98 protein-coding genes are annotated in these 107,667 nt (G+C 67.0%); 46 read left to right on the top strand and 52 right to left on the bottom strand.

The window, feature by feature from the left end; all coding sequences use genetic code 11:
- Positions 1–129: 129 nt before the first annotated feature.
- The 3 genes from DXK93_RS28235 (at position 130) to DXK93_RS28225 (ending at position 4,545) form a co-directional block, all read left to right on the top strand.
- Positions 130–1,752: an acyl-CoA synthetase gene (locus DXK93_RS28235; protein ID WP_119451836.1), complete on the top strand. Its 1,623-nt coding sequence runs from the start codon at positions 130–132 to the stop codon at positions 1,750–1,752.
- A gap of 145 nt (positions 1,753–1,897) precedes the next feature.
- Positions 1,898–3,754 carry a phosphoenolpyruvate carboxykinase (GTP) gene (locus DXK93_RS28230; RefSeq protein WP_119451835.1) on the top strand — a complete coding sequence of 619 codons (1,857 nt, stop codon included), beginning with the start codon at positions 1,898–1,900 and terminating at the stop codon, positions 3,752–3,754.
- A gap of 161 nt (positions 3,755–3,915) precedes the next feature.
- Positions 3,916–4,545, top strand: a complete 630-nt coding sequence (locus DXK93_RS28225) for a bifunctional 2-polyprenyl-6-hydroxyphenol methylase/3-demethylubiquinol 3-O-methyltransferase UbiG (RefSeq protein WP_119451834.1) — start codon at positions 3,916–3,918, stop codon at positions 4,543–4,545.
- A gap of 1 nt (position 4,546) precedes the next feature.
- Here DXK93_RS28225 and DXK93_RS28220 read toward each other — a convergent pair whose 3' ends face one another.
- The 7 genes from DXK93_RS28220 to DXK93_RS28190 all read right to left on the bottom strand — a co-directional run bounded on the left by DXK93_RS28220 (position 4,547) and on the right by DXK93_RS28190 (position 11,433).
- A complete protein-coding gene (locus tag DXK93_RS28220) occupies positions 4,547–5,044 on the bottom strand; it encodes an ureidoglycolate lyase (protein WP_054459143.1) in 498 nt (165 codons plus the stop codon).
- Positions 5,044–5,778, bottom strand: a complete 735-nt coding sequence (locus DXK93_RS28215; protein WP_013393054.1) for an ABC transporter ATP-binding protein — start codon at positions 5,776–5,778, stop codon at positions 5,044–5,046. The genes DXK93_RS28220 and DXK93_RS28215 overlap by 1 nt, the downstream gene beginning before the upstream one ends.
- Positions 5,771–6,508, bottom strand: coding sequence for an ABC transporter ATP-binding protein (locus DXK93_RS28210; protein ID WP_054459145.1), 738 nt, complete (start codon positions 6,506–6,508; stop codon positions 5,771–5,773). Before DXK93_RS28210 ends, DXK93_RS28215 begins: the two co-directional genes overlap by 8 nt.
- A complete protein-coding gene (locus DXK93_RS28205) occupies positions 6,508–7,488 on the bottom strand; it encodes a branched-chain amino acid ABC transporter permease (RefSeq protein WP_054459151.1) in 981 nt (326 codons plus the stop codon). Before DXK93_RS28205 ends, DXK93_RS28210 begins: the two co-directional genes overlap by 1 nt.
- A gap of 2 nt (positions 7,489–7,490) precedes the next feature.
- The gene (locus DXK93_RS28200) at positions 7,491–8,381 is read right to left on the bottom strand and encodes a branched-chain amino acid ABC transporter permease (protein ID WP_054459153.1); all 891 of its coding nucleotides are present in this window, start codon (positions 8,379–8,381) and stop codon (positions 7,491–7,493) included.
- 109 nt (positions 8,382–8,490) lie between these two features.
- Positions 8,491–9,699, bottom strand: a complete 1,209-nt coding sequence (locus DXK93_RS28195; protein ID WP_054459154.1) for an ABC transporter substrate-binding protein — start codon at positions 9,697–9,699, stop codon at positions 8,491–8,493.
- Between the two features lie 162 nt (positions 9,700–9,861).
- Positions 9,862–11,433: an amidase gene (locus DXK93_RS28190; RefSeq protein WP_119451833.1), complete on the bottom strand. Its 1,572-nt coding sequence runs from the start codon at positions 11,431–11,433 to the stop codon at positions 9,862–9,864.
- Between the two features lie 173 nt (positions 11,434–11,606).
- Here DXK93_RS28190 and DXK93_RS28185 point away from each other — a divergent pair, with 173 nt between their 5' ends.
- Positions 11,607–12,296, top strand: coding sequence for a FadR/GntR family transcriptional regulator (locus DXK93_RS28185; protein ID WP_054459156.1), 690 nt, complete (start codon positions 11,607–11,609; stop codon positions 12,294–12,296).
- 6 nt (positions 12,297–12,302) lie between these two features.
- Here DXK93_RS28185 and DXK93_RS28180 read toward each other — a convergent pair whose 3' ends face one another.
- The 3 genes from DXK93_RS28180 to DXK93_RS28170 are packed head-to-tail and all read right to left on the bottom strand — an operon-like array spanning position 12,303 to position 14,837.
- A complete protein-coding gene (locus DXK93_RS28180; protein WP_119451832.1) occupies positions 12,303–12,884 on the bottom strand; it encodes an amino acid synthesis family protein in 582 nt (193 codons plus the stop codon).
- 36 nt (positions 12,885–12,920) lie between these two features.
- Positions 12,921–13,886 carry a tripartite tricarboxylate transporter substrate binding protein gene (locus DXK93_RS28175; protein ID WP_175214416.1) on the bottom strand — a complete coding sequence of 322 codons (966 nt, stop codon included), beginning with the start codon at positions 13,884–13,886 and terminating at the stop codon, positions 12,921–12,923.
- A gap of 42 nt (positions 13,887–13,928) precedes the next feature.
- Positions 13,929–14,837, bottom strand: coding sequence for an NAD(P)-dependent oxidoreductase (locus DXK93_RS28170; RefSeq protein WP_054459162.1), 909 nt, complete (start codon positions 14,835–14,837; stop codon positions 13,929–13,931).
- Between the two features lie 125 nt (positions 14,838–14,962).
- Here DXK93_RS28170 and DXK93_RS28165 point away from each other — a divergent pair, with 125 nt between their 5' ends.
- The 6 genes from DXK93_RS28165 to DXK93_RS28140 all read left to right on the top strand — a co-directional run bounded on the left by DXK93_RS28165 (position 14,963) and on the right by DXK93_RS28140 (position 21,207).
- Positions 14,963–15,883, top strand: a complete 921-nt coding sequence (locus DXK93_RS28165) for a LysR family transcriptional regulator (RefSeq protein WP_119451831.1) — start codon at positions 14,963–14,965, stop codon at positions 15,881–15,883.
- 179 nt (positions 15,884–16,062) lie between these two features.
- Entirely contained in the window at positions 16,063–16,851 is a 789-nt protein-coding gene (locus DXK93_RS28160; RefSeq protein WP_119451830.1) for an SDR family oxidoreductase, read from the top strand.
- A 20-nt stretch (positions 16,852–16,871) separates the two neighbouring features.
- Positions 16,872–18,113, top strand: a complete 1,242-nt coding sequence (locus DXK93_RS28155; protein ID WP_054459171.1) for a styrene monooxygenase/indole monooxygenase family protein — start codon at positions 16,872–16,874, stop codon at positions 18,111–18,113.
- Entirely contained in the window at positions 18,110–18,637 is a 528-nt protein-coding gene (locus DXK93_RS28150) for a flavin reductase family protein (RefSeq protein WP_054459173.1), read from the top strand. Before DXK93_RS28155 ends, DXK93_RS28150 begins: the two co-directional genes overlap by 4 nt.
- Before the next feature lie 66 nt (positions 18,638–18,703).
- On the top strand, positions 18,704–20,314 hold the full coding sequence (locus DXK93_RS28145; protein WP_119451829.1) for an NAD(P)/FAD-dependent oxidoreductase: 1,611 nt from the start codon (positions 18,704–18,706) through the stop codon (positions 20,312–20,314).
- Positions 20,311–21,207 carry a transporter gene (locus tag DXK93_RS28140; protein ID WP_054459177.1) on the top strand — a complete coding sequence of 299 codons (897 nt, stop codon included), beginning with the start codon at positions 20,311–20,313 and terminating at the stop codon, positions 21,205–21,207. Before DXK93_RS28145 ends, DXK93_RS28140 begins: the two co-directional genes overlap by 4 nt.
- Before the next feature lie 197 nt (positions 21,208–21,404).
- On the opposite strand, the gene DXK93_RS28135 is transcribed toward DXK93_RS28140, so the two are convergent.
- A complete protein-coding gene (locus tag DXK93_RS28135; RefSeq protein ID WP_158598583.1) occupies positions 21,405–22,841 on the bottom strand; it encodes an HNH endonuclease in 1,437 nt (478 codons plus the stop codon).
- A 51-nt stretch (positions 22,842–22,892) separates the two neighbouring features.
- Here DXK93_RS28135 and DXK93_RS28130 point away from each other — a divergent pair, with 51 nt between their 5' ends.
- A complete protein-coding gene (locus tag DXK93_RS28130) occupies positions 22,893–23,297 on the top strand; it encodes a hypothetical protein (RefSeq protein ID WP_119451827.1) in 405 nt (134 codons plus the stop codon).
- 12 nt (positions 23,298–23,309) lie between these two features.
- Here the strand turns inward: DXK93_RS28130 and DXK93_RS28125 are convergent, their stop codons facing one another.
- Positions 23,310–24,338, bottom strand: coding sequence for an AraC family transcriptional regulator (locus tag DXK93_RS28125; protein WP_119451826.1), 1,029 nt, complete (start codon positions 24,336–24,338; stop codon positions 23,310–23,312).
- Positions 24,339–24,554: 216 nt separating this feature from the next.
- Here DXK93_RS28125 and DXK93_RS28120 point away from each other — a divergent pair, with 216 nt between their 5' ends.
- Complete coding sequence (locus DXK93_RS28120) at positions 24,555–25,022, top strand: MarR family winged helix-turn-helix transcriptional regulator (protein ID WP_054459184.1); 468 nt, start codon at positions 24,555–24,557, stop codon at positions 25,020–25,022.
- Positions 25,012–25,470: a hypothetical protein gene (locus DXK93_RS28115; RefSeq protein WP_199728344.1), complete on the top strand. Its 459-nt coding sequence runs from the start codon at positions 25,012–25,014 to the stop codon at positions 25,468–25,470. Before DXK93_RS28120 ends, DXK93_RS28115 begins: the two co-directional genes overlap by 11 nt.
- Positions 25,471–25,517: 47 nt before the next feature.
- Here DXK93_RS28115 and DXK93_RS28110 read toward each other — a convergent pair whose 3' ends face one another.
- Positions 25,518–26,381, bottom strand: a complete 864-nt coding sequence (locus DXK93_RS28110) for a pirin family protein (protein ID WP_119451825.1) — start codon at positions 26,379–26,381, stop codon at positions 25,518–25,520.
- Positions 26,382–26,549: 168 nt separating this feature from the next.
- Between DXK93_RS28110 and DXK93_RS28105 the strand changes: the two genes are divergently transcribed.
- From DXK93_RS28105 to DXK93_RS28090, 4 genes are all read left to right on the top strand, one after another.
- A complete protein-coding gene (locus DXK93_RS28105) occupies positions 26,550–27,080 on the top strand; it encodes a DNA-deoxyinosine glycosylase (RefSeq protein ID WP_119451840.1) in 531 nt (176 codons plus the stop codon).
- A gap of 127 nt (positions 27,081–27,207) precedes the next feature.
- Positions 27,208–27,978, top strand: a complete 771-nt coding sequence (dsrO, locus tag DXK93_RS28100) for a sulfate reduction electron transfer complex DsrMKJOP subunit DsrO (RefSeq protein ID WP_119451824.1) — start codon at positions 27,208–27,210, stop codon at positions 27,976–27,978.
- Between the two features lie 19 nt (positions 27,979–27,997).
- Positions 27,998–29,032, top strand: a complete 1,035-nt coding sequence (gene nrfD / locus DXK93_RS28095; protein ID WP_054459218.1) for an NrfD/PsrC family molybdoenzyme membrane anchor subunit — start codon at positions 27,998–28,000, stop codon at positions 29,030–29,032.
- Positions 29,033–29,093: 61 nt separating this feature from the next.
- Complete coding sequence (locus DXK93_RS28090) at positions 29,094–32,294, top strand: tetrathionate reductase subunit A (RefSeq protein ID WP_199728343.1); 3,201 nt, start codon at positions 29,094–29,096, stop codon at positions 32,292–32,294.
- Between the two features lie 27 nt (positions 32,295–32,321).
- On the opposite strand, the gene ccmI is transcribed toward DXK93_RS28090, so the two are convergent.
- From ccmI to DXK93_RS28015, 15 genes are all read right to left on the bottom strand, one after another.
- Positions 32,322–33,638 carry a c-type cytochrome biogenesis protein CcmI gene (ccmI, locus tag DXK93_RS28085; protein ID WP_119451823.1) on the bottom strand — a complete coding sequence of 439 codons (1,317 nt, stop codon included), beginning with the start codon at positions 33,636–33,638 and terminating at the stop codon, positions 32,322–32,324.
- On the bottom strand, positions 33,635–34,129 hold the full coding sequence (locus DXK93_RS28080; RefSeq protein WP_082401352.1) for a cytochrome c-type biogenesis protein: 495 nt from the start codon (positions 34,127–34,129) through the stop codon (positions 33,635–33,637). The genes ccmI and DXK93_RS28080 overlap by 4 nt, the downstream gene beginning before the upstream one ends.
- Entirely contained in the window at positions 34,126–34,647 is a 522-nt protein-coding gene (locus DXK93_RS28075; protein ID WP_054459197.1) for a DsbE family thiol:disulfide interchange protein, read from the bottom strand. The genes DXK93_RS28080 and DXK93_RS28075 overlap by 4 nt, the downstream gene beginning before the upstream one ends.
- Positions 34,647–36,653 (bottom strand): heme lyase CcmF/NrfE family subunit, encoded by a 2,007-nt coding sequence (locus DXK93_RS28070; RefSeq protein WP_119451822.1) that lies wholly within the window; start codon positions 36,651–36,653, stop codon positions 34,647–34,649. Before DXK93_RS28070 ends, DXK93_RS28075 begins: the two co-directional genes overlap by 1 nt.
- Positions 36,650–37,105: a cytochrome c maturation protein CcmE gene (gene ccmE / locus DXK93_RS28065; RefSeq protein WP_054459201.1), complete on the bottom strand. Its 456-nt coding sequence runs from the start codon at positions 37,103–37,105 to the stop codon at positions 36,650–36,652. Before ccmE ends, DXK93_RS28070 begins: the two co-directional genes overlap by 4 nt.
- The gene (ccmD, locus tag DXK93_RS28060) at positions 37,102–37,269 is read right to left on the bottom strand and encodes a heme exporter protein CcmD (RefSeq protein WP_054459202.1); all 168 of its coding nucleotides are present in this window, start codon (positions 37,267–37,269) and stop codon (positions 37,102–37,104) included. The genes ccmE and ccmD overlap by 4 nt, the downstream gene beginning before the upstream one ends.
- Positions 37,266–38,054, bottom strand: a complete 789-nt coding sequence (gene ccmC, locus DXK93_RS28055) for a heme ABC transporter permease CcmC (protein WP_118933960.1) — start codon at positions 38,052–38,054, stop codon at positions 37,266–37,268. Before ccmC ends, ccmD begins: the two co-directional genes overlap by 4 nt.
- Before the next feature lie 7 nt (positions 38,055–38,061).
- Positions 38,062–38,727 carry a heme exporter protein CcmB gene (ccmB, locus tag DXK93_RS28050; protein ID WP_013393089.1) on the bottom strand — a complete coding sequence of 222 codons (666 nt, stop codon included), beginning with the start codon at positions 38,725–38,727 and terminating at the stop codon, positions 38,062–38,064.
- Complete coding sequence (gene ccmA / locus DXK93_RS28045) at positions 38,693–39,367, bottom strand: heme ABC exporter ATP-binding protein CcmA (protein WP_119451821.1); 675 nt, start codon at positions 39,365–39,367, stop codon at positions 38,693–38,695. The genes ccmB and ccmA overlap by 35 nt, the downstream gene beginning before the upstream one ends.
- Positions 39,354–39,992, bottom strand: a complete 639-nt coding sequence (locus DXK93_RS28040; protein ID WP_054459208.1) for a cytochrome c3 family protein — start codon at positions 39,990–39,992, stop codon at positions 39,354–39,356. The genes ccmA and DXK93_RS28040 overlap by 14 nt, the downstream gene beginning before the upstream one ends.
- A gap of 16 nt (positions 39,993–40,008) precedes the next feature.
- Complete coding sequence (locus DXK93_RS28035) at positions 40,009–40,485, bottom strand: nitrate reductase cytochrome c-type subunit (protein WP_054459211.1); 477 nt, start codon at positions 40,483–40,485, stop codon at positions 40,009–40,011.
- Between the two features lie 20 nt (positions 40,486–40,505).
- Complete coding sequence (gene napA / locus DXK93_RS28030) at positions 40,506–43,001, bottom strand: periplasmic nitrate reductase subunit alpha (RefSeq protein ID WP_054459212.1); 2,496 nt, start codon at positions 42,999–43,001, stop codon at positions 40,506–40,508.
- On the bottom strand, positions 42,985–43,302 hold the full coding sequence (locus DXK93_RS28025; RefSeq protein WP_054459214.1) for a chaperone NapD: 318 nt from the start codon (positions 43,300–43,302) through the stop codon (positions 42,985–42,987). Before DXK93_RS28025 ends, napA begins: the two co-directional genes overlap by 17 nt.
- A 23-nt stretch (positions 43,303–43,325) precedes the next feature.
- Entirely contained in the window at positions 43,326–43,484 is a 159-nt protein-coding gene (napE, locus tag DXK93_RS28020) for a periplasmic nitrate reductase, NapE protein (protein ID WP_013393095.1), read from the bottom strand.
- A 127-nt stretch (positions 43,485–43,611) separates the two neighbouring features.
- The gene (locus DXK93_RS28015) at positions 43,612–44,520 is read right to left on the bottom strand and encodes a LysR family transcriptional regulator (protein WP_119451820.1); all 909 of its coding nucleotides are present in this window, start codon (positions 44,518–44,520) and stop codon (positions 43,612–43,614) included.
- A gap of 450 nt (positions 44,521–44,970) precedes the next feature.
- On the opposite strand from DXK93_RS28015, the gene DXK93_RS28010 reads away from it, so the two are divergent.
- Both DXK93_RS28010 and DXK93_RS28005 read left to right on the top strand, forming a co-directional pair.
- Positions 44,971–50,241 carry a YadA-like family protein gene (locus DXK93_RS28010; RefSeq protein WP_119451819.1) on the top strand — a complete coding sequence of 1,757 codons (5,271 nt, stop codon included), beginning with the start codon at positions 44,971–44,973 and terminating at the stop codon, positions 50,239–50,241.
- 71 nt (positions 50,242–50,312) lie between these two features.
- Positions 50,313–50,837, top strand: coding sequence for a preprotein translocase subunit SecD (locus tag DXK93_RS28005; protein WP_147400291.1), 525 nt, complete (start codon positions 50,313–50,315; stop codon positions 50,835–50,837).
- Between the two features lie 16 nt (positions 50,838–50,853).
- Here the strand turns inward: DXK93_RS28005 and DXK93_RS28000 are convergent, their stop codons facing one another.
- A complete protein-coding gene (locus DXK93_RS28000; RefSeq protein WP_119451817.1) occupies positions 50,854–51,708 on the bottom strand; it encodes a 3-keto-5-aminohexanoate cleavage protein in 855 nt (284 codons plus the stop codon).
- Positions 51,705–52,667: a 3-hydroxyacyl-CoA dehydrogenase family protein gene (locus DXK93_RS27995; protein WP_119451816.1), complete on the bottom strand. Its 963-nt coding sequence runs from the start codon at positions 52,665–52,667 to the stop codon at positions 51,705–51,707. Before DXK93_RS27995 ends, DXK93_RS28000 begins: the two co-directional genes overlap by 4 nt.
- Before the next feature lie 122 nt (positions 52,668–52,789).
- On the opposite strand from DXK93_RS27995, the gene DXK93_RS27990 reads away from it, so the two are divergent.
- Positions 52,790–53,731 (top strand): LysR family transcriptional regulator, encoded by a 942-nt coding sequence (locus DXK93_RS27990; RefSeq protein ID WP_119451815.1) that lies wholly within the window; start codon positions 52,790–52,792, stop codon positions 53,729–53,731.
- Positions 53,732–53,818: 87 nt separating this feature from the next.
- Positions 53,819–54,286: a MarR family winged helix-turn-helix transcriptional regulator gene (locus tag DXK93_RS27985; protein WP_370127811.1), complete on the top strand. Its 468-nt coding sequence runs from the start codon at positions 53,819–53,821 to the stop codon at positions 54,284–54,286.
- 21 nt (positions 54,287–54,307) lie between these two features.
- On the opposite strand, the gene DXK93_RS27980 is transcribed toward DXK93_RS27985, so the two are convergent.
- Entirely contained in the window at positions 54,308–55,297 is a 990-nt protein-coding gene (locus tag DXK93_RS27980; protein WP_119451814.1) for an XdhC family protein, read from the bottom strand.
- Between the two features lie 61 nt (positions 55,298–55,358).
- Between DXK93_RS27980 and DXK93_RS27975 the strand changes: the two genes are divergently transcribed.
- The 5 genes from DXK93_RS27975 to DXK93_RS27955 all read left to right on the top strand — a co-directional run bounded on the left by DXK93_RS27975 (position 55,359) and on the right by DXK93_RS27955 (position 59,772).
- Positions 55,359–55,985, top strand: coding sequence for an NTP transferase domain-containing protein (locus DXK93_RS27975; RefSeq protein ID WP_054459028.1), 627 nt, complete (start codon positions 55,359–55,361; stop codon positions 55,983–55,985).
- A gap of 248 nt (positions 55,986–56,233) precedes the next feature.
- Positions 56,234–57,196, top strand: coding sequence for an amidohydrolase family protein (locus DXK93_RS27970; RefSeq protein WP_059378445.1), 963 nt, complete (start codon positions 56,234–56,236; stop codon positions 57,194–57,196).
- A gap of 20 nt (positions 57,197–57,216) precedes the next feature.
- Complete coding sequence (locus DXK93_RS27965) at positions 57,217–58,041, top strand: alpha/beta fold hydrolase (protein ID WP_054459033.1); 825 nt, start codon at positions 57,217–57,219, stop codon at positions 58,039–58,041.
- A 30-nt stretch (positions 58,042–58,071) separates the two neighbouring features.
- A complete protein-coding gene (locus tag DXK93_RS27960; protein WP_054459034.1) occupies positions 58,072–59,121 on the top strand; it encodes a 2,5-dihydroxypyridine 5,6-dioxygenase in 1,050 nt (349 codons plus the stop codon).
- A 30-nt stretch (positions 59,122–59,151) separates the two neighbouring features.
- Positions 59,152–59,772, top strand: coding sequence for an N-carbamoylsarcosine amidohydrolase (locus DXK93_RS27955; RefSeq protein ID WP_119451813.1), 621 nt, complete (start codon positions 59,152–59,154; stop codon positions 59,770–59,772).
- A 78-nt stretch (positions 59,773–59,850) separates the two neighbouring features.
- On the opposite strand, the gene DXK93_RS27950 is transcribed toward DXK93_RS27955, so the two are convergent.
- Genes DXK93_RS27950 through DXK93_RS27935 form a run of 4 tightly spaced genes read right to left on the bottom strand, consistent with a single transcriptional unit; the run spans position 59,851 to position 63,330 of the window.
- Positions 59,851–60,369 carry an aromatic-ring-hydroxylating dioxygenase subunit beta gene (locus tag DXK93_RS27950; protein WP_059378451.1) on the bottom strand — a complete coding sequence of 173 codons (519 nt, stop codon included), beginning with the start codon at positions 60,367–60,369 and terminating at the stop codon, positions 59,851–59,853.
- Positions 60,370–60,386: 17 nt separating this feature from the next.
- Complete coding sequence (locus tag DXK93_RS27945; protein ID WP_119451812.1) at positions 60,387–61,676, bottom strand: aromatic ring-hydroxylating dioxygenase subunit alpha; 1,290 nt, start codon at positions 61,674–61,676, stop codon at positions 60,387–60,389.
- Positions 61,677–61,714: 38 nt separating this feature from the next.
- On the bottom strand, positions 61,715–63,013 hold the full coding sequence (locus tag DXK93_RS27940; protein ID WP_119451811.1) for an NAD(P)/FAD-dependent oxidoreductase: 1,299 nt from the start codon (positions 63,011–63,013) through the stop codon (positions 61,715–61,717).
- Positions 63,014–63,015: 2 nt separating this feature from the next.
- Entirely contained in the window at positions 63,016–63,330 is a 315-nt protein-coding gene (locus DXK93_RS27935) for a non-heme iron oxygenase ferredoxin subunit (RefSeq protein ID WP_054459045.1), read from the bottom strand.
- 403 nt (positions 63,331–63,733) lie between these two features.
- Between DXK93_RS27935 and DXK93_RS27930 the strand changes: the two genes are divergently transcribed.
- The 9 genes from DXK93_RS27930 to DXK93_RS27890 all read left to right on the top strand — a co-directional run bounded on the left by DXK93_RS27930 (position 63,734) and on the right by DXK93_RS27890 (position 74,506).
- On the top strand, positions 63,734–64,837 hold the full coding sequence (locus DXK93_RS27930) for a TRAP transporter substrate-binding protein (RefSeq protein WP_054459047.1): 1,104 nt from the start codon (positions 63,734–63,736) through the stop codon (positions 64,835–64,837).
- 185 nt (positions 64,838–65,022) lie between these two features.
- Positions 65,023–67,425 (top strand): xanthine dehydrogenase family protein molybdopterin-binding subunit, encoded by a 2,403-nt coding sequence (locus tag DXK93_RS27925; protein WP_119451810.1) that lies wholly within the window; start codon positions 65,023–65,025, stop codon positions 67,423–67,425.
- Positions 67,422–68,249 (top strand): xanthine dehydrogenase family protein subunit M, encoded by an 828-nt coding sequence (locus tag DXK93_RS27920; RefSeq protein ID WP_119451809.1) that lies wholly within the window; start codon positions 67,422–67,424, stop codon positions 68,247–68,249. The genes DXK93_RS27925 and DXK93_RS27920 overlap by 4 nt, the downstream gene beginning before the upstream one ends.
- 5 nt (positions 68,250–68,254) lie before the next feature.
- The gene (locus DXK93_RS27915) at positions 68,255–69,475 is read left to right on the top strand and encodes a 2Fe-2S iron-sulfur cluster-binding protein (protein WP_119451808.1); all 1,221 of its coding nucleotides are present in this window, start codon (positions 68,255–68,257) and stop codon (positions 69,473–69,475) included.
- A gap of 64 nt (positions 69,476–69,539) precedes the next feature.
- Positions 69,540–70,565 carry an ABC transporter substrate-binding protein gene (locus DXK93_RS27910; RefSeq protein WP_119451807.1) on the top strand — a complete coding sequence of 342 codons (1,026 nt, stop codon included), beginning with the start codon at positions 69,540–69,542 and terminating at the stop codon, positions 70,563–70,565.
- Positions 70,562–71,371 (top strand): ABC transporter ATP-binding protein, encoded by an 810-nt coding sequence (locus DXK93_RS27905; protein ID WP_054459062.1) that lies wholly within the window; start codon positions 70,562–70,564, stop codon positions 71,369–71,371. The genes DXK93_RS27910 and DXK93_RS27905 overlap by 4 nt, the downstream gene beginning before the upstream one ends.
- Positions 71,368–72,144: an ABC transporter permease gene (locus DXK93_RS27900; protein ID WP_054459065.1), complete on the top strand. Its 777-nt coding sequence runs from the start codon at positions 71,368–71,370 to the stop codon at positions 72,142–72,144. Before DXK93_RS27905 ends, DXK93_RS27900 begins: the two co-directional genes overlap by 4 nt.
- 74 nt (positions 72,145–72,218) lie before the next feature.
- Positions 72,219–72,845 (top strand): TRAP transporter small permease subunit, encoded by a 627-nt coding sequence (locus tag DXK93_RS27895; protein WP_054459069.1) that lies wholly within the window; start codon positions 72,219–72,221, stop codon positions 72,843–72,845.
- Between the two features lie 2 nt (positions 72,846–72,847).
- Positions 72,848–74,506 (top strand): TRAP transporter large permease subunit, encoded by a 1,659-nt coding sequence (locus tag DXK93_RS27890; RefSeq protein ID WP_054459071.1) that lies wholly within the window; start codon positions 72,848–72,850, stop codon positions 74,504–74,506.
- A 35-nt stretch (positions 74,507–74,541) separates the two neighbouring features.
- On the opposite strand, the gene DXK93_RS27885 is transcribed toward DXK93_RS27890, so the two are convergent.
- Positions 74,542–75,345: a class I SAM-dependent methyltransferase gene (locus DXK93_RS27885; protein ID WP_119451806.1), complete on the bottom strand. Its 804-nt coding sequence runs from the start codon at positions 75,343–75,345 to the stop codon at positions 74,542–74,544.
- 301 nt (positions 75,346–75,646) lie between these two features.
- The gene (locus DXK93_RS27880; RefSeq protein WP_119451805.1) at positions 75,647–76,471 is read right to left on the bottom strand and encodes a class I SAM-dependent methyltransferase; all 825 of its coding nucleotides are present in this window, start codon (positions 76,469–76,471) and stop codon (positions 75,647–75,649) included.
- 295 nt (positions 76,472–76,766) lie between these two features.
- Between DXK93_RS27880 and DXK93_RS27875 the strand changes: the two genes are divergently transcribed.
- Together DXK93_RS27875 and DXK93_RS27870 are read left to right on the top strand one after the other, a co-directional pair.
- Positions 76,767–77,024 carry a helix-turn-helix transcriptional regulator gene (locus tag DXK93_RS27875; RefSeq protein ID WP_013393124.1) on the top strand — a complete coding sequence of 86 codons (258 nt, stop codon included), beginning with the start codon at positions 76,767–76,769 and terminating at the stop codon, positions 77,022–77,024.
- A 3-nt stretch (positions 77,025–77,027) separates the two neighbouring features.
- Positions 77,028–78,374: a type II toxin-antitoxin system HipA family toxin gene (locus tag DXK93_RS27870; RefSeq protein WP_119451804.1), complete on the top strand. Its 1,347-nt coding sequence runs from the start codon at positions 77,028–77,030 to the stop codon at positions 78,372–78,374.
- Between the two features lie 81 nt (positions 78,375–78,455).
- Here DXK93_RS27870 and DXK93_RS27865 read toward each other — a convergent pair whose 3' ends face one another.
- Both DXK93_RS27865 and DXK93_RS27860 read right to left on the bottom strand, forming a co-directional pair.
- Positions 78,456–79,121 carry a GntR family transcriptional regulator gene (locus DXK93_RS27865; protein ID WP_119451803.1) on the bottom strand — a complete coding sequence of 222 codons (666 nt, stop codon included), beginning with the start codon at positions 79,119–79,121 and terminating at the stop codon, positions 78,456–78,458.
- Positions 79,122–79,132: 11 nt separating this feature from the next.
- Entirely contained in the window at positions 79,133–80,908 is a 1,776-nt protein-coding gene (locus DXK93_RS27860) for an IlvD/Edd family dehydratase (protein WP_199728342.1), read from the bottom strand.
- A gap of 220 nt (positions 80,909–81,128) precedes the next feature.
- Between DXK93_RS27860 and DXK93_RS27855 the strand changes: the two genes are divergently transcribed.
- Both DXK93_RS27855 and pdeR read left to right on the top strand, forming a co-directional pair.
- Complete coding sequence (locus DXK93_RS27855; RefSeq protein ID WP_054459082.1) at positions 81,129–82,124, top strand: tripartite tricarboxylate transporter substrate binding protein; 996 nt, start codon at positions 81,129–81,131, stop codon at positions 82,122–82,124.
- A 287-nt stretch (positions 82,125–82,411) separates the two neighbouring features.
- Complete coding sequence (pdeR, locus tag DXK93_RS27850) at positions 82,412–84,409, top strand: cyclic di-GMP phosphodiesterase (protein WP_119451802.1); 1,998 nt, start codon at positions 82,412–82,414, stop codon at positions 84,407–84,409.
- 24 nt (positions 84,410–84,433) lie between these two features.
- On the opposite strand, the gene DXK93_RS27845 is transcribed toward pdeR, so the two are convergent.
- Together DXK93_RS27845 and DXK93_RS27840 are read right to left on the bottom strand one after the other, a co-directional pair.
- Positions 84,434–85,318: a crotonase/enoyl-CoA hydratase family protein gene (locus DXK93_RS27845; RefSeq protein ID WP_054459094.1), complete on the bottom strand. Its 885-nt coding sequence runs from the start codon at positions 85,316–85,318 to the stop codon at positions 84,434–84,436.
- Between the two features lie 346 nt (positions 85,319–85,664).
- Positions 85,665–86,408 (bottom strand): SDR family oxidoreductase, encoded by a 744-nt coding sequence (locus DXK93_RS27840; RefSeq protein WP_119451801.1) that lies wholly within the window; start codon positions 86,406–86,408, stop codon positions 85,665–85,667.
- A 114-nt stretch (positions 86,409–86,522) separates the two neighbouring features.
- Between DXK93_RS27840 and DXK93_RS27835 the strand changes: the two genes are divergently transcribed.
- The gene (locus tag DXK93_RS27835; RefSeq protein WP_054459096.1) at positions 86,523–87,434 is read left to right on the top strand and encodes a LysR family transcriptional regulator; all 912 of its coding nucleotides are present in this window, start codon (positions 86,523–86,525) and stop codon (positions 87,432–87,434) included.
- Here the strand turns inward: DXK93_RS27835 and DXK93_RS27830 are convergent.
- From DXK93_RS27830 to DXK93_RS27815, 4 genes are all read right to left on the bottom strand, one after another.
- Positions 87,413–88,807 carry a GntP family permease gene (locus DXK93_RS27830; protein ID WP_119451800.1) on the bottom strand — a complete coding sequence of 465 codons (1,395 nt, stop codon included), beginning with the start codon at positions 88,805–88,807 and terminating at the stop codon, positions 87,413–87,415. The genes DXK93_RS27835 and DXK93_RS27830 overlap by 22 nt on opposite strands.
- A gap of 86 nt (positions 88,808–88,893) precedes the next feature.
- Positions 88,894–89,703, bottom strand: a complete 810-nt coding sequence (locus DXK93_RS27825) for an aminoglycoside phosphotransferase family protein (RefSeq protein WP_119451799.1) — start codon at positions 89,701–89,703, stop codon at positions 88,894–88,896.
- A gap of 28 nt (positions 89,704–89,731) precedes the next feature.
- On the bottom strand, positions 89,732–90,997 hold the full coding sequence (locus DXK93_RS27820) for an MFS transporter (protein WP_119451798.1): 1,266 nt from the start codon (positions 90,995–90,997) through the stop codon (positions 89,732–89,734).
- Between the two features lie 8 nt (positions 90,998–91,005).
- On the bottom strand, positions 91,006–92,430 hold the full coding sequence (locus DXK93_RS27815; protein ID WP_119451797.1) for an amidase: 1,425 nt from the start codon (positions 92,428–92,430) through the stop codon (positions 91,006–91,008).
- Between the two features lie 124 nt (positions 92,431–92,554).
- Between DXK93_RS27815 and gcvA the strand changes: the two genes are divergently transcribed.
- A complete protein-coding gene (gene gcvA / locus DXK93_RS27810; RefSeq protein WP_054459106.1) occupies positions 92,555–93,451 on the top strand; it encodes a transcriptional regulator GcvA in 897 nt (298 codons plus the stop codon).
- A 4-nt stretch (positions 93,452–93,455) separates the two neighbouring features.
- On the opposite strand, the gene DXK93_RS27805 is transcribed toward gcvA, so the two are convergent.
- On the bottom strand, positions 93,456–93,899 hold the full coding sequence (locus DXK93_RS27805) for an NUDIX hydrolase (protein ID WP_119451796.1): 444 nt from the start codon (positions 93,897–93,899) through the stop codon (positions 93,456–93,458).
- A 149-nt stretch (positions 93,900–94,048) separates the two neighbouring features.
- Here DXK93_RS27805 and DXK93_RS27800 point away from each other — a divergent pair, with 149 nt between their 5' ends.
- From DXK93_RS27800 to DXK93_RS27785, 4 genes are all read left to right on the top strand, one after another.
- Complete coding sequence (locus DXK93_RS27800) at positions 94,049–94,924, top strand: LysR family transcriptional regulator (protein ID WP_119451795.1); 876 nt, start codon at positions 94,049–94,051, stop codon at positions 94,922–94,924.
- 130 nt (positions 94,925–95,054) lie between these two features.
- Complete coding sequence (locus tag DXK93_RS27795; RefSeq protein WP_013393140.1) at positions 95,055–95,840, top strand: aldolase; 786 nt, start codon at positions 95,055–95,057, stop codon at positions 95,838–95,840.
- A gap of 45 nt (positions 95,841–95,885) precedes the next feature.
- The gene (locus tag DXK93_RS27790) at positions 95,886–97,223 is read left to right on the top strand and encodes an MFS transporter (protein ID WP_082401350.1); all 1,338 of its coding nucleotides are present in this window, start codon (positions 95,886–95,888) and stop codon (positions 97,221–97,223) included.
- Positions 97,220–97,813, top strand: a complete 594-nt coding sequence (locus DXK93_RS27785; RefSeq protein WP_119451794.1) for a 2-hydroxychromene-2-carboxylate isomerase — start codon at positions 97,220–97,222, stop codon at positions 97,811–97,813. Before DXK93_RS27790 ends, DXK93_RS27785 begins: the two co-directional genes overlap by 4 nt.
- Positions 97,814–97,824: 11 nt before the next feature.
- On the opposite strand, the gene hutH is transcribed toward DXK93_RS27785, so the two are convergent.
- The 6 genes from hutH to DXK93_RS27755 all read right to left on the bottom strand — a co-directional run bounded on the left by hutH (position 97,825) and on the right by DXK93_RS27755 (position 106,090).
- Positions 97,825–99,561 carry a histidine ammonia-lyase gene (hutH, locus tag DXK93_RS27780; RefSeq protein WP_054459115.1) on the bottom strand — a complete coding sequence of 579 codons (1,737 nt, stop codon included), beginning with the start codon at positions 99,559–99,561 and terminating at the stop codon, positions 97,825–97,827.
- Between the two features lie 106 nt (positions 99,562–99,667).
- Complete coding sequence (locus tag DXK93_RS27775) at positions 99,668–100,747, bottom strand: MBL fold metallo-hydrolase (RefSeq protein ID WP_054459116.1); 1,080 nt, start codon at positions 100,745–100,747, stop codon at positions 99,668–99,670.
- Positions 100,740–102,080, bottom strand: a complete 1,341-nt coding sequence (locus DXK93_RS27770; protein WP_054459118.1) for an MFS transporter — start codon at positions 102,078–102,080, stop codon at positions 100,740–100,742. The genes DXK93_RS27775 and DXK93_RS27770 overlap by 8 nt, the downstream gene beginning before the upstream one ends.
- A gap of 120 nt (positions 102,081–102,200) precedes the next feature.
- Positions 102,201–103,877: a urocanate hydratase gene (locus tag DXK93_RS27765; RefSeq protein ID WP_054459119.1), complete on the bottom strand. Its 1,677-nt coding sequence runs from the start codon at positions 103,875–103,877 to the stop codon at positions 102,201–102,203.
- A 10-nt stretch (positions 103,878–103,887) separates the two neighbouring features.
- The gene (locus DXK93_RS27760) at positions 103,888–104,979 is read right to left on the bottom strand and encodes a DUF917 domain-containing protein (RefSeq protein WP_054459120.1); all 1,092 of its coding nucleotides are present in this window, start codon (positions 104,977–104,979) and stop codon (positions 103,888–103,890) included.
- 220 nt (positions 104,980–105,199) lie between these two features.
- Positions 105,200–106,090 carry a LysR family transcriptional regulator gene (locus DXK93_RS27755; protein WP_119451793.1) on the bottom strand — a complete coding sequence of 297 codons (891 nt, stop codon included), beginning with the start codon at positions 106,088–106,090 and terminating at the stop codon, positions 105,200–105,202.
- A gap of 99 nt (positions 106,091–106,189) precedes the next feature.
- Between DXK93_RS27755 and DXK93_RS27750 the strand changes: the two genes are divergently transcribed.
- Positions 106,190–107,545: a dihydroorotase family protein gene (locus DXK93_RS27750; RefSeq protein WP_119451837.1), complete on the top strand. Its 1,356-nt coding sequence runs from the start codon at positions 106,190–106,192 to the stop codon at positions 107,543–107,545.
- The last annotated feature ends 122 nt before the right edge of the window (positions 107,546–107,667 follow it).

Here is a 107,667-nt window from a genome sequence, read left to right as displayed (position 1 = left end):
AGATGTGTATAAGAGACAGGCTGCGGGGGGACGGGGGCTTATTATTGAGCCAGGGTCAAGTTTGAGGCAAGACGTTACATCGCTGGCGCCGGGCGCCGGCGCGTTCGACAACAACATCAGAGACAAACCATGCTGTCCAGAGCCGATTCCTACGCGCAGCTCGCGTCCCAATTCCAATGGCAGGTGCCTGCGGCCTACAACATCGGCGTCGATGCCTGCGACAAATGGGCCGATGGCAGCGGCCGGCTGGCGCTGATCTACGAGCAGAGCGACGGCGCGCAATCGCGCTACACCTTTGATCAGATCAAGACGCTGTCCAACCGCCTGGCGCACAGCCTGGAGCGCCACGGCGTCAAGCGCGGCGACCGCGTTGCCGTCTACCTGCCGCAGGCGCCCGAAACGGCGGTAACCCATATCGCGGTCTACAAGATGGGCGCGGTGGCTGTGCCCTTGTTCACGCTGTTCGGCGTGGACGCGATCCAGTACCGCCTGGCCAACAGCGGCGCGGCCGCGCTGGTGACCGACGCCGAAGGCTGCCGCAAGCTGCGCGAGATTCGCGCCGGCCTGCCCGACCTGAAGGTGGTCTATTGCATCGACCAGGACTGCCCGGACGACGCCGTGCCTTTTCACGCTGCGCTGGCCGCGGAATCCGAGGATTACACGCCGGTGGCGACGGCGGCCGACGACCCGGCCGTCATCATCTATACGTCGGGCACCACCGGCAAGCCCAAGGGCGCGCTGCACGCGCACCGGGTGCTGCTGGGCCATCTGCCGGGCGTGGAGATGTCGCACGAATTCTTCCCGGAGAATGCCGCGCTGATGTGGACGCCGGCCGACTGGGCCTGGATCGGCGGCCTGCTGGACGTGCTGCTGCCGTCCTGGCACCACGGCGTGCCGGTGCTGGCGCGCCGCTTCGAGAAGTTCGACGGCGCCAGCGCCTTCGAGCTGATGGCGCGCCATGGCGTGACCCACACCTTCCTGCCACCCACCGCGCTGAAGATGATGCGCGGCGCCGAGCTGCCGGCCGGCGCCGGCGCGCTGGCGCTGCGCTCGGTCGCCAGCGGCGGCGAGTCGCTGGGGGCGGAACTCATAGACTGGGGCCGGCGCGTGCTGGGCGTGACCATCAACGAGTTCTACGGCCAGACCGAATGCAACATGCTGGTGTCGTCCTGCTCGTCCCTGTTCGACCCCTGCATCGGCGCCATCGGCCGCGCTGCGCCGGGCCACCGCGTCGCTATTGTGGATGAGCGGGGCGTCGAAGTGGCCGATGGACAGGAGGGCAACATCGGCGTATTGCGCCCGGATCCCGTCATGTTCCTGGGCTACTGGAACAACCCCGAGGCCACCGCCGAAAAGTTCGCGGGCGACTACCTTCTGACCGGCGACCAGGGCGTGCGCGACGCGCAGGGCTTCATCCGCTTCGTCGGCCGTAACGACGACGTCATCACCAGCGCCGGCTACCGCATCGGCCCCGGCCCCATCGAGGACTGCCTGATCGGCCACCCCGCCGTGCGCATGGCCGCGGTGGTGGGCGTGCCGGACGCCCAGCGCACCGAGATCGTGATGGCCTATGTGGTGCTGAACGAAGGTTATGCAGGGGATGACGCGTTGGTGAAGGAACTGCAGGCCCACGTGCGCAAGCGCCTGGCGGCCCACGAGTATCCGCGCGCGATCCGTTTTGTAACCAGTTTGCCGACCACCGCCACCGGCAAGATCATCCGCCGCGAGCTGCGCGACGGCAGCTACGCCTGACCGGTCTCAACCGGTGACAATGTCGTCCAAGAGGATGGGTTGACGGGCAGCCAGCCGCTGCAAGTATGATGGCGCAAATTGATACGGCCCCATGCCAATTGGGGCCGTATCACCATTAGCCTTACTAGTATGGAGATAAACCCCGATGAATAAGCCTTTGGATGGGGGATTGGCAGCCTTGAACGTGCCTGCCTATGTGAAGCACCGCGGCCTGATCGACTGGGTCGCCAGCTTTGTGGCGCTGGCCAAGCCGGACCAGGTCGTGTGGTGCGACGGTTCCCAGGAAGAATATGACCGGCTGTGCGAACAGATGGTCCAGGCGGGCACCATGCGCAGGCTGAACCCCGCCAAGCGGCCTAATTCCTTCCTGGCGTGCTCGGATCCTTCCGACGTCGCCCGCGTGGAGGACCGCACCTTCATTTGCTCCGATCGCGCCGAGGATGCCGGCCCGACCAACAACTGGGCCGAACCCGCCGCCATGCGCGAGACGCTCAACGGCCTGTTCGACGGCGCCATGCGCGGCCGCACGCTGTATGTCGTGCCGTTCTCGATGGGCCCGCTGGGTTCGGACATCGCGCACATGGGCGTGGAACTGTCCGACAGCCCCTACGTAGCCGTGAACATGCGCATCATGACGCGCATGGGAAAGCAGGTCTATGACGTGCTGGGCGCCGACGGCGACTTCGTGCCCTGTGTGCATTCGGTGGGCAAGCCGCTGGCCGCAGGCGAGGCCGACGTGGCCTGGCCGTGCAACCCGACCAAGTACATCGTCCACTTCCCCAAGACCCGCGAAATCTGGAGCTTCGGCTCGGGCTACGGCGGCAACGCGCTGCTGGGCAAGAAGTGCTTCGCGCTGCGCATCGCGTCCACCATGGGCCGCGACCAGGGCTGGCTGGCCGAACACATGCTGATCCTTGGCGTGACCTCGCCCAAGGGCCGCAAGTACCACGTGGCGGCCGCCTTCCCGTCGGCCTGCGGCAAGACCAACTTCGCCATGCTGATCCCGCCCCAGGGCATGGACGGCTGGAAGGTCACCACCATCGGCGACGACATCGCCTGGATCAAACCCGGCAAGGACGGTCGCCTGCACGCCATCAACCCGGAAGCCGGCTACTTCGGCGTGGCCCCGGGCACCAGCGAGCAGACCAACTTCAACGCCATGGCCACGCTCAAGGCCAACGTCATCTTCACCAACGTGGCGCTCACCGATGACGGCGACGTCTGGTGGGAAGGCATGACGGACGAGCCGCCGGCGCACCTGATCGACTGGCAGGGCCAGGACTGGACGCCCGCCATTGCGCGCGAAACCGGCCGCAAGGCGGCGCACCCGAACGCGCGCTTCACCGCGCCGGCTGCGCAATGCCCGTCCATCGACCCCGAATGGGAGAACCCCGAAGGCGTGGTCATCGACGCCTTCATCTTCGGTGGCCGCCGCTCCACCACCGTGCCGCTGGTCACCGAAGCCCGCAACTGGGTCGAAGGCGTCTACATGGCCGCCACCATGGGCTCGGAAACCACCGCCGCCGCTGCCGGCCAGCAGGGCGTGGTGCGCCGCGATCCCTTCGCCATGCTGCCGTTCTGCGGCTACAACATGAGCGACTACTTCAGCCACTGGCTGAAGCTGGGCAAACAGCTGGAAGCCGCCGGCGCCACCTTGCCGCGCATCTACTGCGTCAACTGGTTCCGCAAGGGTCCGGACGGCAAGTTCGTCTGGCCGGGGTTCGGCGACAACATGCGCGTGCTGCGCTGGATGCTGGGCCGCATCGACGGCCAGTCCAAGGGCGTGGACCAGGTGTTCGGCATTTCGCCGAGCTACCAGGACATCGACTGGACGGGCCTGGAGTTCAGCCCGGACAAGTTCGAGCAGGTCATGTCGGTGGACGCCGCCGCCTGGCGCGACGAACTGGCATTGCACCAGGAGCTCTTCGCCCAGCTCAAGCAGGGCCTGCCCGAAGACCTGCCGGCCACCAAGGCCAGCATCGAAGGCCGCCTGGCGGCCTGAGGCAGGGCGTCGTGAGGGTGTCTGGCGCTGGCGCTCGTCAGGCGTCTGACACCCCATGGGAAGCTTGCGCAGGTTGAGACGGATCCGCCCGGTTGCCAGACGGCCGGACGGAGCCGGCTTCCGGCACGGCCGCGTGCTGTTTTTTGCGGCACAATCACCCCATGAAACTCGACGCTGAAGACCTCGCCAAGATCAGTTCGCTGACCGTCGCGCACTACCAAGAGAACGCGGACTCGTTCGAGGCCGGCACGCGCGACCACGACGTCAGCCAGAACATCGCGGCGCTCCTGCGTCACATCGAAGGCGAACCTCCTTACGACATCCTGGATTTCGGCTGCGGGCCGGGCCGCGACCTGAAAACGTTCGCGGCCCTGGGCCATCGCGCGGTCGGCCTGGACGGCACGCCGCGCTTCGTCGAGATGGTGCGGCAGGCTACTGGCTGCGAGGTCTGGCAGCAGGACTTTCTGCGTCTTGCCCTGCCGCCGGCGCGCTTCGACGGCATCTTTGCCAACGCCGCCTTGTTCCACGTGCCTGGCCAGGAGCTGCCGCAAGTGCTGCGCGCCTTGCATGGCGCGCTCAAGCCGCGCGGCGTGCTGTTCAGCTCCAACCCGCGCGGCGGCAACCAGGAAGGCTGGAACCGCGGGCGCTATGGCGCCTACCATGACCTGGAAGGCTGGAGCGCGCTGCTGACGGCGGCCGGCTTCGAGGAACTTGAACACTACTACCGGCCGCAGGGGCTGCCGCGCGAGCAGCAGCTCTGGCTGGCCAGCGTCTGGCGGCGCACGGCGTAGTTCAGGCGGCCTGGATGGTCCAGGGCGCGTCCGGCAGATCGATCACTTCGCAATCCACCGTGGGGCCCGCGCGTTCCAGCACGGCGAATTCGCCGTCCGCCAGCGCCATCAAGGGGTGATGCCAGACATCCCGACGCAGCGTGATGCCCACGCCCGCGCCCGCCATGAAGGCGCGCAGCGTGGCCAGGTCCGGCGCCTCTGCGCCCAGCGCAACCAACACCACATAAGGCGTGCCCGCCAGCGGCAGGAAGGTCTGGCTGCCCAGCCTGTGGCGTTCCAGCATGCGGGCGGCAAAGGGCAGGGCGATCGCCTGCGCGCGGAATACCGACAGCGATGGCCGGCCGCCCGCGTCCAGCAGATCGGGCTCGCCCATTTCCACGCGCAGCGAGGTGCCCGCATTGATCGAGCGGCCGGCGCGGCCGGCGCTGCTGACGACCTCGCCATAGGGTGCGAACGCCGCAGCGGCCAGAGGCTGCGCTATCAGGGTGTGGGCGGCCATCAGAAATTGATCCCCAGCCATTCGCGCACCTGTTCATGCAGGTCGCCGGCAAAATCCTCGGGCGATCCGGAGGCGGTGATTTCGCCCAGGCTCAGCACGTAGATGTGGTTGGACATGGCCACCACGCGCCGCACGTTGTGGTCCACCAGCAGGATGCCCATGCCGGCGTCGGCGAAGGCGCGGATCCATTGGAAGACTTCGGCCGCCACGCGCGGCGCCAGCCCGATGCTGGGTTCGTCGATCAGGCAGACCTGCGGCTGCACCATATAGGCCTTGGCGAATTCCAGCGACTTCTGCTGGCCGCCGGACAGGTTGCCGGCCTGGTCCTTGAGCTTTTCCTTCAGCACCGGAAAGCGCTCCAGCGTTTCAGTAAAGCGCGGTTCCAGCACGTCGCCGTAGCGCTTGCGCCGGCCCTCCAGCGGCAGGCGCAGGTTCTCCTCCACCGTCAGGTAGGGGAACAGGCTGGATTCCTGCGGGATGTACCAGAGGCCGTCGTCGATCATGCGGTGCGGCGGCTGGCCCGAGATATCGCGTCCGGCGCGCGTGACGCGGCCGGACTTGGGTCGCAGGAAGCCGCAGATGGCTTTCATCAGCGTGGACTTGCCCGCGCCGTTCAGGCCGATCAGGCCGCTGATGCGGCCGGCCTGTACCGTGAGCGAGACGTTGCGCAGCACGTCGATGTCGCCCATGTAGCCCGCGGTCACGCCTTCCATGGCGAGCAGCGTGTCAGGCATGGTCCTGCTCCTCTTGTCCCGGTTCGCCCAGATAGGCTTCGATCACCGCGGGTTCGCGCAGCACCTGCTGCGTGGGGCCGTCGGCCAGCACGCGGCCGGCGTTCATGCACACCGAGCGCGCACACAGGTCCACCACCACCGGCATGTCGTGGCTGACCAGGATGAAGGTCTGGCCGCTCTGGTTGCGGCGGCGGATGAATTCCGACATGGTTTCCTTCATGACCGGGTGCACCGCGGCGAAGGGTTCGTCCAGCAGCGCGATGCGCGGCGGCGCCATGAAGCAGGCGCCGAACTCCAGCAGCTTTTTTTGCCCGCCCGACAACTGCCCCGCGTCCAGGTGCATGACGTGGGTCAGCTTGAGCTCGTCCAGCAGTTCCAGCGCGCGGCGGCTGGCGGCCGCCTCGTCCAGGCCCATGGCCAGCCCGCATACGATCAGGTTGTCGTAGGCGCTTACCCGGTTGAAGACGCGGGTCATCTGGAACATGCGCAGCACGCCCAGCCGCGTCAGTCGCGTGGGGTTCAGCCCCATCACGCTGCGGCCGTCCAGCAGCACCTGGCCCGCGTCCGCCGCCAGGTGGCCGGACAGCACGTTGAGCAGGGTGGTCTTGCCGGAGCCGTTGGGGCCGATCAGCCCCAGCAGTTCGCCGTCGGCGACGTCCATGCCCGCGCCGTTCACGGCCAGCAGGCCGCCGAAACGCTTTTGTATTCCGGATATCTGCAGCAGTGGCATCAGGCCCCCCTGGCGCTGGCGCGGGCGTCGCCGGAGCGGCGCAGGATAGCGCGGCGCGCCAGGCCCCACAGCCCTTCACGGAAGAAGCGCGCGAAAATGATGACCAGCAGCGCGAACACGATCATCTGGATGTTGCCCGCGTCGCGCAGCAATTCCGACGCGACGTAGACCAGCACCGCGCCCAGGAGCGGCCCGACCAGCGTGCCCATTCCGCCGATCACCACCATGGCGATCACCATGCCGGTCTGCGTCACGATGCCGAGTTCCGGGCTGACCAGCTGCGCGAAGGTGCCGTACAGGCCGCCGGCAAAGCCGCAGATGGCGCAGCTGACCAGAAAGGCCAGCGTCTTGTAGCGCACCACGTCGATGCCGCGGCTGGCCGCGCCGATCTCGTCGTCGCGGATGGCCTGCAGGAAACGTCCCGGGCGCGCCCGCAGCAGCAGGAAGATCAGCAGCGTCACCGCCGCCAGCGCGGCCAGGAACAGGTAATAGTTGCCCACGCGGCTTTCCAGCAGCGCTGGCACGTGCAGCCCCTGGTCGCCCCGCGTGAAGTCAATGGAGTTGTAGATCACCAGGCGTACGATCTCGGCGAAGGACAGCGTAGTCAGCGCCAGGTAGGGGCCCGACAGCCGCAGCACGATGCGGCCCAGCACCAGGCCGATCAGCCCCGGCACCACCGCGGACAGCGGCAGGCCCAGCCACAGCGGCACCTTCCAGTGATAGGCCAGGAGACCGGTGGTGTAGCCGCCCAGCATGGCGAAGGCGGCCGGCGCCAGCGAGAACTGGCCGGCGTAGCCCGCCAGCAGGTTCCAGCCGCAAGCCAGCATGGCGAAGTACATGCTGACGATCAGCACGCCCAGCCAGTACGGCGAGGACACGCCCAGCGGCAGCAGCGCCAGCACGGCCAGGAACGCCAGCGACAGCCGCATTTCCTGGGTCAGCTTGTTGCGCAGCAGATTGGGATGGGCCAGCGGATCCATGTTCAGACCTCCCGCGCGCGTTCGCCGAACAGGCCCTTGGGCCGGAACAGCAGGATCAGGATCAGCAAGGCCAGGCCGAAGGTGTCGCGGTAGTCATAGGACAGGTAGACCGCGCCGAAGCTCTCCAGCACGCCCAGCGCCAGCGCCGCGACGATACTTCCGGGAATCGAGCCCATGCCGCCTATCACCACGATCACATAGGACTTGATGGCCGGAAACGCGCCCACGTCCGGCGCCGGATTGATGACCGGCGCCAGCAGCGCCCCGGCCAGCGCCGCCAGCACGCCGGAGGCCATGAAGATGATGCTGCTGGCGCGCGCGGTGTCGATGCCGGCAATAGAGGCGCCCAGCCGGTTCTGCGCTACCGCCTGCACCTGCCGGCCCCACAGCGAACGCTTGATGAAGAGCGCCAGCCCGATCAGCAGCACGATGGACAGGCCGGCAGTGATCAGCTTCTGCCCGCTCATCATGAAAGGACCGACCGCCATGCGCGTCACGTCCGACAGCGCCGGGCCGCGCATGGGGTAGGGGCCCACGACCTTGTCCACCAGGTTGATCAGCAGCAGCGACAGCCCGAAGGTGACCACCACCGCGTACTCGTCCTTCATCAGCCCCCAGGAGCCGTAGCCCGCGTACAGCGGACGCATCAGCCAGCGTTCCGTGGCCCAGCCCAGCAGCGCGCCGGCGGCGGCGGCCACGGGTAGCGCCAGCCACGGCGGCACGCCCAGGGCCAGCGAGACCAGGGTGTAGGTGTAGGCGCCTATCATGTAGAACTCGCCATGGGCGAAGTTCACGACCTTCAGGATGCCGAAGATCATGGTCAGGCCGACCGCCATCAGCGCGTAGTACAGGCCGATGATCAGGCCGTTGACGAACAGGTCCAATGCCAGCACTCGATTCTCCCTGGCGCCGGGGCGGGGCCCGGCGTGTTGCAGTCATGCTGTGGAGGCGATCCGGTACTTTTGCCGAGGGCGGCGCCCCCGCTTTGGGCGCGCATTCTCTTTATTTGGCCGGTTTGACCAGCTTTTCGACCTGCAGCGGCTGGCCCGTGGCCTGGATCAGCGTGGTCTTGCTCAGCGGCTGGTCGACTTCGGTCAACTGGTAGGTGACGTAGGGGATGTCGACCCACTGCTGGTAGGTGTAGCCCGGCTGCTGCGAGAAGCTGAACTTGCCGCGCACGCCTTCGAACTGCATGCCCTGCAGCGCCTTGATGATGGCGGCGCTGTCGGTGGACTTGGCCTCTTCGATCGCGCGGGCGATCAGGAGCACCGAGTCCGCGGCCTGGAAGATGAGGCGGTTGGGTTCGGTCTTGGCCTGCTTCTGGTAGGTGGCGGCCACGTCCATGCCTATCTGCGGCATGGGCATCTGCGGGTGGTACAGGCCGAAGGCCAGCATGTACTTGCCGGCTTCCTTTACGTTCTTCCAGAAGTCCGGATAGTCGGCGATGCCGGCGCCGTCGTAGAACCAGGTCTTGGCGCTGGGCGCCACGCCTTGTTCGTACAACTGGTTCATCAGGATGTAGGCGGCCGGCGGCAGCATGATGTTGACCACCAAGTCCGGCGGGCTTGCGCGCAACGGCAGCACGGCCGGCGTGAAGTCCTTGCCGGCGCGGTCCAGCGCCACGTACTTGTACTGGGTCTGCGGCGCGGCCTTCTTGAGGAATTCGCCCAGCAGCTTGGCCTGGCCGATGCCGTAGTCGGTGTTCTCGGCGAAGGCGACCACGCTTTTGACCTTCAGCGCCGCGATGGTGTCGGCCATGGCGCTTGAGACGCGGGTGTTGTAGTTGGCCGGATTGAAGACTTCCGGATAGCCCTTGGCGCGCACGTCGTCGGACCAGCAGTTGGTGTTGACGTAGGGCACCTTGTAGCGGTGCGCGACCTCGATTTCGGCCAGGCAGACCGAGCTCTGGTGACCGCCAGTGACGGCTACCACCTTGTCGCGCGAGATCAGTTTCTCGGCCGCCGCGCGGCCCTTTTCCGGAATGCCCTGGTTGTCTTCGTAGATGATCTTCAGCGGCCGGCCCAGCACGCCGCCCTTGTCGTTGATCATCTTGGCGATGATTTCCACGCCGTCCTTCACCTGGGTGCCTTGCACCACCGACCCGGGCGGGGACTGCGCGATGCTCACGCCGATGACGACGGGATCGGCGCCATGGGCGGCGGAGGCGAGTACGACCGCGGATACGGCTGCGGCTAAGCGGAGCAGTTTCATCGTGGTTTCCTTCTGGAAAGGAGGTGCGGCGATGCCGCCGCTCGCGCAGGCGAGGCGTCGGCGGGCGGGAACTCTGCTCGTTTGTAATCCTGTAGTACCGGTCTGACCAGTTAGGGCTTACCAGCATCGGGCCGGCCTTGGCGCCGGCCCGGCAGGGGGGCGTCAGGCCGCCAGCAGGTTTTCGATGCGGGCGGCGGTGTTCAGCACGCGCCAGTCGGCGCCGCGCGCGCCCGCGATCTGCAGCCCCAGCGGCAGGCCGTTGCGGCCGCTGCCGCAGGGCAGCGTCAGCGCCGGCATGCCGGTCAGGTTGAAGGGCATGGTGAGGCCGGTGACGGCCGTGTGCAGCGGCACTTCGCGGCCTGCGATGTTGACCGCGCCCGCACCGGAGCGCGGCGGCTCGATGCGCAGCGTGGGGGTGACCAGCACGTCCACCGACTGCATCGCCTGGTCGAACATATGCGCCAGCGCGGCGCGGCCGCGCTGCGCCCGCGTGTACCAGGTGGCGGGGAAGAACTGGCCGATCTCCAGGCGCACGCGCACGTCGTCGCCCAGCGTCTCGGGCTGGTCGATCAGCCGGCGCCAGTGGATGTCGGTGGCTTCGCTGCACAGGGTGGCGAATTGCAGCGCCGCGCTGTGCTCGACGCCCGGCAGGTCCAGCGGCACCAGCGTGGCGCCGTCGGCCTGCATCCGCGCCAGCGCATGGTTGACCGCCTGCGCCACGTCCTCGGCCAGCGGGTCGTAGAAGTAATTGCGCGGCACGCCCACGCGCAGGCCGGTCAGCGCGCCGGCGCTGACGGTGCGTTCGGCCTGGCCCGACATGATGGAATAGGCCAGGGCGGCGTCGGCCACGCTGGCGGCGATGGGCCCAAGGTGGTCCAGGCTTGCGCCCAGCGCCTGCGCACCGTCGCGCGAGATGGCGTCGAAGGTGGGCTTGAAGCCGACCACGCCGCAGCAGGCGGCGGGGATGCGGATGGAGCCCGCGGTGTCGGTGCCGACGGCCAGGCGGACGATGCCGGCGGCCACCGCCGCGGCCGATCCGCCGCTGGAGCCGCCCGCGGTGTAGCCCGCCCCGCGGGGATTGCCGACCCAGCCGTAATGGGGATTTTCGCTGGTGATGCCGTAGGCCAGTTCGTGCAGGTTGGTCGTGCCCACCACCAGCGCGCCGGCTTCGCGCAGCCGCGCCACGGCCAGCGCATCGTGCAGCGCGGGCGGCGGTTTCAGGCCGCCGCTGCCGTTGGTCTGGGGAAAGCCCGCGACCTGCATCAAGTCCTTGACGGCGATCGGCACGCCCATCAGCGGCATGGCCGCGCCTTCACGCAGCCGGCGCGCGGCGGCGGCCGCAGCGCCGTCCAGCGCCGGGGTGTCGGACAGACTGATGAAGGCATTCAGGCCGGCCTGCTGCCGGGCCGCGGCCAGCGCGGCGCGGGCGGCGTCGGCGGCGCGCGCCGGGTCCTCGCGGCATTCACGGGCAATGGCGGCGATGCCGCGCGCATGGCGCGACACCGCGACGCCGCGGCCTGCCTGCGCGGCGGGCAGCCGTTCGGCGGGCGCAGCGGGCGGCGGCGCCAGGTAGCCCAGCTCGGCTTCCGGCGCCAGCGAGTCCAGCACGGTGAGTTCGGGCAGGTTGACGCGCAGCCGGTCCAGCCAGGCCTGGCGGCGTTCGGCATAGGGGTAGTCAGCCAGTCGGGCCATGGCGTCGACGGCGCGGGCGAATCGATCGTAGAGGTCGGTCATGAGCGGCGCTATGTACGAGAAAGTGCGTGGGGCCCGCGGCCATGCCGGGGCGCATTGCAGTACGGCTTTATCCTAACCGGTCAGACCAGTTGAATGTCATAATGCCCAGGCAGTATATGGCTGTCAACGCCAAACCGGGGGCGGCCGCGCACCCCTGCCTTGAGAATTCCGCGATGAACACCGTCGAACACATAGCCCAGCAGTTGCAGGCCCGCATCCGCCAGCGCGATTGGGCCGAGGCCGGCAAGCTGCCGGGGCAGCGCCAGCTGGCCGAGGAACTGGGCGTAAGCCGCGCCTCGCTGCGCGAGGCCATCACCATGCTGGAAGGGCTGGGACTGCTGCGCAGCGAAGCCGGCCGCGGCGTGTTCATCGCCCGGCCCGGCGAAAAAGGCCTGGGCAGCGCCTACGGCCGCTGGCGTTTCCAGGGCCGCTATGCCTTGCGTGATGTCTATCTGGTGCGCAACCAGCTGGAGGAGCTGGCAGCCGGCCTGGCCGCGGGCGTCGTCACCCAGGCGGGGCTGGCCCGCCTGCGCGCCACCATCACGCACATGGAACAGGCCGCCGACGCCGGCGACCTGGTGGCCATGTCGGAAGGCGACCGCGCCTTCCACGCCTGCCTGTACGAGATCGCCGGCAGCCCGATGTTGCTGGACCTGGCCGAGAACATCGCGGAAGTGGTGGACGGCAGCCGGCAGGTCGCGTTCGCCGATCCGGCGCGCGTGCGCGAGCCCATCTACGAACACGCGGCCATCATCGACGCGCTGGCTACCGGTTCGGCCGACGCCGCGCGGCGCGCCATGCGCGCCCACATCTGCAACGTGGCCGACCGCGCGGGCCTGTCGCTGACGATCCCGGGCGCCTGAGTCTCCCTACCGCTGTCCGTCGTGCACGGACACGGCTTCCTTGGTCAGCCCGCCCAGCCGCGAATGCACCCGGCCGCCCGTGCCCATGACCAGGGCGAACAGGATCTCGTTGGCGCGCGGCGCATCCTGGATGCCGATCTCGATGCTGTTGAAGTGGCTGCGCACATACGAAGCGTGGATGTAGTGCACCGGCACCATCATGCGGTAGCCGGCCACGGCCACGGCCTTGACGGCGGGCACCATGGCGCGGGGTTCGCCCAGCACGCTGCGCATGGCCCAGCCGCCGGCCTCGTGCCAGACCGCGCCGTGCTCCATTTCACCGTCCAGGCCGACGATGGCGGCCTTGCTGTAGACCTCGATCTGCTCCTTGCCGCCCAGCGTCTCGACCAGCTCGGTCGCCAGCAGCGTGCCCAGGCTGCGCAGTTCGGCCATGAAGGGCATCAGATCCGGCTCGTAGCGGCCGGCGTAGGGATTGCGGATGACGGCGCAGGACGCCGCCAGCTTGAGTGGCCTCTCGGGCGCCGGGCCGTTCTCGTGGTAGGTGGTCTCGAGGATGAGGCAGCGTTTGCGGATATCGATCAGCGACATGCGGGGAATTCCTGGTAGCAGTTGAAAGAGGAGGTTCTATTGCGGCGGAATGCCGGTTTCCTTGACGATGGCCGCCCATTTGTCGATCTCGGCGCGTACGAAGCCGCCGAATTCGGCCGGGGTCTGCTGCTTGACGGTCAGGCCCTGGCGCTCATAGGTCTGCTTGAGTTCGCCGTTGGCCAGGGCCTTGCCCAGCGATTGCGACAGGCGTTCCACCACGGGCGCGGGCAGGCCGGCCGGACCCATCAAGCCGAACCACACGGTCAGATCGAAGCCGGCGGCGCCGGTTTCATTGAGCGTGGGGATGTCCGGCGCCAGCGGAAAGCGTTCGGGAGTGCTGACCCCGTAGGTCTTGACCTTGCCGGCGCGCGCCTGCTGTAGGCCATTGGCCAGATCGGTGAAGGTGAGGTCGACGGTGCCGCCGATGACGTCGGTGAGCGCCTGCGGACCGCCGCGGTAGGGCACCGGCGTAACGTTGATCTTGCCCATGGACGCCAGCTTGGCGCCGAACACCTGCGCGCTGCCCGAGCCGTAGGCATAGGTCAGCTTGCCGGGATGCTGCGCGCCATAGGCAAACAGATCGGATACCTTGCTGCCCGGCATGCGCGGCGAACCCACCAGCAGATAGGGCGTTTCGGCGACGGCGCCGATGGGCGCGAGGTCGGTGGCGGGGTTGTAGGGCAGGTCCTTGAACAGGCTCACGCCGCTGGCCGCCGTGGACACGCCCACCACCACCAGGGTGTAGCCGTCGGGCTTGGCGCGGGCCACGTCATGGGTGCCGATGATGCCGTTGGCGCCGGGCTTGTTTTCCACCACTACCGGCTGGCCAAGATCGTCGGCCATGGCTTTGCCCAGGCTGCGGGCCACCACGTCGGTGATGCTGCCTGGCGGGAAGGGTACGACCATGCGGATGGGATGGTCGGGGTAGCCCGCGGCGCCGGCGGGCGCGAGCGGCGCGCCCAGCACCAGCGCCAGCGCAGTCGCGGCGGCGGATCGTTTCATGCTTGTCTCCTGTGGATCTCGTTATCGTTGGCGTCCGGCGCTTCACGCGGGAGCCGGGGTTTCCAGGCGCTGCAGATAGCGGTGGATCTCGGTGTTGTCCACGCCGGCCGGCATGTCTGCAAGCGCGCGCTGCCATAGCGCCGTGCACAGCGACAGCTGCGAGGCCGGAACGCCGGCCAGGGCCTGCAGCGCATCGGCGGTGCGCAGGTCCTTGGCCATCAGCGCCAGGGCAAAGCCACCGTTGTAGGTGCCGGGCACGATGAACTGGCGCAGCTTGGTTTCGGTGGCGACGTTGCGGCCGCTGGAGGCGTTGAGCACATCGGTGAACACTTCCAGGTCCAGGTCCATGCGCTGCGCGATCAAGAGCGCTTCGCTGGCCGCCAGCAGGCCGGCCGCGTAGACGTAGTTGTTCAGCGCCTTCATCGCATGGGCGGAGCCCACGGCGCCGGTGTGGATGAGGGACGCGCCCATGCGCGAGAGCAGGGGACGCACCCGCGCCAGGCCGTCGGCATCGGCGCCCACCATGATGGCCAGCGTGCCAGCGGCCGCCTTGGCCACCGCGCCCGACACCGGCGCGTCGATGAGCGTCACGCCCGCCGCGCGCAATAGCGGCGCCAGCCGCAGCGTTTCGGCCGGGTTGGACGAACCCATGTCCAGCAGCACGGAGCCTGGGCGCATCACGCTTGCCAGTCCATGCTCGCCTTCGATCACCGCGTTGGTGATGGCGCTGTCGGGCAGCATGGTGATGACCACGTCGCAGGCGGCCAGCGCCGATAGGCCGGCGGCCGGCCTGAGCGTCTGGTTCCAGGCGGGGTGCCCGGCCAGGCGCTCCAAGCGCGCGGGATCGCGGTCATACGCCAGGATGTTGTAGCGCTCCTCGCCGCGGGCGAGGTTTTCCAGCATGGGCAGACCCATCATGCCCAGGCCCACGAATCCTACTGTGAGAGTCATGCATTCCCTTTATCGAATCGTCCTGGAAAGCGCGCCAGGAGCCATCTGGGATGCTAATGAAAGCGCCATTTCAGCGCTTATGCTAAGTTGGCCAGGGGTTATAACAAACGATTATCGGGTCAGCCATGCGATTCAAACTCAGGCAGATGGAAGCGTTCCGGGCGGTGATGCTGACCGGTTCCATGAATGGCGCGGCCAAGCTGCTGTTCGTGTCGCAGCCCGCGGTCAGCCGTCTCATCGCCCATACCGAGCAAAGCCTGGGCCTGCAGCTGTTCGAGCGCGACAAGGGCAAGCTCACGCCCACCCCTGAAGCGCAGCGCCTGTTCCAGGAAGTGGGACCGCTGTTCGACGAGGCCCTGCGCATCGACGAACTGGCCCGCGACCTGGCCGAGCGGCCGGAGGGCGCGTTGACCCTGTGTTCCAGCCCCAGCCTGGCGCTGAACTTCGTGCCGCCGGTGATCGCGCAGTACATGGAGCTCTATCCCAACGTCAGGCTCAAGTTCCACACCACGCTGCTGTCCGACATGGCGCATGAGCTGTTGGGACGCAAGGCGGAACTGGCCGTGTCGGTGCTGCCGATAGACCATCCCAATCTGGTCGTGGAGCCGCTGGCCACGGGCGAGATGGTCTGCATCCTGCCGCAAGGCCATCCGCTGGCCGCAAGGCGGGCAGTCAGCCTGGCCGAGCTGGCCGGGTGCCGGCTGATCCTCTACAACCGCAACATCCCGTTCGGGCAGTTGGTGGCCGCGGCCTTCCAGCGCGCCGGCGTCAGCTGGAATCCGGCCGTGGAAATCGTGCGCGCCGAGCTGGCCTGCGCCCTGGTCCGGGTCGGCGCGGGCGTGGCCATCGTCGACGAGTTCTCGGTCGGGCAGCAGGGTTGGCCCGGCGTGGTGACGCGGCCGCTGCGCGAGTCCATCCCGCTGTCGCTGAGCCTGGTGCGTTCGCGCTTCGAGCGCCCCAGCCGCCAGGTGCAGCGCTTCGTGCGCCTGATCAAGGAGCACGCGCGGACCTCGCGCAAGACGGGCCGAGCCCGGCCAGCGGCGTAGCCGGCATCCGCAGGGAACGGACAGCCGGCGCATTTTCCGGACACGCCTGTTGGACCTGGCGCAAGCTTGCCTCGAATAAGCGCAGTTTGCGGATAGCGTCGGCCGGATCCGGCTAACGCGGGCCAGGCGCGCCACGCCAGTATTCGCCTCACTCAATCAGCCAACGGCGAGGTGATGCGATGAAGGGTCTGGACAATAAAGTGGCCATCGTGACCGGCGGCGCCACGCTGATCGGCGCGGGCGTGGTCGCCACGCTGCGCGCCTACGGCATGCGTGTGGCGCTGTTCGATATCGACGCGGCCGGCGGCGAACGCGTGGCCGCGGCCGATCCGGCCGGCACGCGCTTCTGGCCGGTGGACATTGCCGACGACGCGCAACTGGAGCGCGGCGTGGCCGACGCCGCGGCGCATTTTGGCCGCATCGATTTCCTGGTCAACCTGGCCGCGACCTATCTGGACGACGGCGCCGCATCGGGCCGCGCCGATTGGCTGCGCGCGCTCGACGTGAACGTGGTCAGCGCCGTGATGGCCGCGCGCGCGGTCCATCCCCATCTGCTGGCCGCTGGCGGCGGGGCCATCGTCAATTTCACCAGCATTTCGTCGCGCGTCGCGCAGACCGGGCGCTGGCTCTATCCGGTGTCCAAGGCGGCGCTGCTGCAAGTCACCCGCAACATGGCGATGGACTATGCCGCCGACGGCATCCGCGTCAACTCCGTGTCGCCAGGCTGGACCTGGTCGCGCGTGATGGACGAGCTGACGCAGGGCGACCGCGCCAAGACCGACCGGGTGGCCGCGGACTACCACCTGCTGGGCCGCGCCGGCGATCCGGCCGAAGTGGCCGAGGTGGTCGCCTTCCTGCTTTCAGACTATGCCAGCTTCGTCACCGGCGCCGACTACGCGGTGGATGGCGGCTATTCCGCCATGGGTCCCGAACAGGCCAAGCCCGCGATTCCGCGCCTGGCCGCCTAGCCAAACAAAGGAGAAAAAACATGCGTCGAATCGCGATCGTGGGTGGAGGGCAGGCCGGCCTGCCCCTGGCGTTGGGACTGCTGGAAAAAGGTTATGAGGTGACCGTCGTCACCAACCGCGAACCGGACGACATCCGCCGCGGCAAAGTGATGTCCAGCCAGTGCATGTTCGATGCTTCGCTGCAGGTCGAGCGTGACCTGGGCCTGAATCAGTGGGAGGCGGAATGCCCGACCGTCGACGGCATCGGCCTGGCGATCCCGCATCCGGAGCGGCCCGGCCACAAGCTGATCGATTGGGTGGCGCGCCTGGACCGGCCCGCGCAGGCGGTGGACCAGCGCATCAAGATGCCGGCCTGGATGGAGCTGTTCGCGGCACGCGGCGGCCGGCTGCTGATCCAGGACGGCGGCGTGGCCGAACTTGAACTGCTGGCCGCCTCGCATGACCTGGTGCTGCTGGCCGCGGGCAAGGGCGAGGTGGTCAAGCTGTTCGAGCGCGATGCGCTGCGGTCGCGCTTCGACCGGCCGCAGCGCGCGCTGGCGCTGACCTATGTGCACGGCATGCGCCCGGCGCCGGATCATTCTCGCGTCGCCTTCAACCTGATTCCGGGCGTGGGCGAGTACTTCGTGTTCCCGGCGCTGACCATCAGCGGTCCCTGCGAGATCATGGTGTTCGAGGGCGTGCCTGGCGGGCCGATGGATTGCTGGCGCGACATCAAGTCGCCGCAGGAGCATCTGGCGCAAAGCCTGCATATCCTGCACAGCTATCTGCCCTGGGAGGCCGAGCGCTGCAGCGCGGTGGAGCTGACCGACGCCAACGGCATCCTGGCCGGCAGCTTCGCGCCCACGGTGCGCAAGCCGGTGCTGACCCTGCCGTCGGGCCGGCTGGTGTTCGGCCTGGGCGATGCGGTGGTGACCAACGACCCTATCACGGGGCAGGGCTCGAACAACGCCACCAAGGCCTGCGCCGTGTACCTGGACGCCATTCTGGCGCATGGCGACGCTACGTTCACGGCCGAATGGATGCAGCGCACCTTCGAACGCTTCTGGGACTACGCAGGCGCGGTGGTGGAATGGACCAACTCCATGCTGCTGCCGCCGGCGCCGCACCTGCTCAAATTGCTGCAGGCCGCGGACCACACGCCGGCGATCGCCAGCACCATCGCCAACGGCTTCAACCATCCGCCGTCGCTGTACCCCTGGTGGGGCGACGCCACGGCCTGCGAGGCTTTCATCGCGGCGCAGCCGGCGCGGGCGGCGGCATGAAGCCCGATTGCGCAGCGGGCCTGCCCCTGGACTGGGGCTGCACCGATCTGCATCCCAAGGTCCTGCGCGGCGTGCTCGGCAGCTATCCGACCGGTGTGGCCATCGTCGCCACGCGCTGTCCGGACGGCCGCCGGGTCGGGCTCACCATCAACTCCTTCGCTTCGCTGTCGCTGGACCCGCCGCTGGTGTTGTGGAGCCTGGTGAACCATTCGCCCAACCTGGCGGCGTTCCGCGATTGCAGCCACTTCACCATCAGCGTGCTGGCCTGCGGCCAGGAAGAGTTGGCGCTGCGTTTTGCCAGTTCTTCTGTTCCGGACAAGTTCGCGGGAGCGCCCGTGCACGACGTGCCGGAAGGCGTGCCCGCCATCGAAGGGGCGGTGGCCACCCTGGTCTGCGCCAACGACCAGCAAAGCCCCGCGGGCGATCACCTGCTGCTGTTCGGCCGGGTGCTGCGCGTGGCCAGCGTGACGGCCACGCCGTTGGTGTTCCATGCAGGGCGCTTCACTGCGTTGAGCGCCGCATAGGGCTCGCACGCGATTCCTTTCAATGTCCACGGGCCCGGGCGGCCTGTTTTCCCATCGGAGCGCATCATGCCCCTGGAGTCAGAGGCGCAGGTCATCATCGTCGGCAGCGGCATGAATTCGCTGGTCTGCGCGGCCTTGCTGGCGCAGCGCGGGAAGTCCGTGCTGGTGCTGGAACGCAACGACAGGCTGGGTGGCTGCATCCGCACCGAGGAGCTGTTTCCCGGCTACCGCCACGACGTGCTGTCCTGCTGGTATCCGCTGTTTGTCGGCAGTCCCGCCTATGCGGCGCTCAAACCCGCGTTGCAGGAAGCCGGACTGGAATTCATGCAGGGCGAATACGCCACCGGGCTGGTGCTGCCCGACGGCTCGGGCCTGGCCTTGAAGCAGGATGTGGCGGACAGCGCGCGGCGGCTGGATGCCTGGGCGCCCGGCGATGGCGCAGCCTTCGGCGCCATGGCGCAGCGCCTGTTCGGCGAGGACGCGGCGCTGACCTTCGGCCTGCTGGGCCAGAATCCCTACGGCGCGGGCATGCTCAAACTGCTATTCGGCGAATGGCGCAAGCGCGGCATGGACGGCCTGGCCGCCTTTGCCGCCGACTCGATGGAGAGCTTTCGCCGCTGGTCCGAACGCGCGTTGCAGTCTGATGCCGCGCGTGCACTGATCGCGCCCTGGGTACTGCACACCGGCCTGGGTCCGGACGACGCCTGTTCCGCGCTGATCGGCAAGCTGACCTTTGCCGCGGTCGTGGCCGGCGGCATGCCGGTGGTCAAGGGCGGCGGCAGCGGCGTGGTGGACGCGCTGGCCGCCGTCATCGAACGGCACGGCGGCCGCCTGCAGACCGGCGCCGAGGTCGAACGCATCATCACAAGCGGCCAGGGCAAGCGGCGCCGCGCGGTGGGCGTGCTGGCGGGCGGACGCGAATATCGCGCGACAGTAGCGGTGGTCTGCAATGTGACGCCCGGCCAGTTGTACGGCCAGTTGCTGCCCGACGCGCCGCCCGCCGTGCGCGAACGCGCCGCTGGCTATCGCTACGGCCGCGGCGGCATGCAGATCCATTTCGCGCTGAATGCGCCGCCGGTTTGGCTGACGCCGGAATTGCGCCACGTGCCGCTGGTGCATCTGACCGAGAGCATGGAACAGGTCTGCGCTTCGGTGACCGAGGCCAACAACGGCCTGCTGCCCGCGCGCCCCACGCTGGCCATCGGCCAGCCCGTCGCGGTCGACCCGACGCGTGCGCCGCCGGGCGGCTGGATCCTGTGGGTGCAGATGCAGGAACTGCCGGCGCGGATCAAGGGCGATGCCGCGGACGAGATCGCGGCGCCTGCCGACGGCCGCTGGAACGAGGCCGTGCGCGAGGCGATGGCCGACCGGGTGCAGGCGCGCATGGAACGGGTCATGCCGGGCCTGGCGCGGCGCATCGTCGGTCGGCGGGCCTACTCGCCGGCGGACCTGGAAGGCCTGAACTGCAACCTGGTGGGCGGCGATCCCTATTCGGGCGTGTGTTCGCCCGACCAGTTCTTCTGGCTGCGGCCCTTCGCCGGAAGCCAGGGTGCGCGCGGCCACCGCACGCCGCTGCGCAATCTCTTTCACATCGGCGCCGCCACCCACCCGGGCCCCGGCCTGGGGGGCGGTTCCGGCTATCTCGTCGCACAACAAATAGGCAGGAGGGGAACATGAACGGACACCTGAAAATCCGGCGGCTTGCTGGCGCCTTGGCATTGGCGCTGGCTGGCACGGGAGCCCAGGCCACGGAGGGCGGCGGCCTGGGTATCTATCCGGACGGACTGGAGAACTTCATGTCGGGCGCGCTGCCGCCGCCCGGCGTGCACATGCTGGTCTATGCCGGCGGGGCGCGCTACGACACGCTGCGCGGCAACGACGGCCAGCGCGTGCCGGTGCCCGGCTTCAAGGTGGACGTCAATGTGCTGGCGCCGCGCCTGATCTGGGTTACGCAGCAGCAGGTCATGGGCGGCCAGCTGGCCTTCCACGCCATCGCGCCGCTGCTGGACGTGACCGCCAAGGCTGCTGGGCAACGCAACCGCAGCACCGGCCTGGGCGACATGACGCTGGGCGTGGCGCTGGGCTATCACCCGTCCGAAAGCCTACACTACGTGGTGGGGTTGGACATGTACGCGCCCACCGGCGAATACGACCGCAAGGACCCGTCCAGCCTGGGCAAGAACTACTGGACCGCGCAGCCGGTGTTCGCCCTGAGCCGCATCAGCCCGGACGGCTTCAACGCCGACCTGAAAGTCATGTACGACTTCAACTTCACCAATTCCGCCACCGATACGCGTTCAGGCCAGGCCCTGCACGCCGACTACGCGCTGGGCTGGGGCGTGGGCAAGGGCTGGGTGCTGGGGGTGGGCGGCTACGCCTTCCAGCAAGTCACCGACGACAGCGGCCCGAACAGCGCCGCCGGCCGCGCCCGCGCTTTCGGCTTCGGCCCCTCGGTGCGCTACATGAATGAAAAGGGCTGGCTGTTTACGGCCAAATGGCAGCAGGACTTCAAGGTCAAGAACCGGCCCGAGGGCGCGCAGCTGTATGTGAAGCTGGGGATACCGTTTTAGAAGGAGACAACGTGTGCTAACCCGGGTTTTCCAGACGATTGGTTGAGGAACAGCAGTCTTGCCCGAAGTCTAGTGGGGCTTTCGCATTTGGGGAGGACCTGCTGTTGTTCGTGCTGCGGTTGCGATGGCCTTTCCGATGCGGAGGGCAGCGTTCGCTGCTTACGTGTGCACTCGGTGGCCATCGCAAGATTCAACGCTTACTGGGCCGATTCTCCCCGTGCACGATACAGAAGAGTGAGGCGCTCGGTCATTGCCTTTCTCAATTCGCTAGCCCGTGATCCATAGTGCACCTCTCGATGGTCATTGGCACAGAGTGCAATAACGTTTCGCTCATTGTCCTGGCCATCTTCGCTTAGAGGAATGACGTGGTGCGTTTCTAGAAAAAGAGCTCCAGAAGGGAGTAGGAAGCCTCGTTGCCCACAATACTCGCAAGCTCCGCTTGCGCGGCGCAACACGGAATCTCGTACAGGCCTGCTTCTTTCGTATTCGTTCCGAGTGACTTCGCGTCTGGTTGTTCCGCTTTCGGCGTGAACGGTGTATTGATCGACGTAACGCTCCGATTGCGGCAGCAGAGCATGATCTGCCTGTGCTTGGGCAGTTGTTCGCGGCGTCTCAGGTGCTGAGACCTCCGCCACACTCGTCTCCTGGACGATCATTGGCGTTTCGAAATCGCGTTTGGGTAGACGAAGGATCGTGGCCGTCCCAGTCTCATTATCGAATGTTCCAACACGCCAGCTATTGCTGTCCAAGGTTCGGAGCGCAACCGTAGACGATTGCTTTCCCAGCGACTCGGCAGGTCTTCTTAGGCCATCAACGACGATAACGCGGATAGGAAGCTGCTTTTCCCATGCCAGACGCAGCTTGGCGGCCAGATTTCGTGCGCGCTCGGCTTGACTTCGGGCGCGGAGCCTCGTTTCGGGCTCTTCTTCATCGTCCTCGGTTACCGCTTCCAGTTGCTCAGCAATGGAAAGACTGTTCTGCTCAATCGAGATTCCTTGCTCCCGGACGAACATGGACGAGTACCAAAGGCAAACGGCGATGGGTTCTTCATCACCGCCGAATGCCCAGTTGTAGCAGTACGCAGGATTGCTGCGGGGACGCACTGCGTGCGACCCATCTTTCTTGATGTGCCAAGGGGCGGTGCTGATACCTGCGCTGGCTACTAAGTCTATTACCGCCTTGCGCATAGAGGGCCTCAGAGCAGCTAGTTCGGCCCGCAGCGCATTAGATGGACGGCGGCTCTCGATATCTGCCAGTTCGTCGCTCGGCAAGAGGCCTTTGCGGAGCCGTGCGCACTGCTTCAAGAAGTCTTTAGTCTGACCGATGACAAGGCCGAAAATTGGCCAGTTACTACCGTGTTTGTGGACGTTGCAGGGTCGCGGGTACTTTTCTTTTTGCTTGTCCAACCAACCAACGACGTCGATCATGCTGTAGTGATCTGTTAAGCGGCCTTCGCAGACTGCGATCTCTATATCGTTGTCCTTTTCATTGTCCGACCAATAAATCGCCGCAATTTGCTCGCCGGAACGGACGATACGGAAGCCGTTCTTAATGTCATTTCTTACGGCTCCCCCAAATGCGTAAAGTGCATGTGTTTCCAAATCATCTTTAACGGAGTTACTGATTGGTCGCATAGTTTCCCAAAGTTCCTGTATTCCGTACCGCCGGTTCATCACTCCGTAGTGATGGCGGTTTCCCTGTTTTCCGACGCATTTGTACTGGTTTTTTCTTCAATGGTGAAACTGCAGATCTGGCTCGCCGCCGGCCGGCTCGGCCGTGCTGCGCGCCAAGCTGACCTCGCGCCTGAGTTCACAGGACGGCAGCGGGATGCGGCGGGAAAAGCCCAGGCAATGCGCAAGCGCGTCTTGGCCGAGCAGGCGCATGCGGGCAAGCTGATAGACGCCTCCGTGGCTTTTACGGGCAAGAATGCGAACCCCTGCGAGCTCGAGCGCTACTACGCGCGTCAATTCCTGACACAGCACAAGGACGGCGCCATGAAGGCCGCTCCCAGGATCAATCAAATCGCGCGGGAGGTCATGGCGCAGGACTCCTCTGCCAAGGCCAAGCCGGCTGCGCCAGCCCGACCCTGAAGCGCCGCCGCCTCACCCGCGTCGCCGCAAACTCTGGCTGGGACTCACGCCGTAGCGTTCCTTATATCCGGCGCTGAAGCGCCCCATGTGCGCGAAGCCCCAGCGCAGCGCCACCCCGGCGATGTTGCGGGTCTCGCCCGAGATCAGTTCCGCATGCGCGCGTTCCATGCGCAGGTCGCGCAGGTAATGCATGGGGCTCACGCCCAGGAATTCCTTGAACCCCGCGTACAGGCTGCGCACGCTGACGCCGGCGATGCGCGCCAGCTGCTCGGCCGTGACCGGTTCGTGCGCATGCGCCTGCAAATAGTCCTGCACGCTGCGCACGTGGCGCGGCAGCACCGCGCCACGCCGGCCGGGCAGGGCGCCGGTGTAGTTGTGGGGCTGGGCTGACAGCAAGGTGGCGGCGACCAGCTGTTCCATCTGATGCACGATGAGTTTGTGCTCGGCCAGGTTCGCGTGCTGGGTGGAGCAGTCCAGCAGATAGCTCATCAGGCAGCGCCAAGCTGGACATTCGCGCCAGCGGAACCCCAGCTGGAAGCGCAGCGGCCGATCCAACGCACAGCCCAGATGGCCCACCAGGGTGCGTTCCAGCAGCGAGCGGCCCACGCGCAGCATGAACTGGTCGTTGTCGTCGGCCCAGCGCATGGCCAGGTCGTCGTCCGGGCTGACGACCGACGCGACCTCGGGCGTCGAATCCACTTGCTGCGGGCCGCTGCTGATGCGGGCGCAGCCCGACAACGGCATCTGCACCAGGAAGAAGTCCTCGAGCGGACCGGGACGGATTTCGACGTTGGCACCATAGCGCAGGCGATTCAGAGAGACCTCGCCCAGCGGCTGGTGGTGCATGCGGGCGTCCAGGCGCTGCAGCGCGCCGACCACGCCCAGGTGGTGCGGACGCATCACGCGGCCGACCATGGAACGGGCTTCGTCCAGATCGCCGGAGGCGAACAATTGCTGCGCCGGCAGGCCCAGGACCGACTCGATCCGCGGCGCGGCCGGCGGCCAAGTCGTGCTGGTGGCGGACTGCATCGTGTCGAGCATGGGGAAACTCCACTGCCGGGGCCTTGAAGGCTTTGATAGTAAAGCTGCGCCGGACAGGGCGGACTGGTGGAAAACCCGTCCAGAGGAGGCCGGACCTATCCGATTTTGGCGTCGGCTATCCGACATGCGCAGAAAACCTCTTGCAAGCGTATATTGACAACCGGTTTCCAATATTGGAAACTGGTTGTCAATTTGGCAATGCACAGGAGGCCAGAAATGAATCCAACCAAGGAAGAACGGCTCACCGGGGTGATCCTGACCTTGTTCCAGTTGAACGGCGCGCTGCTTGACTGGGGCGATGCCTTCGTCGCGCCCGAGGCGCTGACGAGCGCCCGCTGGCAGATGCTGGGCGCCCTGGCGCTGGCAGGGCAGCCTTTGAGCGCGCCGCAGGTCGCCGCCGCGATGGGCGTGACACGCCAGGGCGCGCAGAAGCAGCTGAACCTGCTGTCCGAGGCGCAACTGGTGGAGGTCCGCCCCAATCCGCAGCACAAACGCTCGCCGCTGTACCAGCTGACCGATGGGGGGCGGCGCGTCTATGGCGCCATCGACGCGCGCTGGAAGGAGCGCGCGCGCCAACTGGCCGGCGGCTTCAGCGCCGCTGAACTGGAAACGGCGGGGAGGGTGCTGGCGGGCCTGCTGGCCGCGCACGTTCCCGCGCCACCGGAGCAAGATCATGAAACATAGAATCCATGCCGCTGCCGCCCTGTTGACGCTGCTGTTTCTGGCGGCGTTTTGGATCTCGACAGTGGCGTCCGAACTGTTCCTGGCCGCATCCGCGGTGGCCCAGGTCAAGCTTGCCATCTCTTATGCGCTGTTGGGTTTCGTGCCCGTCATGATGCTGACCGCCGCCAGCGGTTTCCTGATGGGCGGCAAGGGCAGGCATCCGCTGCTGTTGGCCAAGCGTAAACGCATGCCCTTCATCGCGGCCAATGGTTTGCTGATTCTGGTTCCCGCGGCGGTGTTCCTGGCGCTGCGCGCGCAGGCGGGCTTGCTGGACGGGGTGTTCTACGGGGTGCAGGTCTTGGAGCTGGCGGCAGGCGCGGCCAACCTGGCGCTGATCGGACTGAACATCCGCGACGGCCTCAGGCTGGGCCGCTTGCGGCGGGGCGCGCAAGAACAGGGCCGGTCCTAGCGTCCCGCCCCGCTGCGCGGGACGAGAGGCCAGCCGGCCCTGTTGCCTCAGTGCATCTTGCCGTAGCGTCCGGCGTTGAAGTCCTGGATCGCTTCGACGATTTCCGCCTGCGTGTTCATCACGAAGGGGCCGTAGCCGACCACCGGCTCGTCGATGGGCTCGCCGCTCAACACCAGGAACACCGCGTCGTTGTTGGCTTCGACGGTGATGTCCTCGCCCTCCAGGGAGAACAGCGCCAGCTGCGCATCACGCGCCACGGTTTCCCCGTTGACCAGCACCGTGCCGCGCAGCACCACCAGCATGCTGTTGCGGCCTTCGGCGACGGGGAAGGTCGCCGACTTGCCGGCGGCCAGCCTCACGTCCCACACGTCCATCGGCGTGAAGGTGCGCGCCGGTCCCGCGTGACCCGCGTAGTTGCCCGCGATCACGCGCAGCTTGCCCGCGCCGTCCGGCAGGTCCACCGTCGGGATGTCCGCGTCGAGGATGCCCTGGTAGCCGGCCGGCGCCATCTTGTCCTTGGCGGGCAGGTTGACCCAGAGCTGCACCATCTCCAGCTCGCCGCCCTTGCGGGTGAAGGCGTGGGAATGGAACTCTTCATGCAGGATGCCGGAGGCCGCCGTCATCCATTGCACGTCGCCGGGACCGATGACGCCGCCGTTGCCGGTGGAATCGCGGTGCTCGACTTCGCCGCTGTAGACGATGGTCACGGTTTCAAAGCCGCGGTGCGGATGCTGCCCGACGCCGCGCGGATGCTCGGCCGGCTCGAACTGCGCCGGTCCGGCGTAGTCCAGCAGCAGGAACGGGCTGGTGTTCTTGCCTTTGTCGTTGTAGGAGAACATGGAGCGCACCGGGAAGCCGTCGCCCACCCAGTGGGGACGGGGGCTGGCATGCAGTCCGAGGATCTTCTTCATGGTCGTATTTCCTGTTGCGCGGCCCCAGCGGGGCCGTCCGTCATGATTAATAAGATAAGGGCGCCACCTCTTCGGCGGTAGTCCCTGGCATTGATAAGCACTGTTCCATGGATCGGACAGTGGAGGCGGAACTCGCGGCTGGCGTATCCTTTGGGCATGGAAGACGGCATGCGCACGGCCCAGGCGGGCGGCAATAACGATCAGGTCCAGGGCTTCGCCCCGGTGGCGGGGGCTGGCGCGCGCGTGCTGGTGCTGGGTTCGATGCCCGGCGTGGCATCGCTCAGGCAGGGCCGTTATTACGCCCATCCGCGCAACGCCTTCTGGCCCATCGCGGCCAGCGTCTTCGGCTTCGATCCCGGCCTGGACTATGCACAGCGCCTGCTGGCCCTGCAGGCTGCCGGCATCGCCTTGTGGGACGTGCTGCAGGCCTGTGAACGTCCCGGCAGCCTGGACGCCGATATCCGTGGCGACACCCTGGTCGCCAATGACTTCGCCACCTTCCTTGAACGCCACCCTGGCATCGTCCGGGTCTGCTTCAACGGCGCCAAGGCCGCGGCGATGTACCGCCGCCACGTGCTGCCCGGACTGGCCGTCCCATTGGAATACATGGATTTGCCGTCGACCAGCCCGGCGCATGCGGCGGCCTCGTTCGAGCACAAGCTGGCCGCCTGGGGCCGGGCGCTCAAGGTCGAGGATTGACGGATTGGGTTGCGGACCGGCTCCGGGTTTACGCTTATCCGTCCCCGGTTTGATCCTTATCAAGTCCCTATATAACTCCAAGTGATAAGTTAATTCCCGTAACAGAATTAACGCTTGGAGAAGCACTATGAGTTCCCCCGCCAGCCCCCCGGAACCGCCACTCCCGGGTAAACGTGGCTTCCTGAAGGGCTTATTGGGGTTGGGGGCCGCGGCCACCGTTATTCCCATCCGCGCCGAGGCCACCGGCATCAACGGCCAGCCGCCGCGCCGTCCGGGCATGCCGGGCAAGCGCTACGGAATGGTGGTCGACATGCGCAAGTGCATCGGTTGCCAGTCCTGTACGGTCAGCTGCTCCATGGAGAACCTGCCTCCCATCGGGCAGTTCCGCACCACCGTCCTGCAATACGAAGTCCTGCCCGACGCCGGCGGCCCCGCCTCCATGGTGATGCTGCCGCGCCTCTGCAACCATTGCGACAACCCGCCTTGCGTGCCCGTCTGTCCGGTGCAGGCCACCTTCCAGCGTGAAGACGGCATCGTGCTGGTCGATAACGAGCGCTGCGTGGGCTGCGCCTATTGCGTGCAGGCCTGTCCCTACGACGCCCGCTTCATCAACCACGAAACGCAGACCGCCGACAAATGCACCTTCTGCGAGCACCGCCTGGAAGCGGGGCTGCTGCCGGCCTGCGTGGAAAGCTGCGTGGGCGGCGCGCGCGTCATCGGCGACATGAATGATCCCGACAGCGCCATTTCCAAGCTGCTGGTCGAGCACAAGCAGGACATCAAGGTGCTCAAGCCCGAAATGAAGACCGATCCCCACGTCTACTACATCGGCCTGCCCGATGCGTTCGTCCATCAGGTCGACGGCCAGGCCGGCGTGCGGCTGGCTGGCGGTCATTGAGCCATCGAAGGGGATGACCATGCAGATCTCTGAATTGTTGACCCCGGTCTACGACGCCGCCTGGCTGCCGTGGGCCGTGCAGTACTTCTTCCTCATCGGCATCAGCGCCACCACTGCGCTGACCGCCGCTTTCGCGGCCTTTGGCAGCGCGGGTTCGCCCGCCCGCCGGTTGCTGCCCGCGGCCGTGACGGTGCTGCTGGTCAGCGCCATCGCCGCACCCGTGTCGCTGTTGGCGGACCTGCACCAGCCGGGCCGCTTCTGGCACTTCTACGCGCATTTCACGCCCTGGTCCTGGATGTGGCTGGGCGCCTTGCTGCTGCCGGTGTTCGTGACCTTGGCGCTGCTGTTCTGCGCCGCCTGGTGGTGGGGCCGCATCGGCTGGGTGCGCGCGCTGGGCATGGCGCTGGCGGTGTCGGCGCTGTCGATCCTGGTCTATACCGGCGCCGAGGTCATGGTGCTGCGTTCGCGGCCGCTGTGGCACACGGTGTTCCTGCCGGTGAACTTTGCGCTGACCGCCTGGCTGGGCGCGCTGGGAGCCATGTTCCTGGTGGGCCGCTGGCTGCGGGGCGGCACGCAGGCCATGCCGGTGGAACTGTTGCGCAGCCTGAGCGTGACGGCGGTGGTGATGATGGCGCTGGGCGCCGGCGCCTGGGCGCTGCTGGGCCTCTTGGGCATGGACCCTTCGTTCGACGCCGCGCTGCGCCTGTTCGCCGAGTTCCCGATCTGGCGCGTCAGCCTGGCGGGCGCGGTGGCGACCGGCTTCTGCATGATCGCGCTGTTGCAGCGCCCGGCGCGCACGCTGGCCGCGCCGCTGCCTTCAGCGGCGCTGGCACTGACCATGTTGGCGGCTGCGTGGATCTTCCGCTGGGTGGTCTTCATGAGCGTGCAGGGCGTGCCGAAGTACGGCGCCGGCCTCTACCTGTACGACATGCCCTGGGGCAGCGATGGCTTGCTGGGCATGGTGGGCGTGCTGGGCCTGTGTGTGGCGCTGGTTGCCGCCGTGACCTACGCCCTGGAACTGTTCCCGGCGCGCACGCGCGGCGTGGCGGCCTGAGCGCCGTCGCCCGGGCCTGTGTGTGCGCAGGCCCTAGACGAAAGAACATGGAATGAAAGCAATGGACAAGCAACACGAAGACGACAAGCGCGGTGCCCCGCCGGACGAGGCCGCCAATCAGCCGCGCGACGAGGCGCGGCGCAAGCTGATGGTGCGCGGCGGCGTGGTCGCCGGCGGCATGGCGGCGTTCGCGGCGGGCTACGGCGAGACCGTGGTCCGGGCCGTGAAGGGCCTGGCGCAAGGCACGGCCGGCGTGCCCACGGCGCATGCCGTGCGCGGCAACTCGCTGACGCCGGAATTCCGCATCGATCCCTTGACCGGCGTGCTCAGCGCCCAGCCCGGCCAGACGGTCAGCCCCTCCAGCTGCCTGGGCTGCTGGACCCAGTGCGGCGTACGCCTGCGCGTGGACACGAAGGAAAACCGCATCCTGCGCGTGGCCGGCAACCCCTACCATCCGCTGGCCACGACCCGGCCGGCCGCGATGGAAGCGCCGGTGCGCGAGGTCTATGCGCAACTGGGCGGCGACAACGGCCTGGAAGGACGCGCCACGTCCTGCGCGCGCGGTTCGGCCATGCTGGAGCAGATGAACAGCCCGTTCCGCGTGCTGCAGCCGCTCAAGCGCGTGGGCAAGCGCGGCGAGGGCAAGTGGCAGACCATCTCGTTCGAACAGCTGGTTCAGGAAGTCTGCGAAGGCGGCGATCTGTTTGGCGAAGGCCAGGTGGACGGCCTGCGCGCCATCTTTGACCGCGAAACGCCGCTGGATCCGCAGAATCCCGAGTATGGCGCCAAGGTCAACCAGTTCCTGTTCACCGACGCGTCCAACGAAGGCCGTACGCCGCTGATCCAGCGCTTTGCCGGGCAATCGTTCGGCACGGTGAATTTCAGCAACCACGGTTCCTATTGCGGCCAGAGCTTCCGCGTGGGCGCGGGGGCGGCGCTGGGCGATCTGAAGGGCATGCCCCACGGCAAGCCGGATTGGGACAACGCGCGCTTCGGCCTGTTCATCGGCGCGGCGCCGGCGCAGGCCGGCAACCCGTTCCAGCGCCAGGCCCGCCAGTTGGCCGAGGCCCGCGTGCGGCCGGAAGAGACTGGCTTTACGTACGTGGTCGTGTCGCCGATGCTGCCTGCCTCGTCCAGCCTGTCGGCGGGATCGGGCAATGAATGGGTGCCGGTCAATCCGGCCGGCGACCTGGGTCTGGCCATGGGCCTGATCCGCTGGATCCTGGACAACGAACGTTACGATGCCCGCGCGCTGGCGCAGCCCGGCCCTGCGGCCATGAAGGCCGCGGGCGAGGCGGCCTGGACCAACGCCACCCATCTGGTGGTGGCGGAACCCGGCCATCCCCGCCTGGGCAGTTTCCTGCGCGGCGCCGACCTGGGCTGGCCGCGTCCGGCCGATGCCGGCGAGAAGTGGGAAGACGTGTACGTCGTGCGCCTGGAAGACGGCACGCTGGCGCCGCACACCGCGGCCGCGCCCGCCACGCTGTTCGTGGACGACGCGGTCGCCGCGCCCGGCATGGATGGCGCGCCAGAAGCGCTGCGCGTGCGCAGTTCGCTGTCGCTGCTGCGCGAGGAAGCGCGCCGCAAGACGCTGGACGAATACGCGGAACTGAGCGGCGTGCCGGCCGCCAAGATCGCGTCGCTGGCCGAGCGTTTCACCAGCTACGGCAAGCGCGCCGTGGCCGATGCGCACGGAGGCACCATGAGCGGCTCGGGCTTCTATACGGCCTATGCCATCGCCATGCTGAACACGCTGGTGGGCAACCTCAACGTGGAAGGCGGCCTGGTGCTGGACGCGGGTCCGTTCCCCCCCTATGGGCAGGGGCCGCGCTACAACATCGCGGGCTTTGCCAACCGCGCCACGCCCAAGGGCGTGGGCCTGTCGCGCAACCGCTTCCCGTACGAGAAGTCCAGCGAGTTCAAGCGCAAAAAGGCCGCCGGCCAATCGGCCTATCCGGCCGCGGCGCCCTGGTATCCGGCCACCGGCGGGCTCAGCTCGGAAATGCTGGCGTCCGCGCTGGCGGGCTATCCGTACCATGCCAAGGTCTGGTTCAACCACATGAGCAACCCGATCTACGGCATCGCCGGCCTGAAGAACGTCATCATCGACAAGATGAAGGATCCGCGCCTCTTGCCGCTGTCGGTATCGATCAACCCCTTCATCAACGAGACCAACGCGCTGGCCGACTACATCGTGCCGGATACGGTGACCTACGAAAGCTGGGGCGTCTCCGCGCCCTGGGCGGACGTGGTGGCCAAGGCGTCCACCGTGCGCTGGCCGGCCGTGCAGCCGCGCGTGGCGCGTACCGCCACGGATGAGCCGGTCTGCCTGGAAACCTTCCTGATCGCCTGCGCCAAGCGGCTGGGCATGCCGGGCTTCGGCGCGGGCGCCATCTCCGACAAGGACGGCGCCAAGTACGCGCTGGACACGCCGGAGGACTTCTTCCTGCGCGGCATCGCCAACATTGCCTTCGCGGCCGGCAAGCCCGTGCCCGAGGCCAGCGACGACGACATGGCGCTCACCGGCGTGGACCGCTATGGCGCACTATTGCAGCAGAAGCTCAAACCGGGCGAATGGCGTCAGGTAGCCATGGTGATGAGCCGTGGCGGGCGCTTCGACAAAGTGCAGGATGCCTGGGTGGAAGAGGGCGGAACGCGGCAGACGCGCATGGCCTATGCCAAGCCGCTGCAGGTCTGGAGCGAGGAACTGGCGGGCTTTCGCCATTCCATGACGGGCGAGCGCTACAGCGGCTGTCCGACCTGGTACCCGACGCGGCTGGCCGACGGCAGCGACATGCGCGCGCAATACACGCGGCAGGACTGGCCCTTCCTGCTCAGCTCGTTCAAGTCCAACCTGATGAGCTCCATGTCCATCGGCGTGAACCGGTTGCGCCAGGTGCATCCGCACAACCCGGTATCGATCAACCGGCAGGACGGCGAACGCCTGGGCATCCGTAACGGCGATGCGGTGCGCATCGTGACGCCGGGCGGCGCGGTGACCGGGCTGGCGCTGCTGCGCGACGGCATCCAGCCGGGCGCGGTGGGCATCGAGCACGGCTACGGCCACACTGAGTTGGGCGCCCGCGCGCACGTGGTGGATGGCAAGCCCATGGCGCACGATCCGGCGCTGGCCGAGGGCGTGAACCTGAACGACCTGGGATTCGGCGACGCCACGCGCGGCGAGCACGCCAACGTCTGGATCGATTGGGTGTCCGGCGCGGCGGTGCGCCAGGGGCTGCCGGCGCGGATCGAGCGGGTCTGAGGACGCAGGCGGCCGGTATCGTGCGCCTCAGGGCACGACGGTATCGGCCACCAGCGCCAGTCCATCCGCATGGATGCCGACGCCGGATAGCGCGCCGCCCAGGTCGCCCGGCCGCGCGGCGGCCGTGCCGGACCTGCTGACGCGGATCTCCACCCGCACCTTGCTGGCGCGCGACAAGGTCGCGTCCGGCGACATGGCGCTGCTGTCGTCCAGCACGAAATCCCGCGGCAGGTCCGAGACCTGCATGCGCAGGATTGCCAGCGGCATGCGCGACCCTTCCTCGGGACGCGCAAGGATGAACACGGTGTCGGAGGGCTGGACCCGCCCGCGCAGCGCGTCGGCGATGCTGGCGCGTCCGCTGATGCGGGCGGCGGTGGCGGAGGGCGCGGGCGCTGCGCCGGCGGACGCAGGAGCCGATGCCGAGACAGGGGCGGATCCGGGGGGCGAAGCCGCGGATGCCGCGGTCGATGCGCCGGCAGTTGTACTGGCAGGCGCGGCCGCCATGGCGCGCGCCTGCGCGATGTTGGACTGGATCTGCCGCGCGGCTTCCGAGTCCGGCGGCAACTGGGCCTGCAACCGTTCCCAATGCGCCAGCGCCTCGGCGGCGTCGCCGCGGCGCAACGCCATCATGCCGGCCAGGGCCAGGGCCTTGGGCTGGTCCGGTTGTGCGGCGAGGGCTTGCGCCACTGCCGCGATGGAGGCTTCGTCGGGGTTGCCCTGGTTGGCCGACAGCAGCGCGTCGGCCAGGTCGGCCAGTACCGCGGGCTGGCCCGGGACCAGGCGCAGCACCTGCTGGTAGGCCGCCACTGCATCGACATAGCGTCCCAGGGTTTCATACGAACGCGCCAGCATGTACCAGCCGTCGGCGTCATCGGGCGCAGTCCGCAGCCGCTGGGCCAGCGTATTGATGGCCAGCGTCATGTCGGTGCCGGTATCGGCCGCGTGGGGTTCGGCGGGCTGGCCCGCGCTGGCGCTGGCCGCCGCTCGCGGGTTGCCCAATTGGCCGTACAGCAGCACGGCCGCCACCGGGATCAGCACGGTCAGCAGGCAGGCGGCGGTGATGCCCGCGCGCTGCCCGGCCCAGGGCGCGCTGCGCCCGCGCCGCAAGTCCAGATCCTGCAGCAGGTCGCGCTGCAGCTCTTCTTCCGCACGCATGCCGGCGGCGGCAGTGAGGCTGCCGTTGTCCATGTCGCGGCGCAACTGCTCGCGCTGCGCCAGATAGAACGCGCGCACATTGGCCTCGGATTCGGGTTGCGCGGCGGGCGCGCGCCGCAGCAAGGGCGGGACCAGGCAGAGCAGGGTCGCCAGCAGCAGGAGCACCACGATGATCCAGAGTGTGGTCATGAGCCGGTATCCAGGAAGCGCGCCGCGCGCGCGCGTTCGTCGGCGGTCAGGGGGGCGCGCGCGCCGGCGCGGCGCTTCAAGGTGCGTACCAGCACCACGAAGCCCAGCGCCAGCAGGGCGAAGGGTCCCAGCCACAGCAGCCATGTGATGGGTTTGAAGGGCGGGTCGTAGCGCACGAAGTCGCCATAGCGGTCTTCGAAGAACTGCATGATCTGCGCGTCGCTGCGGCCATCCGCCAATTGATCGCGGATCAGCTTGCGCATGTCCTGGGCCAATGGCGCGTTCGACTCGGCCAGGGTCTGGTTCTGGCACACCAGGCAGCGCAGTCCATGGGCCAGCTTGTCGGCGCGTTGTTCCAGGACAGGCGGCAAGGGCTGCGCGGCGCCAGCGTGGACTTGCGCGCGCGCGGCGGCGGCCAAGGCCAGCGCCAGCAGCAGGGCGCGCAGGGCGGCCCGCAACAGGCTGCAAGACAGGGCAGCGGGCCGCTTCATCGCAGCGCCTCGATGGCGGGCTGGATGCGGTCGCGCCAGATCTCGGGAGTGATCAGGCCCAGCTGCTTGTAGCGGATGCGGCCGTCGCGGTCGATCACGAAGGTCTCGGGCACGCCGTACACGCCATATTCGATGCCGACGCGGCCGTCGATGTCGCTGGCGGATGCGATGTAGGGATTGCCGTTGCGCGCCAGCCAGGCTTCGGCTTCTTCCGGCTTGTCCTTGTAGTTCAAGCCGTACAGCGGAATGCCGTGGCGCCGGGCGGCTTCGCGCAGCACCGGCAGTTCGTCCTTGCATGGCCCGCACCAGGACGCCCACACATTCAGCAGCCAGACCTGGCCGCGCAGCGATTGCACCTCCAGCTTTTTGCCGGGATCCAGCAGCACGGGCAGGCCGATGGCGGGGGCGGGCTTGTCGATCATGGCCGAGGGAACCGCCCGCGGATCGCGCGACAGGCCCATCGCCAGGAACACGGCCATGGCCAGGAAGGCGGCCAGCGGCACCAGGTAACGCAGCATCAGGCTCCCTCCCGCGTGGGTCGCGCGGCGCCGGGCATGGCCGATTGCGGCACGCGCGCAGGTTCCTGGGCGCGGCGGTAGCGCTTGTCGCCGGCCGCCAGCAGACCACCCAGCGCCATCAGGATGCAGCCTGTCCAGATCCAGGTCATGAAGGGCTTGACCTGCAGGCGCACCGTCCAGGCCTCGTCGCCCACCGGTTCGCCCAGCGCCACGAACAGGTCGCGGGTGAAGCCGCTGTCGATGTCGGCCTGGCTCAGCGCCATGTCCTGCACCGTGTAGAGGCGCTTTTCCGGATACAGCGTCAGCACCGGCTTGCCGTCCCGGGTCACCGGGAATACGGCGCGCTGCGCGCTGTAGTTCGGCCCGGCAGCCGGGGCAATGCTGGCGAAGGTGAAGGCGTAGCCGCCCGCTTCCTGGGTGGCGCCGAGCTCCATCCGCAGCTCCTGCTTGACTTCATAGCCGTTGGCCAGGGTGACCCCGGCAATGAAGATGCCTACACCCGCGTGCGCCAGCAGCATGCCGTACCAGGAACGCGGCTGGCGGCCCAGCCGGCCCAGCCATTGGCCGTCGCCGTCCGTCAGCCGCTGCCAGGCGTGCGCCGCGGCGCTGGCGACCGACCAGGCGGCCAGCCACAGCCCCAGCATCACCATGGGCGACCCCAGCCGCGCCGGGCCCGGCATGGCCAGCGGCAGCAGCACCGCGGTCGCGACGCTGACTGCGAAGGCCACGCGCAGGCGGCGGCCCAGGTCGGGCAGCTCTGCCTGCTTCCAGCGCGCCACCGGACCGACGCCCATCAGGAAAATGGCCGGCGTCATCAGCGGCACGAACACGGCTTCGAAATAGGGCGGACCGATGGAGATCTTGCCCCACTCCAGCACGTCCAGCACGACCGGATATAGCGTGCCCAGCAGCACCGAGCCCGCCGCCACCGTCAGCACCACATTGTTGGACAGCAGCAGGGATTCGCGCGACAGCAGCGAGAATCCGCCGCCCAGGCCTACCGTGGGGGCGCGCCAGGCATACAGCGCTAGCGATCCACCCACGATCACCAGCATGAATCCCAGTATGTACAGGCCGCGTCCGGGATCCACGGCGAAGGCATGGACGGAGGTCAGCACGCCCGAGCGCACCAGGAACGTCCCCAGGATGCTGAGCGAAAACGTGCAGATCGCCAGCAGCACGGTCCAGCTGCGGAAAGCGCCGCGCCTTTCGGTCACGATGAGGGAATGGATCAGCGCGGTGCCCGCCAGCCAGGGCATGAAGGAGGCATTTTCCACGGGATCCCAGAACCACCATCCGCCCCAGCCCAACACGTAATAGGCCCAGGCGCTGCCCAGGAGTATGCCTATGGTCAGGAAGGTCCAGGCCGCCAGCGTCCAGGGGCGCACCCAGCGCGCCCACATGGCGTCCAGTTCGCCCGACAGCAGCGCCGCGATGGCGAAGGCGAAGGCCACGGAGAACCCGACGTAACCCATGTACAGCATGGGCGGATGCACGATCATTCCCGGATCCTGCAACAGCGGATTCAGGTCGCGCCCGGCCATGGCGGGCGGCATCAGGCGCTCGAAGGGGTTGGACAGGAACAGCAGGAACAGCAGAAAGCCCACGCTGATCCAGCCCATCACCGCCAGCACACGGCCGACGAAGGGCAGGGGCAGGCGGCGGCTGCACAGCGCCACGGCCAGGGTCCAGGCGGTCAGGAGGTACAGCCACAACAGCAGCGATCCTTCATGTCCGCCCCACACCGCCGCGAAGCGATAGGCGGCGGGCAGGTCCGCATGCGAATTCGCGGCCACGTACAGCACGGAAAAATCGTTGTCCACGAACGCCCAGGCCAGGCAGCCTATGGCCACGGTGGTCAGGCCGAACTGGCCGATGGCGGCGGGCCGCGCCACCCTCAGCCCCGCCTGCCAGCCGGTGGCTGCGCCCACCAGCGGCAGCACGCCTTGCGCCAGCGCCACCAGCAGCGCCAGGATCAGGCTGAACAGGCCGATCTCGGGAATCATTGCGCCTCCGCGCGCATGGCGTTGGGCCCGGCGCCCGCGCGCTTGAGCGCATCGGCGGCCTCGGGCGGCATGTAGTTCTCGTCGTGCTTGGCCAGCACCTCGGTGGCGCGGAACACGCCGTCCGGCCCCAGCTTGCCGGCCACCACCACGCCCTTACCCTCGCGGAACAGGTCGGGCAGCAGTCCCTGGTAGGTCACCGGCACGGTGTGCGCGGTGTCCGTCACCACGAAGCGCAGCGTCAGCCCGTCGGCCTCGCGGCGCAGCGACCCTTGCTCCACCAGGCCGCCGACGCGGAAGCTGCCGCTGGCGGGCGCTTCCTTGGCCACCACCTGCGTGGGGCTGAAGAAAAACACCAGGTTGGATTGCAGCGCATTGAGCACCAGCGCGGCGGCCGCGGCCAGAAGGCCCAGGCCGCCCAGGATGGCCAGCGCGCGGCGCTTGCGCGGGCTCATCGCGCCGTCCCGTCAGCGCGGGCGGTATTCTGCGCCGCGCGCCGGGCGCGGCTACGGCGCCATAACACCAACGCTTCCAGGCCGATCAGCGCCAGCGTCACGCCGTACGCGCCCAGCAGATAGGGGCTGTGGCCTTGCAGCGAGAACAGCGCTTGCCAGCTCATGCCGCCTCCCGCCGCGTCCGGTCCGCGCGGACCGCACCCGGCTCGCGCTCGGCAATGATGCCGCGCACGCGCGCCAGCGCGGCCGCTGCGCTATAGAGCCAGAACGCCGCCACCATCAGCAGCATCGCGGTCACCATGATATGGGCCATGCTGGGCGCGGTGGTGAGATTGATCGATGCGCCCTGATGCAGCGTGCTCCACCAGCGCACCGAAAAATAGATGATGGGCACGTTGATCACGCCCGCCAGCACCAGGATGGCGCCGCCGCGGTCGGCGCGCTGCGCGTCGTCGGCAGCGGCTGCCTGCAAGGCCATGAAACCCAGGTACAGGAACAGCAGTATCAGTTCGGAGGTGAGCCGCGCGTCCCATACCCACCAGGCGCCCCAGGTCGGCTTGCCCCACAGCGCGCCGGTCCACAGGGTCAGGAAGGTGAACAGCGCGCCGGTGGGAGCCAGCGCCCGCATCATCATGAACGACAGGCGGGTATTGAAGATCAGTCCCAGCGCGGCGTACAGCGCCATGACCAGATACAGGAACATCGACATCCAGGCCGCCCCGACATGGATGAAGAGGATGCGGTAGACCTCGCCCTGCTGGCTGTCGGTGGGGGCGACGGCCAGCCCCACATACAGGCCTGCGGCCGCGAACAGCGCGGCGCCCAGCGCCAGCCACGGAATCATGCGGCCGGCCAGCGGATAGAAGGCAGCGGGCGAGGCGTAGCGCAGCCAGCCCGCGCCGGCTGCCGCGGCGGGCGGATACGCATTCAGGGCAGGATGCTTGTGCATGGCGTCCTCAGTCCAGCGCCACGCGCAGCGCCGCCGAGGCGCTCCAGGGGCATAACAGGATGGCCAGGCACAGGCATGCGCCCAGCAATGACAATTGCGGTCCGGCGCCCATGCCGGCGTGCGAGGCCGACACCGCGCCAGCGCCGAAGATCAGCACCGGCACATACAGCGGCAGCACCAGCAGCGGCAGCAGGGCGCCGCCGCGCAGGCCCAGCGTCAGCGCCGCGCCCAGCCCGCCGACCAGCGCCAGCGTCGGCGTGCCCAGCAGCAGCGACAGGACCAGGATGCCGATGGCCTGCGGCGACAGGCCGAATTGCAGGGCCAGCACCGGGCTGGCCAGGATCAGGGGCAGGCAACTGCTGAACCAGTGCGCCGCCAGTTTGGCGCCCACCAGCAGCGGCAGCGGATGCGGCGACACCAGCAGCTGTTCCAGCGCGCCGTTGTCGTAGTCCTGGGCGAAAGGCCGGTTCAGCGTCAGCAGGATGCCGAGCAGGGCGCAGACCCACAGCACGCCCGGCCCGATGGCCAGCAGCAGCGCAGGGTCGGGACCGACCGCCAGGGGGAACAGCGTGCCGGCCACGATGAAAAACAGGGTGGCGCCCAGCGTGTCCGCGGGCCGTCTCCAGGCCAGGCGGATTTCACGCAATGCCAACTGCGACAGCGTAGCCAGCATCCGCGTAGTCATCCATGTCCAGGGTTTGAGTATGCGCGGCGGCGGTGCCAGGTTCGCGGTGCGAGGCGAGCACGGCGGCGCCGCCAGCCGCGAGGTGGGCTTCCAGCGCCAGGCGCAATTGCTCCAGGCTGGCAGTGTCCAGCCCGGCGTCGGGTTCATCCAGCAGCCACAGGGGCTTGGCGCCGAGCACGACCGCCGCCAGCGCCAGCCGCCGGCCCTGTCCCTGGGACAGGCGCAGGGCGGGCATGTCGGCGCAGGATTCCAGGCGCCATGCGCACAAGGTGTCCGATAAACGAGTTTCTGCCTGAGGCGTGCCGGCGACGTGCAGGGCGTAACGCAGGTTCTCGGCGGCGCTCAGTTCGCCGCACAGGCCGTTGCCATGCCCCAGGTAGGCCATGCAGGCACGGTAGCCGGCGGGGTCGTGGCGTGCGTCGCCGCCGCGCCACAGCACGCTGCCGGCCAGCGGCCGCAGCAAGCCCGCGAGCATGCGCAGAAGACTGGTCTTGCCGCTGCCGTTGGCGCCGCGCACATGCAGCAGTTGGCCGCCATGCAGCTCGAAATCCACGGGCGCGGAATAGCCGCGGCGGCTGGTCAGGCCGCGCGCGCAAAGCATGGGCGGCGGCGCATCAGCGGGCCGCATGCGCCACTTCCTTGCCCGGGCCCGTGGGCTCGGGCGCCATGGAGGTCGGGCCCGGTCCCATGTTCGGCAGTTTGTGGGCGATGCCCTTGTGGCAATCGATGCAGGTCTTGCTCTTGTCCGCCAGATAGGTGGAGTGCATGTTCTGCGCGCGCGGACTCTGGCGCGTGAAGTCCATGTACTCGTAATTGTGGCAGTTGCGGCATTCCAGCGAATCGTTGGCCTTGAAGCGCGCCCATTCGTGCTGGGCCAGCTCCAGGCGCTTCTCCACGAACTTTTCGCGCGTGTCGATGGTGCCGAAGATCTTGCCCCAGACTTCCTTGGACGCCTGCATCTTGCGCGCTATCTTGTCGGTCCAGTTGTGCGGCACGTGGCAGTCCGAGCACAGCGCGCGCACGCCGGAGCGGTTGGTGAAGTGGATGGTGCCTTTCAGCTCGGCGTACACGTTGTCGCGCATTTCGTGGCAGCCGGTGCAGAACTTCTCGGTGTTGGTGAGTTCCATGGCGGTGTTGAAGGCGCCCCAGAACAGGATGCCGCCGATGAAACCGCCGACCGTCAGGAAGCCCAGGCTGAAATGCACGCTGGGCCGTCGGATGATGTTCCAGTAGCGCTTGATGAGTCCGAGCATGGCTGCCTCCGGTCGCTTACTTCTTGGCGGGCGCCGGGGCGGACAGGCGCTTGAGGATCACATCGATGTCCTGATAAGTATTGGACACCAGAGGCTTGGCCTCGGTCTGCGGCACGTGGCACTGCACACAGAAGTAGCGGCGCGGCGAGACTTCCGCCAGCACGTTGCTGTCGCGGTCCATGTAGTGGGTCACGCTCAGGGGCGGGGCCTGGGTTTCCTCGGTGTTCACGCGGGCGTGACAGGCCAGGCAGCGATTGAAGTCCTTGTCGACCTGGTAGCCGTCGATCTTGTGCGGAATGGTGGGCGGCTGCATGGAATACGTGCGCATGCGGCGGATGTCCTTGTTTTCGACCGGACTGATGAGCGGCGGGTCGGTTTCCTGCGCGACCGGGGTGGGGCCGCGCATGGGGTCTTCGACCTCCAGCGGCGGCGCCGCCCAGGCGGCCGAACCAAGGATGACGCATGTCGCGAGAGTAAGGGCGCGTAGGTTCATGGCTGTCTCCGGTTCGCCTTTCAGACCTTGACGATCTTGACCGCGCACTTCTTGAAGTCGGTCTGGAACGAGATCGGATCGGTGGCGTCCAGCGTGACCTTGTTGATCAACTGGCCAGCGTCGAACCAGGGCACGAACACCAGGCCGCGCGGCGGCTTGTCGCGCCCGCGGGTTTCCAGGCGCGTGCGCATCTTGCCGCGCCGCGACACGACCTCCACCTCGACGCCGCGCCGCAGGCCCATTTCCTGGGCGTCATCGGGGTGCATGAAACAGACCGCGTTGGGGAAGGCCCGGTACAGTTCCGGCACCCGCCGCGTCATCGAGCCCGAATGCCAGTGTTCCAGGACGCGTCCGGTGGACAGCCAGAACGGGTATTCCTTGTCCGGCGATTCCGCGGGCGGTTCATAGGGCAGGGCGTAGATCACGGCGCGGCCGTCGGCATTGCCGTAGAACTCGAAACCGGCTCCTGGTTTGACGTAGGGGTCGCTGCCTTCGCGGTAGCGCCACAGCGTTTCCTTGCCCTTGACCACGGGCCAGCGCAGGCCGCGCACTTCATGGTAGGTATCGAACGGCGCCAGGTCGTGGCCATGGCCGCGGCCAAATTCGGCGTATTCCTCGAACAGCCCCTTTTGCGCATAGAAGCCGAAAGCCTCGGCTTCCTGGTTGGCGTAGTCCTTGTCGCGCTCGGTGTTGGGATAGCGGTTGACCTTGCCGTTGGCGAAAAGCACGTCGAACAGCGTCTTGCCGCGGTATTCGGGCTTCTTGGCCAGCAGATCCGCAGGCCAGACGTCCTCGACCTTGAAGCGCTTGGAAAACTCCATCAGTTGCCACAGGTCCGAGCGCGCCTCGCCCGGCGCGTTGACCAGCTGGTGCCAGAACTGGGTGCGGCGTTCCGCGTTGCCGTAGGCGCCTTCCTTTTCGACCCACATGGCGGCCGGCAGGATCAGGTCGGCCGAAATAGTGGTGACGGTGGGGTAGGCGTCCGACACCACGATGAAGTTGTCGGGGTTGCGGTAGCCGGGCAGGCCTTCATTCATCAGGTTGGCCGCGGCCTGCATGTTGTTGTTGACCATCACCCAATAGGCGTTGATCTTGCCGTCCTTGAGCATGCGGTTCTGCAGGACCGCATGCGCACCCACCTTGCTGGGGATCGTGCCGTCGGGCAGCTGCCAGATTTCCTCGGCGTGCGCGCGGTGCTTGGGATTGGTCACCACCAGGTCGGCCGGCAGGCGGTGCGAGAAGGTACCCACCTCGCGGGCGGTGCCACAGGCCGAGGGCTGGCCGGTCAACGAGAACGGGCTGTTGCCCGGCGTGGAGATCTTGCCGGTCAGCAGATGGATGTTGTAGACCATGTTATTGGCCCACACGCCGCGGGTGTGCTGGTTGAAACCCATGGTCCAGAAGGATGTGACGCGCACCTTCGGGTCGGCATAGAGTTCGGCCAGCTCTTCCAGCTGCTTCTTGGGCAGGCCGCTCAGCTTGGCGGTGTAGTCCAGGTCGTACTTGGCAACGAACTTGGCGAAATCGTCGAACGTGATGGGCTTGGAGCCGCCGGCGTCGCCCGCGTTCTTGGCGGCCTTCTGCAGCGGATGATCGGGCCGCAGGCCGTAGCCGATGTCGGCATTGCCTTCGCGGAAAGTCGTGTGCTTGTCCACGAAATCCCGGTTCACGCGCTTGGTCTGGATGATGTGGTTGGCGATGTAGTTCAGGATCGCCAGGTCCGTCTGCGGCGTGAAGGTCAGCGCGATGTCGGCCAGCTCGTAGGAACGGTGCTCGAAGGTGGACAGCACGACGACTTTGGTCTTGGGCGCGGACAGTCGGCGATCGGTCACGCGGGTCCACAGGATCGGGTGCATCTCCGCCATGTTGGAGCCCCACAGTACGAAAGCATCGGCGTTCTCGATGTCGTCGTAACAGCCCATGGGCTCGTCAGCGCCGAAGGTGCGCATGAAGCCCACCGCGGCCGAGGCCATGCAGTGGCGCGCGTTCGGGTCCAGGTTGTTGCTGCGAAAGCCCGCCTTCATCAGCTTGAGCGCGGCATACCCTTCCCAGACGGTCCATTGGCCCGAGCCGAACATGCCCACGGCCTCGGGACCCTTGTCCTTCAGTACGCGCTTGAACTGCTCGGCCATGACGTCGAAGGCCTGGTCCCAGGACACCGGGGCAAATTCACCGTCCTTGGCGTACTTGCCGTCCTTCATGCGCAAGAGCGGCGTGGTCAGCCGGTCGTTGCCGTACATGATCTTGGACAGGAAATAACCTTTGACGCAGTTCAGGCCCTTGTTCACCTCGGCGTTGAAATCGCCGTGCGTGGCCACGACCTGGTTGTCCTTCACGGCGACGTTCACGCCGCAGCCGGTCCCGCAGAACCTACAGGGCGCCTTGGACCATTTGAGCTTGGCGGCCTCGGATTCGGTGACGATGTTCTGCGTGTAGCCGACGATGGGTATGCCAGCCACAGTCGCGGCCGCGGCCGCGGCAGATTGCTTGATGAAGTCTCTACGAGCCATTGCCATCGTCAATCTCCTCGTTCATCGCGTCCAGCGAGTCGGCGTGCTGGTAGACCAGCGCCGAAGCCAGCACGCCATCCAGGCGCTGGATCTCTGAGATCCGGGCCATCATGTCGTCGGTGGAGGGGGCTTCCAGGGTGACCACCAGCTTTCCGGTGTCGGAAGCGCCATGGATTTCCGCTCCGGCAATTGCAAGAATCGCCTGGCGGACGTCGGGCAAGCGGCGCGGCGCGGCGTGCACCACCATGCTGGCGATGTGCAGCTCTGGCGGCGCCGCAGGCGGCGCGGAGTGGGGGAGCGCGGACATGGGAGGGGTTCCGTCGCGTCGCATCAGCTACCGGGAGGGCCGGCAATCAGCTGATAGAACCAGACGAGGAAACCGTAGCCTGCCACGATGATGACCGACAGGACGGGGGCCATGACGGCCGTCAGGAACAGGAAACTTCGCAGTTCCTGAGGCTTGGTGTAGCCATCGGACTCGTTTTGCACACAGCACCTCACTACGACAGTTGGGGCATTGCGTTTAACGTGCGGATACCGAAGCTTTTAGCAGATGGCTTTGAAGGGCGTCAATGTTGCACCACGGCGTAACAATGTGCTGGGACCGATGGGCGGTTCAAGCAGCTGGCGGGAGCAGCGCTGGAATGTCCCGCTTCAACAGGTCCAGGACCGCCCGCACGCGCTGCGGCATCGGACGCAGGGGCGGAATCAGCGCATTGAGCGGAAGCGGCGGAACGCGATAGCCGTCCAGCAGTTCGACGAGGCGTCCTTGCGCCAGTGCCTTGGCGCACGCGGGATGCTGCAGGATGCCGATGCCGCCGCCGCAGAGGATCAGATCGTACATGGGACGCCAGTGGCTGACCGTCATGGCGGTCCTGATGCGCGTCTGGACCACCGGCCCGTTTTCGCGCGAGAGCGGCACTTGGTCGTTCGCGAAAATGGCCTTCAAACGAATGAACGGATGGAAGGCCAAGTCCGCCGGCGTTTCTATGGGGCCGTGAGCCGCAAGGTAACAAGGCGCCGCGACCAGCTTGCGGGCCACCCAGCCAAGCGGGAAAGCTATATAGCCTCCGTTTTCATTGAGGCGGCCCAGCCGCAGCGAAATGTCGAGGCCCTCGGTGACCGGGTCGGCGATGGTGTCGTTCAGCATGAGATCCACGTGCAGATCGGGGTGTGCCGTGCGCACGTTCATCAGGGCCTTGGGAACCACGATCTCGCCCAGGCACTGCGGCGCGGCGAGTCTCAGGCTTCCTTGTATCTTGGCGTTACTTAACGATACGGAATTTATTGTCAATTCCGCCGCGTCCAGCAGCTGCTTGCCCTGTTCGTAGAACGTCCGGCCTTCAGCCGTGCAGCTCAGCTTGCGCGAACTGCGCACCAAGAGGCGGGCGCTTAGGAAACGCTCCAGCTTGTCGATGCGTTCGCTCACGGATGGTTGGCTCATGTCGAGATCGCGCGCCGCGCCCGAGATGGTTCCGCGTTCCACCACGCGGAGAAAAATGCGTATCGCTGCCAACAAATCCACGGAACGCTCCTCATGAAACCAATGCCCCGATTCTGAGACGGATGAGCGGTCCATTTGTTTAGTGGGTGGAACGGCGGAAATGTTGGTTTCCGCTGTTACCTACCTGCGGCCAGCCGGCATAGGAAGGCTGCGCCGATACGTCCCATAGGCCCAAGTGCAATGTGCGATTGCAATTGCGCGCCGTAGTCTTGGCCTCAATGCATCACCCGATGCAGTCGCTGCGGGACTCCTCCGCCGGCAAGCGAGGCGTCCCGCGTTGGTCCTGGCGCATTTCCTTTTCCATCTCCATCAATAGATCGACCGCTTGCGTGGCGCAGTTGGCGAGAGCCGGGCCGCTTGCATAGCGGGTGGCGTTAGTCGCCGCAGCGTGTTCCGGGTGCCGTTTGAGTCACACGTAATGGCTGCGTAGACGAGAACTTCCCTAGAGTTTTTGAACTGGAGCATCCATTCATGAACAAGATACTCAGGAACGTTTGGATCGATGCGGACGAAGACGCGGCGGGAGGCCGGCAGTCCATTCGGAAGCGCCTGAAGCTGAACATGCGGCTGGATATCGCAGCGGGGCTTGCGATACTTGCCGGTCTGGCGGGTACGGGTCCGCAGGTTCATGCATCAACGTACAACCCGAATGGTTGCGCCTCTCCCAAGGCGACGGGACCCGACGGCGTAGCCTATCCTGCGGGCAAGACTCCGAGCGATGGATCCGGCCTGTGGTCCAACGTTATCGGATGCGATGCCGATGGCGGCGGCTACACCGGCGTGCAGGTCCTGGGCTTTCAAGCGACGGCGACGGGCAATGCCGCGACCGCCCTGGGGTTTGCGGCTACGGCGGCAATTCGGAGCACCGCTGTAGGCATGCAGGCCGGAGCCCTTGCCCTGGGTTCGACCGCTCTTGGTCAATGGGCGCGTGCCACGGCCGTCGGCAGCGTCGCGATCGGCGGCAATAATTCCTCCAATTCGGCGGCGGCGGGTGCGCAGGCATCGGGGCTCAACGCCGTTGCGGTCGCAGGAGAATCGCGTGCCATGGGGGCGGATTCCGTTGCGATAGGCACGCGTGCGCAGGCACGGCGCGATGGCGATGTGGCCCTGGGCATCGGCAGCGTGGCTGATGGCGCAACAGGAAACTTCTCCGCGGTGGCTATCGGTCGCGGCAGCTCGGCGATCGGTGAAAACTCGGTGGCGTTGGGCAATGCCAATCGGGCCTCGGGACCAGGCGCCGTCGCGCTGGGCAATAGCTCGGCGGCTGCGGGCGCCGCGGCGTTGGCCGTAGGCAACGATGCCAACGCGCTGGCGGCGCGGAGCATGGCGTTGGGGTTCGATTCGGTCGCAACCAACTCGGACGACGTCGCGCTGGGGGCGGGCTCCGCGACTGCTGCCGCCGTCGGCACGTCTGGCGCCGCGATCGCGGGGCGGTCCTATTCGTTCGCCGGGTCGGCGCCCGCCAGCACGGTCAGCGTGGGCAGCACGGGTGCGGAGCGCTCCATCACGAACGTTGCGGCGGGGCGGCTTGGCGCCCTTAGCACGGATGCCGTCAACGGTTCGCAGCTCAATGCGACGAATCAGGCGGTGAATGCCCTGGGCGACCGGGCGGTGACGTATGACGGCAACGAAGGTGATTCCAGGAGCCTGATCACGCTGGCGGGATCGGCATCCACGGACGGTGGCATGACGGGCGGCACCAGGCTCACCAACCTGGCGCGCGGGGCCGTGTCGGCCACCAGCACCGATGCGGTGAACGGTGCGCAACTGCACGAGACGAACCAGGAGGTGCAGCGCGTGGGCGACAGGGTGACGACCATGGGCGATACGGTGACCAGCATGGGCAACACCGTCACGACCCTGGGCGACACCGTGACGAATCTCGGCGATACGGTCACGACCATCGGCGGTACGGTCACGACCTTGGGCGATACGCTCACCAACCTCGGCGGCTCGCTGGCGAATCTCACCGGGGACACGAGCGCGACATACACCGACGCCAACGGCCTGGGCATCCGCTATGCGCGGACCAACGAGCGCGGGCTGACACCCAGCGATGCCTACGCGCAGAACCCCGGCAGTACGGCGCTGGGCTACAACGCGCGAGCCACGGCCGACAACGCGCTGGCGCTGGGCCGCGAGGCCCAGGCAAGCCACGCCGGTAGCGTGGCGCTGGGCGCGAACGCGGTCGCCAACGGCGCAACGCTGGGCGCGGCGGCGTACCGCTCAGGTACGGCGGCGGTGGCGGGCGCTGCGCCAGTCGGCGAAGTGAGCATAGGCTCGGCGGGCGCGGAACGCCGCCTCAGCCACTTGGCCGCGGGCGCGTCCGACACGGATGCGGTGAACGTAAGCCAGCTCAAGTCCGTGGCCGAGAACGTGGGCAGCCTGGGCGACCGGGCGGTGACCTATGACGGCAACGCGGGCGATCCCAAGAGCCTGATCACGCTGGCGGGATCGGCATCGACGGACGGCACCAGGCTGACCAACCTGGCGCGCGGGGCCGTGACGGCCACCAGCACCGATGCAGTGAACGGCGCGCAATTGCATGAGACGAACCAGGACGTGCAGCGCGTGGGCGACAGGGTGACGACCATGGGCGATACGGTGACCAGCATGGGCAACACCGTCACGACCCTGGGCGACACCGTGACGAATCTCGGCGATACGGTCACGACCATCGGCGGTACGGTCACGACCTTGGGCGATACGCTCACCAGCCTCGGCGGCTCGCTGGCGAATCTCACCGGGGACACGAGCGCAACGTACACGGACGCCAACGGCCTGGGCATCCGCTATGCGCGGACCAACGAGCGCGGGCTGACACCCAGCGATGCCTACGCGCAGAACCCCGGCAGTACGGCGCTGGGCTACAACGCGCGAGCCACGGCCGACAACGCGCTGGCGCTGGGCCGCGAGGCCCAGGCAAGCCATGCCGGCAGCGTGGCGCTGGGCGCGAACGCGGTCGCCAACGGCGCAACGTTGGGCGCGGCGGCGTACCGCTCAGGTACGGCGGCGGTGGCGGGCGTTGCCCCGGTGGGCGAAGTGAGCATAGGCTCGGCGGGCGCGGAACGCCGCCTCAGCCACTTGGCCGCGGGCGCGTCCGACACGGATGCGGTGAACGTAAGCCAGCTCAAGTCCGTGGCCGAGAACGTGGGCAGCCTGGGCGACCGGGCGGTGACCTATGACGGCAACGCGGGCGATCCCAAGAGCCTGATCACGCTGGCGGGATCGGCATCGACGGACGGCGGCATGACGGGCGGCACCAGGCTGACCAACCTGGCGCGCGGGGCCGTGACGGCCACCAGCACCGATGCGGTGAACGGTGCGCAACTGCACGAGACGAACCAGGACGTACAGCGCGTGGGCGACAGGCTGACGGGCATGGGCGATACCTTGACGGGCATGGGCGATACCCTGACGACCATGGGCGACACGTACACACACCTGACGGGGAACCCTAGCCTGATCAGCAAGGCCGACAATGGGCTGGGCTTGCGTTATGCGCGGACCAACGAGTTGGGGCTGGCGGAAGATGATGCCTACGCGCAGGGCGTGGGCAGCACGGCGCTGGGCTACAACGCGCGGACGTCGGCCGGCGACGCGCTGGCGTTGGGACGCGATGCCCAGGCGAGCCAGGAAGGGAGCGTGGCGCTGGGTTCAGGCTCCGTGTCCGCCCGGGCGCTGACGCCGACCTCGGGCAGCCTTGCGGTCGGCAGCGGTGGCGCCCTGGTGCCGTTCAACACGGCGGATCTCACCTTGCTGGGAGCGGTATCCGTGGGTCGCGATGGCGCGTACCGCCAGATTACCAACGTGGCGGACGGGACCGAGGAGCATGATGCGGTGACTTTGCGCCAACTGACCGGCGCGATCGGCTCCTTGACGACCACTGGGACCCAGTACTTCCATGTGAACTCGACGACTTCCGATTCGCTGGCGGTAGGGCTTGAGTCGATCGCGGTCGGCCCGCAGGCCGTGGTCAATGGGGACCGCGGCCTGGGGATCGGGGATCGGGCGGTAGTGGACCAGGGGGCGCCCGGCGGCATCGCCCTGGGACAGCAGGCGCGTACCACGTCAGCGGATAGCATTGCGGCGGGAACGCAGGCCCTGGCTGATGCCGTCCAGGGGGTGGCCCTGGGCGCGGGCAGCCAGGTTGTCGCGGGCGGTGGCGTAGCGCTGGGTGCGAGATCGGTCGCCAAGACGGTGGCCGGGGCAGCAGGATATGTGCCCCTGGGCGCCAATGGCGCGTCCGTGAACGCCACGCGCAGCACCTTGGCCGCGTTGTCTGTGGGTGACGCCGATGCCGGCATGTATCGGCAGATCAACGGGGTGGCTGCGGGTACTGTGGATTCCGACGCCGTGAACGTCAGCCAGTTGAAGGCGCTGGCCTCGAATGTGAGCGGGCTCGACGCGGGAGGGGTGAAATACGACCTCAATGCGGACGGCACCAGCAACTACGGCATGGTGACGTTTAATCCCGGCGGGGCGGCCACCGTGCTGAGGAACGTGGCGCGGGGCACGCTGTCGGCGGACAGCACGGATGCGGTCAATGGTTCGCAGTTGTTCGAGACCAACCAGTACGTGAAGGCTATAGGCGATACGGTTGACAACTTCACCAAGGGCGGCGCCGGAATCAAGTACTTCCATGCCAACGGCGGGGCGTCGGCGGCGCCGCCGGATTCACAGGCCAATGGTCCAGGCAGTATCGCGGTCGGACCGGGTGCGGCCGCCAATGGGGTGAACTCGGTGGTCTTGGGCAACGGCGCGGTCGCAGGGAAGGATGGCGACGTGGCGTTGGGCGGGGGCGCCGTGGCGGACCGGGGAGCGCAGAGCTATGCCGGCAAGTATTCGGAGGCGCAAAACAAGTCGGCCGGCACGGTGTCGGTGGGCTCGTCGGGCGCGGAACGCACGCTCAGCAATCTGGCCGACGGCCGCGAGGCCACGGACGCCGTGAATCTGCGGCAACTGGACGGCGCGCTCAAGCAGGCCAACGACTATACCGACAAACGCTTGCAGGACGTGGCAGGCAATGTGCTCCAGGTCGGCGACCAACTCACCGCGCTGGACGAACGCATGACCGGCATCGAAGGCGATGTGACGAACATCGGCAATGGCGCCGCGGGCATGTTCCAGACCAGCCAGGAAGTAAAGGCGGCCAAGCCGCCCAAGGCCAGCGGCGGCAACTCGGCGGCGGGCGGCGCGGGCGCCGTGGCCTCGGGTAAGAACAGCACCGCGATCGGCAATGGCGCGCAGGCGTCCGGCGCGGGAGCCACGGCGTTGGGCAACGGCAGCAAGGCGTCGGGCAGTAATGCCGTGGCGCTGGGCGCGGGGTCTGTCGCCGACCGCGACGACACGGTTTCGGTGGGCGCGGCCGGAGCCGAACGCCAGATCACGAACGTGGCCCGCGGCGCTGCGGGAACCGACGCGGTGAACGTGAGCCAGTTGCGAGAAGTAGAAAGCGGCCTGAGCAACCAGGTGGCGGGCTTGCGCAAGAACGTGCAAGGGCTGGACAACCGGTTGAGCGCCGGCGTGGCTTCCGCCATGGCGATGTCGGCGCTGCCGCAGGCCTATCTGCCCGGCAGGAGCATGTTCAGCATGGGCGGCGGTACGTGGCGCGGAGAAAGCGGCTTTGCCATGGGGCTGTCCACGGTGTCCGACAGCGGAAGATGGGTGGTGAAGGGCCTGGCCAGCAGCAGTTCGCGCGGCGACTACGGCGCTAGCGTGGGAGTGGGATATCAATGGTGAGTACATGTGGCACGAACGCAGGCTCGCGGCCCGCAGCTGCGGCCTCAATGATCCATGAGAGGTATACAGCCATGACACGTCGCATCATTCTTCCGGCTTTGATTGCATCGAGCGCATTGCTGGCGGCTTGCCAGCCCATGGTGGCTCAGAAGGGCGCGAATGCCGCGCCCCGCGCCGCCCAGCCTGCGCCGCAAGACACTGCGGCGCGGGCGCGGACGGCCATCCCGGCGGTCGAGTTCCGCCTGGCGCAGGACCAGCCGGGCGCCGATCTGCGCGAGCTGCGCATGTCCGACAAGACCTACTACTTCCTGCTGGCGCCCGCGCTTACCCGGGCGGACCTGAATACCGCCACGCCCATGAAGACTCGGGAGGGGCAGCCTTTTGTCAGCTTGCGATTCACGCCGCCAGGCGCGCGCAAGCTGGCGCAGATCGGCCGCCAGTACCCCGGGAAGTGGCTGGTGTTCACGATAGACGGCAGGCTGGTGGGCGTGCCGCGCATCGCAGGCCCCATGGAGGGGGGCATCCTGAACCTGACGATGAACTCGGAGGAGCAGGCAATCAGCGTTGCGCAAGCGATAGAAGGGGCGGCGCAGTAGCGCCGCCCAGGCGGAGTCAGCCGATCGCCCCGTAGATGCGGCGCGCGTCGGCGGCCGTGGCCAGCGGGCGGCCCAATGCCTGCGCGCCTTGCGCGGCCTGCAATACCAGCGCCGAGTTGCCCGGCGCGGTGCTGCCGTCGCGCAGCTTCAGGTTGTTCTCGAAACCCACGCGCATGTGGCCGCCGAACGCCGCGGCCGTGGTGACGCAGGCGTTTTCCTCGGGGCCGAAGGCGCATACCGCCCAGGGCAGGGACTGGTCGTACGCGGCCAGGAAGGGCAGCAGGTCATAGGCCGAAGAGGTCTGGCCCGCGCTGTAGCGGCCCAGCACGAACAGCACCGACCACGCTCCTGGCGGCACCAGGCCGCGCGCGCGCAGGGACAGCCAGCGGCGCACATCGCCCTCGTCGTACAGGATGATCTGGGTCATGATGCGGCGCTCGGCGATCCAGGCGAGGAAAGCCGCCAGCTCGCTTTCCGGGATCTCCGGCACGGCGATCTCGCGCAGCCCGATGGACACGGCCTCGGGCTGCAATTCGCGCACCAGGGCGATCTGCTCGGCCGCCTTGTAGACGCCGGCGGCTTCGCTGGTCACCTGCACCAGCAGTTCGTCGCCCAAGGCGCCGCGCACCGCGGCCAGGGCGTCACGGTAGGCCTGGGCGTCCAGCAGGTGGCTGCCGTCAGGCTTGCGCACGTGCATGTGCATCATGGCGGCGCCGGCGTCCAGGCAGGCGCGCGCTTCGTGCGCCAGAGCCTCGGCGGTAAGCGGCACGGCCGGATGGTCGGCGGCCTTTTTGTAGGCGCCATTGGGCGCCACGGTAATGATGACGGGCGAGTCGGCCAGCGCGGCGCGGGGCAGGGGGGTGTTGCTCACGGCTTGATCTCCGGCAGTTCGGGTGCAATCAGGTCCAGGCCGGCGCGTAACAGGCGGTCGTAGCGCGCGCGCTCGGCAGCAATGGTTTCGGGCGTCCAGGTGTAGAAACCTTCGCCCGTCTTCATGCCGTGGCGTCCGTCCTGGGCGCGTTCGGTCAGGCAGCGCGCCGGCTCGCTGGCGTTGCAGAAGGTGGGGTACATGGTGGCGCCGGCGGCGGCATGCACATCGATGCCGGCATGGTCGCGCTGCATCACCGGGCCGGCCGCCAGGAAGCGGAAGCCGAAGCCGAAACGCACTGCCGCGTCCACGTCTTCCGGCGAGGCGATGCCGCGGTCGATCAGGTCGAAGGCTTCGCGCGACAGCGCGTGCTGCAGGCGGTTGGCCAGAAAGCCAGGCAGGTCCTGGCGCACCTTCACCGGCACGCTGCCGCAGCGCCGCATGAATTCGATCAGCGTGTCGGCGCAGGCGTTGTCGCTGGCTTCGCCCAGCACCACTTCCACCAGCGGCACCAGATGCGCGGGCATGAAGAAGTGCAGGCCCAGCATGCGGCCGCGGGTAGCCAGGCCCTGGCTGATGGCGCTGATCGGGAAGCTGGAGCTGTTGCTGGCCAGGATGGCATCGGGCCGGGCGCGTTGCGCCAGGTCCGCAAACAGCGCCTGCTTGATGTCCAGGCGTTCGGGTATGCACTCGATGACCAGGTCCACGCCGGACCAGTCCACCTCGTCCAGGCTGGCGGCGGTGGACAGCAGGGCGGCGTTCGCTTCCCGGCCTATGGTCTTGAGGTTTTCCGCGACACGGGCGGGCACGCCCGCCGCGCGCTCGGCATTCGATTCGATCACCGTGGTCCGGCAGGCCGCGCGGGTCAATACCACGGCCACGTCGGCGCCCATGGTGCCGCCGCCCACCACCACCGCATGCGCCGCGCCCGGATTGGGCAGTGCTATCGCGTCCGTCTGCATGGTTTGCTCCTTCATCTGAAACTACGCTGCGGGCGAGTGTAGAGAACCTGTTTTGATTGATGAATCAGATTTTTTGGATAGAATGATCTTATATTTAGATCAATAGAGGGGCCGCGCCAGGCATGCAGATCAATCTTTCGATGCGCGATATCGATACCACGCTGGTGCTGGGCCGCACGCTCAACTTCCGCCAGGCCGCCGCGCAGTTGCACCTGTCGCAATCGGCTCTGTCCACGCAGATCCAGCGCATCGAGGAGGCGCTGGGCGTGCGCCTGTTCGACCGCACCACGCGCACCGTCCGCCTCACCGCCGCCGGCGAGGTCTTCATGCAGCAGGCTGCTGCGCTGCAAGTGGCCTTCCGCGACGCCATTGCCGCGGTCAGCGGCATCGTCAACGCGGAACAGGGGCAGGTGTCGGTGGCGGCCTTGCCCTCGATCGCGGCCCGCCTGCTGCCGCGGGTGCTCATGACCTATCGCCAGGCCCATCCGCTGGTCGCCCTGAAAGTACGCGATACCTTGTCCGGGCCGGCTTTCGATCTGGTGCGCGCGGGCGAAGTCGACTTCGCCCTGACCGCGGCGGACCCGCAGCATGCGGATCTGCACTACGTGCCGCTGATGTCCGACAGTTTCCTGCTGTTGATCCCCGAAGCCCATCCACTGGCGCGCGCCCGCGGTCCGCTGCGTTGGGCCGATACGGCGGATGCGGGGCACGTGTCCATGGTGCAGCCCAGCAGCGTGCGGCAGTACACGGAATGGGCTTTCCTGCAGAACCGGATACGCTTTACGCCGGCCTTCGAGGCCGAGCATCTGACCACCATCGTCGCCATGGTCGAATGCGGATTCGGCGTTGCCGCGCTGCCCGAAATCGCCGCCGCGGCGGTAGCGCAAAATGGCATCGTCCAGCGTCCGCTGATCGGACCGGTGGCCGAGCGTTCGATCGGGCTGGTCACGGCCCGCAACCGCAGCCTGTCGCCCGCCGCGGCGGCGTTGGTGCAGACCTTGAAGGAGTATCTGGCGCAGCAGGCGCGCCAGGCCGGGCCGGTGGTATTATCCTCAGCACACTAACTAAACTGGAGCTGCCTCAACGTGCCGGATGTACAGAAAAAGACGACGTCCCAGAAGCGCGTCGCAACTCATAAGACAGACACCAAGATCTTCGATCCGGCCAAGCAGGTGCTTTGGTCGCGTCCGGGATATCTGGTGCGGCGCCTGAACCAGATCCACTACGCCATGTTCTACGAGGAGTGCAAGACGCAGAACGTGACGCCGGTGCAGTATGGCGTGCTGACCGCGCTGTCGCTCAGTCCCTGGCTGGACCAGACCGCCATCGGCATGGAGCTGGGGCTGGATCGCACCACCACCGCAGACGTGGTCAAGCGCCTGCAGGAGCGCGGCCTGGTGGAACGGCGCATTAATCCCAACGACAAGCGCTCGCGCCAGGCCGTCATCACCCAGGAAGGCCTGCGCATCATGGGCATCCTGCAGGAAGGCATGGCGCGCGCCCAGCAGCGCCTGCTGGAGCCGCTGTCCACGCGCAATCAGGAAATCTTCATGAAGCTGCTTTCCACCCTGGTGGAAGCCAATAACCAGTACAGCCGCACCACGCTCAAACCCATGTAGGGCCGAGGCCGGCTGCCTGGCTCAGCCTTGCAGCGCGCTGGTCTGCGGCGCGCTGCGGGCGGCTTCGCCGTCGCCCAGCGTGTTGCGCACCCAGATCAGTTCGGCCGCGATCGCCACGGCGATCTCGGCCGGCGTCTTGCTGGCGATGCGCAGGCCCACCGGGCCGTGCAGGCGGGCGATCTGGCTGTCGTCCAGGTCGAACAGCCGCAGCCGCTCGCGGCGCTTCTGCTGGTTGGCGCGCGAACCCAGCGCGCCCACATAGAAGGCCCGCGATTTCAATGCTTCCAGCAAAGCCATGTCGTCGAGCTTGGGATCGTGGGTGACCGCCACGATGGCGGTCCGCTCGTCGGTGCCGATTTCCAGCACGGCGTCGTCGGGCATGCTGGTGAGCAAGGTAGCCTGGGACTGGTTCCAGTCGCCGTAGAACTCCTCGCGGGGGTCGCAGACCGTGACGTGGAAATCCAGCGTGGCGGCGATGTTGGCCAGCACCTGGGCGGTCTGGTTGGCGCCGATGATGAGCAGCCGCCAGCGCGGGCCGTACACGCTGCGGAAGATGCGGCCGTCGAAGTCCGGGCCGTCGGCCGGACCGGCGGGAGACACCGAGCTGCTGCCGTCCTGCAGGTCCACCGTGCGTTGGATCAGGCCATGGCCGCGTATGGCTTGCAGCACCAGGTCCAGCCATTGCGTGTCGCGCAGCGGTTCGCTGATCAGGCGCAACGTGCCGCCGCAAGGCAGGCCGAAGCGCGCGGCCTCGTCGCGGGTGACGCCGTAGGTCAGGCGCGCCGGGGCATCCTCGAGCGTGCCTTCGCGGGCGCGCAGCATCAGGTCGTCTTCGATGCAGCCGCCGGAAACCGACCCGACCATGCGGCCGTCCTCGCGCAGCGCCAGCATGGCCCCGGCCTGGCGCGGGGCCGATCCCCAGGTCTGCACCACGGTCACCAGGTGCACGCGGCTGCCCGCGGCTACCCAGTCCCGCGCATGTTGCAATACGTCCAGATCCAGAGCGTTCATCGGCTTCTCACAGTGAAAGGCCGCGGCGCTGCCACGGCTTATATTCACTATACTGATCATCATGGCGACTGTCTCTAGTGTCTATCCCTACCCGATCCCCGCGCGCGTCGGCATCCTGTTGGCTGCGGGGCGGGGCTCGCGCTACGCCGCGCGGCGGCCCGGCGCCGACAAGCTGCTGGCGCCGCTGCCGCAGGGCGCGCGGGTGGCGGCGGCCAGCGCGCGCACGCTGCGCGCGGCGGTGGAGATGGTCGTCGCCGTGGTGCGGCCCGGCAGCGCCGCGTTGGCCGGATTGCTGCGGGCCGAAGACTGCGTGGTGTTGGAGACCGACCGGGCAGAGGAGGGCATGGGCGCCAGTCTGGCCGCGGCGGCGCAGTATTTGCAGGGCCTGCCCGGCACGCCTGCCACGGTGCTGGTCGCGCTGGCCGACATGCCCTGGATCCAGCGCGCCAGCCTGGCGAGCGTGCTGGAGGCGCTGCGCGATGCGCCCATGGCCGCGCCCTCGTACCAGGGGCAGCGCGGCCACCCGGTGGGATTCCGCGGAGACCTGCTGGCGCAACTCGCCGCGCTGAGCGGGGACGAAGGCGCGCGGCGGCTGCTCAAAGGGCCAGGCCTGCAATTGGTCCCCGTCGATGATCCCGGGGTGTTGCGCGATGTCGACACGCCTGCCGACCTGGACGAAGACGGCTGAACGCCGCCTGCGGGCAAGGCCGCCGCGGCGGCCTTTTTTTGCGCTTCGGGATTTCCCTAATTTGTCAGTACGCTGACTATAAAGTCAGTATACTGACGTAAATTCGGAAGCCCTCGCAGGGCTTTTCCCAATGGGAAAGCGGCTGCGCGCGATTCCGGTTGTTCCGATGTAATAGTCAGTGTACTGATAAACAATGCTGACGCGCCGTGGCAGGACAGGGTCCGCGCCATCAAACTGGGAGTAGGGGAATGAGCAAAGTACGCAAGATCGCGTTTGAGGAGCACTACACCGCGGTCGGATTCAAGGACTATTCGAAGAGCTTCGCGCAGCACATCGATCCCGCCGTGCTGGCCGACCTGGCCGCGCGCCTGGTGGATTTCGACGAAGTCCGGCTGGGCGAAATGGACCGCGGCGGCATCGACTATGTCATCCTGTCGCAGACCGGGCCGGGCGTGCAGGCCGAAGCCGACGCCGCCGTCGCGCTGCGCCGCGCCAAGGAGAACAACGATTTCCTGGTCGAGCAGGTGGCCCGCCACCCGACGCGCTACGGCGCCTTCGCCACCGTGCCCATGCACGATCCTCTGGTCGCCGCCGCAGAACTGGAGCGCTGCGTCAAACAGCTGGGCTTCAAGGGCGCGCTGATTAACGGCCACACCAATGGCGTGTACTACGACGGCCGCGCCTATGACCCGTTCTGGGAAAAGGTGCAGGAGCTGGACGTGCCCGTCTACCTGCACCCGTCCGATCCCTACGTCATTCCGCAGGCCTACTCGGGCCACCCCGAGCTGGTGGGGGCATGCTGGGGCTGGGGCGTCGAAACCGCCACCCATGCGCTGCGTTTGCTGTTCGGCGGCGTGTTCGACCGGTTCCCCGCCGTCAAGCTGATCCTGGGCCACATGGGCGAAGGCCTGCCGTTCCTGCGCTGGCGCTTCGACAGCCGCTTCGCGGTCTATTCGCACGGCATCAAGCTGGCGCGCGCGCCTTCCGAATACCTGGGCAGCAACATCCTCATCACCACGTCCGGGGTCTGTTCGCCTCCCACGCTGATGGCCGCCATCGCCGAAATGGGCCGCGAGGCGGTGATGTTCTCGGTCGACTATCCCTACGAATCGACCGCGCTCGCCGTGGAATTCATCGAGCAGACGCCGATGGACGACGCGACCCGCGAACTGATCTGCAACGGCAACGCGCGACGCCTGTTCAAACTCTGAGTCCAGCCCGGGAGACCGACATGAGCAACTTCCTGTACGGCGGCAACGTCCATGCCAACGGCATCCGCCAGCATTACCTGCGCTACGGCGGCGAACGTGGGGCGGGGCGCGATCCGGTCATCATCGTGCCGGGCATCACCAGCCCGGCGGTCACCTGGGGCTTCGTCGGCGAGCGCTTCGGCGCGGCCTTCGACACCTATGTGCTGGACGTGCGGGGCCGCGGCCTGTCCGCAGCCGGCGCGACGCTGGACTACAGCCTGGACGCGCAAGCCGCCGACGTGCTGGCCTTCGCAGAGGCGCTGGGCCTGGCGCGCTACAGCGTGGTCGGCCATTCGATGGGCGGACGCATCGGCGTGCGCGCCGGGCGCGGCAAGCCGGCAGGACTGAGCCGCCTGGTCCTGGTGGACCCGCCGGTGTCCGGTCCCGGCCGCCGGCCGTATCCCGCCAAACTGCCCTGGTACGTCGATTCTATGGCGCAGGCGCGGCACGGCATGGACGCCGAGGCCATGCGCGCGTTCTGCCCGACCTGGACCGAGGAGCAGCGCCAGCTGCGCGCCGAATGGCTGCACACCTGCGACGAGCGCGCCATCATCCAGAGCTTCGAGGCCTTCCAGAGCGACGACATCCATGCCGACCTGCCGCGCCTGGACGTGCCGGTGCTGCTGATCACGGCGGAGCGGGGCGACGTGGTGCTGGACGCCGACGTGGCCGAGATCCAACGGCTGGCGCCCGGCACGCAACACCACCGCGTGCCCGCCGCCGGCCACATGATTCCGTGGGACAACGAGGAAGGCTTCTATGCCGCCTTCGGCGATTTCCTGGGCGCGCCGCTGGCGCGCGGCTGAAGCGCGCGACCGTCAAGCAAGGAGGGCATCATGCCTATAAGCGACTATGAAATGGTGAAGGCCTGGCAGCAGGTGCTGACCCTGTCCAAGCTGCAAGCGGGGCAGACCGTCACGGTGCTGACCAGCGCGGCCACCCATCCGCAAACCCTGGCGACGGCGCTGATCGCGACGCAAGCCATGGGCGCCATCGTGAACCGCCTGGACCTGCCGCCCGTCAATGGCGAGCGGGCGCTGAGCCGGGACTCGCTGGCCTACCTGGGCACCACGCCGCTGACCGGCAACAAGGCCGCCATTGCGGCCTTGAAGGAAAGCGACCTGGTACTGGACCTGATGACGCTGCTGTTCTCTCCGGAACAGCACGAGATCCTGGCGACCGGCACCAAGATCCTGCTGGCGGTGGAGCCGCCGGAAGTGCTGGCGCGGCTGGTGCCGACCGAGGCCGACCGTGCGCGGGTCAAGGCGGCCGCCGCGCGCATCGGCGCGGCGCGCGAGATGAGCGTGGTATCCGAGGCGGGTACGGACCTGCGCTGCCCGCTGGGCGAGTTCCCGGCCATCAGCGAATACGGCTTCGTCGACGAACCCGGGCGCTGGGACCATTGGCCCAGCGGCTTCGTGCTGACCTGGCCGAACGAAGGCGGCGCCAACGGCAAGATCGTGATCGACGTCGGCGACATCCTGCTGCCGCAGAAGCTCTACGTGCGCTCGGCCATCGAGCTGACGGTCGAGAACGGCTACGCCACGCGCATCGACGGCGGCGTGGACGCGGAACTGCTGCGCGAGTACGTGGCCTCGTTCAAGGACCCGGAAGCCTACGCGATTTCGCACATAGGCTGGGGCCTGCAACCGCGCGCGCACTGGACCACGCTGGGGCTGTACGACCGCGAGGCCACCATAGGCATGGACGCGCGCGCCTACGAGGGCAATTTCCTGTTCTCGCTGGGTCCCAACAACGAGGCCGGCGGCAACCGGACCACCACCTGCCACATCGACATCCCCCTGCGCGCCTGCACGGTGCGGCTGGACGGGGAGGACGTGGTGCGCCAGGGCAAGGTGCTGGACGGCGCCGGCCTCCAGGCTTAGCACGCAATCACCGTACTAGGAGTTCCCTACATGAATGACGATATCTCGGCCTACGCGCGCCAGGGTTTCGGCACGGCGATGGCGCCCAAGGCGCCCTATGGCCTGCTGATCGTGGACCTGGTCAACGGCTTTGCCGATCCGGCTGTGTTCGGCGGCGGCAACATCCCCCAGGCCATCGAGCAGACCGTAGGCCTGCTGGCGCATGCGCGCAAGCAGGGCTGGCCGGTGGCGCACAGCCGCATCGTGTTCGCCGACGACGACGCGGACCACAACATCTTCACCTTGAAGGTGCCGGGCATGCTGACCCTGAAGGAAGCGGACCACAACAGCGCCATCGTGCCGCAGCTTGCGCCCGCGGCCGGCGAACTGGTGGTGCGCAAGACGGTGCCTTCGGCGTTCTTCGGCACCAGCCTGGCGGCCTGGCTGTCGCAACGCGGCGTGCAGACGCTGCTGGTGGCGGGCGCGGTCACCAGCGGCTGCGTGCGGGCCAGCGTGGTGGACGCCATGCAGTACGGCTTCCGGCCGCTGGTGGTGTCGGATTGCGTGGGCGACCGCGCCATCGGCCCGCATGACGCCAACCTCTTCGACATGCAGCAGAAGTACGCCACCGTGTTGACGCGGGACGAAGCCATGCGCGCTACGCAGGCCTGAGCTGGCGCCGCAGACCGGAACAAAAAAAAGGGTTGCGCCACGGGGCGCAACCCTTTTTTTACATTGCCCTTCCGCGTTCTAGACGGGATAGACCAGGTCGTTGGCCAGGATGGTGGTGTCATACACCACCTGCCGTTCCTTCAGCTTGAGCACGCCGTCCTGCCGCGTGTAGCGGTCGTAGTAGGTGCCGGCCAGGTGCAGGGTGGTGGGACCTTCCACCAGCGTCTGCATCAGCATGAATGCCGCCTGGGACTCGATCTCGCCATTCGCGGATTCGCTGATGACACGGGTGTTGCTGACCAGATGCAGCATGTAGCGCGGGGCGAACATCTGGGTGCGAGAAATGGCCACGGCGCGGTCATGCATCATGGCGCGGCCTTCGGAGTACACCAGGCCGACGGGCAGGCCCAGTTCGGCGTTCTCGCGCGCGGTGACGCGGTACAGGCCGTCCTCGGTGAAGAAGTCTGGCCAGGCCTCGACCTGGCCCGCGTCCAGGGCGGCGCAGTAGTCGGCGTGGAATTCCTCGATCTCCAGTCGCAGCGCGATGGCGCGCGCGGGATCGATCTTGCGGGGGGAGTATTCGAATCGGGTTCTCATGTTTCCTGGTTCCTGCCTCAGAAGCCCATCACGCTGCGGTAATAGCTGTACATGGAGCGGATCGCGGCTTCCGAGATCAGCGTGTTGGAGGTGCCTTGCTTGCCGGACTCCAGCTTCAGCACGTTGACGTCGGTGCTGGCGCGGCGCACGCCTTCCTGCACGAACTTCATGGCTTCGTTGTCTTCCAGGCCGAGGAAGCCGGCCGGCCCCATCAGGTTGCCCTGGCGCAGACGATGGCGCTCCATCTCGGGCGTGTCGTCCTCGTAGCCGAACATGGTCCATTGCATGATCATGCTGTCGGGCCCGTTGGGCACGATCTGGCGCACGCCCAGCGTGTTCATTTCACGTTGCACGATCAGGTTGGGCCAGACGGTCTGCATGGTGACCGACCAGGGCGAGTCGAATTCCTTGACGAACTCCAGGAAGCGGTCGTCCTGCAGGTGCAGGCCGTCGTGGAAGGAGCGCATTTCCTTCTTGTTCTCTTCGCTGACGTTGGCGTACTTGTCCTCGCTCTTGGCCGAGGCCATGGTGCCATGGCGGCCATGCACCGGATCGACCAGCATGGCGGACTTGTTGCCCGCCACCAGCAGCCCGAACACCACCAGGAACGAATGCAGCAGGGTTGCGTGGTACGGATCCTTCAGGTTCTCGTGGTACATCTTCCAGTTACACGGCAGCTCGTTGCGGTAGTAACCGTGGATCTTGAGCTTCTTGCCCGGGAAGACGGTGTCGAAATCGGCCAGGATTTCGGGTGTCAGGTATTCCTCGATGGGTTCGACCTCATCGCTATAGGACGCGAAGATGACGCCGTTGCGCGTGGTGACGCGCAGCTTGCGCAGGCCGTGGTCTTCGTTCTTGAAGTCCTTGGGCATGCCGCCCTCGCGGTTCACGCCGCGCTTGAAGGGGATGCCCTGCAGATTGCCCTTCAGGTCGTAGGACCACTGGTGGTAGGGGCAGACGAATTCCTTGGCGTTGCCCTGGCTGTGGCGGCAGAACTCCGCGCCGCGGTGGGCGCAGCGGTTCTCGAACACATTGACCGAGCCGTCTTCGGCGCGCGACACCACCACCGGGGTCGGCCCCACATAAGACCGCTTGTAGTCGCCCGGGTTCGGCAGCTCGGCTTCCAGGGCCACGTAGTTCCAGGTCTTGCCGTGGAAGATCTTTTCCACTTCCTGGTCGTAGACGGCGCGGCTGGTGTAGACCCAGTCGGGGATGTAGTGCAGCGCGTCTTCCGGCCAGACACAGTCGGCCAGGGCGGTGTCCTTGGACGCCATCGTAAGGCCGATGACGGTTTGCGATTGATACATGAAAAGCTCCTGTCGATGCGGGGGCGGTAATGGTGGGGTCAGGACGCGGCGGCGTTTTGCTGGCAGGCTTTCACCAGCGGCTTGAGCGCCACGGTCTCGTCGGCATAGCGCTCGGGATCGATGGCGATGCCTTGTTCGAACAGCACGCGCAGCTGGCGCAGGTCGCCGCCGGCGTTGATGGCGATGGCATGCACCGGCACGCCGTCGCGGTGGCCAAGCCAGATGAACTTGGGCGCCTCGGCCTGCGCCTGGGGCACGCCGCGGCAGGCATAGACGAGGTCCGGCTGGGGCAGGCCCAACATCTGTACGTTGCAGCCATATTGGTCCGTCCAGAACCACGGATAGGGCTCGGCCGGCGCGGGCTGGTCCAGCATGCCGGCCGCGGCCGCGCGCGCCTGTTCGTTGGCGTTCTGCCAGGATTCCAGCCGCAGCGCCATGTTCAGGTGACGCCGGTGCTGGCTGGCGCAATCGCCGGCCGCATATATATTTGGGTCGCTGCTACGGCAGGCGGCGTCCACCGCGATGCCGCCATTGGCGGGATCCAGCGCCAGACCGGCTTGTGCGGCCAGCGATACGTCGGGCACCAGGCCGATGGCCACCACCACGACGTCGGCCTCGATAGAGGAAGCGTCTTGCAGTTCTATATTGAAGCGCGCCTGATGCCGCACAGCGGCATCCGCATGGGGCTGCCAGTCGGTGCGCGCGATGCGCGCGTCCAGGCGCAGGTCCACGCCGGCGTGGCGGGCGCGTTCGGCCAGCCAATCCGACAGGGCCGCGGGCAGCACGCGTTCCAGCAAGCGGGGCGCGCTTTCCAGCACGGTGACTGCGGCGCCCAGGACGCGCGCAGTGGACGCCACCTCCAGGCCCAGGAAGCCGCCGCCGATGACGGCCACGCGCGCCTGCGGCGCGAGGGCGGCGCGCAGCGCCGCGGCATCGTCCAGCGTCCTGATGTAATGCACGCCCGGCGTGCCGCGCGGCAGGCTGGGCAGTTCGCGCGCCCGCCCGCCGGTGGCGAGCAGGCAGCGGCTATAGGGGAGGCTGCGGCCGTCGGCCAGTTCGACCAGACGGTTGGCAGCGTCGATCCGCAAGGCCTGCATGCCGGTCAGCAGGGTGACGCCTTGCTGCGCATAGAAGTCTTGGGGGTGCACAGCGGTCTGGCCATGCGCGCCGGGGCTTTGCAGCACGTCCTTGGACAGGGGCGGGCGCTCATAGGGCGCGTGCGCTTCCTGGCCGATCAGCGTGATGGGGCCGGCATGGCCCAGGCCGCGCAGCGTGGCCGCCGCCACCGCGCCGGTCTGGCCGGCGCCGATGATGAGGATCGGGTCTGCGTCAGCCATGGTCAGCCTTGCAGGTTGGCATAGATGTCCTGGCCTTCGACCTTGACCGGATAGATGCGGATGCCAGTGGTGGCGGGCGCGCACATGGCCTGGCCGGTGCGGATGTCGAATTTGGCCTGGTGGAGCGGGCATTCGATGCAGCCGTCTTCCAGATAGCCGTCGGACAGCAGCGCGTAGGCGTGGGTACAGACATTGTCGGAGGCGTGGAACTCGCCTTCGATGCGATACAGCGCAAGCTGCTTTTCGCCGGCGGCGACGGGGATCACCTCGTCGTCTTCGGTCAGTTGGTCGGTAGAGGCAATGCGGATCCAGTTCATATCAACTCGCTCGTCAGTATGCTGAGTAATTGTCGTCAGTGTACTGCCTAAAAAAACAAGTCAGGAGCTAGGGATTTCCCCGACAGACGGCGGGTCGAAGGGCGGCGGCGCGGGCCTATTATGCACGGCGTTCGCGGCGTGCAATCGCGACCGTCCGCTATATGTAAGGAGTACCCGCAAATAGCCCTCGGACCCGTGAAAAAAAACCGCCGGAATGAGTGGAAACCCAGGCGTTTCGCGGGCGTCGGCAGTGGGGATTTACCTTGTTGACACTCAAAATTACTGTCAGTATGCTGATCAACAATTCAGTGTGCTAACGTTTTTTTCGGATGTACGCGAGTGGCGTTGGCATGAGTTGAGGCGGGTCCAAGGGGACTCAATCGAACCAGATCGGGAGCAATGAATGCAACGACGCCGTTTCCTCGCACAAGCCGCCGGCGCAGCCGGCGCGGGCCTCGCCACCGTGGGCATGCCCGCCGTCGCGCAATCCGCGCCGTCGGTGCGCTGGCGCATGTCCACCAGCTGGCCCAAGAGCCTGGACACTATCTACGGCTCGGCCGAAGAACTCTGCAAGCGCGTGGCGCAGCTGACCGACGGCAAGTTCGAGATCCGCGCCTTTCCCGGCGGCGAACTGGTGCCCGCGGCGCAGAACATGGACGCGGTCAGCAATGGCACGGTGGAATGCAACCACGTGCTGAGCACGGCCTACATCGGCAAGAACACCGCCCTGACGTTCGACACCGGCCTGTCCTTCGGCCTGAGCGCGCGCCAGCATAACGCCTGGATCGCCTACGGCGGCGGCTTGAAGATGCTGCGCGCGCTCTATAAGAAGTACAACATCGTCAACCACGTCTGTGGCAACGTCGGCGTGCAGATGGGCGGCTGGTACCGCAAGGAGATCAAGTCGGTCGCCGACCTGAAGGGCCTGAACATGCGCATCGGCGGCATCGGCGGCATGGTGCTGTCCAAGCTGGGCGCGGTGCCGCAGCAGATCCCGCCGGGCGACATCTATCCCGCGCTGGAAAAGGGCACCATCGACGCGGCCGAATGGATCGGCCCCTACGACGACGAGAAACTGGGCTTCAACAAGGTGGCGCCGTACTACTACTCGCCGGGCTGGTTCGAAGGCAGCGCCTCGATCACCAGCATGGTGCACGACAAGGCATGGGAAGCCCTGCCGCCGGCCTACCAGGCAGCGTTCGAGGCGGCGGCCGGCGAGCAGACCATGCGCATGCTGGCCAACTACGATGCGCGCAATCCGCTGGCGCTGCGCAAGCTGATTGCCGGCGGCGCCAAGGTCAGTTTCTTTCCCAAGGAAGTGATGGACGCGGCGTACAACGCCTCGCAGGAACTGTGGGCCGAACTCTCGGCCAAGAACCCGGACTTCGCCGCCATCTTCCCCGATTGGAAGAAATTCCAGGCCGAGCAGGCGGCTTGGTTCCGGGTGGCTGAAAGCCCGTTGGACAACTACACCTTCGCCGCCGTGGCGAAGGCCCAGGCCAAGTAACCAGTGTCCTGCCCCGCAGATACGCCCGCACGAAATCCCCCCATGAGCGTCAGGGCGTCGTTGCAAATCCTCGCGATACCTTCGGGTATCGCTGCGGTTTGCGCCTAGCCCCGACGCTCATGGAGGAATTTCGTCATGCGGACGCATCTACGGGACAGGACACTAACAGGAGATAAAGGGTAGTCATGACGACAGCAAACGCCGATACGCACGGCCGGCCAGGCAAGCCGCAGGGAGTGGGCGCGCGGGTGCCGCGCAAGGAGGACGCGCGCCATCTGCACGGCAAGGGCAATTTCGTGGCCGACATGGCCATGCCCGGTCTCTGCGAGGTGGCCTTCCTGCGCAGTCCGCTGGCGCATGCGCGCATCGCTTCGGTGCGCGTGGCCGAGCAGATCGCGGACAAGGCGTTTGTGCGTCAGGCCATGGCCGATGCGCGCGACATCGTGGCGGATTCCACCTTGCCCAGCTACCAGGTGTCGGCCCAGCCGCCGCTGGCCTCGGGCAAGGTGCGCTTCGTGGGCGAGCCCGTGGCCATGGTGTTCGCGCCGACCCGCGCCGAAGCCGAGGACTACGCCGAGATGATCGAGGTCGACTACGACGACCTGCCGGTGTATGCGGACGTCGTCAGCGCCCAGGCGGCCCAGGGCGATTTCGTGCACGAGCAGTGGCGCGACAACGTCTTCGTCACCCTCAATGTCGACAAGCAGTTCGATGAGCTGGCAGCGCAGGCGGACGTGGTCGTGCGCCGCAAGATCGACCTGTCGCGGCAATGCATGGTGCCGATGGAAGGCAAGGCGGTGCTGGCCTACTGGGACCACCAGGCCGACCAGCTGGTGGTGGTCAGCGCGACCCAGGTGCCCCATATGATCCGCAGCGTGCTGGCCCAGTGCCTGGACCTGGAGCAGGGCCGGGTGCGGGTGGTGTCGCCGGACGTGGGCGGCGCCTTCGGCTACAAGTGCGTGCTGCAGCAGGAAGAGCTGTGCGTGGCCTGGCTGGCCAAGACCTTCAAGAAGCCGTTCCGCTTCATCGAAGACCGCCGCGAACACCTGACCGCGGGCGCCAATTCGCGCGAGCACCATTATGAAATGGTGGCCTACGCGGATCGCCGCGGCAAGCTGCTGGCGTTGGACGCCAAGATCACCATCGACGGCGGGGCCTATTCGGTCTGGCCGTTCACCATCGGCCTGGAACCGGGCCAGGCCATCGGCAACCTGCCGGGACCGTATGCATTCAAGGGCTATCGCTGCGTGACGCGGGCGGTGGCCACCAACAAGCCGGGCTTCGTGCCGTATCGCGGCGTGGCGCGCACGGGCGTGTGCTTCGCCATGGAATTGACGATGGACGCGATCGCCCGCGAGGTCGGACGCGAGCCTTGGGAAATCCGCCAGGAAAACCTGGTGCAGGGCGAGCAGATGCCCTACGTCAACGTCACCGGCAAGCACCTGGACAGCGGCGATTATCCCGCCAGCCTGCAACAGGCCATGGACATGATAAGGGTGGACGCGATCCGCGAACGCCAGCGCCAGGGCGAGGCCGACGGCCGCCTCATTGGCGTGGGGCTGGCGACGTACACCGAACAGGCCGCGCACGGCACCTCGGTGTTCGCGGCCTGGGGCACGCCCGTGATACCGGGCTTTGACCAAGCCACCGCGCGGGTCACGCCGGACGGCGGGCTGGAACTGCGGGTCGGCGTGCATTCGCACGGGCAGGGCATGGAGACCACCTTCGCCCAGATCGCCAATGAAATCCTGGGCGTGGACGTGGCCAGCATCAAGCTGCTGCATGGCGACACCGGCCAGACGCCGTTCTCCACCGGCACCTACGCTTCGCGCTCGCTGGTGATGTCCGGCGGCGCCGTGTCGCAGGCCTGCAAGCGCCTGCTGCCGCGGCTCACGCATATCGGCGCGCATCTGCTGCAGGCTGATCCCGCCAACGTGGCCTGGAATGGCGACCGGCTGGAAGCCGGCGGCAAGTCGGTGTCGGTCAAGGACGTGGCCGACGCCTGGTACTTGCGGCCGCAATTGCTGCCGTCCGACGTGGACCCCGCCGGCCTGGAAGTCACCGTGGGCTACAAGCCCAAGGTCGACACCGGCTGTTTCACCTATGCCACCCACGCGGCGGTGGTAGCGGTGGACCCGGGCACGGGCGGCGTGGAGATCCTGGATTATGTGGTGGTGGAGGACTGCGGGACCATGATCAACCCCATGGTGGTCGAAGGCCAGACCATAGGCGGCGTGGCCCAGGGCATAGGCACCGCGTTCTACGAGGAAACGCCTTACGACGACAATGGCCAGCCGCTGGCTTCGACCCTGGCGGACTATATGCTGCCTGGGGCCACCGAGGTTCCGAACATGCGCCTGCATCACTTCGAGACGCCGTCGCCGCATACCGAGTTCGGCGCCAAGGGCATGGGCGAGGGCGGCGCCATCGCGCCGCCGGCGGTGCTGTTCAACGCGGTCAACGACGCGCTGCGGCCGTTGGGCGCGGCTGAACTGCTGCGCACGCCGCTGTCTCCGACCCGGGTGCTGGCCGCCATCGCTCAGGGCAGCCGCAAGACCGCCACCGTTGCCGCGGAGGTGACGGCATGAAGGCCGCTGCATTCGAATACTCCCGCCCGGACACCCTGCAGGACGCCTTGCGGGCGCTGCGTGGACACGAGGGCCGCGCCAAGCTCATGGCCGGCGGCCAATCGCTGGGCCCCATGTTGAACCTGCGCCTGGCGCGTCCGCCCGTCGTCATCGACATCTCCGGCCTGTCCGAACTGCGCACGGTTTCGCGCCAGAACGGCAAGCTGCGCGTCGGCGCGGCCGTGACCCATGCCGAGATCGAGGACGGCGTGCACGAACTGCTGCGCGGCACGCCCATGCAGCAGGTGGCGCCGGGCATCGCCTATCGCGCCATCCGCAACCGCGGCACGCTGGGCGGCAGCCTGGCGCATGCCGATCCGGCGGCCGACTGGGTGCTGACCGTGGTCGGCCTGGGCGCGACGCTGGAGATCGCGGGGCCGGACGGCGTGCGCATGCTGCCGGCGGAAGACTACATGCAGGGCGCCTATACCACCGGGCTGCGCGAAGACGAGCTGATCGCCGCCGTGCACATCCCGGAAGCCGGGCCGCAGGCGCGCTGGGGCTACTACAAGTTCTGCCGCAAGACCGGCGAGTTCGCCGAGGCCAGCTGCGCCGCGTGGTTCGATCCGTCCTCGAAGACGGCGCGCATCGCGGTGGGGGCCCTGGACGGCGCGCCCAGATTGCTGCCCCAACTGGCCGCGCGCATCGCGCAGCAGGGGCTGGCGGGCCTGGATGAAGCGCTGCTGGCCAGCGAGCTGGCCGGGGTCATGCAGGACAAGGATGAACACCATCGCAAGCTGCACGGGACCGCGGTGACGCGCTGCCTGGCGCAGGCCTTGGGTTGACAGGAATGAGCATGGTTCAGGTGACATTGGAAGTAAACGGCAAGCGCGTATCGCACGAGGCGCCCGCGCGCATGCATCTGGGGGATTTCCTGCGGGATCAGGCACGCCTGACCGGCACCCATCTTGGCTGCGAGCACGGCGTCTGCGGCGCCTGCACGGTGCTGGTGGATGGCGCACCGGTGCGCTCCTGTATCTCGTTCGCGGTGGCCTGCGAAGGCCGGCAGGTGACCACCATCGAAGGCTATGACGCCGATCCGGTGATGCAGCGGCTGCGCGCCGCCTTTACCAAACACCACGCCCTGCAATGCGGCTATTGCACCCCGGGCATGCTGGCGACCTCGCGCGATATCGTGCTGCGCCTGCCGGATGCGGACGAAGGCCGGGTGCGTGTGGAGCTGTCCGGCAATCTGTGCCGCTGCACCGGATACATGGGCATCGTCGCCGCCGTCATGTCGGTGCTGGCCGAACTCAGGGAACAGCCCGACCCCGCGGTAGAGACGCTGCGCGCCGCTCAGGCGCAGGGCCGGGGCGCCGCGCCAGCAGCGGAAAAACCGGTGGCGTTCGCGGGGTTCACGCCAGCGTCGGCCAGCCAGCCGGCCGCAAGCGCCGCTGCGGCGCCGGCGCCGGCCGCAGCCCCGGCCGGTAAGAAGGAAGGCAAGAAAGAGGGCCGTGGCAGCCAGATCGACGGCGGCTTCAAGGTGCCTTTCCCGGCTGCGGACGTCTGGGCCTTCATGGTGGACCTGCCAGCCCTGGCCAGCTGCCTGCCGGGCGCGTCGATCGAGGAACACGAAGGCGACCGGGTCAAGGGCAAGATCGCGATCAAGTTCGGCCCCATGTCCGCCGCCTTCAATGGCGCGGCCCGCCTGGAACGCGACGACGCGGCCATGCAGGCGGTGTTTCGCGGCGCGGGGCAGGACTCGCTCAGCCAGTCGCGCGCCAACGGCGACATCACGTATCGCCTGGAGGCGCTGTCGGCCAACGAGACGCAGGTCCACGTGAACCTGCTGTATTCGCTGCAGGGGCCGCTGGCGCAGTTTTCGCGTTCGGGCCTGGTGCAGGACTTCGTGCGCCGCATGATCGCGGACTTCGGCAACAACGTCACGGCCAGACTGCGCCGACCCGCTGCCGCGGGTGAGGCGCCGGTCCAGGCCAGCTTCAATCCCACAGCCATGTTCTTCAGCGTGCTGTGGGCGCGCATCAAGCGGTGGTTCGGCCGCGGCGGCTGAACACGCGGGGTACCAGCGGCCGCGGGGCGCGGCCGCGCTGTGTCGGCACATAACGGGGAAAATCATGCTCGCGGTATTCGCAAGAAACTGGCGCAACGCGTTGTTGGGCCTGGCTGCTGTCGCGCTCAGCGCGCCCGCCTGGTCCCAGGGTTTGGAGCCTTTGAAGGTGCGGCTGGACTGGACTCCCTGGGGCGTGCACGGCGCATTCCATCTGGCGCAGCAGAAGGGCTGGTACAAGCAGGCCGGCCTGGACGTGACGCTGGAGGACGGCAATGGATCCGTGACGACGGTGCAGATCGTTGGCGCCGGCGACAGCTTCGATCTGGGGCATGCCGCCCTGGCCTCGGCCATGATCGCCCGCGAGAAAGGCATGCCGGTCAAGGCCGTGGCTGTGTTCGCCAGGCAGAGCGACATCGGGCTGCTGGTGCCGTCCGATGCCGGCATCACCGGCCCGGCGCAGCTCAAGGGCAAGAAGGTGGCCTATACGGCGGGCTCCTTGGAAGCGCCGTTCATCGATGCCTTCCTGGCCGCGGGCAAGCTCAAGAAGAGCGACCTGGAACTGATCAACGTGGACGCCGCCAGCAAGGCGTCGACCTATGCCGTGGGGCGGGCCGACGCGGCATTCTCCACCATTCCGTTCTTCCTGCCCGTGGTGTCGCAGAATCGCCCGTCCAGCGCGGTGCGCTTCGCCGATTTCGGCCTGAACATGCCCAGTTTCGGCCTGTTCGCCAATGAGTCCAAGCTGGCGCAGCGGCGCGACGCCATCGCGCGCTTTGCGAGCGTCAGCGCGCGGGCCTGGGAGTACATCTACGCCGGTCACCAGGACGAGGCGGTCGCCGCCATCCTGGCGCAGCGGCCGCAGGCCCGGTTGGACAAGAAGGTGCTGCGCGGGCAGATCGACGCCTTGCAGCCGTATTTCGGCCAGCCGGCGGCGGGCGCGCGGCTGGGCGCCATCGTGCCGCAGGACTGGACGCAGGCCGTCGCCACCTTGTCGACGGTCGGGCTGATCAGCGCCAGCGCGCAGCCCGCCACGTTCTATGCGCCCGACCTGGTGCATCCGGAACGCTACGACAGCCTGGTGCAACCATGACGCAGTGGGCCGTGTCCGCAACGGACGTGCGCAAGCGCTACCCCGGCGCGGCGGGGGTGGAAGCGCTGGCGTCGGTGTCGGTCGACGTGCCGCGCGGCCGCTTCGTCAGCATCCTGGGACCCAGCGGCTGCGGCAAGAGCACCTTTCTGCGTTGCGTGGCCGGGCTGGAGACCGTTTCCAGCGGCGAGCTGCGGGTGGAGGGCGTGCCCGTGCAGGGGCCGCCGGACGGCATGGGCATGGTGTTCCAGCGCGACGCGCTGCTGGAGTGGCGCAACGTGCGCCGCAACATCCTGCTGCCGGTGGAGTTTGCGCACAAGCCGGTGGCCGCCTATGCCGACAAGGTGCGCGCGCTGCTGGCCCTGACCGGGCTGGAAAAGTTTGCCGAAAGCTATCCGCGCGAACTGTCCGGCGGCATGCGGCAGCGCGCCGCCATCTGCCGGGCGCTGGTGGACGATCCGAAGCTGCTGCTCATGGACGAACCGTTCGGCGCGCTGGACGCGCTGACGCGCGACCAGATGAACGTCGAGCTGCAGCGGATCTGGATGGAAACTCGCAACACGGTGTTGTTCGTGACGCACGGCATCGCCGAGGCGGTATTCCTGGGCGACGTGGTGATGGTGTTCTCGCCGCGCCCGGGCCGGATCCTCGAAACCATAGAAATCGACCTGCCGCGGCCCCGGCCGCTGGCGTTGCGCGAGACACCGCAATTCGGCGAATACGTGCGGCACATCCGCGGCATGTTCCAGAGCATGGGCCTGATAGATGAGGGCGCGCGCGCCGCGTCCGGACTGGAGTCCGTCCAATGAGCGCGCTCTTGAAAGGGGCGGGCCGGCGCATGGCCGGATTGGTGTCGGTGCTGGTCTTCCTGCTGCTGTGGGAAGCCGCCGCGCGGATCTTCCATGTACGCGCCATCATGCTGCCGCTGCCCGGCCAGGTGGCGCTGGAGCTGGCCGCGGAATGGAGCTGGTATGCCGGCCACGCCGCCTACACACTGATGACCACGCTGGCGGGCTTTGCGCTGGCAGTGGTGGCCGGGGTGGCGATTGCCGTCATGCTGGTGGGGTCGCGCTGGTTCGAACGCTTCATCTATCCCCTGATCGTGGCGCTGAACAGCGTGCCCAAGGTCGCCATCGCGCCGCTGTTCGTGATCTGGATGGGCACGGGCGCGGAACCCAAGATCGCCATCGCCTTCCTGATCGCCGTGTTCGCGATGATCGTGGACACCGTCCATGGCCTGCGCTCGGTGCCGCAGGACGTGCTGGACCTGGGGCGCGTGCTGAAGGGTTCGCGGCGCGATTTCTTCTTCAAGGTGCGGCTGCCCAGCGCGTTGCCTTCGATCCTGGCGGGCATGAAGGTCTCGATTTCGCTGGCGCTGGTGGGCGCCATCGTGGGCGAGTTCGTGTCCTCGCAGCGCGGTTTGGGCTACGTGATCATGAGTGCCCAGGGCACCTTCGACACGGTGCGGGTGTTCGCCGCGATCTTCGTGCTGGCCCTGATGGGCATGCTGCTGTTTGCCTTGCTGGTGTGGCTGGAACGGCGCCTGACGCCCTGGCTGCGCCACCACCGCGAAGACGATTGATGGGTTCAAGCCCGGGGCACCACGGGCTGAATGTGGGGCAGGTGCGTGATTAGAAACGATTCTGGGGAAAACAGATGCAAGCACTACTCGCCTTGTCGCGTGGCATAGACGCGATCAATCTACGCATGGGCCGGGCCGTGTCCTGGGTCACGCTGCTGGTTGTGCTGGTCAGCGCCGGAAACGCCATCATGCGCAAGATATTCCACGACAGCTCCAACGCCTGGCTGGAGCTGCAGTGGTACATGTTCGGCGCCATGTTCCTGCTGACCGCAGGCTACACCCTGCTGAAAAACGACCACGTCAGGGTGGACATCATTGCGTCGCGGCTGTCGCGCCGCGCGCAGATCGGGATCGAGATCTTCGGCGTGCTGTTCTTCCTGATGCCGGCCTGCCTGCTGATCATGTACCTGTCCTGGCCGGTGTTCATGGATTCGTACCTCAGCAACGAATATTCCTCCAATTCGGGCGGACTGATCCGCTGGCCGGTGAAGCTGCTGATTCCGGTGGGCTTCGCGCTGCTGGTGCTGGCCGGGCTGTCGCATCTGATCAAGTGCGTGGGCTTCCTGATGGGACGTTGCCGCGACCCGCGCGAACGCGAGGGAGCCAAGAGCGCGGAAGAAGAACTGGCCGAGGAAATCGCCCGCGAAGCGCAGGCGCGCGAGGCGGCCGCGCAGAACGAACTGAACAACAAGGGTCGCTGATCATGGAGTTTCTCATTGCCAATCTGGCGCCGATCATGTTCGCGACGCTGATCATCTTTCTACTGTTGGGCTTTCCGGTGGCGTTCGCGCTGGCGGCCAACGGCATCCTGTTCGGCCTGGTCGGCATGGAGCTGGGCCTGCTCAACTCCTCGCTGTTCCAGGCGCTGCCGCAGCGCGTGTTCGGCATCATTTCCAACGACACGCTGCTGGCGGTGCCGTTCTTCACGCTGATGGGCCTGGTACTGGAGCGATCCGGCATGGCCGAGGACCTGTTGGAGACCATAGGCCAGCTGTTCGGCTCGATCCGCGGCGGCCTGGCCATCGCGGTGGTGTTCGTGGGCGCGATGCTGGCCGCGACCACGGGCGTGGTGTCGGCGTCGGTCATTTCCATGGGCCTGATCTCGCTGCCGATCATGTTGCGCAACGGCTATGACCGCAAGCTGGCCAGCGGCGTGATCGCCGCGTCCGGCACCTTGTCGCAGATCATTCCGCCTTCGCTCGTGCTCATCATCCTGGCGGACCAGCTTGGACGTTCCATCGGCGACATCTACCGCGCCGCCATGGTGCCGGGCTTCATCCTGGCCGGCCTGTACATCGTCTATGTCGTCATCATGAGCCTGCTGAAGCCGGATTCGGCGCCCGCGCTGCCGGAAGAGGCTCGCCGCTTCCAGGAGCCGAATGGTGGCCGGGGCGGACGTTCGCTGCTGGTGCTGATGACGATTTCCGCCGTGTCGGCATACTTTCTGGGCCGCTGGGTCGAGAACCACACCGCGCCGATGGATGAGCGCATCGTGGTGGCGCTGCTGTTCTGGGGCGCGACCGCCTTCGTCATCGCGCTGGTGAACAAGGCGCTGGGCCTGGGCCTGCTGTCGGCCCTGGCCGAGCGCGTGACCTTCGTGATGATCCCGCCGCTGGCGCTGATCTTCCTGGTGCTGGGCACCATCTTCATCGGCGTGGCCACGCCGACCGAAGGCGGCGCCATGGGCGCGGTGGGCGCCATCCTGATGGCGGTGGCGCGCCGCCGCCTGTCGCTGGACCTGCTCAAGCAGGCCATGGACACGACCACCAAGCTGTCTTGCTTCGTCGTGTTCATCCTGGTGGGTTCCACCGTGTTCGGCTTGACCTTCCGCGCCGTCAACGGCGACCTGTGGGTCGAGCATCTGCTGACCGGCCTGCCGGGCGGACAGTGGGGCTTCCTGATCGTGGTCAGCATCCTGACCTTCGTGCTGGCATTCTTCCTGGACTTCTTCGAACTGGCGTTCATCATCGTGCCGCTGCTGGGGCCGGTGGCCGACAAGCTGGGCATCGACCTGATCTGGTTCGGCGTGATCCTGGCCGTCAACATGCAGACCTCGTTCATGCATCCGCCGTTCGGATTCGCGCTGTTCTACCTGCGGTCGGTGGCGCCACGGGACCGCTACAAGGACCGGGTCACGGGCAAGATGATCGAGCCGGTCACGACGGGGCAGATCTACTGGGGCTCGGTGCCGTTCATCGTGATCCAGCTGCTGATGGTGGCCGCGGTGATGGCCTTCCCGGGCATGGTGATGCACTACAAGGGGACGGCTGCGGTGGTCGACCCGAGTTCGGTCTCGCTGGAGGTCGGGGGCAGCGGCTACGGGGGCAGCGCCTACGGCGCGGACGCCAATCCGTTCAAGTGAGGTGGCAGGGGCGTCCAGGGGACGCCCCTTGATCTTTAGGGCTTGACTGCGTATGTGGCCAGGAACGTCGGCAGGAAGCGGTCGATCAGGAAGCGCGGCTGGGGCTGTTCATCTTCATAAAACCCCTTCAGCAGGAACCCGGCTTCCAGCTGGCCGCCGATCTGTTCGTCCAGGCTGTGCCCGAACACCAGCGCGTCGCCCCGGCCCTGCTTTTCCGCCAGTTCCGATGCGCTCAGGTCGCGCAGGTCCGAGTAGGGCAGCCGGAAGCGCGGCCGGATCAGGCCCTGCTCGGCCAGTTCCGGCGCGCGGTCGCCGACGAACACGACCGGGTTGTAGAAGCTGCTGAGCAGCCTGCCGCCATGCTTCAGCACCCTGAAGCACTCCCGCCAAACAGGCCGCACGTCGGGCACGTACAGGTTGGAGATCGGATGCACGATGCAGTCGAAGGACGCGTCGGCGAATGCCGAGAGATCCCGCATGTCTCCCTGCACGGTTGCGAGCGCCAGGCTGTCGCGGCGCGCGACCATGTCGTCCTGGGCCAGTTGCAGCGGCGAAGCGTCGAACACGGTCACGTCCGCGCCGGCCGCGGCCAGCACGGGCGCCTGTTGGCCGCCGGCGGAGGCCAGGCACAGGATGCGCGGAACCGGATACATCGCCGGCAGCCAATCCGCGGGCAGGGCGCGCGGCGTGATGTGCACCTGCCAGTCTCCGCGGCGCGCGGCCTCGATCGTTTCGGGGCCGACCGGTTGCGACCAGGCGCATTGCTGCGCGGCCTGGCGGTCCCAGGCGGCGCGGTTGTGTTGATAGATATCGATGGCGTTGTTGTCAGTCGCAGGCATTGCGTTTTCCTTCTGTCAAAAGGGGAAAACTGCCGATGGACACGCGATCCGCGAGCCTGTGCCTGAAGGGAGCAGGACGCGGCGCGCCGATAGGGGCCAGGTCCTGCAAGACATCAGAATCGAACAAGCAATGCGGCTCGCGCGCCAGGCAGCGAGGGGGGCAAGATGCGTGGGCATCCCGGCATTTACTTGTTCACTCTGAGTGCTCCGGTGGAAGGGGAGAAGGTTGCAAGCTTAACCGGGACGGCGCGGCGGGACAAACGGCCGCCCGCCGCCGGTTCATCGCGCGGCCGTCGCGCAGCTATGCGCCGCGCGGCGCCGTGATCACATGCGCCTGGATCTTTCCTGCGATGGGCCCCGCGCCATAGCGCGCACGCAGCGCATCGGTCGCGGCATGGACCGCCTGCCCCAGCATGTCCGCGCCGCGGGCCTCGATCTCGTTGCGCAGCGGCGTGCCCTGGCAATAGGCGATTGCAGCCGTCTGCGGCGTGTCGGCGCGGCTTTCGAATGCAATGGTTTCCAGCGTCTGGCGGCCGGTGAATCCGGCGCGGGCCAGGTCGGCTCTGATGACGGCCGCGTCGTAATAACCATGCGGAATCCGGCTCATGAACCTGGGAGGATCACCGGGGAACAGCCGCGCCAGGGCCTGTTCCACCGTATCGGCAAACGCGTTGTCCTCGATGCGGTCCCAGACGTTGAACAGGAAGGCGCCGCCCGGCCGCAAGACCCGGCGCGCTTCGGCGTAGGCCGCAGCCTTGTCCGGCAGGAACATGTAGCCGAACTGGCACACCACGGCATCGAAGGCCTGGTCCTCAAAGGGTAGCTGAAGGGCGTCGGCCTGGCGCCAGGTGATGGCGCGGCTTGCGCCCAGCGTCTGGGCTTGTTCCAGCATGGCCGGGTTCAGATCGGTGGCGACGATGGCCGCGCCGGCGGGCAACTGCTCCGCGAGTTGGCGCGTCACTACGCCTGTGCCTGCGGCGATCTCCAGCACGGCCGCAGGATGCAGCGCCGCCGTTCGCGCGGCGATGTCTGCGGCATAGGGCTGGAAGACGAGAGGAACCATGTACCGCTGGTAGAACTGCGGGATGGATCCGGAGAAAACACGATCACTAGGAGCAGTGTTCATGATGTTCGACTCCAAAGCGGCCGCGCGGGGCGGTCTTCAGATTGAACTTGCCCTCGTCCGATGTCGGACGGGAATTCCATTTTAGGCAGTGCGAGTAGGTATGGCGAAGAGAGGAATGATGCGAGAGGCTCACATCCTTGTGGCCCCTGGGCCTCATATTCCGGGAGTCAGCCTGATTTTGTAGCCTTTGGGGCGGAATAATTGGCTGGCGCATATAGTCTAGTGCGATCCATTTTGTGCCTTTTGGGCTACAAAATGGATAGAATGTTCTTATTTTGATGCCTAGGGGCTACAAATGACGACTTTAGGTGATGTGGCGGAAATGCTGAAGAACGTCCGTAAGCAGAATCGCCTTTCCCAAGACGAACTGGCCTCTCGCGCTGGCGTTGCTCGTACGACGGTTACGCGCATGGAAACGGTGGCGCGTGGGGACATGAGTGTGTCCGCGCTGGTTCGTTTACTGGATGCCGCGGGTTATGACCTCAAATTCGTAAAGCGCGGCCATGGCCGAACCGTTGAAGACATACTTGCTGAACAGCGACGCGGAGAGTGAGCTATGCGGCTGGACGTGTACGTTCTCGGGCAGCAGGTCGCCAAGCTCTATCGCGAGGCTGACGAGTATGTTCTTCAATATGAGCCGGACACTCCGGACAGCAGTTTCGTTAGTCTGGCGATGCCGGTACGTCAAGAAGCGTGGCGTTGGCCACGGGATCTGCATCCGTTCTTTCGCCAGAACCTGCCCGAAGGCTATCTGCTCGGCGTGATCCGCGAACTGTTCGGCCCTCTTCTGGATGGGACTGATCTTTCACTGTTGGCCGTGGTCGGGGCGGCCGGTATCGGCCGGGTGGCCGTGACGGTGGAAGGTGCTGCGCCGGGTGTCGACCTCAGTCCGTTGAACATTGAAGAGTTGCTTACCGCCGAGAAATCCGCTGCCCTTTTTGAAGAGCTGGTGCGCCGTTACGCACGTAGTGCGGTATCAGGCGTGGTGCCAAAATTTCTTGCACCAGAAGAACGGTTGGGCGCGGGGAAGGACACAGGCAAGACGACGTTGCGCACTGCCCAACACATCATCAAAGGTTCGGATAAGGCTACCGACTTCCTGGGTTTCAACGAGCACTACACATTGAAGGTGCTCGCACGCCTGAACGTTGTGCCGGTGGTTCAAACACAGATGTCCGCGGATGGGCGGATCCTGGTGGTGGATCGCTTCGATGTGGACACCGAAGGACGTCCTGCCTATGGGGTGGAAGACGCCTGCAATCTGCTCGGCCTGCCGCCGCACGAAAAATACAGTCCGTCGACAGAACGGGCGCTGAGCGCGACCAGGGCATATATTCCGTCTGCCATCAGACGCCAGCAGAACTTGCTGTTTGCTTGGCAGACGCTTGCAAACTACGTCGTGCGAAACTCCGACTGCCACGCCAAGAACATTGCCGTGTACTACTCAACCCTTGGGGATGTGCGCTACACGCCGGTGTATGACGTGGTGACGACCCAGGCGTATCCGCAATTCAGCAGCGCGCCCGGCTTGGCCGTGGCTGGCCGGAAGACCTGGTCGCCGGGCAAAGCGCTCTCGCGATTTTGCACCGCTCGGCTGGATATCTCGCCCAGGGACTACCAGGACATGGTCGAACAGCTCTGTGAGTCTGCTGTGGAGGTCGGCAAGGAGATCATAGAAGCGGCCAGGAATGAACCGCAGTGGAAATGGATCGCCAGACAGATGGTGCATGCTTGGAATGAGGGCATGTGCTCGCTTCGGAGCGTTCAACTGGAAAGGAAGTATCGCGGACTTGAAGCTGCCATAGAGAATGCCGGGCTCGGGGCGCCAGATGTTCCAGCATCTGCCAATGCGGCTATAGGACGTTCTGAAATGATCGCTCGGCCCGCCCGAAAGCGGACATGACGAACGAGGGGAGCGGTGTCATGTCCATGCACGGAAGTCGAGGTCTCCCGTGCGATGGACAAGAATGGCGGTTGCGGCCGCCTATCCCCCCAGCCGCGCCTGTTCCGCCGCCAGATAAGCGTCCCGCGACGGCAGCAGATGCTCCCGGCACAGCGCCATCAACCCCTCCCGGTCGCCATCCCGCAGTGCGTGGATCATGGCCCAGTGTTCCTGGCGGGCGCGTTCGCGGTAGCCGGCCGCGGCCAGCGAACCGAAGCGGATGGGGTGGGTGCGGCGGGCGTATTCCTCGATGGCCTGGCCCAGCACCGCGTTGTCCAGCAAACCGAAGAACTCGCGATGAAAGCGCTGGTTGCTGCGGAACACGCGGCGCGCGTCGCCATCGGCTACCGCCGCATCGTGTTCGCGCTGCACGGCCACCAGCGCCGCCAGCCGCGCCTGCGGCACGGGCAGCGGGATCTGGCTGGCGGCATGCACTTCCAGCATTTGGCGCAGCGCATACAGCTCCATGACTTCGCGCACCGCGTATGCGCGCACGACCGCGCCGATGTTGCGCTTTTTTTCCACTACGCCCAGCGCCTCGAGGTCGGCCAGGACCTGGCGCACCACATGGCGCTTGAGCGAAAAGCGCGCCATGAGTTCATCTTCGGTCAGGCGCTGGCGCGGGTGCAGCCGGCCGAAGACGATGTCTTCTTCCAGCATGGCGACCGCGGCCTGCATCGGCATGGAGTCGGGTGCGATGGCGTCCATGGGCTTGCCGCCTACTTTTTCGGCACGGTGTCGCGCGTGACGGCGGCGCGCAGGAAGTCGAAGTCGACGCCCTGGTCGGCCTGGGTCACGGTCTGCAGGAACAGCTTGCGGTAGCCGCGTTCGGCGGCGGGGCGGACGATGGGCTGGGCCGCGGCGCGGCGCGCCAGTTCGGCGTCGTCCACCAGCAGCGCGATCTCGCGGTTGGCCACCGACAGGCGGATGCGGTCGCCGTTCTGCACGTAGGCCAACGGGCCGCCGATGGCGGCTTCGGGCGTGACGTGCAGCACGATGGTGCCGGCGGCGGTGCCGCTCATGCGGCCGTCGGAGATGCGCACCATGTCCTTCACGCCGGCGCGCGCCAGCTTCCTGGGGATGGGCATGTAGCCGGCTTCGGGCATGCCGGGCGCGCCGGTCGGGCCGATGCGCTTGAGCACCAGGATGTCTTCGGCGGTGACATCCAGCGCCTCGTCGTCGATGCGCCGCGCCATGTCCTCGGCGTCCTCGAACACGACGGCGCGGCCCTCGTGCTCCATCAGCTTGGGATTGGCGGCGGATTGCTTGATGATGGCGCCGCCCGGCGCCAGATTGCCGCGCAGCACGGCCAGGCCGCCCACCGGGTAGATGGGCGAGGCCGCGGTGCGGATCACGTCCTGCGCGAAGGCGGGCGGGGAGTCGTCGAGTTCCTCGCCCAGCGTGCGGCCCGACACGGTCAGCGCGTCCAGGTGCAGGTAGGGGCGCAGCTCGCGCAACAGGGCTGGCATGCCGCCGGCGTGGTGGAAGTCTTCCATGTAGTGCTGGCCGGAGGGCTTCAGGTCGACCAGCACGGGCGTTTCGCGGCTGATGCGGTCCAGGCCGGCCAGGTCGATGTCTATGCCCAGGCGGCCGGCGATCGCCGTCAGGTGCACGATGCCGTTGGTGGAGCCGCCGATGGCCAGCAGCACGCGCAGGGCGTTCTCGATGGATTTGCCGGTAAGGATGCGGTCGGGCGTCAGGCGCGAGGCGGCCATGGCGACCGCCGTGGCGCCGGTCTTCTCGGCGACGCGCACGCGGTCGGCGGTGACGGCCGGGGCCGACGCACCGCCGGCCACCATCATGCCCAGGGCTTCGGTGATGCAGGCCATGGTGCTGGCCGTGCCCATCACGGAACAGGTGCCCACGCTGGCGACCAGCTGGTTGTTCACGTCCGAGATCTCGGCCGCGTCGATCTCTTCGGCGCGGTAGCGGCCCCAGTAGCGGCGGCAGTCGGTGCAGGCGCCCACGCGCTCGCCGCGGTGCGAGCCGGTCAGCATGGACCCCGTGACCAGCTGGATGGCGGGCACGCCGGCAGACGCCGCGCCCATCAGCTGGGCCGGCACGGTCTTGTCGCAGCCGCCGATCAATACCACCGCGTCCATGGGCTGGGCCCGGATCATCTCCTCGGTGTCCATGGACATGAGGTTGCGCAGGTACATGCTGGTGGGCTGGGAGAAGCTCTCGTGCACCGAAATGGTGGGAAAGTCCATGGGCAGGCCGCCGGCCAGCATGACGCCGCGCTTGACCGCTTCGATCAGTTGCGGCGCGTTGCCATGGCAGGGGTTGTAGCTGCTGCCCGTATTGACGATGCCTATGATGGGGCGCGACAAGGCGTCGTCGGTCAAGCCCGCGCCCTTGATGAAGGCCTTGCGCAGGAACAGCGAAAAGCCGGTGTCGCCGTAGTTGGTGAGCCCGCGGGCCACGCCTCGAGCGGTGGCGCCGTCACTGCTGAAAGGGCCCGGCGCGGCTGCGTCCTTCTTGATCTCGTCCTTCATTATTTATCTCGATAATATTATTGATAATCTGATGGCGGCATCATATCCAGCCTTTGAAAGTGGCTGCAAGCGATTTATCGGCGCCTTTTAATTGATCCTGTATGTAGATCAGTCGATAGAAAAATTCTGATTCTTCAATCAAGAAGGTGAACCTACACTGGCGCGGTTGACGAGCCGGGCGTCCGTTTCATTCCTATACTCATCCCGGCAGGAGACCTACATGTCAGACCTGCGTCTGCGGCCGCGCCGCGCCGTGTTGTTTTCCCTGCTGGCCTTGTGCGCCGGCGTGTCCGCTCCCGCCCTGGCCGCCGACGCCTACCCCGACAAGCCCATCCGCATGATCGTGCCGTACCCGCCCGGAGGCGCGACCGACGTGATCGGCCGCGTGCTGGCGCAGGAGCTGACCGGCGCGCTGGGCCAGTCGGTGATCGTGGAGAACCGGGCGGGCGCCGCCGGCAACATCGGCGCCGACCAGGTCGCCAAGGCGCAGCCCGATGGCTACACGCTGCTGATGGGCGCGCTGACCAGCCATTCCATCAACGCCGCCTTGTACCGCGGCCGCGTCACCTATGACGTGGAGAAGAGCTTCGCGCCGGTGTCCATCGTGGGCACGGTGCCGCTGGTGTTCGTGGTGAATCCGTCGGTGCAGGCGAAAACGCTGGCCGAGTTCATCGCGCTGGCCAAGTCCAAGCCCGGGTACATCACCATGGGTTCGGCCGGCAACGGCTCGCCGCAGCATCTGGCCGCCGAAATGTTCAAGCGCACCGCCGGCGTGGACGTACTGCACGTACCCTACAAGGGCAGCGGCCCGGCGATGACCGACCTGATGGGCGGGCAGGTGCTCAGCATGATCGAGACCGTGCCCGCGGCACAGGGCAACATCAAGGCCGGCAAGCTGCGCGCGCTGGCGGTGACGTCGGCGCAACGCGTGGACGCGCTGCCGGACGTGCCGACCGCGGCCGAAGCCGGCCTGAAGGATTTCGAGGTCAGTTCGATGTTCGGCATCGTGGCGCCCGCCAATACTCCGGCGCCCGTGATCCAGCGCTTGAATGGCGAACTGAAGAAGATCCTGGCCAAGCCTGAGGTCCAGGCCTCGCTGCTGAACCAGGGCGCCATCGCCACCTGGACCACGCCGGCCGACGCCGGCGCCCGCGTGTCGGCCGAACTGGCGCGTTGGACCAAAGTCATCGACGACGCGGGCGTGAAGGGGGATTAATACCCCTAAAGTTGTGGCTATACGTCACCCGCCGGAAGTTCCGCCCGGAACCTCCGGCGATTTTGTTTGCGCGCGCGCTCGTGAAAGACGCAACAAGGCTTGCGCGCAAACTGGGGAATACGCACTGAAAAAAGGGTGGATGCAAACTTTTGCGCTATGAACCGCCAAAGGGGACGCAATAAACCGCAATAAAACCCTCGCGAGATTGTATACAGTGGTTGACCCCGAATAGACTAGGCCGTAATGTAGTTTGCGGGCCTTCCCGGGACGGCAGAAGGGGGATAACAATGACAGACGACCAGGACGAAAAGTCGATTCTGTACACGCATTTCGGAACGCACAGTCCGTATTGGCGTCTGTCCGCCGATAGCGACGCGTTCGAACTTGCAGCAGTCAAGGGCGCAGCCAATATCGCAATGGCATTGCGCCCGGAACAAGCCGAGACGATACGCAGCCTGACGGGCATCACTTCCAGCGTGCGCATCGACATCTCGTTGTACGGCGACATGCTCCGGCTCCATCTGGTGGGCCGCAAGATCAATCCCAACGAATGGGCCGGCACCGCGTCCGCCCATTCCGATACCGAATCCGTGGCCAAGGATCTGGTCGAAGGCCTGTCCTTCGCCGAGACCGTCGTGTCCGAGGCCAACTCGGTCATCGTCATCGTGGACCAGAACGGCCGGGTGCAACGCTTCAACAAGCTCAGCGAGGAATACACCGGCAAGCGCGAGCAGGACATCATCGGCCGCAGCGTGTTCGAGATGTTCATGACGCGCGAAGAGGCGATCGCCTCGCGCCGCAATATCGCCGAGTTCTACAAGCGCGGACAATCCTACGAGGCCGAGCGCCTCATCAATACGGTCAAGGGACCGCGCCTCTTCCTGTTCCGCAACAAGTTCGTCACCAGCGGCAGCGGCGAAAAGCGCGTCTACCTGATCTGCTCGGGCACCGACATCACCGAGGAACGCCAGGCGCAGGAGCGCCTGCGGGTGCTGGCCAACACCGACATGCTGACCAACCTGCCCAACCGCCACGCGATCACCACGCGGCTGAAGACGGCGTTGGCGGCGGGCCAGGATGGGCGCGGCGGCGTGCTGTTCCTGGACCTGGACAATTTCAAGCGCATCAACGACCACTACGGCCACGGCTTCGGCGATCGGCTGTTGAAGTCGGTCGCGGTCGCGATTTCCTCCTGCCTCTCCGAAGGCCAGACCCTGGCGCGGTTGGGCGGCGACGAATTCATCGTGCTGCACGAGGCCGCGCAGACCTGGGAATTGGAGGCGACCGCCCAGCGCATCATCGAACGGCTGCGCGAGCCTTTCCGCCAGGGGCTGATCGAGGTCTACACCAGTTGCTCCATCGGCATCGCCATGTATCCCGACCACGGCGCCGACCTGGACAGCGTGGTGCGCAGCGCCGACATCGCCATGTATGTGGCCAAGGAAGCGGGACGCCATACCTACCGCGTATTCCAACCCGAGATGGACCGCCGCAACGCGGACTACGTCTGGCTGGACACCAACCTGCGCAAGGCGCTGGCCGAAGACCATCTGATGCTGTACTACCAGCCCAAGCTGGCCGGCCGCAACGGCGAGGTCGACGGGGTCGAAGCCCTGGTGCGCTGGCGCTCGCCGGAGCGCGGCATGGTCGGCCCCGCCGTCTTCATTCCGTACGCCGAGGAGTCGGGCCTGATCTCGCCGCTGGGCGTGTGGGTCATGCGCGAAGCGGCCCGGCAGGCCGCGGCCTGGAAGCGCGACGGCCTGAACATCCGCATCGCCATCAACGTGTCGGCGCGGCAGTTGAACGACAAGGGCGTGGTCAGCGACTTCATGCGCGCCATCGGCGACGCCAGCCTGGATCCCTGCCTGCTGGACATCGAACTGACCGAAAGCTGCCTGATCGACGACGAAGGCGCCGCCATCGAACTGATCAAGCAGTTCCGGCAACTGGGCGCGCGCGTTCATCTGGACGACTTCGGCACGGGCTATTCCTCGCTGTCGCAGCTTGCCCGCATTCCGCTGGACGCGATCAAGCTGGACGCGAGCTTCGTGCGCGGCGTCAACGAGAACCCGGTGTCGCAGGCGCTGGCGCGCGCCATCGTCGCGGTGGCGCGCACGCTGGAGCTGAAGGTGATCGCCGAGGGCGTGGAAACGACCGAAGAGGCCGTGTTCGTCGACACCCTGGGCGTGGACGCCAAACAGGGCTACCTGTACGCCAAGCCCATGCCGGCGGCGGAGTTCACCGCCTGGCTGGCCCAGCGCCGCCGGCTGCATCTCATTGCCTGACGCAGCCGGCAGCGCCTTGCCGCATCAATGCATGGTGGCTTCCAGCGCGGACTCCGCGCTGGAAGAACTGCGGCGGTTCTGCGCCATCACCAGGCGCTCCATGTAGGCGCGGTCCTTCGGGTCGATCGAAAACGCGGCCTCGACCCAATCTTCCGTGATGTCCATCAGCTCCGAGCGCGACAGGCTCAGCACGCGCTGGCGCGCACGCAGCATGGCGCGCATGCCGTTGAGCTTGGGCCGCATCACGTCGATGAAGGTGCGCGTGGCCTTGTAGGCGTCGCCCGGCTCGAACAGCACGTCGACCAGGCCGCGGCCATGGAACCATTCGGCGGTATGGGATTCGCCCGTGCCGATCAGCTCTTCGGCCAGCTTCATGCCCGAACGCCGTGCCACCAGCGAGTAGCCGCCCATGCCAGGGAAGAGGTTGAACGCCATTTCAGGAAAGCCCATGCGGGCGGTGTTCTGCGCCAGCACGAAGTGGTGGGCCAACGCGGCCTCGAAGCCGCCACCCAGGGCGGTGCCTTCGATCATCGCCAGCGAGATCGCGCCGGTGTCGAAGCCGCGGGTGGCGGCATGCACGCAATCCACGCAAGCCCGGGCGTACGCCCGCAGCGCTTCGCGCTTGCCGGTGCGTATGGCTTCCGCGAAGAAATTCAGATCGCCGCCCACGTTGTAGATCTGAGGAACGAGCGAGCCGGTGACCCAGAAATCGATGGGCAGGCCGGAGTCCTTGGCGGCGCGCGCCAGGGTCATGATCTCGTCGATCAATTCATGGTTGAAGCACGGACGCGGTTGAGCGCGCAGCATCATCCACATGACCCGACGTCCCTCCTCGTAGAACGCCGAGAGCTGCTTCAGGTTGCCTGCGGCGGTGAAGGGGTGGCAATCCGGATGAATGAGTTGATTCATTTACTTTCGTCCAATTGATCAAGGTGAGTCGGAGTACTACGGGATCAGCCTAATACAGACCTTCCGGCTCTCGTCTCATGCAAACCTCGTCCAGCTGGCCAGACTTGTCCGTAAGTCAAAGGCCCGAGTGATCAATGGAGAAACGCGGCGAGCGGGCGCAGCCGCTCAACCCATCAGGCGATGGGGGCATGGGTAAAACGGATGAGGGATACACGCAAATTCGCGGCTGTCGGGGCGATGCGCCGCGCACGCGCCGAAAGCGGCGCGCTCGTGCGTAGGGATGAGGGATGGCGCGGCCGAATGGCCGCGCGCGGACTTGCGTTGTACCGCTTCGGAATGCGGCGGATCAGGCGACGCCGCCGTTGGCGCGCAGGATCTGCCCGTTGACCCAGCCTGCCTCGGGGCCTGCCAGGAACGACACCACGTTGGCAATGTCATCGGGCTGGCCCAGGCGTTCGAGGGGCGGCATCTTGGCGTAGTGCTCGATCAGCTCGGGACTCTTGCCGTTCAGGAAGAGGTCGGTGGCGACGGGGCCGGGCGCCACCGCGTTGACCGTGATGCGGCGGCCGCGCAATTCCTTGGCGAACACCTGTGTCAGGCTTTCCACCGCTGCCTTGCTGGCGATGTAGACGGAGTAGTTCGGCAGGTTGAGCGCGATGGTGGTGCTGGACACGTTGACGATGCTGCCGCCGTCGGCCAAGCGTGTGGCAGCTTCGCGCAGCGTGTTGAAGGTGCCGCGGGTGTTGATGCCGAAGGTCTGCTCGTAGAGCTCGTCGCTGGTCTCGGCCAGCGGCACCATCTTCAGGATGCCGGCGCTGTTGACCAGGACGTCGATGCGGCCCAGTCCCGCTTCCACCTGGTCGAACATGGCGCGCACCTGGTCCGCCCGGGACACGTCGGCGCGCACTGCCAGGGCGCGGCCGCCCGCGGCGCGGATTTCGTCGGCAAGCGCCTCGGCCTCGGCGGCGCTGGAGGCGTAGTTGATGGCGACGGCGTGGCCGTCGCGCGCCAGGCGGCGGACGATGGCGGCGCCTATGCCGCGCGATCCGCCGGTGACGAGCGCGATGCGTTGCGTGGCCTGGGTGTTCATGTCGTATCTCCGGTTGGATGGGGGTGAGGCGTATCTTGAACTATTCCAGAAAAAAGATAATTACTCTATATTCGCTAACATAATTTCATCTGCATTAATAATGGGCGAGTGACAATGGACCGGTTCCAGGAAATGCAGGTGTTCGTGCGCATCGCCGAAAGGCGTAGCTTTTCCAAGGCGGCAGAGGACCTGCAGATTCCGCGGCCCACGGTCACCAATCTGGTCAAGCGGATGGAAGCGCGCCTCGGGGCGCGGCTGCTTGAACGCACCACGCGCCAGGTACGGCTGACCCATGATGGCGAGGCCCACTACCAGCGCTGCGTGCGGCTCCTGGCGGATCTGGAAGAGGCCGACGGCGCCTTCCTGGACACCTCGCCCAAGGGCCTGTTGCGCGTCAATGCGCAGGGCACGCTGGCCAGGTTCTTCGTCATGCCCGGCCTGCCGGCCTTTCTGGAACGCTATCCCGACATCGTGCTGCAACTGGGCGAGGACGACCGGCTGGTGGACCTGGTGCGCGAAGGCGTGGACTGCGTGCTGCGCACCGGCACGCTGCAGGATTCCTCGCTGGTGGGACGCCAGATCGCGCTGATGCCGCAGGTCACCGTGGCCAGCCCCGCCTATCTGGCGCGCCACGGCGAGCCGCGGCGGCTGGAAGATCTGGAAGGCCATCGGGCGGTGGACTACCTGTCCAGCGCCACTGGGCGCAGCCTGCCGCTCGATTTCATGGTCGACGGCAAGAACGTGCAGGTACGCCCCAGGGCCGTGGTCAGCGTGACTGGCGCGGAGCTCTACACCGGTGCGGCGCTGGCCGGCCTGGGATTGGTGCAGGTGCCGCGCTACCGCGTCGAGCGCGAGCTGGCGGCGGGCGAGTTGAAGATCGTGCTGCCCGGCGCGCCGCCCGCGCCCATGCCTGTGTCGGTGCTGTATCCGCAGAACCGCCAGGTGTCGGCGCGGGTGCGCGTCTTCACGCAATGGCTGGCGGAGGTCATCGCAGCCGGCCTGGCTCAGACGATGCCGGTCAGGTAGTACACCGCGATCGCCAGGAAGACCGAAGTGGTCGATATCAGCGTGATGGCGAAGATGTCGCCGTAGGACTGCCGGTGCGTCAGGCCCGTGACCGCCAGCAACGTGATCACCGCGCCGTTGTGCGGCAGCGTGTCCATGCCGCCGCTGGCCATGGCGGCGATCCGGTGCAGCACTTCCATCGGGATGCCCGCCGCGTGGGCGCTGTCGATGAAGGTCTGCGCCATGGCCGCCAACGCGATGCTCATGCCGCCCGAGGCGGAACCCGTGATGCCGGCCAGCGAGGTCACGGCCACCGCCTCGCCCACCAACGGGTCGGGGATGGCCTTGAGCGCGTCGGCCACCAGCAGGAAGCCGGGCAGGGCCGCGATGACGCCGCCAAAGCCGTATTCCGCTGCGGTGTTCATCGAGGCCAGCAACGCGCCCGACACCGCGCTCTTGCTGCCTTCGGCGAAATGCGCCTTGATGCCGCGGAACGAGAACAGCAGGATGGTGACGATGCCCGCGATCAGCGCGCCCATCACCGCCCACAGCGCCACCTGGTCCTCGGCGTTGACGGGCATGGGCTTGGGCAGGCCCGGCAGCGCGACTTCGGAGCCTGCCGGATACCAGCCCGGTATCCAGCGCGTCAGCAGGTAGTTGGCGACGCCCACCACCACCAGCGGCAGCAGCGCGATCAGCGGATGGTGCTCGCGTTCATTGGGCGGCGTGACCGGTTCGTTGCGCAGGTCGGTGCCGTAGGTCTCGCCCGCGGCTGCCGCGCGCTTGCGCCGCCACTCCAGGTAGGCGATGCCGGCGGTCAGCGTGAAGCAGGCGCCGATCAGGCCCAGCCACGGCGCGGCCCAGGTGGTGGTTTCGAAGAAAGTGGTGGGGATGATGTTCTGGATCTGCGGCGTGCCGGGCAGCGCGGTCATGGTGAACGTGAACGCGCCCAGCGCGATCGCGCCCGGCATCAGCCGTTTCGGGATGCCGCCCTGGCGGAACATCTCGGCCGCGAACGGATACACCGCGAACACCACCACGAATAGCGAGACGCCGCCGTAGGTCAGCACCGCGCAGACCAGCACGATGGCCATGATGGCGCGTTCGGCGCCGATCAGGCGCAGCACTGCCTGCACGATGGCGCGCGAAAAGCCCGACAGCTCGATCAGCTTGCCGAACACTGCGCCCAGCAAAAACACGGGGAAGTAGAGCTTGGCGAAGCCCGCCATGCGCTCCATGAAGATGCCCGAGAACACGGGCGCCAGCGCCGACGGGTCGGTCAGCAGCACCGCGCCCATGGCCGCGATGGGCGCGCACAGGATCACGCTATAGCCTCGATACGCCGCCAGCATCAGGAACGCCAGCGCCGCCACCACGATGAACAATCCGGTCATTCGGTACTCCGGGAATGAAGAGATAAGGGGTGTGGGGCTACACCTTACCGCATCGAGCCGAATGCCTTGTTTACAGCGGCGGCGATTCAGCGTTCCAGCAGCGCGTGCGCCTGGCGGGCGATGTCCAGGTCGATCGCGGCGTCTTCGCCGCCGCCCATGAACCAGGCGGCGGAGAGTCCGCACCAGGCCAGGATCCATTGCAGCAGCCTGCGGCGCTCCAGGCCCGACTGAGCAACGATGAGCTCCAGCCGCCGCTCGAAGCGCCCAGGCACGATGGCGACGGGCGGAACGGGATCCGCCAGGTCCGGGTTGCAGAAGATGTTGGCGTAGTCGAAGGCGCGCTCGCCATGCAGGCGCTTGGGGTCGATGACCAGCCAGCCGCGTTCGCCGAAGTCCAGGATGTTGTCGTGGTGTACGTCGCCGTGCAGCACCGTCAGGTCGCGCGGACTGTCGAGCAGGGCGCGGGCGTGGCGCGCGCTGTGCGCCAGGATGCCGCCTTGCGCCTGCGCCATGGGCCACAGTTCCTCGAACCATTCTTCCAGCGGACGCAGCGCGGGCAGCGGCTGGGCACGTGGGGCATGCAGGTCCCGCAGCACGCTGCAGATGATGCGGGTGGCCTCGTCGTCGCGCCCGTTGCGGGCGTAGTCCGCCAGCGAGCGCGTGCCGGTGGCCCGCTCCAGCAGGATGGCTGCGTCGTCGTGAGCCAGCACGCGCGCCGCGCCCTGGCCGTCCCACCAGCGCATCAGCACGCCGCCTTGCTTTTCGTCTTCCTCGTGCGAGACCTTGAGCATGGCGGGCAGGCCGCGATGGCGCACGGGCAGCAACTGGGCGGCGTGCGTGATGACGGGAGCGCCGTCGGGAGTGAGTTGCCAGCGGGAAAGGTAGGTTTCGAACATGGGGCGCCGGGAGTGCCTGGATGGATCCCTATAGTAGAGCTGGGCGCGGCGCGGCCTGCGTCGCGCCTTGCCGCGGCAGCAGTGCCGTGATCGCCGCCGCCAAAGCGTTGCCCGCCGCACTGGCGACGATGGGCAGCAGATAGGAGCCGCTGAGGTCGTACGCATGGCCCGCCGCCACCGGACCGATCAGCGTTCCGAACGCCACGCTGGTGTAGAGCGCGCCGATGATGCCGCTGACGTGGCGGCCGCCGAAGTAATCCATGACCACCGCCGGCATCAGCGCCACCCAGCCGCCGTAGAACGCGCCGAACACCAGGGCGAACAAAGCCAGCGTCCAGAACTGGCCGCAAGCGCCCCATAGCGCCAGCGACGCCGCCATGCCGCCATACATCGTGGCGAGCGAGGCGCGCCGGCCCAGGCGGTCGGCCAGCGTGCCCAGCAGGAATCGGCCGGCCGTGCTGCCCACGCCGACCAAGCCCAGCAGCAGCACGGCCAGCCCCGGCGCGATCCCATGATCCAAGGCGTACGGGATGAGATGCACGAAAGGCACGAAGACGCCGAAGGCGCCGGCCATGGCTGCCAGGTACAGCAGCAGGAAGACCCTGCTGCGGATGGCGGTGAGCACCGGCACGCCGGCGGGCGGGGAGGCCGGCGCTGCGCGGACTGTGGAGGCTGCGTCGCCGTCGGGTTGCAGTCCGCGGTCTTGCGGCGAATTTTCAACCCAGCGCGCCGCGGCGCAGCCCAGGACAGCCACCGCCGCGGCCAGCGCCAGATACGCGGCGCGCCAGCCCCACAGTTCGATCAGCGCCGACGCCAGCGGCGGCACCAGCAACGTGCCCACGCCGATGCCGCTGACGGCCAGCCCCGAGGCCAGCCCGCGGCGGCGCAGGAACCAACGCTGCACCGCGCCCACCACCGGTACATAGGCGCAGCCCACGCCCAACCCGACGCCCAGGCCGTAGGCCAGGTAGATCTGCATCATGCTCTGCGCGGCGCTGGCAAGCGCCAGGCCCAACGCCACCAGCAGCATGCCTATCCAGGCCATGCGACGCGAGCCGTATCGGTCCGCCAGCGGACCGCTGACCACGCCGAAACCGAAGTAGAGAAAGCCCGCCAGCGAGAACACCAGCGACACCGCGCCGCGCGTGGCGGAAAAGTCGCGTTGCAAGGCGTCGACGAAGGCGCTGAAGGAATAGGCGCTGCCAAAGCCGAGCAAGGTGATGGCGAAGGCCGCGGCCACCACCCGCCAGCCGTGGAAGATCCGGCTGGCGCCGTGCCGCGCATGCGTGTTCATCTTCGGCCTCACAGTGCCGGCCGGCGCAGATGCCAGCTTGTCGCCGCCTGGAAAGCGGCGCCCAAGCGGAACAGCACGGGCTCGCCCAGATGGGCCGCCACCAGTTGCAGGCCCATGGGCATGCCGGCTTCGCACTGCCCGGCGGGCAGCGTCAGGCAGGGATGCCCGGTCATGTCGAACACGCAGGTATAGCGTTGCAGCGCTTCGACCAGCCCGGGCTGTAGTCCCAGGACGCTGATGGCTTCGAGCGTGAGCGGCGCCATGGGCTGCACTGGCGTCAGCAGCGCATCGACGCGGCCGAACAAGGCGTCGACCTTGCCTCGCATGGCCATGCGACGCAACAGGATGCGCTGGTAGTCGAGGCCGGATAGCGAGCGTCCCGCTTCGATCACGCCGGCCAGCACCGGTCCGTACTCCGCCTTGCGGGATGGATAGGTGCTGGCGTGAGCCACCGCCGCTTCGACCGCGCAGAGCGGCGCCCAGTCGCGCACGGCCTGCGCCGCGTCTTCGATGGGGAACTGCAGCGGCACCAGGGTTGCGCCCAGCTGTTCGAAGGCCTGCATTGCCGATTCCATCATGCGTTGGGTCTGCGCATCTACGTTGCGGTGGTTCCAGTTCATATCCACGCCGATCCGCAGGCCGGCAGCGGGAACGGCGGCCTCCAAGGCGTAGCGCGGCACGGGCGCTTGCAACGCGGTCGGATCCTTCGCGTCGGGTCCGGCAATCGCTTCCAGCAGCGCCGCGGCGTCGGCCGCGCTGCGCGCGATGACGCCGGCGTGATCCAGCGAGGCCGCCAGTTCGAACATGCCGTGGCGGCTGACACGGCCCCAGGTCGGCTTGATGCCGGTCAGCCCCGCGGCCGCGCAAGGCCAGCGGATGGAACCGCCGGTGTCCGAGGCGGTCGCGCCGAAGCACAAGCCCGCGGCCGTCGCCGCCGCCGATCCGCTGGATGAGATGCCGATCCAGTAATCCGCGTGCCAGGGGTTGCGCGGCGGCGCGACGTCGGGGTGATGGTCGGAGTACGCGCCTTCGGTCATTTGCAGCTGCCCCAGCAGCACGGCGCCCGCGTCGCGCAGGCGGCTGGCTACCGTGGCGTCATGGTCGGCGGGCACGCCCCGGTGGATCGCGGCGCCGGCAGCCGTCGGCACGCCCTTGCGCCGGAACAGGTCCTTCAGCGCGAGGGGGACGCCATGCAGGGGGCCGCGGTAGCGCCCCTGGCGTATTTCGATTTCGGCGGCCTGGGCTTCCTGCAGCGCAGAGGCCGCGGTCACATGGGCGTAGCTGCGCAGGTCGCCGTCCAGCGCTTCGATGCGCCGCAGTTGCGCGCGCGTGATCTCCACGGGCGAGACCTCGCCCGCCCGGATCAGGGCGGCGAGCGCCAGCAGATCGAGTTGGTGCAGGTCGGCGGCCTTGATGTCTTCCGTATAGTTCATCTATTCTTTATCCATCTTCTATTCGTCACAGACCCGATCAAGTTAATGTCTGCTGGACCAGCGTACAAACCATGATTTCTATTCGATTTGAATTAGAAAAACTAAATCATTGAACTCTTCGGAAATGACCGCTCCACGACTGCCTCCGCTCAACGCGTTGCGCGCCTTTGAAGCCGCGGCCCGCCATCTGTCGGTGAAGGACGCGGCGCAGGAGCTATGCGTGACGCCCGGCGCGGTCAGCCAGATGATCAAGTCGCTGGAGCAGCATCTGGGCGTGGCGCTGTTTCTGCGCGTGAACCGCGGCATTCAGTTGACGGATGCCGGCCACGGTTACCTGCCGCCGGTGCGCAATGCCTTCCGCCAGATCCTGGCCGCGTCCGCCCGTGTCGCCCAGCCGCCCGAGAGCCGCGTGCTCACCCTCAGCACCACCGCGTTCTTCGCGTCGGCCTGGCTGATCCCTCGATTGCATGACTTCCATGCCCGCCATCCGGAGATCGACCTGCAGCTCGTCACCAGCAACGCGCTGGCGGCCTTCGGCCGGGACGGCGCGGACATCGCGATCCGCCACGGACTGGGCCGCTATGCGGGATTGCAAAGCGAACACCTGCTGACCGTGGAAGTCGTGCCGGTGGCATCGGCCGGCTTGGTGGCGAAGCTGGGGATGCCGGCTGGCGCGCGGGAACTGCTGCGCTGGCCGCGCGTGCATGACGAAGCGCGCAACGGCTGGCAACTGTGGTTTGCGGCGCAGGGCGTGGAGGACGCGGGCATGCCGCGTGGGCCCGCGTTCGATGATGGCAGCCTGCTGCTGCAGGCCGTGGCCGCTGGCCAGGGCGCAGGACTGCTGCCCGTGGCGATGGTGCAGGATGACGTGGCTGCTGGACGCCTGGTCCGGCTGGCCGGCGACGCCTGGCTGGAGGAGTTTGGCTACTACCTCGTGTGGCCGGGCAGGGGCGCCATGCCGGAAAAGGCGCGGGTGTTTCGCGATTGGCTGCTGGAAAGCGGCCTGGGGGAGCCAGCCTGAAACGCTACGGCGCGGCCGATGATAGCGCCGCCGCCTTGCGCGCCAGTTCGGCCACGCCGAAGCTGGTCGCGAGCGAATGATTGTCCAATGCTTCCAGCGGCACCCAGCGGGCGTCGGCGGCATCGTCGCCCGCCACCGGCTCGCCGGCTTGCCAGCGGCAAAGCACCGCGATCAGGATGAAGTGGCGGCGCAGCGCGCCCGCGTCGTCGCGGTCGTAGACGTCCACCGCGTCGAACACATGCAGCGGCTGTGCGCGCACACCGGTTTCTTCCAGCAGTTCACGCGCGGCGGCGGCAAGCACGCCTTCGCCCGCGTCGATCTTGCCGCCGGGAAAGGCCCAGCGGCCCTGGTCAGGCGGGTTGGCGCGTTGCACCAGCAGCACGCGGCCGTCGCGCACGACTGCTGCGATGGTGGCGGCGATGGGACGCTGGGGCGGGGACGCGGTCATGCGAGGTTCCTTTTCGTGGCAGAGGCCTGGGTATGCCAGGGTACGCCAACCCGGCCTTAGCGCAAATCCCCGTAGTGCCGGACCGGTCGCTGGTGCACACTGTCAGCCGCGCCAGCATGAGCGCATCGAAAAGGGGGCGGGAGGGCAGCATGGATACACCGGACCGGCAGTTGCGCTATTTCTTGCGCATCGCGGAACTCAAATCGCTATCGCGCGCGGCCGAGGACCTGGACCAGACCCAGTCCGGGCTGAGCCGGCAACTGGCGGCGCTGGAGGCCCACGTGGGCAAGCCGCTGTTCGTGCGCACAGGCCGCGGCGTGGAATTGACCGAGGCCGGCGCGCGGCTGTTCGACGGCATCCAGCCCGCGTACAGGAACATCGACCGGGTGCTGGAGGCCGTGCGCCAGCGCGAAGGCGTGACGCAGGGCACGGTCCGGCTGGCCACCGTGCATACGCTCAGTTACTACTTCATGGCAGAAGTGGTGGCCAGTTTCGTCAGCAGCCATGAACACGTGAACCTGTCCGTAATGGGCCGCAGTTCGCCCGAGGTGGTGGCGCTGGTGGAGAGCGGCAAGGCGGACGTGGGCTTCGTCTACGACGCGGCTGTGGCTTCGGACAACCTGGCGTCGGCCACCCTGTTCGATGACGACATGTGCCTGATCGTGCGCGGCGACGTGCCCATGCAGGACGACGTCGACCTGGCCGGCATGGACCTGCGGCTGGTGGGCTTTCCGCCGCATTATGCGCTGCGCAAGATGATCCATAGCGCGGGGCTGGAGCCGGAGTTCGTGGCCGAGGCCGAAACCATAGACGCCATGCTCAAGCTGGTGTCCTCGGGCGTGGGCGCCTGCATCCTGCCGTCCCGCATCCCCGACAAGCTGCTGACCGAGTACGGCCTGCGCAAGGTCCGGGTCCAGAGCCCCATCTTGCGGCGGCGCGTGGTCGCCATCACGCTGGCCAACCGCCAGCCCCTGCCGCTGGTGAGCGAGCTGCTGGCCGTCGCCCACCGCATCGCGGCGCAATAGCCGGCCTGGCGGGTCGAATAGCAGCTATGACGCTGGCTGCATGGCTGTATCGCGGCTGGTTTTCCATACTGTGCATACCTCGCGCGGCGTCCGGTGGCGCCGATGGCGCGGGCATTACACAGGGGAAGACATGAGCACCGCATTACGAGAGAAATCCTATTTCGACACCCGCGCCACGCAGGAAATGGCGCGCCATCTGCACGCCGTGCCGCGCAGCATCCAGGAAACCATGGCCTATGCCTGTCGCATCCTGGCCATGACCGAACAGGAAGCCGGGCTCGCCGGCCAGATCAGCGTGCGCTCGCAGCGTCCGGGGGCCTACTGGACCTTGCGCTTCGGGCTGGGCTTTGACGAAGCCACGCCGGCCGATTTCATCGAAGTGGACCGCGACCTGCACACGCTGACGGGCGAGGGCATGGCCAACCCGGCCACGCGCTTTCACCTGTGGGTATACGAAGCGCGGCCCGACGTGCAGTCCATCATCCACACGCATTCGCCCTGGGCTTCGGCGCTGGCCGCGGCGCGCCAGCCGCTGGTGATCTCGCAGATGGACATGACGCCCTTGCACGACGACTGCGCCTTCCTGGGGGAATGGCCAGGCGTGCCGATCGCTGACCAGGAAGGGGTGATCATCTCCGGCGCGCTGGGCAAGAAGCGCGCCATCATCCTGGCACATCACGGCTACCTGACGGCCGGCGTGTCTTGCGAAGAGGCGACCTACCTGTCGGTCTACCTGGAACGCGCGGCGCGCATGCAGATCCGCGCGCAGGCCTTCGGCCCGCTGACGCCGGTGGACGATGCGCTGGCGCGCGAAGCGCACGACTATCTGCTCAAGCCCTCGATCGTCAATGCGACGTTCAATTACTGGGCCCGGCAGACGCATGGCATTGCGCCCTTGCCGCTGCCCGCCGCCTGATACCGCGCAGCCCCATTCCTCCAGAACTTTTTTCGGGGAGTCATGATGATGACGACCAAGCCTGCGGCTGCGCGCTCGCGCCGCGATTACGTGACGGCCGGACTGGCCAGCATGATGGGCACCACCATCGAGTGGTACGACTTTTTCCTTTACGGCACCGCTGCCGCGCTGATTTTCAACAAGATCTTCTTTCCTTCCTTCGATCCGCTGACGGGCACGCTGGCGGCGTTCGCCACCTATTCCGTGGGCTTTTTCGCACGGCCGCTGGGCGGCGTGATCTTCGGCCACTACGGCGACAAGATCGGCCGCAAATCCATGCTGCTGATCACCCTGTTGCTGATGGGCGTGCCCACCATCCTGATCGGACTGATCCCTTCCTATGAACAGATCGGCTACTGGGCCGCGGTGCTGCTGGTGCTGATGCGCTTCCTGCAAGGCATCGCGGTCGGCGGCGAATGGGGCGGGGCAGTGCTGATGGCGGTGGAGCATGCGCCGGATGGCAAGAAGGGCTTTTTCGGCAGCCTGCCGCAAGCCGGCGTGGCGCCGGGCCTGATCCTGTCGTCGCTGGCGATGGGGGCGGTCGCGACCTTGCCCGAGGCCGACATGCTGGCCTGGGGCTGGCGCCTGCCTTTCCTGGCCAGCGTGGTTCTGCTGCTGGTGGGCTGGTTCATCCGGGTCAAGGTGGCCGAGTCGCCAGACTTCGAGCAGATGAAAGAGAAGGGCGCCAAGGTCGAAGTGCCGGTGGCGGAAGTCCTGAAGCACCATCGCCGCGCGCTGCTGGTGGTGGTGGGCGCAAGGCTGGCGGAAGTGACCTGGTTCTATACCGTGGTGACGTTCTCGCTGGCCTACGCCACGGGCACGCTGGGCATTGCGCGTTCCGTGATGCTGGACGCCACGATCTGGGGCGCGGCCGTGGCGCTGTTCACCATGCCGCTGTTCGGCATGCTGGGCGACAAGATCGGGCACAAGTGGGTGTTCATGGCCGGCACCCTGGGCATCCTGGCGTGCGCGCCGGTGTTCTTCCATCTGCTGGGCACGCGGGACACGGGCTGGATCATCCTGGCGGTTTGCCTGGCGGTCGGCCTGGTCTACGCTTGCCTCTATGGGCCGGAAGGCACCTTGTTCTCCAGCCAGTTCCCGGCCGAGGTGCGCTACACGGGCATATCGCTGGCGGTACAGGTGTCCGGCGCCATCGGCGGCGGCCTGGCGCCCATCGTGGCGACCTGGCTGCTGGCCAAGGGCGGGGGCGATCCCCAGTACGTGGTGTGGTACCTGAGCATCCTGGGTGTGATCGCCCTGTTCAGCGCCTGGCTGATGCGCAGCGAGGCGCCTGCGGTTGCGGCCTTGCGGGTGCCGGCCCGCGCCAACCTGAGGACGCCATGAAGACCATCGACTATTACTTCTGGATGAACTCCGACTGGGCCTACCTCGGCGCCGACAGGCTGGAGGCGCTGGCGGCGCGCCAGCAGGCGGTGATCCGCTACCTGCCGGTGGACCTGCCCGAGGTCTACGCCCGCACCGGCGGCATCCTGCTGGGCCTGCGCGCACCTGAGCGCCAGGCTTACCGCGTGACGGAGCTGGCGCGCTGGTGCCGCAAGCTGGACATCCGCGTCAATCCGCAACCGGCCTATATGTGCCCGGATGCCAGCCTGGCTTCGCGCATCGTCATCGCGGCGGACCATGCCGGCCTGCCGGTGGCGGCGCTGTACAAGGCGATCCTGAAAGCGGAGTGGTGCGACGAGCAGGACATCTCCGACGAGGCCACCCTGCGCGCCATCCTGGCGCAGCAGGGGCTGGATGCTCCGGCGCTGCTGGCCGCGGCGGCCGAGCCCGGCATCGAGGCCGTCTACCGCCGCAACACCAACGACGCGGTCGCGGCCGGGGTGTTCGGATCGCCATCGTATGTGTACCGGGGCGAAGTGTTCTGGGGGCAGGACCGGCTGGAGATGCTGGAGGAGGCGGTGGCGGCGTAGGCTGGGAGGCGTCAGCGCGCCGTAGAGGCCGCTGCCGGCTGCTGCTGCCTGGCGTGAGCCAGGAAATCGGCCGCAACGACGATGTCTTCGTCGTTGCGGCGGTCTTCCTTCATGTAGGGGACGCGCTCGCGGAAGTCATGCCGCAACGCGCCAGTGCCTGTCCCGACGGCGAAATCGGGATGCTTGGCCACGCGCAAGTCCACCGCCTGGGCGGCGTGCATCAGTTCCACCGCGAGCAGGGTGGTCAGCCGGTCGATCTGAGCGGCCACTCTGCGGCCCGTGGCGGGGGCATTGGTCCCCACGTCTTCGATATTGCCGGCCTGGGGCTGCACATCGGTGGCGATCGGCAGCGCCAGGACCCGTATCTCGGCGGCAAGCGACGAGACGGTTTTCTGGATCGGGCCATATCCGATCGAGCCATTGCCCGGGCTGAGAAACCGCGGCAGCCCGGTGAACGCCGTATCGGTCAACCGAAGCGTGCGCTGCGCCGACAACTGGGCCACCTGTGACAAGGCCACGCCCATGCTCTGCAAGGGCAGGGCCCAGGCGCTGGGATCGAATCCGGCGTTGGGAATCACGGCGCCCTGGACTGGACCCTGCGTGACGTAGAACTGCAATTCATAAGGCTGGGCATCGCTTGCGGGCCGGGCATCCAGCGCCACGGTAGGGTTGTCGTCGGAACTATTGATCTGCAGCAGCAGTTGTCGCTGCAGCAGCTCCAGCATGTCCCGGGCGGCCCCATGGGCCTGGCTCACCGTGCGAAAGCTCAACGGATCCTGCAGCGCGCGTTTCGGGTCCTGCCGCCACAGCGAGCTGCCACGCAACAGCGTGAGGATATGTTGGGCCGTGCTTACCTGCCCGTCATACGGGCGTTGGGCCTGGGACGCGGACAACAGCGGAGCGAGGTTGCCGTCCAGCCCTTCAAGCGACAGCGCGGCGACCGCATCGGCCTGGGAAAGCAGCCTGGCGGCGTCCAACGCCGCCAGCGACGCGACGGCGGCGCCATAGGCATTGGAACTGACGATGGCCAGCGCGTCTTTGCCGAAGGGTTGTATCGGCGTCAGCCCCGCCTGACGCAATGCCTGCGACGCGGGCAGGCGCTGACCGCCGTAGTAGGCCTGGCCTTCGCCCATCATCGCCAGTCCGATCTGCGGAAGAATCGTAATGTCGGCCTGCCCGACCGAACCCTCGCCGAACATGACGGGGGTCACCCCGCGATTGAGGAATTCGGCGTACTGGCGCAGCACGGCAGGCTGCAATCCGGCGCCGCCGAACAGGGCCGTGTTCAGCCGGATGAGCATCGCGGCCCGCGTGACTTCCTGGGGCGCCTCGCTGCCGTAGGCGGCGCTGTGCGAGCGCAGCAGGTTGCGGTTGAACTGCTCCGACAGCTTGCGGACCTCGGGCGAAATCGCGCCGCCCTGGAATATGGTCTGGTCCTTGTTCAGACCCACGCCCCGGTTCAATCCGTACACCGGGCGGTCCAGTCGCGCATACGCCAGCAGCAGCTCATAGGAGCGTTCCGCCCGCTGCATTGCGTCGTCGGCCACCGTCACGCGGCAGCCTTGCCTGGCCACGGATTCGATCTGCGCCAGGGTCAGCGAGCGGCCGTCCAGCTCGACTGGCGCGCAGGCGGCTGCGGTGGCGGCCAATGGCCAGAGCAAGGCGCCGAGCAGGGCGGCGCCCAGTGAACGGCGGATGAGTGCGCCATGGAGGCGGGTAGGGGAGAACGGTGAGTTCAGCGTGGGCATTGCGACTCCTGGCATGACGGAAGCTACGGATGCTGTGGATGCGGCGCGCCCCGCGGACCGACTGGCGGTCCGCGGAGGAAAGCGTGCAAATTGGGGGGGGCGGGCGTTAGGGACCGAGGGGCAGGCGCAGCAGGTCCTGTCCCAGCACTACCGGTCCCTGGAAGGTCTGCCGTGCCTGGAGCCAATGCTCCGCCGGGGCGTCGCCCGGGACCAGGTGGGACAGCACCAGCGTCTTGACGCCAGCGCGGGTGGCAACTTCGCCGACCTGTTGCGGCGTGGTGTGGGCTTCCAGCAGTTGGCGGGCCAACGCTTGCTGGCGGGCATCCCAGGGCTTGGCGCCGACGATGTGGTCGACCCAGGCCGGATCGATCGCCTCGTGCACCAGGAAGTCCGCGCCGCGGGCCAGCTTGATCAGGTTTTCGCTGACCGCGGTATCGCCGGAGAACACCACGGAACCCGCCTTGGTGTCGAAACGGTAGGCGAAATTGGGATACACCAGCCCGTGCGGAACCAGGATGGCGCTGACCTTGACGCGCTCGTCCTGCCAGACTGGGAACGGGTCCATCGGCGGGGCCGGGTCGGTGTTGGGGTCCTTGACCACGCCGTCCGGAACCTCGATGTCGTGCGCCTGGAAGAACTGCCGGATGTCCGGCACGCCTTCGCTGCGCACCCGGATGTTCAGATCGGCCGACATGCCGGCAATGACCGATTCGACCAGGTCGCGAGTCCCCGCGGAAGGATTCTCCGAGTGGATCACGGGGGCGTCCTTCATGCCAGGCGCGAGCGGCGGCAGCGCGCCGCGCCGGCCAGGCCCGTAAATCTGCATCGATGCCTTGGCGCGGCGGCGGGCGCTGGGGTCATACATGAGCAGGTTGGCCAGATCGATGATGTGGTCGGTATGCAGATGCGTCAGGAAGACGGCCTGCTCCGAGCCGGGCTTGACGCCCGCGCGGCGCAACTGGCGATAGGCGCCCGAGCCCAGGTCGACGACGTAGGCCTTGCCATCCACCAGTACGGCCGAGGATATTCCGTGCGGCGAGTCATCCCCGTACCAGGTCGGGCCGCCGGCGACCCCCAGGAGCACCAGCTCGGCCGAGCCGGGCGGTTCAGCCGCGAGCGGCGCCGAACAAAAGCAGGCCAAGGTCAGGGCGGCGGCTGCGATCCATGTCTTGCGCGCGTCAAACATGGCGGCCCTGCGGAAGAAGGGTCAGCGCCACCAGTGCGACCACGCAGGCGCCCATCACGTAGAGCGCGGGCGCAAACGCCACGCCCGTGGTGTAGGTGATCCAGGTAAGAATGGCGGGCGCGAATCCGCCCAGCACCGTGACCGCCGTGTTGTACGACAGGGACATGCCCGAAGACCGGACTGCCGTGGGAAACACTTCCGACAAGGCCGCGGGGGCCACGCCCACGTACATCGCCACCATCAGGCAGAACAGCGATTGCACCACGATGAGTGCGCCCAGGGTGTGTGTCGCCTTCAGCCACATCATCAGCGGGTAGACGGCGATCAGCAGGATCAGCGCCGCTGCGCGCAGAACGGTGCGGCGCCCGTAGCGGTCCGACAGCGTGCCGGAAAATACGCAACCGCCGATCAGAAACAGATTGCCCACGAGCGCCGCCGTGAAGGCCTGTGAACTGGAGAAGCCCAGCGATTTCTGCACATAAATGGGCATGAAGATGATCAGCGCGTAGGGGCCGACCGCCCACAGCACCGACATGCACAGGCCGGTCAGAAGCTCCTTGGGGTAGTTGCGCAGGACCGCCAGCAGCGGCGCCTTGACGTGGTCGCCCTGGCGCTCCTGGCGCGCCTGTTCCTCGCGGAAATGCGGCGTTTCGTCCAGCGCCCGCCGCATCCACAGACCCACCGGCGCGATCGCCAGCCCGATGATGAACGGCACGCGCCAGCCCCATTCGCCCACCTGTTGTTCGGTCAGCAGCGTGGTGACCAAGGTCGCCACCAGCGCGCCCAGCAGGTTGGAGATGCCCATGCTGGCCTGCAGCCACGAGGCATACTGGCCGCGTTTGCCCTCTGGCGCATGTTCGACCAGGAAGGCGGTGGCGCCGCCGACCTCGCCGCCGGCAGAGAAACCTTGCAGCACGCGGCCGCAGACGATCAGCAGCGGGGCTCCCACGCCGATCGCGGCATACGGCGGAGCTGCCGCGATCAGCAGCGTGCCCACGGCCATCAGCATGATGGTCAGGGTCAATGCCGCCTTGCGGCCGGCGCGGTCGCCATAGGAACCCAGCACCAACGCGCCCAGGGGACGCACCACGAAGCCCAGGCCGAAGGCCAGGAACGAGGCCATCAGTTGCACGGTGGGATCGGAGTTGTGGAAAAAGTTCTGTCCGATGTAGACAGCGAAGAGGGCATAGACGGTGAAGTCATACCATTCGAGGGCATTGCCGGCCGACGCGGCAATCACTGCCTTGCGGCCGCTGCGCTCCTGCGCCGTGGCCTGATGCGCCGGACGGCCGGGTGGAGCTCCGGCTCCCGGATTGATCGTGATGTCTTTCATTGCTTTCCCCTGGAATCATGCGTGCTTGGAGCACGCTCTGAATAAACTGAAAATGAACCGCCGCCCCTTGGCCCTGCGGCGGCACGCGCACGCCTTCAAGCATCGTGCCGCCCACGGTCGCTAGTCGCTCTGTCCAGGGCTGTTGTGGCTGTATCGGGTGGTGTCGATTCGTGCGATGTTCTTCTTGCGCACTTCGTCCAGCGCGTCTTCGTAGCCCGCATCCGCATAGCGCAGTACGCCGCTGGCCGTGTCGTTGGTCATCGACAGGCGCAGGCGCTGGTCGGCGGCCTCGGTGCCGTCCGCCACCACGGTTACGCCGGCGCTGGTCATGTAGCCGCTGTATCCGCCGCCGCCCGAATGGATCGCCACCAGGTCGGCGCTGGACGAGCAATTGATCATGGCATTGAGCAACGGCCAGTCGGCGATGGCGTCGGAGCCGTCGCGCATGTTTTCCGTCATGATGTTCGGATGGGCCATGGCGCCGGCGTCCAGGTGGTCGCGTGTGAAGGCCACGGGCCCGCTCAGCACGCCTTCGCGCACCATCCGGTTCACTTCCAGCGCCAGCTCGGTACGCTCGCCGTGGCCGAGCCAGGCGATGCGCGCGGGCAGGCCCTCGAACGGCACTTCCTTGCGCGCCAGCCGGATCCAGTTGGACACGATGAAGTTGTCCGGGAAACGTTGCAGCAGGAAGTCGTCGATCTTGCGGATGTCGTCCGCGTCGTTGGACAGCGCGATCCAGCGGAACGGACCGATGGCGCGCGCGAACAGGGGCCGCAGGAACGCCTCGGTGAAAACCGGGATTTCGAACGCGCGCTCGACGCCGCCCTGTTTCGCATGGGTGCGGATCAGGTTGCCGTTGTCGAAGACGATCGAACCGCGGTCCTTGAATCCCAGCATCGCGGTGACGTGGCGGACGATGGAGGCGCGGCTGGCGTCCATCAGCCCAGGCACGTCGTTGCGGCGCATGTCGGCCACCTGTTCCAGCGTATGCCCGGCGGGAATGTAGCCGTAGACCAGGTCGTGCGCCGAGGTCTGGTCGGTGACGATATCGGGCACGATGCCGCGGGCCAGGATTTCGGGGTAGACGTCCGCGGCATTGCCCAACAGGCCGACCGAAACGGGTTCGCGGCGGGCCTGTGCCGCCTGGATCAACTCCAGGGCTTCGTCCAGGGTGTCGGCGCGCCGTTCAAGAAAGCCTGCCTTGATGCGTTTTTCGATGCGCTCGGGGTTGATCTCCACCGTGAGGATGGCGGCATTCGCCATGCGGCCGGCCAGCGGCTGCGCGCCGCCCATGCCGCCCATGCCCGCCGTCAGGATGAAGCGTCCCCGCAGATCGTTGTCGAAGTGGCGTTCAGCGATGCGCGAGAAGATCTCATAGGTGCCCTGGATCACGCCTTGCGAGCCGATGTACTGCCAGTCGCCCGCCGTCAGTCCGCCCCAGCAGATCAGGTTGTCGCGTTCCATCTGGTAGAAGTTCTCGGCATGCGCCCACTGGCCGACCATGTTGCAGTTAGCCATGATCACGATTGGCGCTTGCGGATGCGTGCGCAGCACGCCTATGGGTTTGCCCGACTGGACGATGAGGGTCTGGTCCTCCTCCAGTTCCATCAGGGCCTGCACCATGGCGTCATGCGCGGGCCAGTCGCGCGCGGCCCGGCCCAGCGCGGCGTAGACCACCAGGTTGGCCGGGTCTTCGCCCACCGCCAGCACGTTTTCCAGCAGGCGCAGCAGCGCTTCCTGGCGCCAGCCTTTGCAGCGCAGGGTGCTGCCGCCGGGGATGTTGAATTCTCGTTTCACGCCGTTTACCTCAGGATGCCAATGCGTAGTCGGTGAAGTTCATGCCCAGCGCCTTTTCCACGATGGGATAGACGGAAGGATCCGTCACACTGGAAGACAGGGGGATGTGTTGCTTTTGCACGTGCAGCACGCTGACTTGCAGGCCCTCGCGCAGCTTGCCCGCGCTGACGGGGTTACCGTCGCTGTCCAGCGTGGTGATCACATCCGGATAGCAGGCCACCCGTTCTCCCTGGCCGTCGGTCACCGCCATGTGTTCGTTCATCACATGGATGATGCGCTTGGAGGCGCCTTCGCCGATTTCGACGGTGCCGATGTCGAAGGCTTCGTCGGTGTAGCGCAGCGTATTGCGCACCACCTTGCCGGAAGCGATGATCTCGCCCTGCGTGGCTTTGCAGATCGCGTCGATGACCGCGCTGCCGCCGCGCGCTTGTGCGGCGATGATGGCCTCGCCCAGCGCCAGGGCCTTGCTGATGCCGCCCAGCGCTGCATGGCGGCGCACATAGGAAGCGCGTATGGGGTTGCGGCAGCTGGCGATGAAGCCGCCCGCCATGTCGGCCGCCTTGCGCAGCACCGGCGATACCTTGCCGGTGGCGCCATGGACGGTCAGCTCCATATAGGAATTGCTGGCGCGGTTGCCACCCACCGCGCACTGGATCATCGGTTCCGGGCTGCCCGCCAATCCCAGCGAACCCATGTCGCCGGTGGGGTGGGCGCGGATGTCGCCGACGGCGTCGACGACCTTGGTTCCCAGCACGGCCGAAGGCAGCCAGCCGTTCAGCGTGCTGGACATGCCGTTCTGGCCGATGATCAGCCCGTAGATCCGCTCTCCGAGCGCGTCCTGCAGCCGTTGCGCGGCCTTGACGTAGTCGATGCCCAGCATTTGCCAGTCGGTGAGCCCGCCCGGCGCGCCAATCGCGGCCGCCGTGGCGATCCAGGCGTCGTCCGGCACCTCATCCATGGTTACCAGTTCAGGGCGGCCTATGGTGACGGCAAGCGAGCCCAGCTCACGCCCATGCTCGGCCCAGCCGCCTCCGCCGCAGGCGAATACCGACCCGCCTCGAACCGCAGCCTCGACATCTTGCATCGTCAAAATTCTTCCCATGACGCCTTTCCTCCCGGTTGCTCATTTCAATGATTCCCGCAACGGTTGCGGGATGGACGGGGGGATCATAGGAAGCAGCCTTGATAATGTCGTATTACCTTTTATGCTTTGTACATAACATGGTGTTAATTACTGGACGCGCTCATAGCGGAGCGCTTGGGCAGCGGGAAAAGGGCCTGAGGGATATCCCCTAGTCTCGTGATCGAGGCGCCGGGCTGATTCAGCCGCGCTGGTCGAGCTTGTGGAGCACGTCGATGAAGGCTAGCGCCAGCCGGGACAGGGGCTGGAGCGCGAGATGAAACACATTGACCGGCGCGTTCACGGTGCCGATGATCGGCAGGGTCACCACTTCCGACCAGATCGGCCCGGCTACCGTAATCTCGTCCACCAGCGCCACGCCTGCGCCAGCTTGGACCAGGGCGCAGGCGACGTGCGCCTGCTGGACCTCGATGCGCGGTTCGGGTTGTGCATGTTCGCCGCCGAACAGCTTGTTGATCAACATGCCGAAGGGAATGTCCGCGCTGTAACCGATCAGCGGCTCTTCGGCCAGATCGTGCACCGTCACGCGGCCGCGCGCCGCCAGCGGATGCCCTTTGGGCAGCACCGCCACGATCTGGTTTTCATACAGCGGCTGCCACGCCAGGCTGGGGTGTTCCACCGGCATGTAGGCCACGCCCAGTTCCACCTGTTGCGTCAACAGCGATTGCTGCATCACCGTGGGGATCAAGGTTTGCAGGACGATGCGCACTTCCGGGAATTGCCGTCGGAACTGCGCGATGGCGCGGGGCAGCAAGGACTGGCCCAGGCTGGGGCTGCAGGACAGGCGCAGTTGCCCCTCGCGGTTTTCGGCGAGATTGTCGGCGACCTCGTTCACGCGCTGCACGTTCTGGTACAGCGCCGTGACCTCCACGAACAGCCGGTGGGCCTCAGGGGTGGGGTACAGCCGGCCCTTGATGCGCTGGAACAGCATCAAGCCCAGGCGCTGCTCCGTATAGGCGATCAGCCGGCTGACCGCGGGCTGCGAAACAAACAGCAGCTTGGATGCGCCGCTGATGGAGCCGCTGAGCATGATGGCCCGGAAGACTTCGATCTGCCGCAGATTCAATTTCATATGCTTAACCTGATGTTAATTCTCACGCACATATAAGCATAAGACGTTTTGGATGGCCGCTCCTACACTGCCTGCACTCAACACAGGATGGAAGCGGTCATGAGCGATTTCGATTTGGTGGTGCGCGGCAACATCGTCGACCCGGATGGCGTGGTGATGGACGGCTGGCTGGCGGTCAGGGACGGCAAGGTCGCGGCGCGCGGCGCTGGCGAGGCCCCCGCGGGCCGCGACAGCGTGGATGCGCGGGGCCAGTGGATCGTGCCCGGCGTGGTCGACGGCCAGGTGCATTCGGGCAGCCAGCTGAACCAGGAAGGACTGGGCTGGGCATCGCGCGCGGCTGCCGCCGGCGGGGTGACGGTCATGGTCGACATGCCCTACGACGATCCGGAACCCGTGGCTTCGCGTCCGCAGCTCGACGCCAAGATCGCCGAGGTGGAGCGCGATTGCCATGTGGACGTGGCGCTGTTCGGCACCCTGAACACCCAGCACGGCGTGGCGGCCGCGGCGGGGCTTATCGAAGGCGGCGTATGCGCCTTCAAGTTTTCGACCTTCGAAGCGACCCCGGGCCGATTTCCCCGCATCGAGGAAGACGATCTGTACGAAGCCTTCCGCCTGATCGCTCCATCCGGACTGGTTTGCGGCGTACACAACCAGATGCAGGAACTGACCCGCAAGAACATCGCGCGGCTGGTCGAGGCCGACGACACCGGCTGGGACGCGTTCATGCGCGCGCATACGCCGCTGATCGAGAACCTGGCGACGGCGCTGATCTATGAGATCGGCGCCGAAACCGGCGCGCGCGCCCATGCGGTACACGTGTCGACTTCCCGCGGTTTCGAGATCTGCAATATGTACCGCCGCAACGGCCATCGCGCCAGCATCGAAACCTGCGTGCAGTATCTGATGCTGAACCACGAAGAGCACACCCGCCGCTTCGGCGCGAAGACCAAGCACTATCCGCCGATCCGTCCCAAGGCCGAGGTCGACCTGCTCTGGACCCATATCGCCAAGGACGAATGCACCTTCGTGTCGTCGGACCATGTCAGCTGGGGCCTGGAGCGCAAGCAGAATCCGAACGTATTCAAGAACTCGTCCGGCGGCCCGGGCCTGGAAACGCTGTTGCCCGCTTTCTGGACCGGCTGCGAAGAGCATGGCATCGCGCCGTCCATGGTGGTGCGCCAACTGAGCCGCAACCCCGCGCAGCACTTCCTGCTGGATGACCGCAAGGGTTCGTTGGAGGTGGGCAAGGACGCCGACATCGTCATCCTCAAGCCGGAACGTTATGCCTTCGATCCGTCTACCAGCCTGTCGGCGGTGCAATGGAGTTCGTTCGAAGGCCGCGAGTTCACCGTGCGCGTCGCGGGCACCTGGTGCCGCGGCCAGCAGGTCTACGATGGCAAGGGCATCGTCAATCAGAAGGGCGACGGCCGCTTCCTGCGTCCGCGCCAGGCCTGAGGGAAACGGCAATGTCTGTGCAGTTTCCTCCCCTGAACGCCGAGCGCCTCTGGGCCCGCGTCGAAACCCTTTCCCGTTTCACCCTGCCCGACGTCCCCTGGACGCGCCGCGCATTCTCGCCG

Source organism: Achromobacter sp. K91, assembly GCF_003576205.1.
Lineage (GTDB): Bacteria > Pseudomonadota > Gammaproteobacteria > Burkholderiales > Burkholderiaceae_B > Achromobacter > Achromobacter aegrifaciens.
The sequence above is the reverse complement of the archived record's forward strand: the minus strand, read 5'-3'. Positions and strand labels throughout refer to the sequence as shown.

Excerpts from the sequence above, each read along its gene's own strand:
- DXK93_RS27855 (WP_054459082.1), top strand. The coding sequence starts at position 81,129 with ATGTCAGACCTGCGTCTGCGGCCGCGCCGCGCCGTGTTGTTTTCCCTG.
- DXK93_RS27990 (WP_119451815.1), top strand. The coding sequence starts at position 52,790 with ATGCAGATCAATCTTTCGATGCGCGATATCGATACCACGCTGGTGCTG.
- DXK93_RS28230 (WP_119451835.1), top strand. The coding sequence starts at position 1,898 with ATGAATAAGCCTTTGGATGGGGGATTGGCAGCCTTGAACGTGCCTGCC.
- DXK93_RS28125 (WP_119451826.1), bottom strand. The coding sequence starts at position 24,338 with ATGCTCGACACGATGCAGTCCGCCACCAGCACGACTTGGCCGCCGGCC.
- DXK93_RS27915 (WP_119451808.1), top strand. The coding sequence starts at position 68,255 with ATGAGCATGGTTCAGGTGACATTGGAAGTAAACGGCAAGCGCGTATCG.
- DXK93_RS27770 (WP_054459118.1), bottom strand. The coding sequence starts at position 102,080 with ATGAAAGACATCACGATCAATCCGGGAGCCGGAGCTCCACCCGGCCGT.
- DXK93_RS28145 (WP_119451829.1), top strand. The coding sequence starts at position 18,704 with ATGCCCCTGGAGTCAGAGGCGCAGGTCATCATCGTCGGCAGCGGCATG.
- DXK93_RS28040 (WP_054459208.1), bottom strand. The coding sequence starts at position 39,992 with ATGCTCGGACTCATCAAGCGCTACTGGAACATCATCCGACGGCCCAGC.
- DXK93_RS28170 (WP_054459162.1), bottom strand. The coding sequence starts at position 14,837 with ATGACTCTCACAGTAGGATTCGTGGGCCTGGGCATGATGGGTCTGCCC.
- DXK93_RS27935 (WP_054459045.1), bottom strand. The coding sequence starts at position 63,330 with ATGAACTGGATCCGCATTGCCTCTACCGACCAACTGACCGAAGACGAC.
- DXK93_RS27755 (WP_119451793.1), bottom strand. The coding sequence starts at position 106,090 with ATGAAATTGAATCTGCGGCAGATCGAAGTCTTCCGGGCCATCATGCTC.
- DXK93_RS27830 (WP_119451800.1), bottom strand. The coding sequence starts at position 88,807 with ATGACCGGATTGTTCATCGTGGTGGCGGCGCTGGCGTTCCTGATGCTG.
- DXK93_RS28205 (WP_054459151.1), bottom strand. The coding sequence starts at position 7,488 with ATGGATCCGCTGGCCCATCCCAATCTGCTGCGCAACAAGCTGACCCAG.
- dsrO (WP_119451824.1), top strand. The coding sequence starts at position 27,208 with ATGAGTTCCCCCGCCAGCCCCCCGGAACCGCCACTCCCGGGTAAACGT.
- DXK93_RS28075 (WP_054459197.1), bottom strand. The coding sequence starts at position 34,647 with ATGCTGCGTTACCTGGTGCCGCTGGCCGCCTTCCTGGCCATGGCCGTG.
- DXK93_RS27795 (WP_013393140.1), top strand. The coding sequence starts at position 95,055 with ATGAGCACCGCATTACGAGAGAAATCCTATTTCGACACCCGCGCCACG.
- DXK93_RS28215 (WP_013393054.1), bottom strand. The coding sequence starts at position 5,778 with ATGCCTGACACGCTGCTCGCCATGGAAGGCGTGACCGCGGGCTACATG.
- DXK93_RS27895 (WP_054459069.1), top strand. The coding sequence starts at position 72,219 with ATGCAAGCACTACTCGCCTTGTCGCGTGGCATAGACGCGATCAATCTA.
- DXK93_RS28220 (WP_054459143.1), bottom strand. The coding sequence starts at position 5,044 with ATGGCCGCCCACACCCTGATAGCGCAGCCTCTGGCCGCTGCGGCGTTC.
- DXK93_RS28005 (WP_147400291.1), top strand. The coding sequence starts at position 50,313 with ATGACACGTCGCATCATTCTTCCGGCTTTGATTGCATCGAGCGCATTG.
- DXK93_RS27750 (WP_119451837.1), top strand. The coding sequence starts at position 106,190 with ATGAGCGATTTCGATTTGGTGGTGCGCGGCAACATCGTCGACCCGGAT.
- DXK93_RS28070 (WP_119451822.1), bottom strand. The coding sequence starts at position 36,653 with ATGATTCCCGAGATCGGCCTGTTCAGCCTGATCCTGGCGCTGCTGGTG.
- DXK93_RS27885 (WP_119451806.1), bottom strand. The coding sequence starts at position 75,345 with ATGCCTGCGACTGACAACAACGCCATCGATATCTATCAACACAACCGC.
- DXK93_RS27880 (WP_119451805.1), bottom strand. The coding sequence starts at position 76,471 with ATGAACACTGCTCCTAGTGATCGTGTTTTCTCCGGATCCATCCCGCAG.
- DXK93_RS27820 (WP_119451798.1), bottom strand. The coding sequence starts at position 90,997 with ATGAACACGCATGCGCGGCACGGCGCCAGCCGGATCTTCCACGGCTGG.
- gcvA (WP_054459106.1), top strand. The coding sequence starts at position 92,555 with ATGACCGCTCCACGACTGCCTCCGCTCAACGCGTTGCGCGCCTTTGAA.
- DXK93_RS27790 (WP_082401350.1), top strand. The coding sequence starts at position 95,886 with ATGATGACGACCAAGCCTGCGGCTGCGCGCTCGCGCCGCGATTACGTG.
- DXK93_RS27925 (WP_119451810.1), top strand. The coding sequence starts at position 65,023 with ATGACGACAGCAAACGCCGATACGCACGGCCGGCCAGGCAAGCCGCAG.
- DXK93_RS28155 (WP_054459171.1), top strand. The coding sequence starts at position 16,872 with ATGCGTCGAATCGCGATCGTGGGTGGAGGGCAGGCCGGCCTGCCCCTG.
- DXK93_RS28135 (WP_158598583.1), bottom strand. The coding sequence starts at position 22,841 with ATGCGACCAATCAGTAACTCCGTTAAAGATGATTTGGAAACACATGCA.
- DXK93_RS28185 (WP_054459156.1), top strand. The coding sequence starts at position 11,607 with ATGAACACCGTCGAACACATAGCCCAGCAGTTGCAGGCCCGCATCCGC.
- DXK93_RS27760 (WP_054459120.1), bottom strand. The coding sequence starts at position 104,979 with ATGGGAAGAATTTTGACGATGCAAGATGTCGAGGCTGCGGTTCGAGGC.
- DXK93_RS27825 (WP_119451799.1), bottom strand. The coding sequence starts at position 89,703 with ATGTTCGAAACCTACCTTTCCCGCTGGCAACTCACTCCCGACGGCGCT.
- DXK93_RS28210 (WP_054459145.1), bottom strand. The coding sequence starts at position 6,508 with ATGCCACTGCTGCAGATATCCGGAATACAAAAGCGTTTCGGCGGCCTG.
- DXK93_RS27800 (WP_119451795.1), top strand. The coding sequence starts at position 94,049 with ATGGATACACCGGACCGGCAGTTGCGCTATTTCTTGCGCATCGCGGAA.
- DXK93_RS27805 (WP_119451796.1), bottom strand. The coding sequence starts at position 93,899 with ATGACCGCGTCCCCGCCCCAGCGTCCCATCGCCGCCACCATCGCAGCA.
- DXK93_RS27905 (WP_054459062.1), top strand. The coding sequence starts at position 70,562 with ATGACGCAGTGGGCCGTGTCCGCAACGGACGTGCGCAAGCGCTACCCC.
- DXK93_RS28165 (WP_119451831.1), top strand. The coding sequence starts at position 14,963 with ATGCGATTCAAACTCAGGCAGATGGAAGCGTTCCGGGCGGTGATGCTG.
- DXK93_RS27955 (WP_119451813.1), top strand. The coding sequence starts at position 59,152 with ATGAATGACGATATCTCGGCCTACGCGCGCCAGGGTTTCGGCACGGCG.
- DXK93_RS27920 (WP_119451809.1), top strand. The coding sequence starts at position 67,422 with ATGAAGGCCGCTGCATTCGAATACTCCCGCCCGGACACCCTGCAGGAC.
- DXK93_RS27960 (WP_054459034.1), top strand. The coding sequence starts at position 58,072 with ATGCCTATAAGCGACTATGAAATGGTGAAGGCCTGGCAGCAGGTGCTG.
- DXK93_RS27995 (WP_119451816.1), bottom strand. The coding sequence starts at position 52,667 with ATGCAGACGGACGCGATAGCACTGCCCAATCCGGGCGCGGCGCATGCG.
- DXK93_RS27860 (WP_199728342.1), bottom strand. The coding sequence starts at position 80,908 with ATGAAGGACGAGATCAAGAAGGACGCAGCCGCGCCGGGCCCTTTCAGC.
- DXK93_RS28235 (WP_119451836.1), top strand. The coding sequence starts at position 130 with ATGCTGTCCAGAGCCGATTCCTACGCGCAGCTCGCGTCCCAATTCCAA.
- pdeR (WP_119451802.1), top strand. The coding sequence starts at position 82,412 with ATGACAGACGACCAGGACGAAAAGTCGATTCTGTACACGCATTTCGGA.
- DXK93_RS27940 (WP_119451811.1), bottom strand. The coding sequence starts at position 63,013 with ATGGCTGACGCAGACCCGATCCTCATCATCGGCGCCGGCCAGACCGGC.
- DXK93_RS27785 (WP_119451794.1), top strand. The coding sequence starts at position 97,220 with ATGAAGACCATCGACTATTACTTCTGGATGAACTCCGACTGGGCCTAC.
- DXK93_RS27890 (WP_054459071.1), top strand. The coding sequence starts at position 72,848 with ATGGAGTTTCTCATTGCCAATCTGGCGCCGATCATGTTCGCGACGCTG.
- DXK93_RS28140 (WP_054459177.1), top strand. The coding sequence starts at position 20,311 with ATGAACGGACACCTGAAAATCCGGCGGCTTGCTGGCGCCTTGGCATTG.
- nrfD (WP_054459218.1), top strand. The coding sequence starts at position 27,998 with ATGCAGATCTCTGAATTGTTGACCCCGGTCTACGACGCCGCCTGGCTG.
- ccmD (WP_054459202.1), bottom strand. The coding sequence starts at position 37,269 with ATGAGCTGGCAAGCGCTGTTCTCGCTGCAAGGCCACAGCCCCTATCTG.
- DXK93_RS27980 (WP_119451814.1), bottom strand. The coding sequence starts at position 55,297 with ATGAACGCTCTGGATCTGGACGTATTGCAACATGCGCGGGACTGGGTA.
- DXK93_RS28175 (WP_175214416.1), bottom strand. The coding sequence starts at position 13,886 with ATGAAACGATCCGCCGCCGCGACTGCGCTGGCGCTGGTGCTGGGCGCG.
- DXK93_RS27845 (WP_054459094.1), bottom strand. The coding sequence starts at position 85,318 with ATGAATCAACTCATTCATCCGGATTGCCACCCCTTCACCGCCGCAGGC.
- DXK93_RS28110 (WP_119451825.1), bottom strand. The coding sequence starts at position 26,381 with ATGAAGAAGATCCTCGGACTGCATGCCAGCCCCCGTCCCCACTGGGTG.
- DXK93_RS28160 (WP_119451830.1), top strand. The coding sequence starts at position 16,063 with ATGAAGGGTCTGGACAATAAAGTGGCCATCGTGACCGGCGGCGCCACG.
- DXK93_RS27865 (WP_119451803.1), bottom strand. The coding sequence starts at position 79,121 with ATGGACGCCATCGCACCCGACTCCATGCCGATGCAGGCCGCGGTCGCC.
- napA (WP_054459212.1), bottom strand. The coding sequence starts at position 43,001 with ATGGCAATGGCTCGTAGAGACTTCATCAAGCAATCTGCCGCGGCCGCG.
- hutH (WP_054459115.1), bottom strand. The coding sequence starts at position 99,561 with ATGCCCACGCTGAACTCACCGTTCTCCCCTACCCGCCTCCATGGCGCA.
- DXK93_RS28090 (WP_199728343.1), top strand. The coding sequence starts at position 29,094 with ATGGACAAGCAACACGAAGACGACAAGCGCGGTGCCCCGCCGGACGAG.
- DXK93_RS27965 (WP_054459033.1), top strand. The coding sequence starts at position 57,217 with ATGAGCAACTTCCTGTACGGCGGCAACGTCCATGCCAACGGCATCCGC.
- DXK93_RS28035 (WP_054459211.1), bottom strand. The coding sequence starts at position 40,485 with ATGAACCTACGCGCCCTTACTCTCGCGACATGCGTCATCCTTGGTTCG.
- ccmE (WP_054459201.1), bottom strand. The coding sequence starts at position 37,105 with ATGAGCCCGCGCAAGCGCCGCGCGCTGGCCATCCTGGGCGGCCTGGGC.
- DXK93_RS28180 (WP_119451832.1), bottom strand. The coding sequence starts at position 12,884 with ATGTCGCTGATCGATATCCGCAAACGCTGCCTCATCCTCGAGACCACC.
- DXK93_RS27910 (WP_119451807.1), top strand. The coding sequence starts at position 69,540 with ATGCTCGCGGTATTCGCAAGAAACTGGCGCAACGCGTTGTTGGGCCTG.
- ccmI (WP_119451823.1), bottom strand. The coding sequence starts at position 33,638 with ATGACCACACTCTGGATCATCGTGGTGCTCCTGCTGCTGGCGACCCTG.
- DXK93_RS27835 (WP_054459096.1), top strand. The coding sequence starts at position 86,523 with ATGGACCGGTTCCAGGAAATGCAGGTGTTCGTGCGCATCGCCGAAAGG.
- DXK93_RS28080 (WP_082401352.1), bottom strand. The coding sequence starts at position 34,129 with ATGAAGCGGCCCGCTGCCCTGTCTTGCAGCCTGTTGCGGGCCGCCCTG.
- DXK93_RS28190 (WP_119451833.1), bottom strand. The coding sequence starts at position 11,433 with ATGACCGACCTCTACGATCGATTCGCCCGCGCCGTCGACGCCATGGCC.
- DXK93_RS28010 (WP_119451819.1), top strand. The coding sequence starts at position 44,971 with ATGAACAAGATACTCAGGAACGTTTGGATCGATGCGGACGAAGACGCG.
- DXK93_RS27930 (WP_054459047.1), top strand. The coding sequence starts at position 63,734 with ATGCAACGACGCCGTTTCCTCGCACAAGCCGCCGGCGCAGCCGGCGCG.
- DXK93_RS28115 (WP_199728344.1), top strand. The coding sequence starts at position 25,012 with ATGAAACATAGAATCCATGCCGCTGCCGCCCTGTTGACGCTGCTGTTT.
- DXK93_RS27875 (WP_013393124.1), top strand. The coding sequence starts at position 76,767 with ATGACGACTTTAGGTGATGTGGCGGAAATGCTGAAGAACGTCCGTAAG.
- ccmB (WP_013393089.1), bottom strand. The coding sequence starts at position 38,727 with ATGCTGGCTACGCTGTCGCAGTTGGCATTGCGTGAAATCCGCCTGGCC.
- DXK93_RS27970 (WP_059378445.1), top strand. The coding sequence starts at position 56,234 with ATGAGCAAAGTACGCAAGATCGCGTTTGAGGAGCACTACACCGCGGTC.
- DXK93_RS27870 (WP_119451804.1), top strand. The coding sequence starts at position 77,028 with ATGCGGCTGGACGTGTACGTTCTCGGGCAGCAGGTCGCCAAGCTCTAT.
- DXK93_RS27945 (WP_119451812.1), bottom strand. The coding sequence starts at position 61,676 with ATGTATCAATCGCAAACCGTCATCGGCCTTACGATGGCGTCCAAGGAC.
- DXK93_RS27950 (WP_059378451.1), bottom strand. The coding sequence starts at position 60,369 with ATGAGAACCCGATTCGAATACTCCCCCCGCAAGATCGATCCCGCGCGC.
- DXK93_RS28120 (WP_054459184.1), top strand. The coding sequence starts at position 24,555 with ATGAATCCAACCAAGGAAGAACGGCTCACCGGGGTGATCCTGACCTTG.
- DXK93_RS27815 (WP_119451797.1), bottom strand. The coding sequence starts at position 92,430 with ATGAACTATACGGAAGACATCAAGGCCGCCGACCTGCACCAACTCGAT.
- DXK93_RS28225 (WP_119451834.1), top strand. The coding sequence starts at position 3,916 with ATGAAACTCGACGCTGAAGACCTCGCCAAGATCAGTTCGCTGACCGTC.
- ccmA (WP_119451821.1), bottom strand. The coding sequence starts at position 39,367 with ATGCGGCCCGCTGATGCGCCGCCGCCCATGCTTTGCGCGCGCGGCCTG.
- DXK93_RS28195 (WP_054459154.1), bottom strand. The coding sequence starts at position 9,699 with ATGAAACTGCTCCGCTTAGCCGCAGCCGTATCCGCGGTCGTACTCGCC.
- DXK93_RS28150 (WP_054459173.1), top strand. The coding sequence starts at position 18,110 with ATGAAGCCCGATTGCGCAGCGGGCCTGCCCCTGGACTGGGGCTGCACC.
- DXK93_RS28130 (WP_119451827.1), top strand. The coding sequence starts at position 22,893 with ATGGCGGTTTCCCTGTTTTCCGACGCATTTGTACTGGTTTTTTCTTCA.
- DXK93_RS27775 (WP_054459116.1), bottom strand. The coding sequence starts at position 100,747 with ATGTTTGACGCGCGCAAGACATGGATCGCAGCCGCCGCCCTGACCTTG.
- DXK93_RS27975 (WP_054459028.1), top strand. The coding sequence starts at position 55,359 with ATGGCGACTGTCTCTAGTGTCTATCCCTACCCGATCCCCGCGCGCGTC.
- DXK93_RS28105 (WP_119451840.1), top strand. The coding sequence starts at position 26,550 with ATGCGCACGGCCCAGGCGGGCGGCAATAACGATCAGGTCCAGGGCTTC.
- DXK93_RS27900 (WP_054459065.1), top strand. The coding sequence starts at position 71,368 with ATGAGCGCGCTCTTGAAAGGGGCGGGCCGGCGCATGGCCGGATTGGTG.
- DXK93_RS27840 (WP_119451801.1), bottom strand. The coding sequence starts at position 86,408 with ATGAACACCCAGGCCACGCAACGCATCGCGCTCGTCACCGGCGGATCG.
- ccmC (WP_118933960.1), bottom strand. The coding sequence starts at position 38,054 with ATGCACAAGCATCCTGCCCTGAATGCGTATCCGCCCGCCGCGGCAGCC.
- DXK93_RS28025 (WP_054459214.1), bottom strand. The coding sequence starts at position 43,302 with ATGTCCGCGCTCCCCCACTCCGCGCCGCCTGCGGCGCCGCCAGAGCTG.